The sequence below is a fragment of the Neobacillus sp. 114 genome (assembly GCF_030127045.1).
Lineage (GTDB): Bacteria > Bacillota > Bacilli > Bacillales > Cytobacillaceae > Neobacillus > Neobacillus rhizophilus.
Map to the genome: position 1 here is coordinate 1,312,867 of NZ_CP126144.1, position 115,343 is coordinate 1,428,209.

The 115,343-nt window shown below is 42.1% G+C and carries 110 protein-coding genes, 1 pseudogene and 1 riboswitch (2 of these 112 only partly in view); of the genes and pseudogenes, 69 read left to right on the top strand and 42 right to left on the bottom strand.

The window, feature by feature from the left end; all coding sequences use genetic code 11:
- Together QNN06_RS06520 and QNN06_RS06525 are read left to right on the top strand one after the other, a co-directional pair.
- Positions 1-377, top strand: partial view of an ROK family protein gene (locus QNN06_RS06520; RefSeq protein WP_213118236.1) — the final stretch only. It extends 511 nt beyond the left edge of the window; the window shows 377 of its 888 coding nt (coding positions 512-888); the start codon falls outside the window, past its left edge; its stop codon occupies positions 375-377.
- 12 nt (positions 378-389) lie between these two features.
- Positions 390-1,244 carry a MurR/RpiR family transcriptional regulator gene (locus tag QNN06_RS06525; RefSeq protein WP_213118235.1) on the top strand — a complete coding sequence of 285 codons (855 nt, stop codon included), beginning with the start codon at positions 390-392 and terminating at the stop codon, positions 1,242-1,244.
- 61 nt (positions 1,245-1,305) lie between these two features.
- On the opposite strand, the gene QNN06_RS06530 is transcribed toward QNN06_RS06525, so the two are convergent.
- Positions 1,306-2,871 carry a glycosyl hydrolase family 28-related protein gene (locus tag QNN06_RS06530; protein WP_217035376.1) on the bottom strand — a complete coding sequence of 522 codons (1,566 nt, stop codon included), beginning with the start codon at positions 2,869-2,871 and terminating at the stop codon, positions 1,306-1,308.
- A gap of 265 nt (positions 2,872-3,136) precedes the next feature.
- Between QNN06_RS06530 and QNN06_RS06535 the strand changes: the two genes are divergently transcribed.
- Both QNN06_RS06535 and QNN06_RS06540 read left to right on the top strand, forming a co-directional pair.
- Positions 3,137-3,451 (top strand): DUF3892 domain-containing protein, encoded by a 315-nt coding sequence (locus tag QNN06_RS06535; RefSeq protein WP_213118233.1) that lies wholly within the window; start codon positions 3,137-3,139, stop codon positions 3,449-3,451.
- A 117-nt stretch (positions 3,452-3,568) separates the two neighbouring features.
- Positions 3,569-4,144, top strand: a complete 576-nt coding sequence (locus tag QNN06_RS06540; RefSeq protein WP_213118232.1) for a GNAT family N-acetyltransferase — start codon at positions 3,569-3,571, stop codon at positions 4,142-4,144.
- A 108-nt stretch (positions 4,145-4,252) separates the two neighbouring features.
- On the opposite strand, the gene leuD is transcribed toward QNN06_RS06540, so the two are convergent.
- The 14 genes from leuD to QNN06_RS06610 all read right to left on the bottom strand — a co-directional run bounded on the left by leuD (position 4,253) and on the right by QNN06_RS06610 (position 19,514).
- On the bottom strand, positions 4,253-4,837 hold the full coding sequence (gene leuD, locus QNN06_RS06545; RefSeq protein ID WP_284037284.1) for a 3-isopropylmalate dehydratase small subunit: 585 nt from the start codon (positions 4,835-4,837) through the stop codon (positions 4,253-4,255).
- A gap of 2 nt (positions 4,838-4,839) precedes the next feature.
- Positions 4,840-6,258, bottom strand: a complete 1,419-nt coding sequence (leuC, locus tag QNN06_RS06550) for a 3-isopropylmalate dehydratase large subunit (protein WP_213118230.1) — start codon at positions 6,256-6,258, stop codon at positions 4,840-4,842.
- Positions 6,259-6,592: 334 nt separating this feature from the next.
- Positions 6,593-7,699: a 3-isopropylmalate dehydrogenase gene (leuB, locus tag QNN06_RS06555; protein ID WP_284037285.1), complete on the bottom strand. Its 1,107-nt coding sequence runs from the start codon at positions 7,697-7,699 to the stop codon at positions 6,593-6,595.
- 100 nt (positions 7,700-7,799) lie between these two features.
- Entirely contained in the window at positions 7,800-9,344 is a 1,545-nt protein-coding gene (locus QNN06_RS06560) for a 2-isopropylmalate synthase (RefSeq protein WP_284037286.1), read from the bottom strand.
- Positions 9,331-10,362: a ketol-acid reductoisomerase gene (ilvC, locus tag QNN06_RS06565; protein WP_213118227.1), complete on the bottom strand. Its 1,032-nt coding sequence runs from the start codon at positions 10,360-10,362 to the stop codon at positions 9,331-9,333. Before ilvC ends, QNN06_RS06560 begins: the two co-directional genes overlap by 14 nt.
- A 26-nt stretch (positions 10,363-10,388) precedes the next feature.
- Positions 10,389-10,910, bottom strand: a complete 522-nt coding sequence (ilvN, locus tag QNN06_RS06570) for an acetolactate synthase small subunit (RefSeq protein ID WP_213118226.1) — start codon at positions 10,908-10,910, stop codon at positions 10,389-10,391.
- Positions 10,907-12,634: an acetolactate synthase large subunit gene (ilvB, locus tag QNN06_RS06575; RefSeq protein ID WP_217035386.1), complete on the bottom strand. Its 1,728-nt coding sequence runs from the start codon at positions 12,632-12,634 to the stop codon at positions 10,907-10,909. Before ilvB ends, ilvN begins: the two co-directional genes overlap by 4 nt.
- A 491-nt stretch (positions 12,635-13,125) precedes the next feature.
- The gene (ilvD, locus tag QNN06_RS06580; RefSeq protein WP_284037287.1) at positions 13,126-14,796 is read right to left on the bottom strand and encodes a dihydroxy-acid dehydratase; all 1,671 of its coding nucleotides are present in this window, start codon (positions 14,794-14,796) and stop codon (positions 13,126-13,128) included.
- A 410-nt stretch (positions 14,797-15,206) separates the two neighbouring features.
- Positions 15,207-15,941 (bottom strand): exonuclease domain-containing protein, encoded by a 735-nt coding sequence (locus QNN06_RS06585; protein WP_284037288.1) that lies wholly within the window; start codon positions 15,939-15,941, stop codon positions 15,207-15,209.
- Positions 15,928-16,914 (bottom strand): DUF294 nucleotidyltransferase-like domain-containing protein, encoded by a 987-nt coding sequence (locus QNN06_RS06590; RefSeq protein ID WP_217035390.1) that lies wholly within the window; start codon positions 16,912-16,914, stop codon positions 15,928-15,930. The genes QNN06_RS06585 and QNN06_RS06590 overlap by 14 nt, the downstream gene beginning before the upstream one ends.
- A 61-nt stretch (positions 16,915-16,975) precedes the next feature.
- Positions 16,976-18,235: an ammonium transporter gene (locus tag QNN06_RS06595; protein WP_213118221.1), complete on the bottom strand. Its 1,260-nt coding sequence runs from the start codon at positions 18,233-18,235 to the stop codon at positions 16,976-16,978.
- Positions 18,236-18,420: 185 nt separating this feature from the next.
- Positions 18,421-18,759 carry a MerR family transcriptional regulator gene (locus QNN06_RS06600; RefSeq protein ID WP_213118220.1) on the bottom strand — a complete coding sequence of 113 codons (339 nt, stop codon included), beginning with the start codon at positions 18,757-18,759 and terminating at the stop codon, positions 18,421-18,423.
- A gap of 150 nt (positions 18,760-18,909) precedes the next feature.
- Entirely contained in the window at positions 18,910-19,047 is a 138-nt protein-coding gene (locus tag QNN06_RS06605) for a hypothetical protein (protein WP_284037289.1), read from the bottom strand.
- 170 nt (positions 19,048-19,217) lie between these two features.
- The gene (locus QNN06_RS06610) at positions 19,218-19,514 is read right to left on the bottom strand and encodes a hypothetical protein (protein WP_284037290.1); all 297 of its coding nucleotides are present in this window, start codon (positions 19,512-19,514) and stop codon (positions 19,218-19,220) included.
- A 356-nt stretch (positions 19,515-19,870) separates the two neighbouring features.
- On the opposite strand from QNN06_RS06610, the gene QNN06_RS06615 reads away from it, so the two are divergent.
- The 3 genes from QNN06_RS06615 (at position 19,871) to QNN06_RS06625 (ending at position 22,161) form a co-directional block, all read left to right on the top strand.
- The gene (locus QNN06_RS06615) at positions 19,871-20,683 is read left to right on the top strand and encodes a basic amino acid ABC transporter substrate-binding protein (RefSeq protein WP_213118218.1); all 813 of its coding nucleotides are present in this window, start codon (positions 19,871-19,873) and stop codon (positions 20,681-20,683) included.
- Between the two features lie 102 nt (positions 20,684-20,785).
- Positions 20,786-21,442, top strand: coding sequence for an amino acid ABC transporter permease (locus tag QNN06_RS06620; protein ID WP_213118217.1), 657 nt, complete (start codon positions 20,786-20,788; stop codon positions 21,440-21,442).
- Complete coding sequence (locus QNN06_RS06625) at positions 21,439-22,161, top strand: amino acid ABC transporter ATP-binding protein (RefSeq protein ID WP_213118216.1); 723 nt, start codon at positions 21,439-21,441, stop codon at positions 22,159-22,161. Before QNN06_RS06620 ends, QNN06_RS06625 begins: the two co-directional genes overlap by 4 nt.
- A gap of 70 nt (positions 22,162-22,231) precedes the next feature.
- On the opposite strand, the gene QNN06_RS06630 is transcribed toward QNN06_RS06625, so the two are convergent.
- Entirely contained in the window at positions 22,232-22,735 is a 504-nt protein-coding gene (locus QNN06_RS06630; protein ID WP_217035400.1) for a hypothetical protein, read from the bottom strand.
- Between the two features lie 267 nt (positions 22,736-23,002).
- Here QNN06_RS06630 and QNN06_RS06635 point away from each other — a divergent pair, with 267 nt between their 5' ends.
- Both QNN06_RS06635 and QNN06_RS06640 read left to right on the top strand, forming a co-directional pair.
- Positions 23,003-25,756 (top strand): dynamin family protein, encoded by a 2,754-nt coding sequence (locus tag QNN06_RS06635; protein ID WP_217035410.1) that lies wholly within the window; start codon positions 23,003-23,005, stop codon positions 25,754-25,756.
- Positions 25,757-26,171: 415 nt separating this feature from the next.
- Entirely contained in the window at positions 26,172-27,401 is a 1,230-nt protein-coding gene (locus QNN06_RS06640; RefSeq protein WP_284037291.1) for an RtcB family protein, read from the top strand.
- Positions 27,402-27,488: 87 nt separating this feature from the next.
- Here the strand turns inward: QNN06_RS06640 and QNN06_RS06645 are convergent, their stop codons facing one another.
- Both QNN06_RS06645 and QNN06_RS06650 read right to left on the bottom strand, forming a co-directional pair.
- Positions 27,489-28,448 carry a D-2-hydroxyacid dehydrogenase gene (locus QNN06_RS06645; RefSeq protein ID WP_217035420.1) on the bottom strand — a complete coding sequence of 320 codons (960 nt, stop codon included), beginning with the start codon at positions 28,446-28,448 and terminating at the stop codon, positions 27,489-27,491.
- Positions 28,449-28,578: 130 nt separating this feature from the next.
- On the bottom strand, positions 28,579-29,874 hold the full coding sequence (locus QNN06_RS06650; protein ID WP_284037292.1) for a GDSL-type esterase/lipase family protein: 1,296 nt from the start codon (positions 29,872-29,874) through the stop codon (positions 28,579-28,581).
- A 236-nt stretch (positions 29,875-30,110) separates the two neighbouring features.
- Here QNN06_RS06650 and QNN06_RS06655 point away from each other — a divergent pair, with 236 nt between their 5' ends.
- Together QNN06_RS06655 and QNN06_RS06660 are read left to right on the top strand one after the other, a co-directional pair.
- A complete protein-coding gene (locus QNN06_RS06655; RefSeq protein ID WP_284037293.1) occupies positions 30,111-31,256 on the top strand; it encodes an acyl-CoA dehydrogenase family protein in 1,146 nt (381 codons plus the stop codon).
- Between the two features lie 78 nt (positions 31,257-31,334).
- Positions 31,335-32,912, top strand: a complete 1,578-nt coding sequence (locus tag QNN06_RS06660) for a fatty acid--CoA ligase (protein ID WP_284037294.1) — start codon at positions 31,335-31,337, stop codon at positions 32,910-32,912.
- A 119-nt stretch (positions 32,913-33,031) separates the two neighbouring features.
- Here the strand turns inward: QNN06_RS06660 and QNN06_RS06665 are convergent, their stop codons facing one another.
- Positions 33,032-33,202: a hypothetical protein gene (locus QNN06_RS06665; RefSeq protein ID WP_213118208.1), complete on the bottom strand. Its 171-nt coding sequence runs from the start codon at positions 33,200-33,202 to the stop codon at positions 33,032-33,034.
- 188 nt (positions 33,203-33,390) lie between these two features.
- On the opposite strand from QNN06_RS06665, the gene QNN06_RS06670 reads away from it, so the two are divergent.
- The 4 genes from QNN06_RS06670 (at position 33,391) to QNN06_RS06685 (ending at position 39,125) form a co-directional block, all read left to right on the top strand.
- Positions 33,391-34,416 (top strand): asparaginase, encoded by a 1,026-nt coding sequence (locus tag QNN06_RS06670; RefSeq protein WP_213118207.1) that lies wholly within the window; start codon positions 33,391-33,393, stop codon positions 34,414-34,416.
- Positions 34,417-34,595: 179 nt separating this feature from the next.
- Complete coding sequence (gene recQ / locus QNN06_RS06675; protein ID WP_213118206.1) at positions 34,596-36,725, top strand: DNA helicase RecQ; 2,130 nt, start codon at positions 34,596-34,598, stop codon at positions 36,723-36,725.
- A 264-nt stretch (positions 36,726-36,989) separates the two neighbouring features.
- Complete coding sequence (gene yfkAB / locus QNN06_RS06680) at positions 36,990-38,102, top strand: radical SAM/CxCxxxxC motif protein YfkAB (RefSeq protein WP_213118205.1); 1,113 nt, start codon at positions 36,990-36,992, stop codon at positions 38,100-38,102.
- Positions 38,103-38,198: 96 nt separating this feature from the next.
- Positions 38,199-39,125, top strand: coding sequence for a ketopantoate reductase family protein (locus tag QNN06_RS06685; protein WP_213118204.1), 927 nt, complete (start codon positions 38,199-38,201; stop codon positions 39,123-39,125).
- Between the two features lie 36 nt (positions 39,126-39,161).
- Here the strand turns inward: QNN06_RS06685 and QNN06_RS06690 are convergent, their stop codons facing one another.
- On the bottom strand, positions 39,162-40,388 hold the full coding sequence (locus QNN06_RS06690) for an MFS transporter (RefSeq protein WP_372447604.1): 1,227 nt from the start codon (positions 40,386-40,388) through the stop codon (positions 39,162-39,164).
- Positions 40,389-40,601: 213 nt separating this feature from the next.
- Between QNN06_RS06690 and QNN06_RS06695 the strand changes: the two genes are divergently transcribed.
- Positions 40,602-41,933 carry a GntT/GntP/DsdX family permease gene (locus QNN06_RS06695; protein WP_284037296.1) on the top strand — a complete coding sequence of 444 codons (1,332 nt, stop codon included), beginning with the start codon at positions 40,602-40,604 and terminating at the stop codon, positions 41,931-41,933.
- Between the two features lie 44 nt (positions 41,934-41,977).
- Here QNN06_RS06695 and QNN06_RS06700 read toward each other — a convergent pair whose 3' ends face one another.
- Together QNN06_RS06700 and gntK are read right to left on the bottom strand one after the other, a co-directional pair.
- Complete coding sequence (locus tag QNN06_RS06700) at positions 41,978-42,823, bottom strand: MurR/RpiR family transcriptional regulator (RefSeq protein ID WP_284037297.1); 846 nt, start codon at positions 42,821-42,823, stop codon at positions 41,978-41,980.
- A gap of 6 nt (positions 42,824-42,829) precedes the next feature.
- Positions 42,830-44,374, bottom strand: a complete 1,545-nt coding sequence (gntK, locus tag QNN06_RS06705; protein WP_213118201.1) for a gluconokinase — start codon at positions 44,372-44,374, stop codon at positions 42,830-42,832.
- Positions 44,375-44,592: 218 nt separating this feature from the next.
- On the opposite strand from gntK, the gene QNN06_RS06710 reads away from it, so the two are divergent.
- The 5 genes from QNN06_RS06710 (at position 44,593) to QNN06_RS06730 (ending at position 49,315) form a co-directional block, all read left to right on the top strand.
- Positions 44,593-45,336, top strand: a complete 744-nt coding sequence (locus QNN06_RS06710; protein ID WP_284037905.1) for an alpha/beta hydrolase — start codon at positions 44,593-44,595, stop codon at positions 45,334-45,336.
- Positions 45,337-45,408: 72 nt separating this feature from the next.
- The gene (locus QNN06_RS06715) at positions 45,409-45,639 is read left to right on the top strand and encodes a hypothetical protein (protein ID WP_213118199.1); all 231 of its coding nucleotides are present in this window, start codon (positions 45,409-45,411) and stop codon (positions 45,637-45,639) included.
- 273 nt (positions 45,640-45,912) lie between these two features.
- Positions 45,913-46,881 carry a ring-cleaving dioxygenase gene (locus QNN06_RS06720; RefSeq protein ID WP_284037298.1) on the top strand — a complete coding sequence of 323 codons (969 nt, stop codon included), beginning with the start codon at positions 45,913-45,915 and terminating at the stop codon, positions 46,879-46,881.
- 174 nt (positions 46,882-47,055) lie between these two features.
- Entirely contained in the window at positions 47,056-47,583 is a 528-nt protein-coding gene (locus QNN06_RS06725; protein ID WP_213118197.1) for a PadR family transcriptional regulator, read from the top strand.
- A 1-nt stretch (position 47,584) separates the two neighbouring features.
- On the top strand, positions 47,585-49,315 hold the full coding sequence (locus QNN06_RS06730; RefSeq protein ID WP_213118196.1) for an MFS transporter: 1,731 nt from the start codon (positions 47,585-47,587) through the stop codon (positions 49,313-49,315).
- 50 nt (positions 49,316-49,365) lie between these two features.
- On the opposite strand, the gene QNN06_RS06735 is transcribed toward QNN06_RS06730, so the two are convergent.
- Positions 49,366-49,569 carry a YbdD/YjiX family protein gene (locus QNN06_RS06735; protein WP_213118195.1) on the bottom strand — a complete coding sequence of 68 codons (204 nt, stop codon included), beginning with the start codon at positions 49,567-49,569 and terminating at the stop codon, positions 49,366-49,368.
- Positions 49,562-51,637: a carbon starvation CstA family protein gene (locus QNN06_RS06740; protein ID WP_213118194.1), complete on the bottom strand. Its 2,076-nt coding sequence runs from the start codon at positions 51,635-51,637 to the stop codon at positions 49,562-49,564. The genes QNN06_RS06735 and QNN06_RS06740 overlap by 8 nt, the downstream gene beginning before the upstream one ends.
- Positions 51,638-51,822: 185 nt before the next feature.
- Here QNN06_RS06740 and QNN06_RS06745 point away from each other — a divergent pair, with 185 nt between their 5' ends.
- The 4 genes from QNN06_RS06745 to QNN06_RS06760 all read left to right on the top strand — a co-directional run bounded on the left by QNN06_RS06745 (position 51,823) and on the right by QNN06_RS06760 (position 55,937).
- The gene (locus QNN06_RS06745) at positions 51,823-52,584 is read left to right on the top strand and encodes a threonine/serine exporter family protein (protein WP_213118193.1); all 762 of its coding nucleotides are present in this window, start codon (positions 51,823-51,825) and stop codon (positions 52,582-52,584) included.
- 16 nt (positions 52,585-52,600) lie between these two features.
- A complete protein-coding gene (locus QNN06_RS06750) occupies positions 52,601-53,047 on the top strand; it encodes a threonine/serine exporter family protein (protein WP_213118192.1) in 447 nt (148 codons plus the stop codon).
- Positions 53,048-53,213: 166 nt separating this feature from the next.
- Positions 53,214-53,957, top strand: a complete 744-nt coding sequence (locus QNN06_RS06755) for a C39 family peptidase (protein ID WP_213118191.1) — start codon at positions 53,214-53,216, stop codon at positions 53,955-53,957.
- Positions 53,958-54,440: 483 nt separating this feature from the next.
- Positions 54,441-55,937 (top strand): amidase family protein, encoded by a 1,497-nt coding sequence (locus QNN06_RS06760; RefSeq protein WP_213118190.1) that lies wholly within the window; start codon positions 54,441-54,443, stop codon positions 55,935-55,937.
- A gap of 92 nt (positions 55,938-56,029) precedes the next feature.
- Here QNN06_RS06760 and QNN06_RS06765 read toward each other — a convergent pair.
- Positions 56,030-56,101: pseudogene (locus QNN06_RS06765) on the bottom strand (DUF350 domain-containing protein); the annotation flags it as partial.
- Positions 56,102-56,388: 287 nt separating this feature from the next.
- On the opposite strand from QNN06_RS06765, the gene QNN06_RS06770 reads away from it, so the two are divergent.
- From QNN06_RS06770 to QNN06_RS06840, 15 genes are all read left to right on the top strand, one after another.
- Entirely contained in the window at positions 56,389-57,696 is a 1,308-nt protein-coding gene (locus tag QNN06_RS06770; protein WP_213118189.1) for an ATP-binding protein, read from the top strand.
- A gap of 303 nt (positions 57,697-57,999) precedes the next feature.
- A complete protein-coding gene (locus QNN06_RS06775; RefSeq protein WP_213118188.1) occupies positions 58,000-59,241 on the top strand; it encodes an ATP-binding protein in 1,242 nt (413 codons plus the stop codon).
- A gap of 196 nt (positions 59,242-59,437) precedes the next feature.
- A complete protein-coding gene (locus QNN06_RS06780; RefSeq protein WP_213118187.1) occupies positions 59,438-60,643 on the top strand; it encodes an HD-GYP domain-containing protein in 1,206 nt (401 codons plus the stop codon).
- 46 nt (positions 60,644-60,689) lie between these two features.
- The gene (locus QNN06_RS06785; RefSeq protein WP_284037299.1) at positions 60,690-61,970 is read left to right on the top strand and encodes a zinc metalloprotease; all 1,281 of its coding nucleotides are present in this window, start codon (positions 60,690-60,692) and stop codon (positions 61,968-61,970) included.
- 179 nt (positions 61,971-62,149) lie between these two features.
- A complete protein-coding gene (locus tag QNN06_RS06790) occupies positions 62,150-63,232 on the top strand; it encodes a hypothetical protein (protein ID WP_213118186.1) in 1,083 nt (360 codons plus the stop codon).
- Positions 63,219-65,408, top strand: a complete 2,190-nt coding sequence (locus QNN06_RS06795; RefSeq protein ID WP_284037300.1) for a molybdopterin oxidoreductase family protein — start codon at positions 63,219-63,221, stop codon at positions 65,406-65,408. The genes QNN06_RS06790 and QNN06_RS06795 overlap by 14 nt, the downstream gene beginning before the upstream one ends.
- Before the next feature lies 1 nt (position 65,409).
- A complete protein-coding gene (locus QNN06_RS06800) occupies positions 65,410-65,973 on the top strand; it encodes a 4Fe-4S dicluster domain-containing protein (RefSeq protein WP_213118184.1) in 564 nt (187 codons plus the stop codon).
- A gap of 11 nt (positions 65,974-65,984) precedes the next feature.
- Positions 65,985-66,509, top strand: a complete 525-nt coding sequence (locus QNN06_RS06805) for a Rieske (2Fe-2S) protein (RefSeq protein WP_284037301.1) — start codon at positions 65,985-65,987, stop codon at positions 66,507-66,509.
- Positions 66,499-66,690, top strand: a complete 192-nt coding sequence (locus tag QNN06_RS06810; RefSeq protein ID WP_213118182.1) for a hypothetical protein — start codon at positions 66,499-66,501, stop codon at positions 66,688-66,690. The genes QNN06_RS06805 and QNN06_RS06810 overlap by 11 nt, the downstream gene beginning before the upstream one ends.
- Positions 66,683-66,994 carry a hypothetical protein gene (locus QNN06_RS06815; protein ID WP_213118181.1) on the top strand — a complete coding sequence of 104 codons (312 nt, stop codon included), beginning with the start codon at positions 66,683-66,685 and terminating at the stop codon, positions 66,992-66,994. Before QNN06_RS06810 ends, QNN06_RS06815 begins: the two co-directional genes overlap by 8 nt.
- Positions 66,981-67,265, top strand: coding sequence for a hypothetical protein (locus tag QNN06_RS06820; RefSeq protein ID WP_249366686.1), 285 nt, complete (start codon positions 66,981-66,983; stop codon positions 67,263-67,265). The genes QNN06_RS06815 and QNN06_RS06820 overlap by 14 nt, the downstream gene beginning before the upstream one ends.
- A gap of 146 nt (positions 67,266-67,411) precedes the next feature.
- Entirely contained in the window at positions 67,412-68,071 is a 660-nt protein-coding gene (locus QNN06_RS06825; RefSeq protein ID WP_213118180.1) for a sensor histidine kinase, read from the top strand.
- A gap of 13 nt (positions 68,072-68,084) precedes the next feature.
- Positions 68,085-68,738, top strand: coding sequence for a response regulator (locus QNN06_RS06830; RefSeq protein ID WP_261363802.1), 654 nt, complete (start codon positions 68,085-68,087; stop codon positions 68,736-68,738).
- Between the two features lie 15 nt (positions 68,739-68,753).
- Positions 68,754-69,203, top strand: a complete 450-nt coding sequence (locus QNN06_RS06835) for a GAF domain-containing protein (RefSeq protein WP_213118179.1) — start codon at positions 68,754-68,756, stop codon at positions 69,201-69,203.
- Between the two features lie 14 nt (positions 69,204-69,217).
- On the top strand, positions 69,218-70,234 hold the full coding sequence (locus tag QNN06_RS06840) for a PAS domain-containing sensor histidine kinase (protein WP_249366685.1): 1,017 nt from the start codon (positions 69,218-69,220) through the stop codon (positions 70,232-70,234).
- 36 nt (positions 70,235-70,270) lie between these two features.
- On the opposite strand, the gene QNN06_RS06845 is transcribed toward QNN06_RS06840, so the two are convergent.
- Positions 70,271-71,923 (bottom strand): glutamine--tRNA ligase/YqeY domain fusion protein, encoded by a 1,653-nt coding sequence (locus QNN06_RS06845; protein WP_284037302.1) that lies wholly within the window; start codon positions 71,921-71,923, stop codon positions 70,271-70,273.
- Between the two features lie 295 nt (positions 71,924-72,218).
- Here QNN06_RS06845 and QNN06_RS06850 point away from each other — a divergent pair, with 295 nt between their 5' ends.
- From QNN06_RS06850 to QNN06_RS06865, 4 genes are all read left to right on the top strand, one after another.
- On the top strand, positions 72,219-73,235 hold the full coding sequence (locus QNN06_RS06850) for a 4Fe-4S binding protein (RefSeq protein WP_284037303.1): 1,017 nt from the start codon (positions 72,219-72,221) through the stop codon (positions 73,233-73,235).
- A gap of 111 nt (positions 73,236-73,346) precedes the next feature.
- Positions 73,347-73,949, top strand: a complete 603-nt coding sequence (locus QNN06_RS06855; protein WP_213118176.1) for a TetR/AcrR family transcriptional regulator — start codon at positions 73,347-73,349, stop codon at positions 73,947-73,949.
- A 308-nt stretch (positions 73,950-74,257) separates the two neighbouring features.
- Positions 74,258-74,623, top strand: a complete 366-nt coding sequence (locus QNN06_RS06860) for an SCP2 sterol-binding domain-containing protein (protein WP_213118175.1) — start codon at positions 74,258-74,260, stop codon at positions 74,621-74,623.
- Between the two features lie 64 nt (positions 74,624-74,687).
- The gene (locus tag QNN06_RS06865; RefSeq protein WP_284037304.1) at positions 74,688-76,571 is read left to right on the top strand and encodes an AMP-dependent synthetase/ligase; all 1,884 of its coding nucleotides are present in this window, start codon (positions 74,688-74,690) and stop codon (positions 76,569-76,571) included.
- A gap of 49 nt (positions 76,572-76,620) precedes the next feature.
- Here QNN06_RS06865 and QNN06_RS06870 read toward each other — a convergent pair whose 3' ends face one another.
- A complete protein-coding gene (locus tag QNN06_RS06870) occupies positions 76,621-77,709 on the bottom strand; it encodes a copper resistance D family protein (RefSeq protein ID WP_213118173.1) in 1,089 nt (362 codons plus the stop codon).
- Positions 77,709-78,308 carry a copper resistance CopC family protein gene (locus QNN06_RS06875; protein WP_217035541.1) on the bottom strand — a complete coding sequence of 200 codons (600 nt, stop codon included), beginning with the start codon at positions 78,306-78,308 and terminating at the stop codon, positions 77,709-77,711. The genes QNN06_RS06870 and QNN06_RS06875 overlap by 1 nt, the downstream gene beginning before the upstream one ends.
- A 471-nt stretch (positions 78,309-78,779) precedes the next feature.
- Here QNN06_RS06875 and QNN06_RS31365 point away from each other — a divergent pair, with 471 nt between their 5' ends.
- From QNN06_RS31365 to QNN06_RS06890, 4 genes are all read left to right on the top strand, one after another.
- Positions 78,780-79,079 carry a DUF5658 family protein gene (locus QNN06_RS31365; protein WP_481819243.1) on the top strand — a complete coding sequence of 100 codons (300 nt, stop codon included), beginning with the start codon at positions 78,780-78,782 and terminating at the stop codon, positions 79,077-79,079.
- A gap of 81 nt (positions 79,080-79,160) precedes the next feature.
- The gene (locus tag QNN06_RS06880; protein ID WP_217035543.1) at positions 79,161-80,300 is read left to right on the top strand and encodes a DEAD/DEAH box helicase; all 1,140 of its coding nucleotides are present in this window, start codon (positions 79,161-79,163) and stop codon (positions 80,298-80,300) included.
- Between the two features lie 96 nt (positions 80,301-80,396).
- Complete coding sequence (locus QNN06_RS06885; RefSeq protein ID WP_284037305.1) at positions 80,397-81,866, top strand: amidase family protein; 1,470 nt, start codon at positions 80,397-80,399, stop codon at positions 81,864-81,866.
- 56 nt (positions 81,867-81,922) lie between these two features.
- Positions 81,923-82,063 (top strand): hypothetical protein, encoded by a 141-nt coding sequence (locus QNN06_RS06890; protein ID WP_213118169.1) that lies wholly within the window; start codon positions 81,923-81,925, stop codon positions 82,061-82,063.
- A 193-nt stretch (positions 82,064-82,256) separates the two neighbouring features.
- Here QNN06_RS06890 and QNN06_RS06895 read toward each other — a convergent pair whose 3' ends face one another.
- The 3 genes from QNN06_RS06895 to QNN06_RS06905 form a co-directional block, all read right to left on the bottom strand.
- Complete coding sequence (locus QNN06_RS06895; RefSeq protein WP_284037306.1) at positions 82,257-83,786, bottom strand: FAD-dependent oxidoreductase; 1,530 nt, start codon at positions 83,784-83,786, stop codon at positions 82,257-82,259.
- 124 nt (positions 83,787-83,910) lie between these two features.
- A complete protein-coding gene (locus QNN06_RS06900) occupies positions 83,911-84,072 on the bottom strand; it encodes a hypothetical protein (RefSeq protein ID WP_213118928.1) in 162 nt (53 codons plus the stop codon).
- 55 nt (positions 84,073-84,127) lie between these two features.
- The gene (locus QNN06_RS06905) at positions 84,128-84,508 is read right to left on the bottom strand and encodes a DUF1360 domain-containing protein (protein ID WP_284037307.1); all 381 of its coding nucleotides are present in this window, start codon (positions 84,506-84,508) and stop codon (positions 84,128-84,130) included.
- A 109-nt stretch (positions 84,509-84,617) separates the two neighbouring features.
- Here QNN06_RS06905 and safA point away from each other — a divergent pair, with 109 nt between their 5' ends.
- From safA to QNN06_RS06940, 7 genes are all read left to right on the top strand, one after another.
- Entirely contained in the window at positions 84,618-85,229 is a 612-nt protein-coding gene (gene safA / locus QNN06_RS06910) for a SafA/ExsA family spore coat assembly protein (protein ID WP_213118166.1), read from the top strand.
- 277 nt (positions 85,230-85,506) lie between these two features.
- On the top strand, positions 85,507-85,854 hold the full coding sequence (locus QNN06_RS06915; RefSeq protein WP_213118165.1) for a lmo0954 family membrane protein: 348 nt from the start codon (positions 85,507-85,509) through the stop codon (positions 85,852-85,854).
- Between the two features lie 21 nt (positions 85,855-85,875).
- On the top strand, positions 85,876-86,526 hold the full coding sequence (locus QNN06_RS06920) for a PspA/IM30 family protein (RefSeq protein WP_213118164.1): 651 nt from the start codon (positions 85,876-85,878) through the stop codon (positions 86,524-86,526).
- Between the two features lie 82 nt (positions 86,527-86,608).
- Positions 86,609-87,343, top strand: coding sequence for a cell wall-active antibiotics response protein LiaF (gene liaF, locus QNN06_RS06925; RefSeq protein ID WP_213118163.1), 735 nt, complete (start codon positions 86,609-86,611; stop codon positions 87,341-87,343).
- On the top strand, positions 87,340-88,383 hold the full coding sequence (locus QNN06_RS06930; RefSeq protein ID WP_213118162.1) for a sensor histidine kinase: 1,044 nt from the start codon (positions 87,340-87,342) through the stop codon (positions 88,381-88,383). The genes liaF and QNN06_RS06930 overlap by 4 nt, the downstream gene beginning before the upstream one ends.
- Positions 88,376-89,008 (top strand): response regulator, encoded by a 633-nt coding sequence (locus QNN06_RS06935; RefSeq protein ID WP_213118161.1) that lies wholly within the window; start codon positions 88,376-88,378, stop codon positions 89,006-89,008. Before QNN06_RS06930 ends, QNN06_RS06935 begins: the two co-directional genes overlap by 8 nt.
- Positions 89,009-89,129: 121 nt before the next feature.
- Positions 89,130-90,464 (top strand): polysaccharide biosynthesis protein, encoded by a 1,335-nt coding sequence (locus QNN06_RS06940; protein ID WP_213118160.1) that lies wholly within the window; start codon positions 89,130-89,132, stop codon positions 90,462-90,464.
- Positions 90,465-90,517: 53 nt separating this feature from the next.
- On the opposite strand, the gene QNN06_RS06945 is transcribed toward QNN06_RS06940, so the two are convergent.
- From QNN06_RS06945 to QNN06_RS06955, 3 genes are all read right to left on the bottom strand, one after another.
- Positions 90,518-91,129: a Bax inhibitor-1/YccA family protein gene (locus QNN06_RS06945; protein WP_213118873.1), complete on the bottom strand. Its 612-nt coding sequence runs from the start codon at positions 91,127-91,129 to the stop codon at positions 90,518-90,520.
- 81 nt (positions 91,130-91,210) lie between these two features.
- Positions 91,211-91,603: a large-conductance mechanosensitive channel protein MscL gene (mscL, locus tag QNN06_RS06950; RefSeq protein WP_284037308.1), complete on the bottom strand. Its 393-nt coding sequence runs from the start codon at positions 91,601-91,603 to the stop codon at positions 91,211-91,213.
- A 78-nt stretch (positions 91,604-91,681) separates the two neighbouring features.
- On the bottom strand, positions 91,682-93,184 hold the full coding sequence (locus QNN06_RS06955) for a response regulator transcription factor (protein WP_284037309.1): 1,503 nt from the start codon (positions 93,182-93,184) through the stop codon (positions 91,682-91,684).
- Between the two features lie 205 nt (positions 93,185-93,389).
- Between QNN06_RS06955 and QNN06_RS06960 the strand changes: the two genes are divergently transcribed.
- The 3 genes from QNN06_RS06960 to QNN06_RS06970 are packed head-to-tail and all read left to right on the top strand — an operon-like array spanning position 93,390 to position 95,605.
- On the top strand, positions 93,390-93,959 hold the full coding sequence (locus QNN06_RS06960) for a DUF6230 family protein (RefSeq protein ID WP_284037310.1): 570 nt from the start codon (positions 93,390-93,392) through the stop codon (positions 93,957-93,959).
- Between the two features lie 13 nt (positions 93,960-93,972).
- Positions 93,973-94,362: a DUF6114 domain-containing protein gene (locus tag QNN06_RS06965; RefSeq protein WP_213118156.1), complete on the top strand. Its 390-nt coding sequence runs from the start codon at positions 93,973-93,975 to the stop codon at positions 94,360-94,362.
- 13 nt (positions 94,363-94,375) lie between these two features.
- Complete coding sequence (locus QNN06_RS06970; RefSeq protein WP_284037311.1) at positions 94,376-95,605, top strand: hypothetical protein; 1,230 nt, start codon at positions 94,376-94,378, stop codon at positions 95,603-95,605.
- A gap of 40 nt (positions 95,606-95,645) precedes the next feature.
- On the opposite strand, the gene QNN06_RS06975 is transcribed toward QNN06_RS06970, so the two are convergent.
- Both QNN06_RS06975 and QNN06_RS06980 read right to left on the bottom strand, forming a co-directional pair.
- The gene (locus QNN06_RS06975; RefSeq protein WP_213118154.1) at positions 95,646-96,878 is read right to left on the bottom strand and encodes an aminopeptidase; all 1,233 of its coding nucleotides are present in this window, start codon (positions 96,876-96,878) and stop codon (positions 95,646-95,648) included.
- Positions 96,879-97,232: 354 nt separating this feature from the next.
- The gene (locus QNN06_RS06980) at positions 97,233-98,504 is read right to left on the bottom strand and encodes an MDR family MFS transporter (RefSeq protein ID WP_213118153.1); all 1,272 of its coding nucleotides are present in this window, start codon (positions 98,502-98,504) and stop codon (positions 97,233-97,235) included.
- Between the two features lie 190 nt (positions 98,505-98,694).
- Here QNN06_RS06980 and QNN06_RS06985 point away from each other — a divergent pair, with 190 nt between their 5' ends.
- Both QNN06_RS06985 and hutH read left to right on the top strand, forming a co-directional pair.
- On the top strand, positions 98,695-100,884 hold the full coding sequence (locus tag QNN06_RS06985; protein ID WP_284037312.1) for a DNA topoisomerase III: 2,190 nt from the start codon (positions 98,695-98,697) through the stop codon (positions 100,882-100,884).
- A 307-nt stretch (positions 100,885-101,191) separates the two neighbouring features.
- On the top strand, positions 101,192-102,709 hold the full coding sequence (gene hutH, locus QNN06_RS06990) for a histidine ammonia-lyase (protein WP_284037313.1): 1,518 nt from the start codon (positions 101,192-101,194) through the stop codon (positions 102,707-102,709).
- 35 nt (positions 102,710-102,744) lie between these two features.
- On the opposite strand, the gene QNN06_RS06995 is transcribed toward hutH, so the two are convergent.
- Positions 102,745-102,945: a hypothetical protein gene (locus tag QNN06_RS06995; RefSeq protein ID WP_213118150.1), complete on the bottom strand. Its 201-nt coding sequence runs from the start codon at positions 102,943-102,945 to the stop codon at positions 102,745-102,747.
- A 133-nt stretch (positions 102,946-103,078) separates the two neighbouring features.
- Here QNN06_RS06995 and QNN06_RS07000 point away from each other — a divergent pair, with 133 nt between their 5' ends.
- Positions 103,079-103,453 (top strand): DnaJ family domain-containing protein, encoded by a 375-nt coding sequence (locus QNN06_RS07000; protein ID WP_213118149.1) that lies wholly within the window; start codon positions 103,079-103,081, stop codon positions 103,451-103,453.
- Between the two features lie 38 nt (positions 103,454-103,491).
- Here QNN06_RS07000 and QNN06_RS07005 read toward each other — a convergent pair whose 3' ends face one another.
- A complete protein-coding gene (locus QNN06_RS07005; protein WP_261363801.1) occupies positions 103,492-103,617 on the bottom strand; it encodes a hypothetical protein in 126 nt (41 codons plus the stop codon).
- A 400-nt stretch (positions 103,618-104,017) separates the two neighbouring features.
- Positions 104,018-104,109: riboswitch (cyclic di-GMP riboswitch) on the top strand.
- 32 nt (positions 104,110-104,141) lie between these two features.
- On the opposite strand from QNN06_RS07005, the gene QNN06_RS07010 reads away from it, so the two are divergent.
- A complete protein-coding gene (locus QNN06_RS07010; protein WP_372447602.1) occupies positions 104,142-104,315 on the top strand; it encodes an anti-repressor SinI family protein in 174 nt (57 codons plus the stop codon).
- Positions 104,316-104,348: 33 nt separating this feature from the next.
- Here QNN06_RS07010 and QNN06_RS07015 read toward each other — a convergent pair whose 3' ends face one another.
- Complete coding sequence (locus tag QNN06_RS07015; protein WP_213118148.1) at positions 104,349-104,675, bottom strand: helix-turn-helix domain-containing protein; 327 nt, start codon at positions 104,673-104,675, stop codon at positions 104,349-104,351.
- 270 nt (positions 104,676-104,945) lie between these two features.
- Between QNN06_RS07015 and map the strand changes: the two genes are divergently transcribed.
- The gene (map, locus tag QNN06_RS07020; RefSeq protein ID WP_284037314.1) at positions 104,946-105,695 is read left to right on the top strand and encodes a type I methionyl aminopeptidase; all 750 of its coding nucleotides are present in this window, start codon (positions 104,946-104,948) and stop codon (positions 105,693-105,695) included.
- A gap of 33 nt (positions 105,696-105,728) precedes the next feature.
- On the opposite strand, the gene QNN06_RS07025 is transcribed toward map, so the two are convergent.
- On the bottom strand, positions 105,729-105,953 hold the full coding sequence (locus tag QNN06_RS07025; RefSeq protein WP_213146570.1) for a DUF1128 domain-containing protein: 225 nt from the start codon (positions 105,951-105,953) through the stop codon (positions 105,729-105,731).
- 289 nt (positions 105,954-106,242) lie between these two features.
- Here QNN06_RS07025 and QNN06_RS07030 point away from each other — a divergent pair, with 289 nt between their 5' ends.
- Both QNN06_RS07030 and QNN06_RS07035 read left to right on the top strand, forming a co-directional pair.
- Positions 106,243-106,587, top strand: a complete 345-nt coding sequence (locus QNN06_RS07030; protein WP_284037315.1) for a YtxH domain-containing protein — start codon at positions 106,243-106,245, stop codon at positions 106,585-106,587.
- A gap of 17 nt (positions 106,588-106,604) precedes the next feature.
- On the top strand, positions 106,605-107,441 hold the full coding sequence (locus tag QNN06_RS07035; protein ID WP_213118144.1) for a YihY/virulence factor BrkB family protein: 837 nt from the start codon (positions 106,605-106,607) through the stop codon (positions 107,439-107,441).
- Between the two features lie 388 nt (positions 107,442-107,829).
- Here the strand turns inward: QNN06_RS07035 and QNN06_RS07040 are convergent, their stop codons facing one another.
- Positions 107,830-109,743, bottom strand: a complete 1,914-nt coding sequence (locus QNN06_RS07040; RefSeq protein WP_284037316.1) for a heavy metal translocating P-type ATPase — start codon at positions 109,741-109,743, stop codon at positions 107,830-107,832.
- Positions 109,744-109,912: 169 nt separating this feature from the next.
- Positions 109,913-111,277, bottom strand: a complete 1,365-nt coding sequence (locus QNN06_RS07045) for an MFS transporter (protein WP_349654934.1) — start codon at positions 111,275-111,277, stop codon at positions 109,913-109,915.
- Between QNN06_RS07045 and cax the strand changes: the two genes are divergently transcribed.
- From cax to QNN06_RS07065, 4 genes are all read left to right on the top strand, one after another.
- On the top strand, positions 111,271-112,326 hold the full coding sequence (cax, locus tag QNN06_RS07050) for a calcium/proton exchanger (RefSeq protein WP_284037317.1): 1,056 nt from the start codon (positions 111,271-111,273) through the stop codon (positions 112,324-112,326). The genes QNN06_RS07045 and cax overlap by 7 nt on opposite strands.
- A 541-nt stretch (positions 112,327-112,867) precedes the next feature.
- Positions 112,868-113,677, top strand: a complete 810-nt coding sequence (locus QNN06_RS07055) for a YfkD famly protein (RefSeq protein WP_249366684.1) — start codon at positions 112,868-112,870, stop codon at positions 113,675-113,677.
- Between the two features lie 234 nt (positions 113,678-113,911).
- On the top strand, positions 113,912-114,112 hold the full coding sequence (locus QNN06_RS07060) for an SE1561 family protein (RefSeq protein ID WP_213118869.1): 201 nt from the start codon (positions 113,912-113,914) through the stop codon (positions 114,110-114,112).
- A 151-nt stretch (positions 114,113-114,263) separates the two neighbouring features.
- Positions 114,264-115,343, top strand: partial view of a fumarate hydratase gene (locus QNN06_RS07065; protein ID WP_284037318.1) — the 5' portion only. Its footprint extends 465 nt past the window's final position; 1,080 of the gene's 1,545 nt are visible here — the first part of the coding sequence; it begins with the start codon at positions 114,264-114,266; its stop codon lies beyond the right edge, outside the window.

Sequence of the window (115,343 nt, forward strand, 5' to 3'; positions counted from 1 at the left end):
GAAGAGGATGTTATGAAACATATGCTTCTACTACTGCGTTAGTAAGAATGGCATCTGGGATTGACCAAGAATGTGTAAATGGTAAGATTATTTTTGATAAAATAAACCATGGTGAACAACGGTTGTTGAAGATAGTCGAATCTTGGGCTCATGAAGCTGGACTTGGCTTGGCTTCATTAATCCATATATTCAACCCTCCTGCCATTATTATCGGCGGCGGCGTCATGGAGCAGGAATTTTTAGTTGAAATGGTTTCTGGTAAAGTAAAAGAGTTGATTATGGAAAGCTTTTCTGATGTGAAAATCATCAAGGCTTCTTTGGGAAATAAAGCGGGCATGCTGGGTGCCGTTTCACTTCATTTAACAAGCGGGAAATAGAAGGGGTGCTTTATGACAACGGTAGATATCTTTTCACTTATACGGTCAAGATATAATTCATTTACAAATACTGAAAAAAAGGTGGCGGATTACGTCCTTGAAAATATTAAGGATGTCATCTATATGTCGATTACCGACTTGGCTGACGCCTGCGATGTAGGCGAATCAAGCGTTTTTCGGTTTTGCAAAACTATGAATCTTAAAGGGTATCAAGAATTTAAGATTGCATTAGCCCATAGCATTTCACAAGGAGAAGAAACGCCTCAGATATCAGGTCAAATTACGATGCAGGATACGATTGGGGAACTTGCCTCCAAGATTTTGACAACGAATGTAAGTGCTCTTACAGACACGTTTAACCTAATTAATGAGGGCGATATTTCAACAGCGATAGACTACATCATAGCTGCAGATAGAGTTCACTTTTTTGGAGTTGGTGCCTCATTAATGACTGCTATGGAAGCTAAGAACAAGTTTATGAGGGTTACCAATAAAACAGAATGTTCCATTGATACTCACCTGCAAATAATGTCGGCTGCTTTGATGACGGATAAAGATGTCGCTGTTCTGATCTCTTACTCCGGTTCAACAAAGGACACGATTGAAGTGGCAAGGGTGGTAAAAGAAAGAGGAGCAAAGATTATTGCGATAACTCGTTTTGCAAAGTCCCCTTTAACGAGTTATGCGGATATTACCCTGCTTTGCGGAGCAAATGAAGGACCCCTTCAAGGCGGCAGCCTTTCGGCCAAGCTTTCTCAGCTTTACTTGCTGGATTTGCTCTATGCTGAATATTTCAAAAGAACCCACAAAGAATCGACTGTTAATAAAGACAGTACAGCTAAAGCTGTCATTGAGAAAATGCTTTAATAGGGAGGCCTTCAAAAACCATAAAGTGATGAAGCACTTATGTTTTTTGGGAGGCCTTTTATTATGTTTGCGGCTTGAGTTCTTTAATATTATGCAGATTTACGTCTTGAATGCTGGCTCCTATTTGAACTGCTTTTACAGTGGAATCCTGAATGACGACATCCCGAATCTGGACTCCATCGGCCCGGTTATCTCCCCCAAACACTTTTATTCCGGCACCTGCAGTTTTAAAATTTTTAAATGAAACATTGTTTAGGGCAACATTTCTTGCCCGATATTGAATGGCAACGATTGGATTTCCTTTATAGTCATAGCCGGGATCGCCAATAAAAGTTACATAATTCAGCACCACATTCTTATAGGCGGAAACCACTAAGCCACGCGGCGTGGATTCTTTATACAAATCTGTAAAAATAGGTGCGATGCTAGCCAGGTTTATCGCGAGAATATTATAGGCAGACTGCGACTCCATGTCCGTGCTTTTGTGATGGCCGATATGCCGGAAGTTAAAGGACCGGTTATCGTTCAGGGAAATGTGCCCGACGATTTGCACGTTGGATGCCGCCGAAGAATTTTGATGCGCCTTGATTTCCACTCCTCCAAAGCACCTGGCCGTGGAATTATTGACGAGGAGGACATTCCTCGACCCATCATCCACCTCAATCCCATTCGAGTTTGAAAATCCTATCTGGTGGGCGCGACCGCTCGGATCGCACATATGTGAATTTGAAATCCAAATATAATCACTATGGTGGGTGGTGATTCCGTCATCACCAAAGCCATGCCCGTTTAAATTATCTAGCCAGACATACTTGCTGCCTCCGCGGGCCCGAAAGCCATCTCCAGCATAATTGTACAGGGTGGAAGTAATATCAAAGCAATGGAGTCCAGGATTAATGGCTTCTACGTCCTTTACCCACCCATAGGTTACATTTGCATAGGTTAGGCAGCTAGAATGGTTCCCCCATGTACTTGTTTTGGCAGTATCCCCAAGTCTTTCGACATTCCAGTCCAGGCTAAGGCCTTGTACGAAGATATGGTGATTTCCTCGCCAATGGTTTGTATTGGTTACAAGCCTCATCCCTTTTGGTGCAGAGTCGTGCAACCGGATGGTCGTAACCCCTTTACCTGCCCCAATAAGGCATGTCCATGATGGGATGCGAATTCCTTTTGTTATGTTGTATACGCCTGGCGGGACGATGACTTTTACTCGGCCATTTCCAATTGCCTTTTTAAAAGCTGAAGTATTATCAGTGAATCCGTCTCCAACTGCCCCGAAATCTTCAACATTGACTTCCAACTTTATGCACCCCATCAGCTTAGTAAATTCCTGATCCAAACTATCCTTCCAGTTAGGAATGACATTCCCTTCTGAATCAACAGAAAGTCTTGTTGGTTCCAAGCGTGCTGATGGTTTTGCTAGAAGCCGAAAAAGCCTTTCTATGATTTTTTGCTTAAAAGGAATTGAGGGATTTCTAGGCTTGAAGGCGCTATTTTTTTTATAAAACGGCTGAAAAAGCTGTTCTGTTTCATTAAGGATCTTTTTAATGTCTAAGCGTCTTCCTGAAATTTGGGCAAGTAGCTCATTATTGCTGCGTGGATCATGAGTTTTCTTTAAATATAACATCGTTGTTCACTCCGAGAATTGATGGCATGATATAAGTATTATAGCCCTTTTCCAAAAAAACCACATTTTGGACTATTATTTTTAAAAAAAGTGAAACCAAACAGGGCCCTGCTGGAATGTCCTAAATAACCAATCCTGCTATTAATAATCCAATAGGGATTATGCTGACAACAAGCATTCTGGCAGTGCTTTTTTGACAATTATTAAATCAAGGGATAATTTCTTTGAAAGGAAAAATACTAACAAGTGTTCGGAGGTGGTTTCGATGGAACAAAAGGATTTTGAAAAAGTTTATGAACAATACAAGCAGCAAGGGGAGCAACAAGCCCAGGCTGAGGCAGGGAAAACTGATCCCGATGGAAGGGAAGAGTTTGTTGCTGTTAAGAAAAACGATGATGGAGACATCATTGCTTTTAAGACAAACACTGGCCGGGAACTGGATTATCTGCAGGCCTTGGATGAAGCAAAGTCAGGAAGAATCGCCCATATTGATGTTTTTCATAAATACGGGAGAGACATTATCCGCAGCGAACCAGATGGTATTAAAGAAAATAATCTGGATAATTTACCGGAGTTTTAATTTTAGAAAAACTGGGCAGTGAAGTTCCTGCGCAGTTTTTTACGTTCTTAAAGTTCGGAATAAACCAGTCACGATATGCGGAAAATCAATATATACTTTAAAAAAGGAGCCATGTTAATGCATTGGTATGAAAAGTTGAATCAATACTTTCCGGTTGAGGAAATGAAGTCGAGGGAACATATGGAAACCCTGCTTCGGGAGCGGCCCAATATATATCATAAGGATGAAGGACCCAATCATGTGTTGATGTATGCTGAATTTGATAATTTTGTCTTTATTGATTATCTGTTTGTTTCAAGCAATGCTCGGGGCCAGGGACTTGGACATAAGCTAATGGAAAAAATGAAGCAAAAAGGGAAGCCAATTATCCTCGAAGTGGAGCCGGTTAATTACAAGGACAGCGATACGGAAAAGAGACTGCGCTATTATAAGCGTGAAGGCTTTGAGCATGCGGAGTCAATTGGGTACGAGCGAAGATCCTTGGCAACAAATGAAGTAAATAAGATGGAAATACTCTATTGGGCGCCGCATCAAGAGTCGGAGGAAATGATTTTTGAAGCTATGAAAAAAACATATAATTTGATTCATACCTATAAGGATGAACATTTTTATGGGGAATCCTATCAGCCGGCTGATGAGGTGTTGACCTTTAATGAAGAACCAGATAGTCAAAATATATTGGATCATCTTTAAGAGTAAGCTTTACTCCTAATGTCTTTCAGAACCGCAATAAAAACAACGAAGTTGCAGAAGCAGCCACATAAAGAAATGAGCCTGATTTTCAGGCTCATTTCTTTATGTTTATTTATGGGCAAGTTCATATTCATTAATCTTATCTTCATAGGTTAAAGTAACGCCAATTTCGTCCCAACCATTTAGGAGCATTTCCTTTGGGTAAGGAGCGATTTCGAAAGTCAATTCAAAACCATCGTTGTCATAAACCTTTTGTTCTTCAAGGTTTACTGTAAGCGAATAGCCCTCAGCTTCTGCTTTTTTCATAATAGTTTGGACTTGCTCTTCAGTTGCAGCGATGGCAAGGATCCCGTTCTTTACACAGTTATTTTTAAAAATATCTGCATAGCTAGGAGCGATGATAACCTTAAAGCCAAAGTCCTGAACTGACCAAGGGGCATGCTCGCGGGAGGAGCCGCAGCCGAAGTTTTCACCGGCAACCAGGATAGAAGCACCCTTATATTGCGGTTGATTTAATTCGAAATTCGGATTTGGATTACCGTCATCGTCAAAACGCCAGTTATAAAATAGGAATTGGCCAAAGCCGCTGCGTTCAATCCGCTTTAAAAATTGCTTCGGAATAATTTGGTCTGTATCAATGTTTGAGCGGTTAATTGGACAGACAAGACCTTGATGTATGCGTAATGGTTCCATTTCTACATAACCTCCTGAGCAGTGAACTTGCGGACATCGACGAAATGGCCAGCAATAGCTGCTGCAGCCGCCATTTCAGGGCTGACAAGATGAGTGCGGGCACCTTTACCTTGACGTCCTTCAAAGTTCCGGTTGGATGTGGAAGCACAGCGCTCACCAGATGGAATGATATCGTCGTTCATTCCGAGACACATACTGCAGCCCGCTTCGCGCCATTCAAAGCCTGCTTCTTTAAAGACTTGATCCAAGCCTTCTTTTTCAGCTGCAAGCTTGACGCTGAAGGAACCTGGAACGACAATCGCAGTAACCGAAGGGTTTACCTTCTTGCCGCGGACGATGTTAGCTGCTTTACGCAGGTCGCTTAGACGTGAATTGGTACAAGAACCAATGAAGACATGGTCGATTGTTACGCTGGAAATCGGCTGGCCAGCTTCAAGACCCATATACTCAAGTGCACGCTGAATTTCGTCTTTATCACTTGGTTTATCTGTGTCATCCGGGCTTGGCACATTTGCTGTTACCGGAATACACATCCCAGGGTTCGTTCCCCAAGTTACCTGAGGTTCTACTTCTGAAGCTTCGATTTCAACAACTGTATCGTAAGTGGCGCCTTCGTCTGTTGCAAGGGACTTCCAGTCAGCAGCGGCTTCATCGAAAGCTTCACCTTGCGGAACGTGTCTTCTGCCGCGTAAATATTCAACCGTTGTATCATCTGGGGAGATAAGTCCTGCTCTTGCACCACCCTCAATTGACATGTTGCAGACGGTCATGCGCTCTTCCATGGAAAATCCACGGATGGTTTCCCCGGTATATTCGATGACATAGCCAGTTCCAAATTTGACGCCGAACTTTCCGATAATCGCAAGGATTAAGTCCTTTGCGGTGACGCCTGTCCCAAGCTTGCCATTGACTTTGACGTTCATCGTTTTCGGCGGTGCCTGCCAAAGGGTTTGTGTGGCTAGAACATGCTCGACTTCACTTGTACCGATACCAAAAGCAAGGGCACCGAATGCACCGTGTGTGGAGGTATGGCTGTCGCCGCAGACGATGGTTTTTCCAGGCTGGGTCAAACCTAGTTCAGGACCGATAACATGGACGATTCCATTATCCGGGTGGTGAAGGTCTGCAAGCGTAATACCGAATTCCTCACAGTTTTGCTGTAATGTATCGACTTGTTTTTTGGAAATAGGGTCATTGATTACAAGACGCTGGCGGGTTGGGATGTTATGGTCCATTGTTGCATAAGTAAGGTCAGTGCGGCGAACCTTGCGTCCGGTCATGCGTAAGCCCTCAAATGCCTGAGGAGAGGTAACTTCATGAACGAGATGCAAATCAATATAAAGTAAATCCGGCTTTCCTTCTTCTTGATGGACAACATGCCGTTCCCAAATTTTTTGAATGATATTTTTTGGTGTTTGCATAGCTTCCTTCCTCACTTGAATAGATTTTTTCCTCAAATGGCTGGTAAACAAGGAAAATAGGTAAGAAAAATTCGTATGGTTTTAATAAAACAAATTTTATCAGCGGATTTTTGGAATATATCAGCGAATTTACTCATGATATCGGCGAATTTTAAGATATATCAGCGAATTCTAGGAATATATCGGCGAATTTTAAAATATATCAGCGAATCCACTTTATAGGACAAATACGATACTAAAGCCAACAAATTCGACGTGCCGATTGATAAAGGAACCTTCTTTTTAGAAGAAAACGCCAGGCCCAATCCTGCCACGGCCTGGCGCGCCCAAAGATTTAATAGTAACAGCTTGCGATACACTTAGATGCGTTTAATGTACGGATATAGTCGACGATTAATTTTGTCATTTCTTCGGTGCCCACTTGGCGGCCGTTTGGAATCTGCAAATCAGCAGTATGATAGCCTGCATCGAGTACAGACTGGACAGCATCTTCGATAATTTTGGCTTCGTCCTCAAGTTCGAAGGAATACCTAAGCATCAAGGCAGCGGATAAAATCATCGCAACCGGGTTGGCTAGGCCTTTTCCAGCAATGTCAGGAGCTGAGCCGTGAACCGGTTCATAAAGTCCGACGCCAGATTCATTTAAGCTGGCAGAAGGAAGCATACCCAGGGAGCCTGTTAAAACAGATGCTTCATCGCTTAAGATGTCGCCAAACATGTTCTCAGTGACAACAACATCGAAAGAAGCAGGGTTGGTGATTAGCTTCATTGCTGCAGCATCGACCAATACATGCTCAACAGACACTTCAGGGTACTGTGCTTTTTTCTCCTCGACGATTTCACGCCACATCTTGCTGGATTCAAGTACATTCGCCTTGTCAACCGAAGTAAGCTTGCCGCGGCGCCCTTGAGCTGCTTGGAATGCCTTATCTACGATTCTTTCAATCTCGCGGCGAGTATAAGCTAGAGTATCGACAACCGATTCGCCGTTATCACGCCGTTCACTTGGAGTACCAAAGTAAATACCGCCAGTTAATTCACGGACAATAAGGAGGTCGCTTCCAGAAACAATTTCTTCTTTAAGCGGCGAAGCGTGAAGAAGATTCTTGAAGCCTTTGATTGGCCGTAAGTTGGCATATAAATCAAGGGCCTTTCTGATTCCCAAGAGGCCTCGTTCAGGACGCAGGTGGGAAGGATTGTTATCCCATTTCGGACCGCCGACAGCACCTAAAAGAACGGCATCAGCCTGCTTACAGGCATCAACTGTTGTTTCCGGCAGGGGAGTGCCATATTGGTCAATGGCTGCTCCTCCGATTTCATGGGTTTCAAAGCTAAAAGTATGATTATATTCTTCTGCAATCGCCGTTAATACTTCCTTCGCGGAATGCATAACTTCCTTGCCGATACCATCACCGGGAAGTAAGACAATTCGTTTTTTCACTAGAAGCAACCTCCTTATTATTTTTAAAAATTTAGTTCCTAGTTTATTTCTGTATAATGCAGGGTTCAGTACCTATACCAAAACCTGCATTACAACTGTTTTATAGTGCTGCCGGTTCTTTAACACCGACTTTTTGGTTGAAGAAGACTCGGTTGACCGCGTTGATAAATGCTTTCCCAGATGCTTCAAGAACGTCTTGGGCAGAGCCGCGGCCGCTAACATTGACGCCATTTACGGTCAATTTGACATTTGCTTCAGCCAGGGCATCACGTCCTCGGCCGACTGAGCTTAAACTATAATCTGTAAGATGAATCTCTTCTTTAATAAGAGCATCTAACGTGTTAAAAAGTGCTTCTACACTTCCGGAGCCAGTGCGTGCTGTTTCCACTTTTTCACCGTCAGGAGTGGTTAATGCGACAGTAGCTGTAGGCAGGTTAGCTGAAGCATATTGAACCTGGAATGCGACTAACTCATATTTTTTCACATCGAAGCCCGAGGTTTGAATGTCTGTTAGGATCGTGAATAAATCTTCATCCGTTACTTCTTTTTTCTTATCTGTTAAGGACTTAAATGACTGGAATGCTTCATTTAGTTTATCCTGCTCTAATTCAAAGCCCATTTGCTCAATTTTGTCTTTAAAAGCATGACGTCCTGAGTGTTTTCCAAGAACAAGGTCATTGGATCCGACACCAACAAGCTCTGGTGTAATAATTTCATAGGTTAACGTATTTTTTAACACGCCATCCTGATGAATTCCGGATTCATGTGCGAAGGCATTTTTACCGACAACGGCTTTGTTGCCAGGGACCTTCATTCCTGTAAAGCGGCTGACTAAGTCACTGGTGCGCTTGATTTCTTTTAACACAAGATCCGTTGTGTACGGATAGAAGTCCTGACGAATATTTAATGCCACAGCAAATTCTTCTAACGCTGCGTTTCCGGCTCGTTCACCGATTCCATTAATGGTGCCCTCGACCTGAGTAACGCCGTTTTCGATAGCAGCCAATGAGTTGGCAACAGCCATCCCCAAGTCATCATGACAGTGGCAAGATAATGCTACTTTATGGATGTTAGGCACATTTTCGCGGATATAGCGGAACATGCGTCCATATTCGGCTGGTGTGGTATAACCAACGGTGTCAGGAAGATTGATGACGGTAGCGCCGGCATCGATTACCTTCGTAATGATTTGGACAAGAAAATCTAAATCTGAACGTGAAGCGTCTTCTGCTGACCATTCCACCTGCGGGAAGTTTTTCCGTGCGTATTTCACCATATCAACAGCGGTCTTCACGACTTCCTCAGGTTTTTTCATCAGTTTGTACTGCATATGGATAGGGGAGGTTGCAATGAATACATGCAATCTTGGTTCTGCAGCATCTTTTAAAGCATCCCACGCAATGTCAATGTCCGATTTAGTGGCACGGGCCAGACCTGTGACGGAAGAGTTTTTAATCGTTCTGGCGATGGCTCTTACCGCTTCGAAATCTCCTTGAGAGGAAGCCGGGAAGCCGGCCTCCATAATGTTAACGCCAAACCGTTCGAGCTGTCTGGCAATTTCCAATTTTTCAAGTTGGTTTAAATTTACACCAGGGGACTGTTCACCATCGCGTAAGGTTGTATCAAAGATGTTAACGTGAACCATTTACCACCACTTCTTTCTTTTGATTTACTGGCTTTTTAATAAACGGCATTAACGCACGAAGTTCGCGGCCAACCACTTCAATTTGATGGTTATTTTCAGCACGGTTGATTGCATTGAATTGTGGACGGTTAGCTTGGTTTTCCAAGATCCAGCCCTTAGCAAATGCGCCTGTTTGGATATCTTTTAGTACTTCTTTCATACGTGCTTTTGTATCTTCGTTTACAACGCGCGGACCTGATACGAAATCTCCCCATTGAGCAGTGTCAGAGATGGAGTAACGCATGTTTTCAAGTCCTCCTTCATATAGAAGGTCAACGATTAATTTCAATTCATGTAAACATTCGAAGTAAGCAACCTCAGGCTGATAACCTGCTTCAACAAGTGTTTCAAAGCCTGCTTTGATAAGAGCAGTTGTACCGCCGCAAAGAACAGCCTGCTCACCGAAAAGGTCAGTTTCTGTTTCTTCTTGGAATGTTGTTTCTAATACACCTGCACGGGCAGCGCCGATACCTTTTGCGTAAGCAAGCGCGATCTCGCGAGCCTGGCCAGTGTAGTCTTGGTAAACTGCATACAGTGCAGGAACTCCAGCACCTTCTGTATAGGTACGGCGAACTAAATGTCCAGGACCTTTTGGTGCCACTAAGAATACGTCAACATCAGCAGGAGGAACGATTTGGCTGAAATGAATATTGAAACCATGTGCAAATACTAAAGAGTTACCGGCCTGAAGATTAGGCTTGATGCTTTCTTCATATACTTTTGGCTGCATTTCGTCTGGAAGAAGAATCATAACAACATCTGCTTCAGCAGTTGCATCAGCAACAGATTTTACTTCTACACCATCTTCAACAGCTTTATCCCAAGATTTTCCGCCGCGTAAACCAACTACTACATCAAAGCCGCTTTCCTTTAAGTTAAGGGCATGGGCATGGCCTTGAGAGCCGTAGCCGATTACTGCGATTTTCTTTCCTTGTAAAACTTCCTCTTGAATATCTCCGTTATATAATACTTTAACCATTACAATCATCCTTTCAAAATTAAGTGTTATTTTGTTAGTGAGTATGCTGCTAAATCATTTACTTGTGGCTGGTGTCCGCGTAAGAAGGCGGTCAAGCCTGTTCTGGCAATTTCTTTAATGCCAAAAGGTTTAAGCAGTTCAATTAAGGCATCAATTTTTTCAGGTTTGCCTGTAACTTGAACGGTGATGCTTTCTTTACATACATCCACAATAATGGCGCGGAATGGGTCGATGAGCCCGTTAATTTCGCTGCGCAGCTGTGAACCAGATGATACTTTGATCAGGGCAAGTTCCCGGGCGACAATAGCCTTATCGGTAATATCAGAAACTTTTAAAACATCAATTTGCTTATTTAATTGTTTTGTCACCTGTTCAAGACGCTGTTCGTCTTCCACTTCAACCACAAGAGTCATTTTTGAAATGCCTTCGGATTCAGTAGGACCAACAGAAATGCTGGAAATGTTAAATTGACGTCTTTGCAGCAGTCCTGTCACGCGATTTAGAACACCGCTGCGGTCTTGAACAGTTAATGTGATGATGCGTTTCATTCTGGTTTCACCCCAATCATTTCATGAAGCCCTTTGCCAGGAGCAACCATTGGAAAAACTTTTTCCTTCTGAAGGACTCGGGCATCAATTAGAACCGGACCATCATAGGCCATAAGCTCTGGCAGGGAGGCAACTAGGTCTTCTTGATTATCAATTTTTGCACCGCGGATTCCGTAGCTTTCAGCTAGTTTGACAAAATCAGGCTGGGTATGAAGCAGGGATTCGGAAATGCGATTATCATATTGAAGCTCCTGCCACTGCCGGACCATCCCAAGTGCGCCGTTATTAACAATAATGATTTTAACTGGCAGGTTGCGTTCGTAAATGACCGATAATTCCTGCAGTGTCATTTGGAACCCGGCATCGCCGACAATTGCCACTACTGTACTGTCTGGTTCAGCCATCTGCGCCCCAATCGCAGCAGGGAAGCCGAAGCCCATTGTTCCAAGTCCGCCCGAAGTAATCCAGCGGTGCGGATGATTGAAGTTATAAAACTGTGCAGCCCACATTTGATGCTGACCAACATCTGTGGCTACAATCGCATTACCATTTGTAACCTTATGAACTGCTTCGATTAACCATTGCGGGCTCATGCCGTTTGGATCATGCTGATACCAAAGCGGAAAGTCCTTTTTATTTTGATTAAGAGTTTCCAGCCAATCCTCATGTGAAGGGGAATTCGCTGCTTCTTCAATCAATTGTGTTAAAGCTACTTTGGCATCGGCCACAATTGGAATTTGGGTTGGAACGTTCTTGCCAATTTCCGCAGGGTCGATGTCGATGTGCGCGACTTTCGCAAATGGAGCAAAATGCTTCAAGTTTCCTGTTAATCTATCATCAAAACGAGCACCGAAATTGATGAGCAAATCGCATTCGTATAAAGCCATGTTAGCTGCATAAGTTCCGTGCATACCGCCCATTCCCAAGGAGAGCGGACTATCTGCTGGAAAGGTTCCAAGTCCAAGCAGGGTGGTTACGACTGGAATCTTATGTTTTTCAGCAAAAGCCGTTAATTCTGCGGAGGCTTTTGCATGGAGAACGCCAGCGCCGGAAAGAATTACAGGCTTTTTAGCTTTTGGAAGGGCCTCAGCAAGCTTACGAATTTGCAATGGATTCGGTTTGATGGTTGGCTGATAGCCTGGCAGGTCCATGGCAGCATTTCCTGGGATTACCGTTAAAATTTCAGAAGAGATATCCTTCGGTACATCAACTAAAACCGGGCCTGGTCTTCCTGTAGAAGCAATATGAAAAGCTTCCTTAACAATTCTTGGCAGGTCGGTTACAGATTGCACTTGATAATTGTGTTTTGTAATCGGCGTGGTAATCGCCATTACATCTGCTTCTTGGAAGGCATCTGTTCCGATGACTGTCCGTGCTACCTGCCCTGTGAAAATCACAAGTGGTAAGGAATCCATCATGGCATCTGTAATTCCAGTAACCAAGTTCGTTGCCCCGGGACCTGAAGTAGCGATGACAACCCCAGGCTTTCCGGTAATTCGGGCATACCCTTCAGCGGCATGAATCATTCCTTGCTCGTGGCGGAAGAGGACGTGCTTAATGGATTTTTGTGCCCGATAAATCGCATCATAAATCGGCAGGACGGCACCTCCAGGATACCCGAATAATGTATCAACACCTTCTTTAATTAAAAGATCGATGAGAAGGTCTGCACCTGTTTTTGGTGCCGTACTGGTTTGGAATTCCAGCTTTGCTTCTGCTTTCACGTCGTAGTTCCCTCCTTATGGGTAATTGAATATTTAAAAAACTAAAACTTCAACTGTGTTTAAACACAGTAAAAAAGGCCTGTTCTCTCCGAATAAACTGCAGTCAAGTACATCAAAAGCAGAATGTTCGGGGAGAAAAGGCCTTTCATTTTCTCGGTACCACCCGGTTTTCACAGTATCCTTACGAATACTGCCTCATGAAGCGACAACTAATCTAAAAGAAACGCTTCTTTTTGTAACAGGTGCTCTAAGTTGACACCCGGTTAGACCTACTGAGTTAAAAACCGTTCAGAATAACACTCAGGGATGATGTCGGTGTAGGTTGTATTACTGGGCTTCCAGCAACCCCAGCTCTCTGAAAATACAATTTCCTACACCTTTATTCCCGTCATCGATTTGACTATTTTTTTGTCAAAGGTTTTGTTTTAGTACCTTAACTTCTTGAGTGAAGGGGAGGGGCACTAATTGGTTCCCAGTGAAATTGTTAACATTTATATTTTCATTACCCCGCCGGTATTGGCTGAAGTAACGAGTTTTGCATATTTTGCTAGATAGCCAGATTTGATTTTAGGCTCCGGCTTTACCCAATTGCGGCGTCTTTCAGCAAGCTCTTCATCATCGATAAGAAGTTCAATAGAGCGGGCTTCAAGATCAATTAAGATTTTATCGCCATTTTGTACTAAAGCGATTGGACCGCCTTCGGCTGCTTCCGGTGAGATATGGCCGATAGAAATGCCTCGGCTTGCTCCGGAGAAACGTCCATCAGTGATAAGGGCAACTTCTTTACCTAGGCCCCGGCCCATAATTGCGGAGGTAGGAGCTAGCATTTCTGGCATTCCTGGACCGCCTTTAGGACCTTCATAGCGGATAACCACTACATGGCCGGCTTTAACTGTCCCGTTATGAATGCTTTCTAATGCCTCATCTTGGGATTCAAACACAATTGCTTCACCTAAGAATGTTTTAATCGAAGGATCTACAGCGCCAACCTTGATTACTGCGCCATCTGGAGCAATATTTCCATATAGGATGGATAGTCCACCAACTGGGCTATATGGATTATCTTTTGTCCGGATGACTGCTTCATTGGTGATTGTTGCTTCCTTCACATTTTCCTGAAGAGTTTTTCCTGTAATCGTTAGGCAGTTATCATGCAATGCGCCTTCTACTTTATAAAGCTCATTGATGATGGCACTTACGCCGCCGGCACGATGAACATCGTCCATTGAATAATCAGATGCTGGCATAATTTTGGCTAGGTATGGAACTCTTTCAGCGATTTTATTAATGTCGCGAAGATCATATTCAATACCAGCTTCATGGGCGATAGCTAATGTGTGTAACACAGTATTAGTTGATCCGCCCATAGCCATATCAAGTGCAAATGCATTATCAATGGCTTCTCTTGTTATAATGTCACGAGGTTTAATATCTTTTTTTACTAATTCAATTAAATGTCTTGCAGCTTGCCTAATTAGTTCATGACGTTCGTCAGAAGTAGCCACCATCGTACCGTTACCAGGTACGGTCATTCCTAAAACTTCCATTAAACAATTCATGGAGTTCGCTGTGAACATTCCAGAACATGAGCCGCAAGTAGGGCAAGCATTGGTTTCAATTTCAAGTAGCTGCTGCTGGCTGATGGTACCATTGTGGTAAGCACCAACACCTTCAAAAACTGAAGTAAGGGAAAGACTTTTTCCAGTTGTTGGTGAAACACCAGCCTCCATCGGACCGCCTGATACAAAAACTGATGGTACATTGGTTCGGGCTGCTGCCATCAACATTCCTGGCGTGATCTTGTCACAGTTCGGAATGTAAAAGACTCCATCGAACCAATGGGCATTGATGACTGTTTCGGCACTGTCCGCGATAATTTCACGGCTTGGAAGCGAATAACGCATTCCGATATGTCCCATAGCAATTCCGTCATCGACACCGATTGTATTAAATTCGAAAGGAATACCGCCAGCTTCGCGGATGGCTTCCTTGACTATTTCACCGAAATGATTAAGGTGTTTATGACCAGGAATAATATCAATGTACGAGTTACAAACACCGATAAACGGTTTTTCCAGGTCACTCGTTTTGACCCCTGTTGCGTATAGTAAGCTGCGGTGGGGAGCACGATCAATCCCCTTTTTAATCATATCGCTTCTCATTTTACGATCTCCTAACTGACAGGTCATGGTTTGTTTCTTCATATTGACAAGCCATTCCGTTATTAAAAAGAAGAGCCTTTGTCGTTCTCATTTATAAAGAATTGAATAAAGGCGCCAAGAAAAATTTCTTAGTACTTATTGACGATTATCATACAACCAATTAAAGACATGGTCAACATAAAAATCTGACAATTCAAACTAGTTAAACAAACTGGGAGCGTTTACAATCCTTTTATCATGGGGATATAACGAAAATAAAAAAATTTGTGAATTTTTTTATTTGCAGATTTATTGTGGGAATTTAAATTGGGGGGGGAGGAAATAAACGGAAAGAAAGTTAATTTTTCCTTCCATTAATTATAGTAGAAAAAATGTAGCGGCTTGTATATTTATTCAACAGACTGTTATCGTTACTTAAGCTTTGAAAGATATTCATATATTTCCTGCAGATTTTTAAAGCCTTTTGTTTCTGCCGCATTTAGATAATGACTCCAAATCTTGGCTGTCATAAGCGCATCTCCAAGAGCATGATGCCGGTTCTTTATTTCAATGCCGCAGTTCTTGCAGATTTCCTCGAGCGGCCTTGGATTAACGGATGGGTCTTCAAGCCGAAGCAGGAAGGATGTATCGACAATACGGTGGTCAAAACTACAGCGCAGATAATCCCTTGTCATCTTTCTCATAAAATTCAGCTCATGATTGGAGTGATGGGCGACAAGAATATTACTTTTGATAAATTTGAAAAAATCCACAAGCACATCTGCGGGATTAGGGGCATGACGTAATTCCATCTCTTGAATACTGGTTAGTTCAGAAATCTCCTTTGATAGAGGAAGGTCTGACTTTACGAGAGTATAAAAAGTTTCCTCCGCTTTCATTTCTGCTCCTATCATTTTGACCGCTCCAATCGAAATCATCTGATCCCCCTTCTCTGGATAAAAACCTGTTGTCTCTATATCAAATACAACTACCGGCAGCTCATGGAGAGGGATTTGCAGTGTGTTAGTCTGCTTGAGTTCTTTCTGCAGCCCCCTGAGGAATGCGTGGTGCTGCGGTGAAGAGCTCCACGGCAGGCCAGCGTAAAGATTGGAATTGATTTTTCCGGAAAGTTGTCTGAAGAATTGAATCATTTCATTCATTGGCATGGGAATCTTCCTTTTCAATTAACTTTCGGACAGAGTGAAAAAGGGCTGAGCCGTTTTTGATCATATCTTTTAATTCTTTCGATTGCTCTCTCGATAAGTGGGCGACCGGCAAATAATGACCAGAATCGTAATTTGTTTGATTACAATAGATTAGCCGAAAGTTTAATAATCTAATAAACTGATCTTTGAAAAAATCTATATCGATATCGGAAAAATGTAGTTCTGAAAGTGTATCTAGTCGTTCAAGTGTTGGTGTTGTGAGCAGATTCTCTTTGATTGCAATGAGACGGACGGCATTTACGTAAGGTAAGATGCCGATTTCTTTGATGTTTAGCAATCCAGCGTATGGCCCGTGTGTTTCAGTCACTAACTTTCCGAATACGTTAATGCCATTTTTGAGATACTTCGTGTTGTTAAGCATTTTTTTAACAAGCTGATCTTTATTTGCGGTCTGATAGATTTGATTTTTTAAAGTATCTACAAATTCCTCATCTCCCAATAATGTTCTCGCGTCTATAAAGATTAATAGATAGCGAACAGACTCCCATGAGAACTCAAAAATCCACTTCATCAATTGATGATGCCATTCATATAAGGATTTGCACCACAACGGATTGCTGGCCATCACCCCGCCATCACAATAAGAATATCCGGCTTGGAATAACCCCTTTGAAATTTCTTTTCCTAGTTCAAGGAAATAAACCTTTGTTTCAACACGATCATCCTGATAAATAATTCCATGATCTTGGTCGCTCCAGATAGACTGTTCAAGCCGGCCGGCTGAACCCATGACAAAAAATGAGAATGGACAGGGCAAAGGTCCGAGCTTTTCAGCAGTTTGACTTAAGGCTAAATGGATGACCTTTTTCATTATTTCATCGTGGAGTTGATTTAATTTAATGTGGTCGTGAGATGCTTGCTTTATTTTGTCATCGCGAAATTTACGGATTTCCATATAGCAGGAGTACGCCATTAACTTCCACCCCTTTTAGAAAGAGGAGGCTGTCCTCGACAGCCTCTTTGTAATAAATAATTTAAGCATTAAGCCGTTGTTCGGATTTCAGTAATTCAGGGTAGCCGTAGCTGCCGTGTTCGCTCATATCAAGACCGATAATTTCTTCCTCTTCAGTTACTCTCAGTCCGTTCATTGCTGTTTTCATTATCTTAAGAAGGATAAAAGAGACAATAAAGGCAAAGGCGCCGCACACCAAAACCCCCATTGCTTGAACACCTAGTTGGTGCAGGCCGCCACCATAAAATAATCCCGGCTGCCCAACCGTTGCTAAATCTTTTGTGGCGAAGAATCCAGTTGACAGGGTACCCCAAACTCCTGCTGTACCATGAACGGATAATGCTGCAATCGGATCATCAATTTTTCTTTTTTCAAAAAAACGAATGCTGTAGAAGACGAGGATTCCTGCAATAAATCCGATCACCACTGCAGCCCAAGTTTCAACAAATGCGCAAGAAGCGGTAATTGCTACAAGGCCTGCTAGTGCCCCGTTAAGCATCATCGGCACATCGGCTTTTCCTAAAACCATCCAAGAGATAATCATCGCCGCGACGGTACCGGCTGCGGCGGCCAAGTTGGTATTGATGGCAACAAAACCGAAAAAGGCTTTGTCAACCGATAACGTGCTGCCGGCGTTGAAGCCGAACCAGCCTACCCATAAAAGCAACACGCTAAGGGCGGTAAATACTTGGTTATGACCGGCAAGATTATTAGCGGAGCCATCCTTATTATATTTGCCGATCCTCGGTTTTAAGATAATCGTAGCTGCCAATGCCGCCATCGCTCCTGTTAAATGAACAACAGTGGAGCCAGCAAAATCTTGTTTACCATGCTCCGCGAGCCAGCCTCCACCCCAGATCCAATGGGCAATCGGCGGATAGACGATAACGGAAAATAGGAGGGCGAAGACGAGATAGGCGCCTAATTTAGCGCGTTCGGCAAATCCCCCAAGGGCGATTGTTAATGAAATGCCTGCAAATGCTAATTGGAATAGGAAGAATACTGAACCTGATAGCGCTAAACCATCAATTTCATATCCTGAGTAAAAGAAGTCGGAGAAACCAATAAGCGAATTTCCTTTACCAAAAATGAGGCCATAGCCAACGGCCCAAAATACAATGGAGCCAATACCAAAGGTAAGAATGGTTTTCCCGGCCACATGACCGGCATTTTTCATTCGAGTTGATCCTGTTTCCAAGAGGATGAAGCCACCGATCATCAAGATGACTAGGACTGCTCCCAGCATCACCCACAGACTGTTCATTAAAAATAAAGTATCCATGATTGTTCCTCCTTTAAAGTATGTTAGTATTTGTAACGTTTGGTGTAGTTGTATTTTTACATTAATTTGTTAGTAGTTCTACAATCTTGTTAGGAATTCTTACATGGTTTTTGCTACTTAGAAGGTCTTCGATGTTGAAATTTGAATCAGAGTCAGCCCAGAGACAACAAAAAAGCCCGGCTTCTTTAATGAGAAGCTGGGCCTTTTCGTATCCCAAATTGGGCATTTAGCTGGCCTTGTATCATCTTTCTGCGAATTTCTTCCTGGTTTTGTTTCTTTTGTGCTTTCAACATTTCCTTTCTGATTTCGTGTGTCTGGACACCGTCCTCAATTTTGTTTGCGATTTCCACTAATAGTTCCACGTCTGCGAACGAGTATTTCCGGCTGCCGCCGGCGGTTCTTTCCGGAAAAATGAGTTTCCGCTCTTCATAGTAACGAATCTGTCTTTCGGATAAACCGGTAAGTTCTCTGACAATGCCGATGGTAATGACCTTTTTATCTTTGTAAGATGATTCATTTCCCATGTTTTATTCTCACCACACTCCATTCTAAGGTCCAATACATCTTAATATATTTTTATGTTATATTTTCTCACATGTAATTGGATTTGACATTTATTTTGTTTTGATTTGGGAATAAATTTAACAGGGTATATAGTGAAACATCCTCCACGCTTAAAGGTTTTGAAGTCTTCTTAATAATTCGTGTCCCCTTGAACCCAGGTTTTTCATGAGTTCTTCATATAACTCATCCCGTAATTGATCTAAAAGAAGAATCGTTTTAGCTAATCGAACAGAATTTTTTTGATTCATATGAATCATCCTCTCAAGTTTTATATGGAAAAATTTATCTGAATTTTTGAGTTTTGTCAGGGATTCTGTGAGATTATGTAACATATTTTTTATAACGAGGTTTGAGAACTTGAAAGGAAACCTTACGGGGGAATAAAAATGAACCAGGTGCTGGACCTGGTTCATTTTTATTAAAATTCCCCATCGAATGGAGTAAACGGAAAGTTAAATCTTCTTTCAACAGCACGAAGGCGTTGATTTACACGCTGCAGGCGGCGCGAAAGCTGGTTAACTTCACGAGAAAGCCGCTCAATTTCCTGCTGCTGGCGATTATTTTCCCTTTCGAGTTGGTTTACCCTGGGCTCAAGCTGCTGCGGTTGTCTATTCGGGTCAAACTGAACTTGGGTTCCTTGAGGGAGGGTTTGTGGGACATAGGCATTATAGTCCACTTGCGATTGCGGGATATGATAATAACCGTATGGATTCATTGGGCTGATCTCCTTTATTTATGTGCATGTGATATACAATATGTAGGTATTAGTGGAGGAGCAACGGCTAATACCCAGGGGATACCGCTTTGAATATTCTAAAAAAGTGAACTAAGTGAATTAGGGACATGTAAGACTTTAAAAAACTATATACATAATATTATTTTAGCTTATTAATAAAGTAATAAATTAAAATCTATGAATAGATAAACGTTATTAGGTATAAAAAATTATTATCTCAATATTATAAATATTTTTGAAAAACTACTTTTAAAAATCTACGCAATAGTGTATATTCAAAATATTATTAGAATTAAAAAAATGGTATAAATTAAAAAAATATTGGGAGGTCCAAAATGAAGAAATTAAAATTATTCACAACTATTTTAGCTGCTGCATTTGTGTTCATTCTCTCGGCATGCGGAACAAGCAAAACAAGCGGGGGCGATGGGGACAAGGATAAGACGTTAAGAGTCGTGACAGATGCCGCATATGCTCCGTTCGAGTATCAAGATAAAGGGGAAGTGGTCGGATTTGATATCGACTTCATTAACGCAGTCGCAAAGCAGGCAGGCTACAAGGTAAAGGTTGAACATGTTGGCTGGGATCCTTTATTCGTAGAAATTAAGGGGAAAACAGCAGACATTGGAATTTCCGCCATTACGATTAACGACAAACGCAAACAAACTTATGATTTCTCAGTGCCCTACTTCTTATCTACTAATAAAATCATGATTCCAAAAGACAGTCCGATTAAAAGCGCAGAGGATTTAAAGGACAAGGTCGTGGCAGTGCAAAATGGCACAACTGGTCAGGAAGCAGTTGAAAAGCTCCTTGGAGCAGAAAGTAAAAATCTTAAAAAGTTTAAGGATAACAATCTGGCAATTATGGAGTTAAAAGGCGGCGGTGCGGACGCAGTTGTTGCTGATAACACTGTCATTGAAGAGTATGTAAAAAATAATCCGAAAGAAAATTTTGTAATCATAGAAGATGAAGCTGCCTTTGATAAAGAGTTTTATGGATTGTTGTTCCCTAAGGGAAGTAAGTTAAAAGCTGATTTTGATAAGGCAGTTAAAGAAGTCATGGAAAACGGAGAATATGCGAAAATCTACAAGAAGTGGTTTAAGGTAGATCCGGACCTTACCGAAGTCAAAGCAAAACAAAAATAATCTTTAAACTAGAATTGCGTAACTCTTACAAACTAGCAGTTACGCAATTTTTGTCTTAACGCATCACAGTTAAGCACAAGGTTTAAATAGGGGGATTCATGAATGGATATTCGTTGGGACATACTTGCTGAATATGCTCCATTTTTTGCAAAAGGAACATTGCTTACCATTGGCCTCTCCATTGTAAGTATTTTAATAGGCTCTGTCCTCGGACTAGCTATCGGTCTTGGGAAAATGGTGCAGAATAAGTGGCTTGCTTTCCCGTTTAAGGCTTATATTACGTTTTTCCGGGGAACGCCATTATTAGTGCAGATTTTACTAGTTCACTTTGGACTAATTCCGCTTTTTATGGGTGAAACAAATGGTATTGCTGCTGCAATTACAGCGCTTTCATTGAACTCAGCTGCTTATGTGGCAGAAATATTCCGCGCTGGTATTCAATCGATCGATAAAGGGCAGATGGAAGCCGCCCGCTCGCTTGGGATGAACCATGTTCAGGCAATGCGTTTCGTCATCCTGCCACAGGCTATTAAAAGGATGATTCCACCACTTGGAAATGAATTTATTGTCTTAATCAAGGATTCGTCGCTGGCAGCCATTATCGCTGTAAAGGAACTGATGTATTGGGGACAAGCGATGCAGGGACAGTATTATCGTGCGTGGGAACCGTATATTACCGCAGCACTCATTTATTTGGTCTTAACTTTTTCACTCAGCTTACTGTTAAATCGACTTGAAAGAAGGTTGGCCACAGAATGATAGAAGTAAAGAATCTGAAAAAAACATTTGGACAGAACGAGGTATTGAAAGGAATTAACGTATCCGTAAAGCCTCAGGAGGTAGTAGTGGTCATCGGCCCGTCAGGATCTGGCAAATCCACCTTTTTGCGCTGTCTTAATTTGCTAGAAACTATAACAGACGGCCATGTTTGGATTGAAGGGACTGACATTACCGATAAGAAAACGGATATCAACGCGATCCGTACTGAAGTGGGCATGGTGTTTCAACAATTTAACCTGTTCCCGCATAAAACGGTTATCGAAAATATCATGCTGGCGCCACTGAAGGTAAGAAAAGTCCCAACGGAAAAAGCACGGGAAAAAGGATTGGAGCTTTTACGCAAAGTCGGATTGGCAGAAAAAGCAGATGCTTATCCGGATTCGCTTTCAGGCGGGCAGAAGCAGCGGGTGGCTATTGCCAGAGCACTAGCGATGGAGCCGAAAATCATGCTGTTTGATGAGCCAACCTCGGCGTTGGACCCGGAAATGGTCGGCGAGGTACTTGAAGTTATGAAACAGCTGGCCAAAGAAGGGATGACCATGGTTGTCGTGACCCACGAAATGGGCTTTGCCCGCGAGGTAGGCGACCGGGTGATTTTTATGGATGGTGGCTTTGTGGTCGAAGAAGGGGTACCGAGGGATATTTTTGAAAATCCTCAAGAAGAACGGACAAAGGCGTTTTTAAGTAAAGTTCTATAGAAAAACGAAGGAGGCGGATTATGCCTCCCTTTTCTTTAGGTATCGCTTGGCGCAAGAAGAAAAATATCGGTTAAAGCTCGAATACGTTTACAATTTGATCAGCTTTTATTCGATTTTGACATAGCTTAAATAATTGTGCTAAAAAGTCATCAACATCCGTTTCGGAAGCCGGGAAGGGAATTTGAACTGAAGTGGAACCGAACATCTGTTTAAAATAAGCTTTTCGTTGATCGTTTTTTCCGTCCCGCTTAAAAGGTTTATAGCTCCAAATAATATGAGGAGTTCCGTCAATATCCTGAACCTGCCGTAATTCTGCCAAGGTAGTAGACTTGTCATAAGCATATATAACTAAGTAATAGATGCCCTTCCGGTGCCAATCAATAAATAAAAGGTAACAGCCTGTTTCAGTACTTGGCCTATTTACTTCAAAGGCAGCTAAAGTAGTCTTCCCGTTCGTCCATTGGTGGAACTTTGGTAATGTACCATTAACGGTTTCTAATTTTTTTATCTCGTATTCAGCGGACCTCAAGTTTTCGATTTTTTTTGATAAAAATAAAGCCTGCTCCCTTTCCATAATAGAGTTCTCCTTTGGATTATTTGTCTTATTATACTTTTTGAGAAGGTAAATAAGGAAGTATGGTCCAATTTTTATTTTTTAAAACAGAATGAAGGTATGCAGTTTGTCTCGAAAATGAAATACAACTGAAATAATTTACATAAAAACATTTGGTAAAATCGGTAAAAAGGGACTTATAATCCACATCAGCTTCGAATAGTATGAGGAATAATTATGCCTCTTTACCATATATACAATAGAGTGTTGGCAATTGGGGGGATAGAAATGACATTAGAAGATCAGTTAAAGGATAAAACCTATTATAAAATGTTCATTAATGAACATGAAGATGAACACCCCATTAAGGTGCTGGGGGAAGCGTTTCAGGAGGAAGCCCGAAAGGATCTCCCGGATTTAACCCGGATAAGGTTTGCCCAAGGGGAAGTATATTTTCACCATAAAGATTTCGAAGCTGCAATTTTCAAATGGGAAAATATTATTAACGAGCTTGAACCGTGGGCCAGAAAAAATACCGCCGATGCCTATTATGAACTGGGCCTGTTGTCGGCGGCGGAAGATATATACACGGTGATTGAAACCGACCATCCTACATTGAATGCTGAGGTCGCGTTAAAGTTATTTGCTCTTTATATTGAGCGCGGCAAAATTGATGCCGCTGTTGCAGTCATCAAAAGAACGGTTGCTGCTTATCCGGATTACCCAAATGTCACGAATGTAGCCCGCGCTTTTTTTGAAGAGCGGGAGGATTGGGATAATGCCATTGAACTAGCGGTAAACGAAGCAAAGCGGACAGAATCGCTTGAGTGGTTTGAAATTCTGAAGGCCTATGTGGAAAAAGGCGTGACGCAGGCACTGTCTCCAAGTTATTTTTCACATGCCCTATTTGTTTTGTACGACTTAAATAAGGAAAAATTTGAGCAGCTTGTTTTATCGTTATGGAACAGTTATAAGAATGAAAATTCCTATCTGCTTTGGATTAAGGAAATCAATCAATTATTGTTGAATCTGGAGTTGGATCGCCAAGATCAATTGCGCGACCTTACACAACTGCATAAAGAAACGTATTTTCACTATATTGGCGGTAGGTACTACATTAAACAAATTGACGATTTTCTTCCGGACTTGCTGACAAATTGGGTTCGGTTAGCTGATGGCGGGAATGTTGTTGCGGCGGCAGCTGCTGTTTTGTCCTGGAACGAACTATTTCCAGCAAGCCTCAGCGTCTCCATTGTGGAGGAGGCTGAACATTTAATCAGCAAGATAGAGTGTGACATGGATGAACTGGAAGAGTGCTTGTCATTGTTTGAATCGATTATTAAATGGGCCGAAGTTAATGATATGGGGAAAAACAACCGTGTGAATTGGATTGTTGACCAGCTTGTTGATTTCGATACGCAGCATCTGTTCGTTACCGGACTCGTAGGCAGCGGAAAGTCTACATTTATAAATACCATCTTTGGTGAGGACGTCCAGGATAGCCCGACTTCATCCATTGTGATGTTTAAAAACGGCGGGGAAGTGGATATTACCGAAATAACTGACGGAGAGGTTAAGCTGCTTTCTGGATTTACGGACTTCCAAGAGCGCATGGATCGTCTTCGGAACGCGCTTGAGTCCATCATTGAATTTAAGCAGCCAACTCCTTTTTTACTGGAAAATAGTTTGTCTATAATTGATACACCAGGGTTAAAAGGGAACCAAAACGACCGTTTTGAGGTATTGAAGTATCTAAACCTCGCTGACTCTGTTTTGTTTGTGTTGGATGCGAATGCTCCGTTTACGGAAAAAGAGCGTGCGGTTGTGGCGCAAATCCAGGGACTTGCCCCTGACCTGCCGATTCATTTTCTGTTGAGTAAGCTGGACACAATTGTAAATGAACAGGATGCCATTCAGGTTTATGAGGAAACGAAGCATGCGATTCATTCTTATTTGCCAGATGCCAAGTTATTAGGCTTTTCTTCGCAATATGACCGTGTACAGCAGTTAAGCGATCTCCAAGTGTTTATCGACTCAATTCGGAATACAAGAAACATAGAAGATAAACGTCTTGCTAAACTGCTTTATTTTATTCGCGCGACGATTGCCGGTCTTTTGCAAAAGCGACTTGACGTTGAAAACCGCTTAATTGAAACGGTTCATTGGAACGAGGAAATGAATACGAAGTTAAGTGGTGCTGTCCATCAATTGAATGATGAAGTTTCGCAGAAAACAAAGACAATCACCAAGCTGTACCGCTCTGTAAAGGAATCGATTGAAGCGGATATTTTTGAAGCTATTCCCAAAATGCTGTCAGAGTGCTCGAACTTGATCGAGGAGGATAGCAATTTCAGTACCATTCATTTGGACCTTAATCATGAGATGAACAACCGCATTCAGGATTATCTGGAGCAGCAGATAATGCCGAATTACTATACAAGGCTTCAGGAATGGATTAAGGGCTGCCGGGAGGAATTTGACCAAGGGCAGGATTTATTAATTGAGCTCGGCGCAGGTTTCAACCAAATGTATGGCGAAGAGAGGCTTACCCTTGACTGTGATTTTAAGGTGCTTGATGATTGGCGCCGCGATATCGACCGAATGACGAGCCGATTCGTGCTTGAGCCTGTCAATATTTTGCTGAAGCGGACACCTTCGCAGTTCTTATTGAAAAGTGCCGGGAAGCTGTTTGGGGCCTTGTCGCAGAACAAAACGATGGTATATAACAAATACAAGTCCTTTGTGGAAAACGAGGATTATACAGAGGTTGCTGCACAGGTCTGCCGCCAGTTTTTTCAGCCGTTCGAGCTATTCGAAAAATCGTTGGAGAGGGATGTCGCTTGGTTTTTCAAGAGTCCGCTGGGTGTCTTAAAATCAGCAGTGGAAGAAACGCGCGGAGAAGCGGCATCAAACCGCGAGATGCTGAACAAGTTGAACGCCAATCCGGAAATGTTCCGCGACCCGTTGACGCTGTTCGAAGTAAGGCTGCGCCAGTTCGAGTGGATGACAGTGGCTGGGAAAGGAATGCAGACGATATATTAATAGTTTTGTTGGGAGATGTCCAGTGGTGGGCATCTCTTTTTTTATTTGCGGGGGGATGAAGGACAAAATCAGGTGCCGGCAGTTGTGGCATGTCCTTGATAAGCGGGATGAAGGACAAAATGGGGTGCCGTCCGTAGCAAAATGTCCTTGATAAGTGGGATGAAGGACAAAATCAGGTGCCGGCAGAAGCGAAATGTCCTAGATAAGCTGGATGGAGGACAAAATCGGTGCTGTCCGTAGCAAAATGTCCTTGATAAGCCGGACGAAGGGCAAAAATGAATGACCACCGTAGCGAAATGTTCTTCAAATATCTTATTGCTTGATATATGAAAATTGTCGCACAAATATCCGTTGCCTAATTACGTCATCGATGGTAGCCTAATGTTAATATCTGTAAAAGGAGGCGAAAAAACTCGTGATTAAAATAACGGGAACACAGACGGAGGCAAAGGTATTCTCCAATTACCCGCAGGAATCAGCGCTTGAGCAAATCAAGGAGCTGTGTAATCAAGCTTTTTTAAAAGATACCAAAATTAGTATCATGCCAGACTATCATGCTGGGAAAGGCTGCGTGATCGGCACGACCATTCAGTTGAAGGATAAAGTGGTCCCGAACCTGGTAGGCGTTGATGTCGGCTGCGGCGTTCTAACCGTCAAACTTCAAGAAAAAAAGGTCGATTTTAATAAACTGGATAAAGTGATCCGGACGTACGTCCCTAGTGGACAGGAGATTCATACGGATGAGACCGTCGGTTTCGTTAACACGAGTTTTCCGTCCACGGAAGAATTTAAAGCAGCCCACATTCTGAGTCAGAATAAAAGCTTATATAGTCTTGGAACGCTTGGTGGCGGCAATCATTTCATTGAGGTTTCGACTGACTCTGACGGATTTCACTATTTAACTATCCATACCGGCAGCCGCTATGTGGGGGCAAAGATTGCACAATATTATCAAAAGCTGGCCATTTCTAAGCTCCGCAAGCATGATTTAAGCGAAATCATTGAAAAACTAAAGGCTGAGGGGCGCCAAAGGGAAATTCAAGCTATGATTCAAAACTACAAAGAAAAAAATCCCATCATTCCGGATGATTTAGCCTATTTGGAGTACGAGGATTTTAATGACTATATTCACGACATGAAACTGGCCCAGGCATTCGCAAAAGCCAACCGTGAAGAAATCGCCAGAGCGATTACTGAAAATATGGGGTTCGAAGAAGCGGACCGTTTCGATACAATACACAACTATATCGATACCGATAACCTCATTTTGCGAAAGGGCGCAGTAACTGCGCAAAAAGGAGAGCGGCTGATTATTCCTATCAATATGAGGGACGGGTCAATTTTAGCTGTCGGTAAGGGTAACGACGAGTGGAATTACTCGGCACCGCACGGAGCGGGCCGTGTCTTGAGCCGAACCCAGGCCATGAAGACCTTAAGGATGGATGATTTCCACAACACCATGAAGGGCATATGGACGACATCGGTGTCTGAAGAAACCCTCGATGAAGCGCCAATGGCCTACAAGTCAATCAATGAAATTCTTGAAAAAGTGGAAGAAACCGTAGAGATTGCAAGCTTTATTAAACCGGTATATAACTTTAAGGCGAGTGAAAAATACACTCCAGGAAGATATAAAAAATCATAGTAGAGTGGCCAAATGTGGTCTCTTTTTTTTAACAGAAACGAAAGAGACTATCTCGTAATGGTTGAGATAGTCTCCGTTCTTTTCAAGTTAATACCCTTTTGCAAAATCAACAAGATTAATAGAAGGAGCTTCTCCAGAAAGGTAGCTTTTTAAATTCGGTATCAAGATATTTTCGACGACACGATCATTATAATGCTCAGTGGAGCCGGAGGTGTGCGGAGTGATAATGACATTTTCCATTTCCCAAAGCGGACTGTCCTGGCTTAATGGCTCTTTTTCGAAAACATCAAGACCTGCTCCGGCAATCTCACCTTCCTGCAGGGCTTTGACGATTTCCTCTTCAACCACGATTTCACCGCGGCCGATATTGATAAAGAAGGCAGTTGATTTCATGAGTTTAAACTGTTCGGCACCAAACATGCGGCGTGTTTCTTTCGTCAGCGGCAAGGTGACTACAACATAATCGCACTGCGGTAAAAGTGCGTCCAATTGATCGGTAGTGTACATCTCATCGACAAACTCCGTCGGCTGGCCCGAATGCCGTACACCGAGAACCTTCATTCCAAAGGCTTTGGCTATTTTGGCGGTTTCTTTTCCGATTGTTCCGACCCCGATAATGCCAATCGTATTTCCATGGATCTCGAGCTTCATATTGGCATGATGCCAGGTTTTGGCTTGCTGGTTTCGTACATATGTATGGATTTTTCGGGTTAGACCAAGCATTAGGGCAAAAATTGTTTCAGAAATGGGATAGGCATGCACGCCGCTTGCACCTGTTAACAGAATATTATGGGCTTCCAGCTTTTCAAGCGGCAAGGTATTGACACCGGCACTCCAGCTTTGGAGCCACTTCAGTTTTGAATCAGGAGCAAGGCAATATTCTTCAAGGCCTTTTTTCCACCCGGCAATGATTTCAGCATCCTTGGCATGTGCTTGCCAGATTTCTTTCTCCTTGCTGGCTATCAATTCCCAATCAGGGACCACCTCTTTTATTTGGCTAAGCTGATGTTCTTCAAGATTATGAGTAATTACTATTTTTCCCGTCATGGGTTGTACCTCCGTTCATAGAATATGTATCTAATATAATGATATATGAATATTGAAAAAATAGTGATTGATTTTAACAAAAACAAAAGCCAGAAACGTAAATTTAATTTGCGAATCTGGCCTTTGCTAGTTAATTATTTTCTCTTTTTCTGTTTTGAAGCTTCATTGCAAATAGCCCTGCAAAAATGAAGGCTAAACCGATGGCAAGATAGTTGTACATTGGCGATGCAGTATTTGGTAATGTATGTCCTGTAGCAGTCCTGGTTAGAGTAGCTGCTGCAGGCTGGGTGGTAGTAGTAGGTGTTGTTGTAGTCGTTGTCGTCTGAGTTGGTGCAGGATTATTACTGCTGTTACCAGGGTTATTGGCAGGAGGAGTATCCTTTTGAATATTGCTGACAGTAATACTCTTAACAGCCTTAGCACCTTTTGAATCTCTGATGTACACCGTATATGTTCCATTTTCCGTAACTTGGAATTGATTCTGGCTTATATCAGTTCCAGTTCCTACTGCTGCAAAATCTTCTATGGTTTTTTCGCCTTTAAGCCATTGGATTGCATAAACTTTTTCCACATTGGTAGACACAGTGATAGTCACCGGGTCTTTTGTTGAGTCGGTTGAAGTTGAAGCCAAGTTAATTGTTAATTCTCCTTTTGGTAGGGCGGATAAAATTGCAGTAGCTATCCCGGCTAAAACTTGCTGGCCTACTACAGTTGGGTGTATATCTCCAGGAATAATAGGATCTGTTTGTAAAGTCTTAAAGGCCGAATAGGCGTCTGCTAAAAAAGAGTTGGTGCCACCAGCGACTTGCTGATACACAAGTGTGTTAACTCCCGAAACCCCAGTTAATAATTGTTCTCCAATTCCGTATAAAGCAGGATTTGTCTTTGGAAATGGATTGTAAATATTGTAAAGAATAACAGGGGAGCTGGTATTTACAGTTCGAATGCTGGTAATGATTGTAATTAAATTTTGAGCTAATTTAGTAGAAATATCATTAACCGCACCAGTAAGTATTGCTTGGTTGGCTGGATCCCCAAGCTGTGCAGGGTTATTAAGAATAGCTTGAATCCTAGCATCTTGTAAAAAATCATTGCTCCCAATATCTAACGTAATAACATCAGCATTTTTAATTGCCAGAATATTTTCGGGTTTGCTAATTTCAGTTAATAGCCTAGCAGAGGTCCAGCCGCCGCCGCTGATGTTCTTTCCAACAACATAATTACCGTTCCCAATTAAGTATGGAAAAGCTTTTGAGGATGGTGTTGTATTCCCGTTCGTATCATCAAGGTTCCATCCATATGTAATAGAATCCCCCAAAGCTACTAAATTAGGTTTTACGTTACTTTCGGCAAATGCAAAAGATGAAATGAACGTACTAAATGCCAGAATAATAGCAAAAAGCACTGAAAAACGTTTAAAATACAAAAAAATCCCCTCCCAATATATTATTTGACAAATACAATTATGTTTTTAATTAACAGACTATTCAATAAATATATTTCTACAAATTACGCCAAAGGACCTAAGTCTTTTATAGTAGAAAAACGAGAATACTTAACCGTTTTATTAAAAATAAACCGTTTTAAAATTCAAAAATGTTACAATTTTTGTTAAAATAGAAAATGTAGAAAGCGTTTTCTTGGAAAGAGAGGTTTATAGAAATGAAACATCCCTATTTAAACGAAGATCATGAAATTTTTCGCCAGTCTTTAAGAAAGTTTTTAGAAAAGGAAGCATATCCCTTTTATGAACAATGGGAGGAAAATCGACTCATTCCCCGCTCCTTTTGGACGAAGATGGGTGAGCAAGGCTTCCTTTGTCCAGACATCGATGAACAATATGGCGGCAGCGGGGTAGATTGGGGCTTTTCGGTTGTTATTAATGAAGAGCTTGAACGAGTCGGAACCGGAACGATTGGAATTGGACTTCATAGTGACATAGTCGTTCCTTACATAACCGCCTATGGAACAGAGGAACAAAAGCAGCGCTGGCTGCCGAAGTGCGTTTCCGGTGAAATCATTACCGCGATTGCGATGACGGAGCCAGGGACAGGTTCTGACCTTGCCAATATTAAAACCACAGCCAAGCTTGATGGGGACCATTATATTGTTAATGGACAAAAAACTTTTATCACCAATGGTATTCAATCGGACCTCATTGTGGTGGCGGTGAAGACCGATCCGCAGGCAGTTCCAAAGCATAAAGGCGTCAGCCTGCTGGTCATTGAGCGGGACGCTCCTGGATTTTCGAGGGGCCGCAAGCTGAACAAGGTTGGTCTCCATTCCCAGGACACGGCAGAATTAATTTTTGAAGACTGCCGGGTGCCAAAGGAAAACCTTCTAGGAGAAGAGGGAAAAGGCTTCCTATATTTGATGGAAAAACTCCAGCAGGAACGCCTGCTAGTGGCAATTGGAGCGCAAACAGCTGCCGAAGTAATGCTTCAAAAAACGATTGAATATGTAAAAAGCCGTGAAGCGTTCGGAAAACCAGTCAGCCAATTCCAAAATACGCAATTCAAAATTGTCGAAATGGCCACCGATATTGAAATGGGCAGAGCCTTTTTGGATCAATTGATTGCCGAGCATATGGAAGGGAAAAACGTTGTGACCAAGGTGTCAATGGCAAAATGGAAGCTGACCGATATTGCCAAAAAGGTCGCGTCTGAATGTATGCAGTTACATGGCGGCTACGGCTACATGGAAGAATACGAGATTGCTAGACGGTTCCGTGATATTCAAGTAGGAGCCATTTATGCAGGTACCAACGAAATTATGAAAACCATAATTGCAAAAAATTTAGGATTATAAAAAACCTCATGATAATGATGGCAATTGGCCACCGGCCGATTGCCTCCTTATAAATCCAAATAAAATGGAGGCGAGTAAATGAGCAATACGACTATCGGTAAAATTTTTGAATTAACAGTCCAAAAGTACCCCAACAAGGAAGCCCTCTATGATGTCCGCAAAAATGTCCGCTATACTTATAAAGAGTGGAATGAGCAGGTTAATCGCTTGGCAAATGCCCTCCTTAAACAAGGAGTGAAAAAAGGAGACCGCGTCTCTACATTCATGTTTAATACAGAAGAACTAGGAACCGCCTTTTTTGCCTGTGCGAAAATTGGCGCCATCTTTAACCCAATAAACTTCCGCCTGATGTCAGAGGAAGTAGCGTTTATTTTATCCGATGCCGCACCTAAGGTCGTTATTTTTGAAAAGGCATTGGAGCCAGTAATCACGGCTATTGCCAGCCGCTTTGACAAAATCTCGTTCTGGTTTATTGATGATGAGACTCCAGCTTATGCCGCCAGCTACCAAGAAAAACTCACCTCCGCCACTGCAGAAACAATCCAAGCCGAAGTAAACGAAAATGATGTTTATGCCTTTATTTATACGAGCGGTACAACTGGAAGACCTAAAGGGGTCATGCATAGCCACCGTAATATGGTCGACCAAAGCCTGCTCTGTATTGCCTCTCAAAAGCTTGAAAAAGAGGATGTCGGCCTTGTGACAGCCCCGATGTTCCATTGTGCCGAACTGCACTGTGCTTTCCTGCCAAGGGTGCAAATAGGGGCGAAAAACGTCGTCCTGCATCAATTTAATCCGAAAGTAATACTGTCATTAATCGAAAGCGAAAAAATTACAAAGTTCTTTGCAGCACCTACAATGTGGAATATGCTTCTGCAGGAAGACTTAAGCAAGTACAATACCGAAAGCCTAAAGCTGGGCCTATATGGTGCGGCTCCGATGGCGCCATCACTCGTTCATGCTCTCCATGACCGCTTGGGCATCTCCTTAATTCAAGCCTACGGGATGACAGAAATGGGCCCTGCCATAACCTTCCTGTCGGAAAAAGACCAACTGAGAAAAGCGGGGTCTGCAGGACAGGCGGGATTAAACCATGAAATTCGAGTTGTCAGGACCCGGGAGGATGGACCTTCCGATCCAGATGATGTTTGTCTAGCTGGAGAAGCAGGCGAAATTATTGTAAGAGGACCAAGTATGATGCTCGGCTATTACAATCGTGAAGAGGCTACAGAAAAGTCGATGTATAAAGGCTGGTATCATTCAGGCGACATCGGCTACATGGATGAAGAAGGTTACCTTTTTGTAAATGACCGGGTTGATGACATGATCATCAGCGGCGGTGAAAATATTTACCCACGCGAAGTGGAAGACGTGCTCCATGCACATGATGGTGTGCTTGATGTGGCTGTCATCGGACAGCCTGATGACCGCTGGGGGGAAACCGTCACGGCCTTCGTGGTGAAAAAAGACCCGAATGTCACGGAGCAGGACCTAGACGAATATTGTAAAAACAGCAACAGCCTAGCAAACTATAAACGTCCGCGCAAATACATTTTCTGTGAAGCGCTGCCGCGGAACGCCAGCGGAAAAATCCAGAAATTCATTCTGCGTAAACAATTAGAGGAGCTTTTCAGCCCAGGTTCAACAAATAAGTGATAGCTTGAGCGATGCGGTACCAAAGGAATTTGGGATTTAGCCTAATTAAAATAGTAAAGACTGCCGTGTTAGTACCGGCAGTCTGTTTTTATAATAGTAAGGCTTATTAAAAACACAAACTAACTTGCTTGTTTCTGAATCTCTGAATAATTTGCAAAGTTACTCTGAATTTGAGCATCTAAAATAGATAATTCATATTGTTCTCTTTCTCTAAGTCCTTCAATAATAACGGATGTTGTATAATAAAAAAGAATAAACGAACCAATTGTAACTAACCAAGCGACTGCCATTCTTAATTCCTCCTTTTAATAACTTAATTAAATTGTAAACAATGTTTTCTTCGCTTTGTGTGACGTATGTCACATAAAATAGGGGTGAAATTTGAACATTTTTAAAACTTTTTTATCGGTTGTGAAAGTCCTATTTTTATCACATAATTGTTATAAGATTTAGAAATTTTTTTAAGGGATGAGTGTACTTGGAGTCTACCAACTTAGTAAACGTAACAAGGGGTAATTTAATTGAAAGCGTTCACCATGGACATATTGCAGTGGTGGATGCCAAGGGGAATTTACTTTATTATGCAGGCAATCCTGAAGGAGTGGTCTTCGCCCGTTCTTCCATGAAACCGATTCAGGCAATTCCTGTAGTAGAAACAGGAGCTGCTGATCATTATAGCTTCAGCGATGCCGATCTTTCGTTATGCTGTGCTTCGCACAATGGGGAGAAAATGCATACAGACAGGGTTCTAGCAATTCTTGCAAGGGCAGGCCTTGAGGACACTTGCTTAAAATGCGGAACCCATCCACCGCGGTGGGAAGAAAGGTATAGAGAGTTAATCCGTGAAGGAAAAGAGATTACTCCTTTATATAACAATTGTTCCGGAAAGCATGCCGGGATGCTCGTTACTGCAAAGCATTTAGAAGAAACACTCGAAAACTATTACGAGCTGAATCACCCCGTTCAACAACGGATTCTTGCGGCTGTCAGTGAGATGACAGATTATCCGATAGAAGAAATAGAAATAGGTATCGACGGATGCGGTGTACCGGTTCATGGCCTGCCTCTTGAAAAAATTGCTTATGGCTATGCCCGCTTGGCACAGCCCGATGACCTGCCTGAAAAACGCCGCAATGCCGTCAGACGGGTGGCTAAGGCAATGATTACAGCTCCGGAAATGGTTGGGGGAACAGACCGTTTTTGTTCTGATTTCATGAGGGTAGGAAATGGCAGATTCATAGGCAAGGTCGGAGCTGAGGCTGTTTATTGTATTGGTGATCTTGAAACAGGGCTCGGGATTGCAATCAAAATTGAGGATGGCAATAGTCGTGCCGTCTATCCTGCGGCAGTTGAAGTGATGAAACAACTGAATCTATTAACTGCTGAGCAAATCGAAGAACTTGCTGGTTACTGCCGCCCGAAATTGCGCAATGCCCGTAATGAAGTAATTGGTGAATTGGTGGCGGATTTTAATTTGCAGCAGACTTCATCTAGTCAGGTTTAATCTATTTATTATAGGGCGAGGTGTTATGAAAGATTCATAACACCCGACCGATGGGTAAAATTGGAGCCCAGTCGTTATGAAGATTCACCAACCATAAATATTCAATTTTTCATATCCATTTAGAAAGTAGTATAATAGAGGAGATTAAACCTATCTTCAAAGTAAAAGGAGGACTTCCCTTGTTTGAACAAGCACTTCCCCTGCTGCAATCCCACTTTGGCTACAGCTCCTTCCGCACCGGCCAAGAGCAGGCCATTCAATCCGTTTTAACAGGAAATAACAGTATATGCGTCATGCCGACTGGCGGCGGAAAATCGATTTGCTACCAGATTCCTGCTCTCATTCTCCCGGGAACCACCATTGTTGTCTCTCCGCTGATCTCATTAATGAAGGATCAAGTTGATGCCCTAATCCAGGTAGGAATTCCAGCCACCTTTATCAACAGCTCGCTAAGTTTCCAGGAGGCCTATGACCGAATCCAAGCGGCCAAGCAAGGAGAATATAAATTATTATACATAGCACCTGAGCGGTTGGAATCGCCCGAATTTATAGAGGATCTAAAATACATGGAAATCCCATTAATTGCAGTGGACGAAGCTCACTGTATTTCACAATGGGGCCATGATTTCCGACCGAGCTATCGGCATATCCAAAAAATGATTCAAATGATGCCGCAAAGGCCAAGAGTCATCGCCTTAACCGCAACGGCAACACCAAGGGTGCGGGAAGATATTTGCAACCTGCTGGAAATAGATGAACGAAACACCATTATCACAGGCTTCGAACGAGAAAATCTTTCATTCTCTGTGATTAAAGGGCAGGATCGCCTTAAATATCTGTTAGATTATCTGAAAAAGAATGACAAAGAGGCGGGCATTATTTATGCTGCGACACGGAAAAATGTCGACATCCTTTACGAACGGCTCCGAAAGGAAAACATCAATGTCGCCCGCTATCATGCCGGAATGGGGGATGCGGAACGCGCCCGCGAACAAGAACGGTTCCTAACAGACCAAGCTTCGGTCATGGTAGCGACATCTGCATTTGGAATGGGAATCGACAAATCCAATATCCGCTATTGTATTCACCTGCAACTTCCAAAAAATATGGAAAGCTATTATCAGGAAGCGGGCCGTGCCGGCCGTGACGGACTCGCCAGCGAATGTATCGTGCTCTACTCTCCGCAGGATGTGCAAATTCAGCGTTTTCTGATTGACCAATCCAGCGACAGGACCAGAATGACTCAAGAACTTGAAAAGCTCCAGCAGATGGTCGATTATTGCCATACAGAAAGCTGCCTGCAGGAATTTATTTTGCATTATTTTGGTGAAGCAGAAACCGAGCCCTGCGGCAGATGCGGGAATTGTACTGACGAAAGAACAAGCATCGATGTAACAAAAGAAGCACAAATGGTATTGTCCTGTGTCATTCGAATGGGACAGCGCTTCGGTAAAAATATCACCGCACAAGTATTGACAGGCTCTAAAAATAAAAAAGTTACCGAAATGGGTTTCGAAAGGTTATCAACGTACGGAATCATGAAGGACAAAAGTACAAAGGATGTCAGCGATTTTATCGAATTCTTGATTTCACAGGACTTGCTTGCGATTGAGCAGGGGACCTTTCCAACCATTTATGTGTCACCGAAAGGCAAAGAGGTCTTACTGGGAAATCAGCAGGTTCATCGCAGGGAAACTGTCCAGGTGAAACAAGTATCTAAGAGTGACCCATTATTTGAAGAATTAAGAGAAGCCCGCAAACGGATTGCTGAGGTCGAAAAAGTTCCTCCTTTTGTGATTTTCTCGGATGCTTCGCTAAAGGATATGTGTGCTAAGCTGCCGAAAACAAGTGAAGAAATGTTAAATGTGAGCGGGGTAGGGGAACACAAGCTTCAAAAATATGGACTGGAGTTTATCCAAGTGATTCGAGCGTTTTTAGAGGAAAACCCAAACTACCAAAGCGAATTGGAACCTGAACCGGTCGCGGCAAAAAAGCCTGCGAAAAAAGCGGTGACAGATTCGCACTTAGAGACATTGAACCTGCATCAAAGCCAATTATCCATTCAGGAAATAGCCGAACAGCGCGAGCTGGCAGTTAGCACCGTCGAAAATCACTTGCTGCAATGTGCCCAGCAGGGACTTGCTGTTGATTTTACAAGGCTGATTCCAGGCGAGTATATTCCGCTATTAGAAAAAGCAGTGGAACAAGCTGGCCGAGACCGCCTAAAACCTATTAAAGATTTGCTTCCAGATGAAGTGAGTTATTTTATGATTAAAGTATATGTGTATTTTTTAAGCAAAAAGAAATAAAACATGGCTGTACAAGGCGCTAGTGTCAGGTACAGCCTTTTTGCAAGTCGAGAATGTAAATCTCCGAAAATTCATAATATTTGTCGATGTTCCTATATATTTGTTCTATTTCCCCGGCAATTTGTCGATAAACGGATGATGCTGATTGGAAAGCATCCAGCTGAATATAAACGTTATGGTGTTCATAAGCTTTTGTATACCATCAAATCCACAAAATCGGCTATAATAATTAAGTTTATTAGAACCGATTTAAAGGAGCAAATCATGAAAACAATGAAAAAAATTTCCCCTCAGTATGATCCCTGGGAAGCCTATCTGGATATTGAGCAGTACGGTAAGCCCCAGTTGACCAATATTGAATTCACCACGACAACACTATGTAATATGCGCTGCGAGCATTGTGCGGTCGGCTATACATTGCAGACTAAAGACCCGGACGCGCTTCCGCTTGAACTGCTTCTACAAAGGCTGGAGGAAATCCCGACACTAAGAGCACTAAGCATTACCGGCGGCGAACCGATGCTTTCCCTTTCCTCGGTCAAAAATTATGTCGTTCCCATTTTAAAATACGCACATGAACGCGGCGTAAGGACACAAATCAACTCCAATTTAACGCTGGACCTCGACCGCTATGAACTAATCATTCCTTATTTGGACGTCTTACATATTTCGCATAACTGGGGCACTGTTAATGATTTTGTCGAGGGTGGTTTTGCCCGGATGGAAAAAAAGCCTGATTACTCGCAGCGGGCAAAGTATTTTGAAAGAATGATAGAAAATAGCCGCGAGCTTGTCAAAGCAGGAGTAATGGTATCCGCCGAAACAATGCTAAACAAGCGGACGCTGCCCCATCTTGAAAAAATCCACCGGCAAATTGTCGATGAGATGCTTTGCCAAAGGCACGAGGTGCACCCAATGTACCCAAGTGACTTCGCCAGCAATTTGGAAGTGCTGACGCTAAAAGAAATAAGAGAGGCAATCCATCATTTGCTCGACATCAGGGATGAACATACGTGGATGCTGTTTGGCACGTTGCCATTTTATCCGTGCAGCGATAAAGCGGAGGAACTTAATCTATTAAAACGGCTTTATTCCAGCAAAAATGTTACCGTCCGAAACGATCCCGACGGCCGCTCACGTCTTAATGTTAACATCTTCAACGGGGATATCATCGTAACTGATTTTGGTGACACTCCTCCGCTCGGTAATATTCAAACGACAAAGCTTCTAGATGCTTATCAAACATGGCAGTCCTCTAATCTAGCAAAAGAACTGAGCTGTCACTGTCCATCTGTTAAGTGTCTTGGCCCAAATGTTCTTGTCAAAAACAGTTACTATCAAGACATTGATTTTTCAAAAAGGCAGACCAATATTTAAGAGCAGGAAGGCAGATTATCCTGCTTTTTTCTCTTACTCTTTAGTAAAAATTCCCTTATACTAGATTTATAGTTCTATACATAGGGGGTTTGTAGCATGAGGATTTTAGTCGTTGGTGCAGGGGCCGTAGGCGGATATTTTGGCGGACGCTTGCAGGAAAAAGGCGTTGATGTCACATTTTTAGTGAGAGAAGGAAGAAAGAAGCAGCTGGACCAAACCGGACTTGTCATTGATAGTGTCCATGGCAAAGTCACGCTAACCCCAAAAACAATTTTGTCAGGAGAGGAAGCGGATGCGTTTGATTTAATCCTGCTCTCGACGAAAGCCTATCACCTGCAAGGTGCATTTGATAGCTTCCGGCAATATGTAAATGAAAAGACAGCCATTCTTCCCTTATTAAACGGAATCTCCCATATTGAACAATTAGCAGCAGAGTTCGGCCAAGAGCGGATCATCGGCGGCCTGTGCTTTATTGAAACTACCCTAGACCAAGAGGGAAGAATCATCCAAACAAGCCCAAGACATGATATTGTCTTTGGAGAGTTATCCGGCGAAAAGACCGATAGAATCTTAAAAATTGAAGATGCTTTCAGTGGAACGAAGTCCGTCTATCGTTTAAGTGACAATATTAATCAGGATTTATGGAATAAGTATTTGTTTATTTCGACGATGTCTGGAATTACAACCCTTATGAGGGCGCCGATTGGTCCAATCAGGGAAATGCCAAGCGGCCGGGCAACTATTGAAAAACTGTCACAAGAAATCATTTCCGTGATGAACAAAATGGGTGCGCCGCTGCCTGAAGATATAGCAGCACTTCAACTGAATCAAATTGATAGCTTGGGCTACTCGATGAAATCCTCGATGCAGCGGGATATGGAGAAGCAGCTTTCTGTCGAAGCAGATCATCTGCATGGGTACGTATTAACTATCGCCCGTAAAGAACAAATTCCAGTTCCGGTTTTAGAAGCTGTCTATGCCAATTTAAAGGTGTATGAACTGCAGCTGCAGAAAGACCAATAACATGATAAAAAGGGTGAGCGCAAAGTTGCTCACCCTTTATGCTGTATGCTTTGCCAGATTTGGATGCTTATGCATAGATACTAGCAAAATCACACCGCTAATGATTAATAATGCGCTGGTACTGATAAATACAGCCGAAAAACCAAGGTATCCGGAAATAACGCCGCCGAGCATTGGGCCAATGATGTTACCAAGAAACCTAAGGCTGTTGTTATAGCCAAGAACCTCGCCCTGCATGGCAAGAGGTGCCTCCTGACGGATATAAGCAATTCGTACTGGAATAATTCCCCCGATGGCAACCCCAAGAACAAACCGAATGATGACTAGCTGCCAAAGATTTGTTACCGCTGCACCAGGTAAGTAAATAATCCCCGCAAGGAAAAGGAGAACCACCAAAACCTTAATATAACCGTGCCTGTCGGCAATTTTCCCCCATCTTCTGGACATCAATAAGTTCCCCAAGCCAGCCGCAGAAAAAGCAATTCCTGAATAAAACGCGATATTTTTAGGACCATGCAGCTCGCCGACAAATAATGATAGGATTGGCTGAATACTAAAATGGGCTATTTGGACAAGGGCTGAGATAAGCAAAACAGTCAGCATGATCGGATTATGGATAATATGCTGGACAACTTCTTTACTGGAATAGTAGGACCTCACTCCCTTTTTTACTTCCATTCGTACTTCTTTCACAGCGAGCACAAGCAGGGCGGAGAGAAAAATCGTGACTGAGGTCCACTTAAAGGTGTCTGCATAACCAAATGTATCCGCGAGAATCCCTCCAAGCATTGGGCCTAATAAGGTACCGGTAATACTTCCTGTTTGCAGGGTGCCGAGGACACGGCCGGCAATTTCCTTCGGCGTTTGTGTGGAGATAAGTGCCTGTGACATAGGAATAAATCCTGAGAAGAAGCCCATAAAAAAGCGGAGCATGAAAAGTTGCCAGACCGATTGGGCAAACCCAATTAACAGGATCGAAAAAGCCATTCCCATTCCGGAAATGATCAGGATTTTTCTTCTGCCATAACGGTCGCCGATCCTGCCCCAAATCGGCGAAAAGAGGAAGGCGGATACAAATGTAATACCGAATGTTAAACCTGACCAATGCTGGACGTATTTCTCTGAAAAATTTCCCAGTGACTCGATGTACAGGGAGATAAATGGCAGAACCATTGTCATGCTTCCAGCTACAAAAAAGTTGGCAAACCACATGATGGCCAAATTTCGTTTTGCCTGGTCCTGTTGTTTCAAATTAGATAACACTTCTTTCTGTATTTATTTCGAATCTCTAAATATTATTTTACCGAAATTTCAGAAAAATTTAAATAGGAAATTCAATTCACATTTATAGTTTGAAGGATTGGCTATTTGTATAAGCTCGTACTCGTTGAAGAACAATAAGGAGAAATTTAGCAAATAGGCATTTAAATGGTTTCAAATCATTTAAAAGCTACATCACAGAAAGGGGCAGTTTTAATGGATGCATATTTGTTACTCATCACACTGCTGGCAATCATCATTGTCATTTTAGGAGTTTCTTGGTTTAAATGGCATGCATTTATTAGTTTAATGGTCGCAGCACTATTCTTGGCTATTTTTTCCGGAATGGGCTGGGACAAGATTGTCGGTTCCTATGAAACAGGAGTCGGCGCAGTTTTAGGACACTTAGTAGGCATTTTGGCACTTGGTACGATTTTAGGTAAAATGCTCGCTGAATCAGGGGCAGGCTTGCAAATTGCCAATTTCTTTATCAGGGCATTTGGCGAAAAGAAGCTGCCGTGGGCGATGTTCTTCTCAGGCTTTATTATCGGTATTCCAGTGTTCTTTGAAGTTGGAATTTTAATTCTGTTACCGCTTGTTATTTCCATTCAAAAAGCGTCTAAACAAAATATTTTATTGGTTGGTCTTCCGGCTATTGCCGGTTTGTCCATCACACACGGTCTTGTTCCGCCGCATCCGGGGGCGATTGCGGCAATCGGAATTTATGGGGCCAATCTTGGAAAAGTATTGCTATACTCTTTAATTATTGCGATTCCTTCGGGGATTATTGGCGGACCGTTATTTGCATGGATGATTAACAAACGGGTTGTCCCGACTGGCGAACCAACGTTGGTGAAAATTGACGATCAAGCCAATAAAAAGTCAATCCCAAGTGTTGGTATTTCATTCCTATCAATCTTAATGCCAGTCATTTTAATGATTTTAGGAACAGCCGCACCATATCTGCATCTTTCAGCCGGTGCGCAAAAAGTGTTGGCCTTTATCGGCAGCCCAGTAATCGCTCTGTTAATTTCTTGTTTCTTAGCTTTTTATTTCCTTGGCTTCCGTCATGGAATGGATAGGAACTTAATTAAAAAACTCGTGGAAGAATGTATTATACCAGTCGGTTCAATTATTTTAATCATTGGAGCAGGAGGCGGTTTTAAGCAAATTCTGATTGATAGCGGCGTGGCAAAAGTAATTGCCAGCATGTCTCAGGATTTGAATATATCACCACTTGTGCTGGCGTTCTTGATTGCAGGGTTAATCCGGATTGCCACAGGCTCAGCAACAGTAGCATTAACGACTGCTGCCGGAATCGTCGCTCCAATTGTTGCCGGAATATCCGGAGTCAATTTAGAATTGCTGGTTATTGCAACAGGCGCAGGCTCGTTAATGTTCTCACACGTCAATGACGCCGGGTTCTGGATGGTTAAAGAATACTTGGGACTGTCTCTTGAAGAAACCTTCAAAACGTGGACGGTACTTGAAACCATTCTTTCCTTTGTCGCCTTTATTGGGGCACTTATAGTGAATATGTTTGTCTAAGTAAAAAAGCAGAGGATGCCCTAAAAAGGCATCCTCTTTTAGATTTACATTCGAGTATTAGAAATGGCTTCTCTAACTTTATCAAGTGAGTTTTTGGCCTTTTCCTTATTGCGGATAATCATGTTGACATAAAGGGCATCTATCAAGCTTAATTGACCGATTCTAGAAGACAGTGCTTCGGAGCGGAATTCGGTCTCTTCAGAGCTTGTAAAAAGAGCAACATCCACGTTTTGTCCAATTGGTGATTTTGGATAGCTTGTAATACCGATTGTTTTAGCGCCATTTTTTTGCGCTGTTCTTAAAATATTGATGGTGTCTTTGTTTGTTCCCGAATGAGAAATCACCACAGCCACATCTTTTTCGCCAAGCTGGGAAGCAGACATAAGCTGGAAATGGGAATCGATAAAGGCAAATGCTTTGATCCCTGTCCGGACAAACTTGTGGAAAGCATCCATGGCGATTACATTTGAGCCACCCGTTCCATAGAACTCAACACGGTCCGCCTGCAATAATAAATCAACTGCCTTTTGAATAGAAGGCCCATCGAGAATCTGCAAGGTGTTTTCCAATGCTCTAATATTTGATTGAAAAATTTTCACCGCTACCGTCTTCTCAGTATCATCTTCCTTAATTTCTTCATGAATCTGTTGAATAGGTTCAAATATTTCAGAAGCGAGGGCAATTTTCATTGCCTGGTACCCCTTGAAGCCAATCCTTTTGCAAAACCGAAAAACAGTGGCATCGGCGACATTCAAATCCTCTGCCACTTCGTTAATGGTGTTATGAATGATTTTTTCGGGACTGTCCAAGATGTAGTCAGCAATCTTTTTTTCTTTTTCACTAAGTCTTGCGTAATAGGAACGAATTTTTCCTAGACAGTTTTGCGGCATTGGTGATTACCTCACCCATTTTTGCTGGAAGCTGCTGATAGCACCATATTCTTCGCTTAACAAACGGGAAAGGCGGATATAAATCGGGATTAGATCCTGATAAATCTCCACGTTTTCTTCAATCGGTTGATGGGCATGGGTAGAACCGACCAACTCCGACATAATTGAGAAATCTTCAATTTCCCCAAGTGCATACATACCAAGGACAACAGCACCTAGGCAGGAACTTTCAAAGCTTTCCGGCACAACAACTTCCTGGTTGAAAATATCCGCCATCATTTGTCTCCACAATGCTGACCGGGCAAACCCGCCTGTTGCCTGGATTTTTTGCGGAACGCCAATCATTTCCTGAAGGGCGAGCATAACGGTATATAAATTTAGAATGACACCTTCAAGGACTGAACGAATCATATGCTCTTTTTTGTGATGAAGGCCAAGCCCAAAAAACGAACCGCGGGCATTGGCATTCCATAAAGGTGCACGTTCACCCGCTAAATACGGATGGAAAATGAGACCCTCTGCACCAGGTGTGACTCTGTCGGCAATTTTCGTTAAGACATCGTAAGGGTCGATTCCAAGGCGTTTAGCCGTTTCCACTTCAGACCAGGCAAGCTGATCGCGAACCCAGCGGAAGGTCATCCCGCCGTTGTTGACTGGACCGCCGACAACCCAATGATTTTCAGTTAACGCATAACAGAAAATTCTTCCTTTTGGATCGGTGATTGGCTTGTCCGTTACAGTCCGAATCGCGCCGCTGGTGCCGATCGTGACAGCCATTACTCCTGGGTCAATGGCGTTGACGCCGAGATTGGAAAGAACGCCGTCACTTGCTCCAACTACAAATGGAGTGTTCCCTGGTATTCCAAGCTCCTCGACATATTCATTTTTTAAGCCGGTTAAATAAAACTTTGTTGAAACTGGCTCAGGCAATTGTTCAGTGGTAATACCAGCAACACTTAGCGCTTCTGCATCCCAATTTAGCTGTTCGAGGTTAAACAGCCCTGTTGCAGAGGCGATTGAATAATCCATCACATAACGATTAAACAGCTTAAAGAATATGTACTCTTTAATACCGATAAATTTGCTGGTTTTGCTGAAGATTTCAGGATGGTCCTCTTTTAGCCAAGTAATTTTGGCAAGCGGTGACATCGGATGAATCGGTGTTCCGGTTCTACGATAGATGGCAAGACCATTCAATTCGTTTTTAATTTTTTCAGCTGTTTCCGTAGCGCGGCTATCTGCCCACGTAATGCAGCGGGTAATTGGTTTACCGTTATCATCCATGGCAATAAGGCTGTGCATGGCCGAACTAAAGGAAACAAGCTTAAGCTGTTCCGTATTGATTTTGCCCTTTTTGATAGCTACTTTCATCGTTTCCAGGACAGCTTGGAAAATTTCCTCCGGATCCTGTTCTGCAATGGACGGGGCAGGGCTGTATAAAGGGTATTCAACATGATGCATGCTGATAACTTTACCTTTTTCTGCAAAAAGAACTGACTTTGTACTGGTTGTACCAATATCAACACCGAGATAGTAAGAGGTTCTAGTCATTGGGTTAATCTCCTTTATGAAGCGTTATTGTATAGTTCAAAAAATTTTTACTCCAGTATCATTATATAAGAAAAAATATTCCTGCACACTACAATTTGTCCTATAACTATTGTTAAACATACATAAACAGATTATAGATAGTTTTAAAAAAGAAAGGGAAAAAGGTGTTTGCAGCGAATATTTTAAGGGTATGTGCAATTTTTACGGGAGGGAAGTTCATATCTGAAAAATATCCAGTTCTAGAGGGAGCTGAACCGTTTTATTTTGAAGGGAATCGCGTCGGTATCTTGGTTTCGCACGGTTTTACGGGGTCCACCCAAAGCATGCGCCCGCTTGGGGAGGCTTATGCCAAAGCAGGCTACACGGTGTGCGGACCGCGCTTAAAAGGGCACGGAACTCATTATGAGGATATGGAGCAAACAACCTATCACGATTGGATTGCTTCAGTTGAAGAGGCTTATCAATGGTTAAAGGAACGCTGCGATACAATTTTCGTAACGGGGCTTTCGATGGGCGGAACATTAACCTTGTATATGGCGGAAAAACATCCAGAAATTCGCGCGATTATCCCGATTAATGCTGCCGTAGATATTCCGGCCATGTTACCGGTCCGCCAGTTAGAAGATATGCGGTATTTAGATGCGATCGGTTCAGATATTAAAAAGCCGGGTGTCGTGGAACTTGCCTATGAAAAAACACCGGTTCAATCCGTGAAGGAAATCTTGACCTTTATGGATGAGGTAAAAGCAGATCTTCATATAATTACCTGCCCAGTATTGATTTTTGTTTCGGATGAAGACCATGTCGTCCCTCCGGATAATTCACAAATCATTTATGATGAAATCGGCTCAGAGATTAAAGAACTTCATCAGTTGAAAGACAGCTATCATGTGGCCACACTAGATAACGACCAGCAGGTAATTATCGAAAAAACATTAAAATTTATCGATAAGAATCGTTAATGGAGACAAATTTTTTTTGTCTCTTTTTTTGTTGCATTTTTGGAACAATATTTAGTGAAGGAGTGATTATTAGTGAACCATTGTGAAACATTTTTACGAAGTAAGAATTGGATTGATAATGATTTGGATGCAAGGTACATAAATGTCAATCATCCATATGCGATTCTGATTTCAGAGGATGAAGGGATGATTACCTTAAGGGGAAACAACGGTTTTGATAATGGCCAGAATGGAGAGGAAATCTTCTCCTTTACCTCATTACAAGAGCTGCAGGAATGGTTTGAGAACAATATTGGGGAGTAGTTTTAGCAACAAAGCCACAGGAATGGATGGCCCGCAGTTATGCCGATAAGAACGAAAAACTCTCGCTTCCGTAAACCAAGTGGGAGTTTTCATTTAGCCCCTAATATAAAAGCTATTGACATATAAATTTAAAAGGGTTATTATTATCTCAACTTCAAGATATCCTGTTTTAGGGTAATTGAAGGTTATTTTTAAAATAATATCTCGAATTCGAGATAATCACATTTATTCTAACCGATTCTGAAAAAATAAAGGATGTAAGGAGTGGAAGAAATGAACCTATTAGGATTACATCATGTATCGATTTTGACCGAAAAAGCGGAAAGAAATTATAAGTTTTATACAAAAATTTTAGGAATGCGATTGGTTAAGAAAACAGTCAATCAAGATGATACATCTTCTTATCATCTTTTCTATGCGGATGCAGAAGGAAATCCTGGCACGGAGGTGACCTTTTTTGACATACCTAATCTTGGTAGTTCATATAGAGGAACTTCAGATATTTCCACTGTATCTTTAAGGGTGCCGAATACAGATTCTTTGTTGTTTTGGAAGGAACGATTTAAACAGGCTGGTGTTCAACATGATGAGATTGAAAAAAGAGCAAATCGTGATACATTAGCCTTCAAAGATTTCGATGGGACTCGTTTAATACTTGTCGCCGACAATGGTGAAGAAGGAGTTAGGCCGGGGGTTCCTTGGGTACGGGAAGATATTCCAACGGAACACGCCATTATAGGTTTAGGGCCTGTTACCCTTACTGTTGGAATTGCCGAACCGACCATCGGAGTTCTTACTGAAGTTATGGGATTTCGATATGTCGGAGCATACCCATCACTGGAAGGAGATTTTCCTGAAATATTAGTTTATGCAACAGGTGAAGGAGGCAGTGGTGCAGAAGTTCATATTGAAAGAAGGCCGGACCTGCCAAAAGCCCGTTTAGGCCGTGGAGGAGTGCATCATGTTGCTTTCCGTGTACCAAATGAAGAAGAATACAACCAATGGGCACAGCGTTTGAAGGATTATCGCTTGCCGAATTCAGGGAAAGTCGAACGTTATTATTTTAAAGCATTATATTTCAGAGAGCCAAATGGCATTTTGTTTGAATTATCTACAGACAAACCAGGCTTTGCAACAGACGAACCGATGGAAACAATGGGGCAAAAACTGGCATTACCGCCATTTTTGGAGCCGCAACGAAAAGAGATTGAAGAAAAGCTGCGGCCGCTAAACCTAAATTAAACTTTGTGCAACTACAGCAGCCCAAGTAGGGAGCCAATCGATTTGGATCGATTGGCTTTTTAAATTTATGAAGCAGTTTTTTTAAAAATATGAAAAAATATCCAGTTTCTATATTGACATCATACATATTAACATCGATAATATAAACATAAATAATATTGAGGTGAACAATATATGAACATGCAAGATGTGATTCTAGGTTTTCTATATGAGGAGCCAATGAGCGGCTACGATATAAAGCAAATGATGGAGAATTCCGTGTCATACTTCTTTGATGCATCGTTTGGTGCTATTTACCCGGCATTAAGAAAAATGGAAAAAGAGGGACTGGTGGAAAAACAGGTCATTCAGCAGGAAGGGAAGCCAAACAAGAACCTATTTGCGATAACAGAAGCCGGCCGGGAACAATTCCAGCAATACCTTAACAGCCCAATAAACCCAACTGTGACGAGATCAGACATCCTAATCCGTATTTTTTTCGGGCGGTTTACCACAAAGGAAAAGATCATCGAGTGGCTTGAGGAAGAACGTGAAAAGAACCAGGCGATGTATAACAATCTTAACAGAATCGATGAAATGTGCGGTGCAGACATGGAGCACTATAAGCGATTTACACTGCAGTTTGGCATCCGTCAGGCAGAAATGGTCGTGAACATGATTGATGAAGAGTTAAAAAAATTAAATGAGCAAGGGGAGCAATAACATGAGGGGGACGGGCGGAATGAAGGTCGTTCTATTAATGTGCGTCGGGGTATTTGTTTGTATGCTTGATTCCACAATTATGAATATTACGCTGCCGGCAATTCAGGACAGTCTGCACACATCGCTAGAAACAAGTTCGTGGATGCTGAATGTATACACGATGACGATTGCGGTTTTGGCGATTCCGCTGGCAAGGTTTGCTGAAATGTTTGGACGTAATAAATTTTTTATTGTCGGGTTGTTTATTTTCGGATTGGGCTCGGCTTTATGCGGCCTGGCAAACAGCGGAGAATTCTTAATTGCCTCAAGGTTCATCCAAAGTTTTGGGGCCGCTATCCTAATTCCTTGCAGCATGGTGATCGGGATTGCTGCGATGCCGATTGAAAAGAGGGTGCTGCCATTGACGCTTCTTGGGGCAACACAAGGATTATCAACTGCTCTCGGTCCCACAGTCGGAGGGATTATCACAGAAAAGCTTAGCTGGCACTGGGTCTTTTATGTCAATGTACCAATTTGCATACTCGCCATCGCCGCCTCCTTTGTAATCTTAACTGTAAAAAACGAAAGCAGAATAAAATCATCCATCGATTGGTTCGGCCTAATCTTCTCGGTTTCTGCCATATTCCCGCTAAATCTGGTCCTAATCAAAGGGAACAACTGGGGCTGGGATAGCAGCCAGGCGATTATTTGTTATCTATTAACAGCCGCCTCCATCGTACTATTTATTATCGCAGAGAAAAAATCAAAAGCGCCAATGGTTAATTTAAATCTTTTTAAAGATCGTTTATTTACAGGTTCAGTTGTGATCGTGACTACAGGGTTCATCTTCCTTATCGGTGTCATGGTCTTGCTTCCACAGTTTTTAACCAACTTCCAGCACAAGACAGAGCTCCAAGCCGCACTCCTCGTCACACCTGTATCCGCCGCCATCTTTGTATTTTCCAACTTTGCCGGTTTGCTAACGAAAAAAATTGGCTACACGATTCCTGTCATGATTGGCTTTGCCATCATGGGAATAGCTTATTATTTGTTGCATAACTTAAATCTTCACAGCACACCAAAGGAGATAATTCTGCTTTGCAGTTTGCTTGGCCTGGGATTTAGCTTCGTGATTTCTTCCGCAACAATTGCCAGCACGTCATCGTTTGAAGGGGAAATGCTTACGGCATCGCAGAGTGTTTTTTCGATGCTGCGTCAGGTGGGGGTTGTTTTAGCTGTAGCAATTTTTGTAGCCGGGTTGACGAACAATATTCATGATAAAAAACAGGATGTTATGCATTATGCACAGCAAAAACTTGAAAAACTGAATGTGCCGGAAACCGTCAAAGCGCAGATTTTATCGGAAACAAAAAAATTAATCACCAGTGAAAAAGAAGCGCTGCAAACCTCTACCACATTTATCACCAAAGCGGAACGCCAGCGAATCATCGATGCCAACGCTGCAAAAGTATTAGCCACCATTCCTGAAAATCAAAGGAGCGCAGCCAAAGATGAAATCTATAAACAAGTTGAAAATCAGGTGGATGAGGAAATCTTCAAAACGGGAACAATAATAAAAGGGTATACCAATCAAATAAGGAATTTTGCTGAAGAAAGGATTTCTACAAGTTTTGCAGACCTATATAAAACAAGTATTCCGTTTGTGTTCCTTTGTGTATTAACTGGTTTGATATTTAGAGAAAGAAGAAATAAGCAGATTGTCCAAATGGCGAAATCACCTGCAGCCAATTAGTAAAAAAACAGCCTAAAACCCATCCTTGGGTCTTAGGCTGTTTTTGTGCGTTAACAGCAGCGTGAAACTTTTCCGCCTTTGGCATTGTAACGCGCATCCTGGGCTTCGCAGAAGAATTCCTTTCTTGTTTTGACAGGCTCGCCGGGATGATGCGATTCCATATGGGCTACATATGTTTCATAGCTCGGGACCCCAACCAGCAAGCTGATAAACTGCTTGCGGTAGGAGTTAATTATTTTCAACTGATTAAGCATATTTCTTCAAATCCCCTTCGTTACGCGGAATGATTGGTTCTTCGTGTAACGGTAATTTTTTGCCGTTAAGGACTTGCAGCCAAATTCGAATGGCAGCTATTAATACCAGAATCACGACTACCATGAAAATACCAGTAAGTGTGGCATCCACGTAGTCATTAAGGAGGACTTGGTTCATTTGCGCAGGAGAAGTCGCTGGCGCAAGCACCTTGCCGGCATCATTTGCTTCTTTGAAAATCTTGGCATGGGCTAGGAAGCCGATTTTTGGATTTTCATGGAATAGCTTTTGCCAGCCTGCTGTTAAAGTAACAATTAACAACCAACCGGTTGGCACCAAAGTAACCCAGGCATATGCTTTTTTGCCCATTTTAAAGAGAATCGTAGTTCCAAAGAGCAGGGCGATTCCGGCAAGCATTTGGTTGGCAATACCGAACAGCGGCCATAACGTATTAATACCGCCAAGCGGGTCGATAACGCCCTGATACAGGAAGTACCCCCAGAAAAGAACGCATAAGGCGGTTGCAATAAGGTTTGGAACCAGTGCTTCAGTTTTCGCAAATGGCTTATAAACTGTTCCTAAAATATCTTGAATCATAAAGCGGCCGACACGAGTACCGGCGTCAATCGTTGTTAAGATGAACAACGCTTCGAAAAGAATCGCGAAATGGTACCAGAATGCCATTAACGCCTTTCCGCCAATAACTTTTGAAAAAATAACCGCCATACCAATCGCTAGGGTTGGGGCACCGCCGGTTCTGGAGAGAATCGAAGCTTCCCCTACATCCTTGGCATAATTCGCTAAATCTTGAGGAGTGACCGTAAAGCCCCAACTGGATACAACAGAAGCAGCTTGGGTAACGTCAGTTCCGATTAAGGCAGCTGGGCTGTTAATCGCAAAATACACACCAGGATGCAGCACACAGGCAGCAATCATTGCCATGACGGCAACAAAGGATTCAGTCAGCATCGCACCATATCCGATTGGACGGGCGTGGGATTCAGTTTCAATCATCTTAGGTGTTGTACCGGAGGAAACTAGGGCATGGAAACCGGAAACAGAACCACAAGCTATTGTAATAAATAAGAATGGGAAGAGATTTCCTGCAAATACTGGTCCTGTACCATCAATAAACTTCGTTACCCCGGGCATTTCTAAATGTGGAGCAACTACGACAATACCAATGGCAAGTCCCAAAATGGTACCCACTTTTAAGAACGTACTTAAATAGTCGCGCGGTGCTAGCAGCAGCCATACTGGCAATACTGATGCAACAAAACCATAAATAATCATCATAATCGCAATAGCTTCGCCCTTAAACGTGAACATGGCTGCTAACGTTGGATTTTCGGCAACTGTCTGTCCGAAAACTAACGCAAGTAAAAGTAAAACAATACCGATGATGGATGCTTCGCCAACGCGGCCTGGGCGGATGAAACGCATGTAAATTCCCATTAATATCGCAATCGGAATCGTCGCTGCGATCGTGAACATTCCCCAAGGGCTTCCTACAAGTGCTTTTACGACGACAAGGGCTAAAACTGCTAATAAAATAACCATGATTCCTAAAATCCCAATCATCGCAATGACACCTGTAACTTTGCCCATTTCTTCTTTTATCATTTCACCGAGTGATTTACCATTTCGGCGCATAGATGCGAAAAGAATCACAAAGTCTTGAACAGCACCGGCCAAAACAACACCAACGACAATCCAAAGTGTTCCAGGCAAATATCCCATTTGGGCTGCGAGAATAGGACCAACTAATGGACCTGCACCGGCAATAGCGGCGAAGTGATGACCAAACAGAACCCATTTGTTCGTTGGCACAAAATCTTTTCCGTCGTTATGAATTTCGGCAGGAGTTTTCCTTTTATCATTTAACTGAAAAACTTTTTCTGCGATAAACTTGCTGTAAAAGCGATAAGCAATGGCATACACGCAGACAGCAGCTGTTAACAGCCAAATCGCATTGATGCTTTCACCTCTGTTTAAGGCCATGACTGCAAAACCTGCTGCTCCAAGGGCGGCAATGACTCCCCAGATAATAATGGATTTAAACGCTTTCAAAAAAGTTCACACCTTCCTATCTAGAATAATATTATTATATTTTATTGTTTTTTCTGAATTCAAGGTAATTTTTTGTGAATTTTGACAAATTTCCCGAAATTTTGATAGAATGACTGGAAATTGCCTTATAACTTGGTTTTGAATTAAACTAATTATCAAATGTAAAATAATGTGGTGAGCTATAGATGAACAACGAAGCAGAACGAACGTATGAAATCATGGAGGTTTGTCTTCTGGCGGGGAAAATTATGCTGCAGAGCGGAGGGGAAACGTATCGGGTGGAAGATACGATGATGCGGATGGCAGCCTCGTTCGGGATTGAAAAGTCACATAGCTATGTGACGCCAACGGGCATTATTTTTTCCGCCGAAGGGTCGGAACCGACAAAAACCAAGTTGATTAGAATTTCAGAGCGTTCGACAGATTTGGAGAAGGTCGCTATCGTAAATAGTATTTCACGAAAAATATCAAGTGGTGATCTGAATAGCAGAGAGGCTATGAAACAGCTTAAGGAAATTGAAGCCAAGGACCTTTCCTTCCCATTCAGGATGCAGGTGGCGGCAGCCTCCTTGGCAAGCGGCTGTTTTATGATTATGTTTAAAGGAGAATGGAATGATTTTTTGCCTTCAATGATTGCCGGAGGTGCAGGATATTTAAGCTTTGTTTATTTCCATCGCTTTGTACCGATCAAGTTTTTCTCCGAGTTTTTGGCGGCATTTGTGATTGGGCTCCTTTCATTGCTTTTTGTAATCATCGGCGTTGGCCATCAGCTGGATAAAATCATTATTGGATCGGTGATGCCGTTAGTCCCCGGTTTATTAGTAACCAACGCCATCAGAGACTTAATGGCGGGCCACCTTGTTTCTGGACTGTCAAAAGGTGCGGAAGCGTTTCTGACAGCCTTTGCCATTGGGGCTGGAATTGCGGTCATACTGAAATTCTTGTGAGTGAGGTCTTGGAAAAGTGGATATTTTAGCTCAGGTAATAACCAGCTTTATTGCAACAGGGGCATTTGGCATCCTTTTTAATGCACCAAAGAATACCTTAGTGAAATGCGGGTTGATTGGTGCAGGCGGCTGGCTGGTTTATTATCTTGTAGAAGGATATTATGATGATCCTGTTTTAGGGACATTACTGGCGACGGTCTTTATAGCTGTGCTAAGCCAAGAATTGGCAAAATTATATAAAACCCCTGTGATTATTTTTAGCGTTGCGGGAATTATTCCATTAGTTCCGGGGGGACTCGCTTATAATGCCATGAGAAATTTTGTGGAAGAGAATTATAACACGGCACTTGGGTCTGCTGCTCAGGTTTTGATGCTTGCGGGAACCATCGCCTTTGGGTTAGTTTTCTCAGAAGTGATTAATCAAGTGATCCGGAAAATCAATGAAAGAAAGTTAAAAATATAAATTTTTCTAAGAGGTTGTCATTTCACCTTTATTCCTGAGACAGCCTCTTGATTTGATTTGGATACTGTTCCTCTTTTCGGTTCTTTTAACGTTTGGTATAGTAATATATTAGTATATTAGTACTACTAGCAAAATGAAAAGTTCACAGGGAAGGGATTTATCATTTATGAAGAAAACGATTATTGCGCTTATTGTTTTCACTGCGATTCTCTTTGGTTCAAAAAACATAATTGGGGTAGAAGCAATAAGATCTGCAATAAAAACGTTTTTGGAGGACCCGCCTTTAAAAACACGCCAGATAGCACTTCAAAAAGATTATCCTATTTTGCCTGAGAGCAAACTGCTCGATGTCCCGTTGATTAATCAAATGGATAAGCCGATGCTATACAATGGCTGCGAAGTGACGAGCCTTGCGATGGTTATGCAATTTCATGGAATTAGTGTGACGAAAAATGAGCTTGCTGAAAATATTAAAACAGTTCCGTTTACTTACAGTAATGGTCTTAAAGGAAATCCAAATACTGGATTTGTTGGAGATATGGCACATGGGCCGGGACTTGGGGTGTACAATGGCCCCGTTTACGATCTTGCCCAAAAATATGCAGGGGAACGTGCCATGAATTTAACGGGCAGTCCATTTACAGACCTGTTGAAAAAAGTAAACCAAGGACACCCAGTATGGATTATCACGACTATAAACTTTTCTCCGGTAAACGTATTTCAAACCTGGAATACCCCTGAGGGAAAAATCGACATCACCTTCAGTGAACACAGCGCGGTCATTACCGGCTACGACCAGTCCCACATCTATATCAATGATCCATACGGTACAAAGAACAAAAAATTAAACCGCGAAAACTTCATCAAAGCCTGGGAGCAAATGGGCAAACAAGCAATCGTTATCCAATAGTGTCCTGTAAATTGGACGAAGGCAGAGGAATGGTTCCTCTGCCTTCTTTTGCTTTCCTTATTTTAGGATTTATTGTAACTTGAATTTCTGCAAGTTCATTATGCTGTCGTAATGTAAAAATTTAAATATTTCTTAATTAAATATGCCGCGGTACAATTTCCACCAGTAGGTTTTATAAACCTAAACGATGCCAGCCCTACCTCTCTAACATCCTTACGGCTCCGAGGCCGTTCCAGTGTGAATAAGTCTTTCCAAAAAAAACACGAGTGAAAAGCCAGTAAAATTCTTACATTGTGTATTCTCTATTTATTTCAAGTTACACAAATGAAAAGCACAATTAATAATATTACATGATTAACCTGTATTTGTCAATTGGTTAATTGAAATATTTTCAATGTTGATCCACTCTTTTAAAACATTTCTATAAAAAGGATTATTTGAATAGTAAATAGAAGTATTTATTTAAAAAAGGAGGGGGAGCGGATGGAGGATTTTCGTTATAAAGAGTATGACGGACTTGGATTGGCTGAATTGATAAAAAGAAAAGAAGTTAAACCGACCGAGGTGCTTTCGGAAGCCATCAAAGCTATTGAGGAACATAACCCCAAGCTAAACGCTGTTATTAATAAATTTTACGATAAAGCTGAAAAACAGGCGGAAAATGTTGATTTAGAGGGGACCTTTGCAGGTGTGCCGATGCTGTTAAAGGATATTGCTCAAGAAGTGGAAGGGGAGAAGATTACGGCTGGGTCCAAGGCTTATCAAGGCTACCGGGCAAAAATTGACTCCACGTATGTAAAGCAAGTGCGTAAGACGGGCGCCCTATTTGTCGGGCAGACGAATGTACCGGAATTTGCCTTGATGGGCATTACTGAGCCAAAGTATTATGGCCCTACCCGAAATCCATGGAATCTAGGGCATACACCAGGCGGTTCGAGCGGCGGTTCGGCAGCGGCGGTTGCAACCGGAATGGTACCGATTGCAGGAGCAAATGATGGCGGCGGGTCGATTCGGATTCCGGGTTCTTATTGTGGTCTTTTTGGAATGAAGCCAACCAGAGGCAGGACACCCGTCGGTCCCGTTTATGGTCGGCTATGGCAGGGTGCTTCTGTTGACCATATCCTCTCGAGAACTGTAAGAGATAGTGCGGCGATGCTTGATGAAATCAAGATTTACGAAAAAGCGGCTGCATTTCATACCCAGCCATTTGCAGGCTCTTACCTTCAGCAGGTACAGGGCGGACCAGCAGAGAAATTAACGATTGCTTTTTCGGTCCAGTCTCCCTTAGGGGCTGAAGTCCACAAGGAATGTCAGGAGGCAGTCTATAAAACAGCCAGGTTGCTGGAATCAATGGGTCATAATATGGTCGAAATGGATGCGCCTGTGGATGGCAGGAAAATTGCAAAAAGCTATTTAACGATGTATTTCGGGGAAGTTGCTGCGACATTGGCATCTCTAGAAGATGTCCTTGGCCGGAAAGCGAAAATGAGCGATGTGGAGCTGCCCACTTGGATTTTAGGGTTGGTTGGGAAGGCGACTTCGGCAGAGGAGATTGTTTTAAGTATTCGCGAATGGGACAACGCGGCCATTGCGATGGAGGCATTTCATGAAACATACGACTTCTTTATGACGCCAACGACTGCTTTCCCGCCAGCAAAAATCGGAGAACTAGAGCCAACTGCTTCGGAAAAACTGGCGATGACAGCTGCAGGAAAGCTATCCTTGAGCGGTATTTTGAAAAAGGCCGGCACGGTCGAACAGGTAGCAAAAAATAATCTTAAGAGAACTCCTTTTACGCAGCTTGCCAATTTAACCGGTCAGCCGGCAATGACAGTTCCGGTGCATCTCACCCCGGATGGACTGCCGGTCGGAGTACAATTCATGGCTGCCCGGGGACGGGAAGATTTATTGTATACTCTAGCCGCACAGCTTGAACAAACAGATATATGGATCCCGGTGCAATCGAATCCGATATTTTAAATTCGATTTAGTGGAGGAGGGCATAACTCCCGTAAAGTATAAGAGACCGAGGCTTGGGTCGTTATGAACGATGAGGAGATGCGGTTTTTAACTTAATAAGTCAAACATCCGGCGATGACCACACCGATAGAAACCGACAAAAACATCAAAAAAAATCCAACAGCCAATCCTCCATGTGATCCAGATGGGCTGTAAAAACGACATTAGAAGAGGTTTTCCCCTCCGCTGCCCTTCACTCAGATTTCATCTATATATAAAGGGGAGAAAAGTTTTTAGAATTTGCGATGGATTCACGGGAGATTGATGAAGATCGCAAATGCTATGTATACTACGGAACCTTTACCGGCAACAGCCGCTGACATTTTCCAACATTTTTTTTAAGTATAGGAGGAAAGTACTGTTTTTTGTCGTATTGTAATAATAATATAATTGATTCCTCGGAGGAATATCGATGCTGGCGGAAAAACTTCTTTTGCAACTGTTAATCGTATTAGCACCAGTCCTGCTTTGCAGCTCCTTATTTGACCATAAGAAAAAGTGGAATATACCAATCATCAGTGGTATCATGCATAGTCTGGCCGCGATAGCCTGCATTATCTTTAATTATTCAAATTATGGAATTATTTGGGATCTTCGCTACGCTCCTCTTATTCTTGCCATTTTATATGCAGGACCTGCTGCCGGCGGAATGGTTATTACCTCCATCATTGGGGCCCGCCTTATAATGGGTGGAGGTACTGTCTATTTTGCCATTGTGGGCTGCCTTCTTACTGCTATTGTCCCTTTTCTTCTACGAAAATGCTATTGGAATACTTCTTCAAATAGACGAGTACGGTTCACCTTATTATCGGGCGGTTGGTCAATAGTTTTATGTTATTTATCACTTTTGACTTATCATTATTTAAACGGAAATACCTTCAAAATATTTATCAACATCCCGGATTTACTGCTATTCGCGCTCATTTATACTGGTTCCCTGACACTTGCTGCTAAGTTATACGAGGGACAGATTGAGAAAGCCAAAATGAAGGAAGAGATACTGAAAGCAGAAAAGCTTAATACATTAAGTGAACTGGCTGCTTCTATCGCCCATGAAGTCCGCAACCCTTTAACAGTGGTTAAGGGATTTCTACAATTGATGCAGCAGGATGAGAAAGGGAAGAATTATGAATATTTCGGGCTGGTTTTAAGTGAATTAGGACGGGCTGAGGCGATCATTAGCGATTACTTGAATTTTGCCAAGCCGAAATTCGAAAAACTAGAGGAATTCGCCTTAAAAGACATATTGAAGGAAATAGTCATGCTGCTCGAACCTTATGCTGTAAAGCAGGGTGTACGACTAGAAAGTGAACTGGACACATCCGATTTTTGCCTTTATACAGATCGAAATCAGTTGAAACAGGCTCTTGTAAACCTTGTGAAAAATGCGATTGAAGCGACCTCAGAGGAGGGCGTTGTCACGATACATACAAAGTCCGACCGAACACATGGCTCCGTTTTGATTACTGATAACGGAAAAGGAATGACACCCGAACAACTATCGAGGATTGGAACATTGTTTTATACGACCAAAGATAAGGGGACGGGGCTGGGGACTTCGGTATCCTTAAGAATTATTGAAACGATAAAAGGAAGAGTTTTCTATCAAAGTGAAACAGGTTTGGGAACAACGGTAACAATTGTTCTTCCAGGAGGTAAAAAGGAAGAGTTAGTTAGCAGTATTAATAATGAAGAACCGACAGTTGTTAAAATAATGTAAAAACAGATGACATCCTTTTGTTTGATGTCATCTGTTTTTTTATTCAGTTAAACTACTTCGGCTATGGACGAAAGCATTCAACATTAAATAATTCATCTGGACAATTGAAAAAGGTCAGCTAATTTAAAGGGGAGTTCCAATCAAATGGGACTCCCCCTTTAAATTTTCCCAATAAAAAAATGTCGAAAATCATCGTATTTTTCTTTTTTTTTATAATGTTATTCTAAAAAAATGGTAGAATAGTATGGGGAAAGAATGGAATTTTGAATTTTTAGAATAGTATCTTTGTTAAGGAGAACACTCATGGAAATAAGCAGCAAAAGTCCAAAGCTAATATATGAAGAAAAAAAGGCTATTAAGTTATTTTTGTGGCTATTTTATTTCTTATTCTTTTTATATGACTTAGCCTGGAATGTTATATTGCCTAGATACACAGATTATGGAGAATTAGAGCCTCTAAATTCTGGTTTGGGAATATGGCTTTACCCCTTAGTGTTAATACTGTTGCTAGTGTCAATGTATCTTATTAAAAAGAATGACTCGTATAAAGTTAAATATTTTTTCTTGTTTGGCTATATTTTAATTGATTTAGTCGATAATTTATTAAGGTATTATGGAACATCTCGAACTTTTGCATCGGGAAGTGTTGTTGAACTTCTATTTCTCATATTTTCACCCGTATTTGTAAATAAAATATACTTTTGGACCACTTCATTAGGAATAGTTGTAAAATATATTTTACTCGGACTGATATTATCAACCGCCAATGTCCTGCCGCCAATTATTATTAGCACGGCCATCTCAGCAATTGCCTATATCATCTTAATTAGATTTTATTCATATATAAATTCCTTAACCAACGTTCATGAGGAACTCCGTCAAAAAGAAAAACTCGCAGTTATTGGTCAAATGGCAACGGTGATTGGGCACGAGATTCGAAACCCGCTTGCAGCATTAAAGGGGTTTACGCAATTGCAGTTTGAGAACAATTTACAAACTAAGGATTATTATCCTATTATGATCCAAGAGATTGATAGAATTAATGTCATTGTCGATGACTTGATGTACCTTGGAAAGCCGAGAAGGATACAGTTTGAAAAAACTAGTATGGAAGAAATTATTGATTATACTTTGTCAATTATGAGACAACAGGCTAAGGTTAACGGGATTAAAATTGAAAAGACAGTCACAGAACCTCTGCCATTGATTGAATGTGGAGAGAAGCAATTAAAACAGGTATTTATCAACTTACTGAAAAATGCAATTGAAGCTATGCCGAATGGCGGGTTGATCAGAATCCAAATCAAAATGGCAGATAAAGAAAAACTGCTAGTAGCTGTCGAGGATGAAGGTTGCGGAATTACAGACGAAACTGTTCAAAATCTAGGTACGCCATTTTATTCAACTAAGGAGAATGGTACTGGTTTAGGCTTCTATATAACAAAGCAAATTATTGAGGAGCATAAAGGGGAAATAAAAATAGCAACAAAGCTTGGTAAAGGAACAACGGTAGAAGTTGAGTTGCCTCTAATCCAAAAGTACTAAATGAGTTAATAATGATAACAGGACAAAATTTTCTTTAATTATACATAAACATATGTATTCGGATTAAAATAAATGATTTATAATGAAGAAAAGTGTCGTAAATACAAAAATATAGGAAAAATGTCTGATGCAGAAAACCGTAACTTAGATTTTTTCTTATGATAGAAGAATGGAATTTCTAATGTGAGGTTGGAAAATGAAAACAAAAAAAATAGATCCAAATATACTAAATGAAGAGAGTCAAACAATCAAATGGTTTATTGTTTTATTTTATATCATCTCCATATCATATGATTTAATTTATAGTATTATTTCAAAATATAATCCAATATTGCAGTATAAAACACCTGATTTACTAGGCTTATGGATTTATGTATTTATGTTTGCTTTAATTCCTGTTGCACGTTATTTGTACAAAAATCAAAGGCAGCATCAAATAAAATATGTTTATTTTATATCATATACAACTTTAACGTTAATAAATGATGTCATTTCATTTATTGGCAAACCCGAGATCTATAAGAGTGGGAATGCAGTTGAAATTTTATGGTTGTTGTTATCACCAATATTTGTAAGCAATACCTTTTTTAAGGTAGTTTCCCTTGGGTTATTATTAAAATACAGTATAGCAGGTTTAATTATCCAAACTCCGAATGTGTTATCTGCTTTATTACTGCTAGCTGTATTATCAATTTTTTCTTTCATCATTTTAAATAGGTTTCAATCTTATGTTAGGGCGATTAAAACTTCATACGACCAGCAATTAGTTGGTCTGGTTAAAGGCGTAATCGCTACCCTTGAACTAAAAGATCCGTACACAAGAGGACATAGTGAAAGGGTTGCCAGCTATGCACTAGAGTTGGCAAAAATCAACGGTAAATTCTCTGTAGACGATTTAAAAGATTTTAATTACGCATGTTTACTTCACGATATCGGTAAAATTCATATCCCTGACCGAATACTGATGAAGCCTGGGAGACTTACAAATGAAGAGTACGAAATAATCAAAGCGCACACAGTCGTAGGGGCTGAAGCCGTATCGAAAATTGTTGGTTTTAAGCATAGTATTGAAGTCATTCGGTCTCATCATGAACGCTGGGATGGAAAGGGGTACCCGGATCAATTAAAGGGGGAAGAAATTCCGTACCTTGCAAGAGTTTCAGCTATTGCAGATGCTTTCGATGCCATGACCTCCACGAGGTCTTATAGGTCGGCCCTATCAGTTGAAGAGGCATATAAGAGGATATTAGAAGGAAAAGGTTCACAGTTTGACCCTGAACTGGTAGATAATTTTCAAAAGGTATTTCCGAAATGGAAAAAAATCCATGATTCCTTTAATGAAGAAATAGACAAAATCATGCTCCATAATAACTTTTGGGTTGAAAAGGAGGTGGAAGGATGAAAATACGCAAACTTAAGAAAGTTAAAGTAACATGCTGGTGGTGCTTATGGATGATGTAAGAAATATATGGTCTAGGATGCTTGCTTTTTGCTCAGCATCCTTTTTTCATAAATTATATAAAATAAAGGATGTTTATATGAACCTGACAAGCAATTCTATTCTTCATCTAGTACCAATCGAGATACGCAAAGATAAAAAACACTATATTGTTGAAGCTGAGGTTTCCGGTGAATTTTATGAAATGCCTGAGGTTTGTATTGATGCTATAAACTTGATGAACAAAGGAGAGTCACTTGGGCGGACAGAAAAGCTGCTGAAAGAAAAGTACCCGACTGAGGAGATTGACATACTTGATTTTGCTCAACAGCTTCTCGAGCTTCATCTAATAGCCGAAATGGATGGTGTTAAATTAGATCCTCCAACAGCCCAAAAGAGCCACTCAGGCTTTTTATGGGTTCCCCAAAAACTTGGGCAATTCTTCTTTAACCGCTACACCAATTCCGTTTATTCGGTTCTGTTTCTAGGTTGTATTGTCTTGTTTGTGTTAAACCCATCTTTATTTCCACATTATAAGGATTTGTTTATTTTTGATCTGATGGTATTGAATATCCCAGCCTGGCTCGTCCTATCTTTCCTTTTAGTGTTAATTCATGAATTTGGGCATGTTTTGGCCATAAGAGCCTACCAACTCCCAACTAAATTGGAAATAGGGCACCGCTTATTCCTAGTTGTATTAGAAACGGATATGTCATCTAGTTGGAAGCTGCCAGCAAAGGATCGCAATGTTTTGTATTTAGCAGGACTTCGTTTTGATACGGTAATTCTGTTTTTTGCTCTTATTGGCCAGTCAATTTTTCCGGTGGGATCAGGGATTTTCCTGAGTGTGCTGAAGTTAGTTGTATTAGATACCTTTATTCGGATGGTCTACCAGTGCTGTATCTATATGAAAACAGATTTATATTATGTTTTTGAAAACACGACGGGTGCCTACAATCTCATTGAAAATGCCCAGCAGGTGTTTAGGAACTTGTTTACATTTATTAAACCGGCCCGTCAAAAAGAGGTAATGTTTGAAGAGGAAAAGGGGACAGTTTTCACTTATACCATTTTTTATGTGCTCGGTGTGGGACTGACGCTATCTTTATTCTTCGGTTACTACCTTCCCCAAGTCTTATTTGCCATGACAAAGATTCACCACTGTTTTCACTACGGGCCATCCACTTATCATTTCTGGGATGCCGCCTTGTCCTCACTGCAGCTGTTAATTGGGTTCTTGCTGCTTCTGTATTCTTTACGAAAAAAGTACATCAAAAAGCAAAATATCTAGCTCCAGCCACAAGATGCTGGGGCTTTTCTATTTGTGACGAACTTTTGTCAAAATCCGTCATAGTTAGGGGTTTTTCCCCCCCTAGATGGGGGAGTTCCCTGATAAAGATAACGCTGTCGTTTTTCTTACAATAATAGTAACAAAACGATAGTGTTATTTTTTTAGGGAGGATCAAGAAAATGGAGTCAACTATTCAATCGGCGAAAAAACGGGATAATACCGTCAATAATGCATTTGCTTCCCATTTTGCCAAATCGATGTTTTTAACTGTGGTCGGACTGGCGATTCTAGTGTTTATCGGTACAAGAATGTTTACACATATCGACTTAAACCTTTATGGATATATGGTGGGAACCATTACTTTCTTAGGAGGCTTCTTCTATCGCTTCATCTCCTGGGGTGAAAGACCGCCAACCAAAATTATTATTAAAAAAGGCTTAAAGCTTCTTTTTAGAAAAAGTACAGCGAAGACAGCTGTCAGCCATTTAGCCATTTACGATTTCATTAAAAAACGTGGCTTCTACCGCTGGATGCAGCATATCTTAATCGGATGGGGCTGCGTGTTGGCCTGCTTGGTTACATTCCCTCTCGTATTCAGCTGGATGTACTTTAATATGGATGGCAACGGCTACTACACAGTTGTATTGATGGGAGTCGATCTAGTACGGATTAAAGCAGATGGAATCATCGCCTGGTTTTCTTACAATGCTTTAAATATTTCAGCCATCATGGTGATTACAGGAGTTTGCATGGCGCTTTACCGCCGCATGAAAAATATGCAGGCAAGAGCAGAGCAAAAATTCATGTACGATTTCTTGCCGCTCTATATGTTGTTATTTATTTCAGTAACTGGTCTATTATTAACAGTCCAAAACGTATTTTTACATGGATGGATGCAGCCGCAAATGTCGCTGATTCACCAGTTTTCAGTGATCGTAACGTTAATCTACTTACCATTCGGTAAACTTGCTCACATTCCGTTCCGTCCGATGAGCGTGCTGGCAAGAAACTACCGTGAACATTATGGAGAACAGCATATGAAAGAATGTAAAGTGTGCGGAGATAAATTTGTATCAGTCGAACAATCGAACGATGTTATTCAAGTATTGGGAACCAACAACATGGAGTTTAACATGGAAGACGGCTTTAATCTTGCGGAATTGTGCTTGCCATGCCGCAGAAAGTACCGTATCGCCAGATTCTCAGGATTCGCAACCCATCAAGTGAAGGTCAAGGAGGCAAATCAGAATGCAAGAGGTTAATACAAAGGCCCCTAAAGATAAATTTTTTAGAGAAATCGAAAATGTACGCCACCCAAATGAAACATTAATTAAAACACACTGTGCCTATTGTGGCATGCAGTGTGGGATGAATTTACGTGTAAATACTAAAACAAATCAAATCATCGGGGTTGAACCCCGATATGACTGGCCGGTAACGGTTGGAAAAATGTGTCCAAAAGGGGTAACTGCCTACCAGCAGACGAACCATCCGGACCGCATCTTAAAACCATTAATCCGTGACGATGCTTCCTTAAAAGGAACAGACAAAGGTTTCCGTGAAGCTTCATGGGAGGAAGCGTATGATTTAATCGCTCGGAAATTTAAAGAGTTGCAAGGGAAATACGGCAAAGATACATTGTCTGTATTCAGCGGTGTATCGATGACCAATGAAAAATGCTATTTAACTGGTAAGTTTGCACGCGTTGCTTTGCAAACCCGCTATATCGATTATAACGGCCGCTTCTGTATGTCCAGTGCGGCGGGCGGCTTCCTTCGTTCATTCGGTGTTGACCGTGGTTCAACATTGCCATGGACTGACATCCATGAAACAGATTGCTTGTTCATCGCCGGAAGCAACACAGCCGAATGTCACCCAACTTCGATGTTTCGTGTTTGGAACGTACAGGAAAGAGGCGGCTACCTGATTGTTGCCGATCCGCGTGAAACTCCAATTGCGAGACGCGCCGATGTTCACTTGGATCTAAGACCAGGAACAGACTTGGCACTGGCCAATGGAATCGTGAACCTATTGATTCAAAATGGCTATGTTGATGAAGAATTCGTCAACCAACACACAAATGGCTTTGAAGAAACAAAAGAATTGGTGAACCAATTCACACTAGAATATACAAGTCAAATTACCGGTGTTGCAGTGGAGAAAATCATCCGTGCTGCTGAAATTTACGGTAAAGCACCAAACGCGGTTGTCATGTTTGCCCGCGGTATTGAACAGCAGCATAAAGGGGTCGACAACGTATCTGGCTATACCAACATGGCGTTAGTTACCGGAAAAATCGGCCGTCCGAAATCAGGTGTTGCGACATTTACCGGCCAAGGTAACGGTCAAGGCGGCCGTGAGCATGGCCAGAAATCCGACCTGCTCCCAGGCTACCGTAAAATTACCAATCCAAAGCATGTCGAAGAAGTTTGTCAGGTTTGGGGAATCACCCCTGAAGAAATGCCGCAGCCAGGTGTTTCTGCTTACGAAATGTTTGAATTGATGGATCAAAAAACCATTCGCGGACTATACCTGCTATGCTCCAATCCCGCGGTTTCTGCACCAAACCAAAACTTTGTCCGCAAAGCATTAAAAGGATTAGACTTTATGGTCTGTGTCGATTTCTATCTATCAGAATCAGCAGAGTTTGCGGATGTCATTCTTCCAACCGTAACTTGGTCAGAGGACGAAGGTACGGTTACAAACTTGGAAGGCCGCATCATTAAAATAAATAAAGCACAAGAGCCGCTTGGTGAATCAAAGCCAGACTGGCAAATCCAAGTCGAGCTTTCTGAAAGACTTGGCAGAGGAAAATACTTCTCTCATTTAAAAACAGCCAGAGATGTAGCCGATGAATTCCGTTTAGCCTCAAAAGGCGGTTACGCAGATTACTACGGAGCAACTTGGGATAAAATCGACAAACAGGATGGTGTCTTCTGGCCTTGCCGTGATGAAGAGGATCCTGGTACACCGCATATGTTTTTAGATAAGAAGTTCTATCATCCAGATGGAAAAGCGAAAATTTGTGCACTTCCGTATCGTCCGCCTGCTGAAGAGCCGGATGCGGAATATCCATTACGTTTGACTACTGGACGTGTAGTATTCCATTACCTATCAGGTAACCAGACGCGCCGAATCCAATTCCTTCGTGATATGTGTCCGGAACCGTATGTAGAAGTTCATCCAGAAACAGCAGCAAAATATAATATCGAACATGAAGAATACGTCCGCCTCTACACTCGCAGAGGGGAAGCAGAATATAAAGTGAAAATCACAGAAGCCATCCGTAAAGATACGGTGTTTGTTCCGTACCACTTCGGACATGAAAAATCTATCAATCTACTAACAATTGCAGCCCTTGATCCGATCTCAAGGATGCCGGAATTCAAGGCATGTGCCGCACAGATTGAAAAACTAGAAATGAAGAAGGTGCAATAAAGTGGTAAAAAAGAGGTTATATCTTGAACTGGAAAATTGTATCGGCTGCCGTTCCTGCTTGGCTGCCTGCACACAGTGCGGAGGGCACGAGCAGCGCAACCGCAACTATGTTTATGATGTAAATCCGCTTAAAAACCGGCAGACGATGCCTTTAATGTGCCTTCACTGTGTGAATCCGGCATGTGCGCGGAGTTGTCCGGCCCAAGCAATCCAAATCCATGAAACAGGAGCAGTTCTTTCGGCTCTTGTGGAAAAATGTATCGGCTGCCAAAACTGTACAATTGCCTGCCCATATGGAATACCAAAGTTCGATACAGAGCAGAATTTAATGTATAAGTGCGACCTATGTATTGATCGCACCAAGGACGGTATCCCGCCAATGTGCGCGAGCGTATGTCCATCCAATACGCTGCAATGGTTAACAGACGAAGAAATCGAAGCAAAACAAAAGCAATTTAACCTTGATAATGGCAAATGGGTAACCAGCATGCCATATTTAGAAGGCGAAACTAACGTACGTGTGAATCTCCCTGGAATCCTGCAGGGCGTCACAAAACTGTTCTAGGAGGGATTACCATGAGCGATAAAAATAATAAAATCCCGTTCAATGAAGATAATTACACTCATAATATAAACCGTAACAATGAAAGAAAGCTGGACCGCCGCAGTTTCATGAAGACCTTGGTAGGTGCCGCTGGAGTGTTCGCCGTTTCATCACTTCCTTGGGGAGTCATGGCGGCGAAGGAGCTTAACCGTTTAGGAGATAAAAAATATCCGAAGCATAAAATTGCCGATTTAGACAAGGTTCCTGTCGGTGATGCTGTTGATTTTCAGTTTCCAGGCGAGCACGACAGCGCCATTTTGATTCGCTTATCGGAAAAGAAATTTGTCGCGTACCAAAATGCATGCACGCACCTAAGATGTCCTGTTTTTTGGCAAAAGGATGAAGGCGAAATGCTATGTCCTTGCCATCACGGAAAATTTGATGTTGAAACAGGCGCACCGATTGCCGGCCCGCCAAGACGGCCATTGCCTGAAATCCATGTGAAAGTGGAGAACGGCGCTGTATATGCCGTGGGGGTGAAGCGTTATGAAGCGTAGTTACATTCCAGTCGGACTGTTGCTTGTGGTGCTGATGTTAAATATTATTTTTACACAATACATGGTGCATCAATATTTTTATGAAAATTACACAAACACCATCATCGCTGCTGTTGTGAATGTTTTGTTATTCCCGGTCGCATTCATCATTTATAAAAAAGGTGTGAATGTCAATGACTAGTGAAACGTATATTGATTTCTGCTTTGTTCGCCCGCAGGCCGGAGAATTTTCTGCGGAGATTGACGAACTGCTAAAATCACTGTTTGCTAAGAAACGTTTAAATTGGTATCTCGAAGAAAAGGTCGTTGAAGATGCCGAAATGGTGGTCGCTGAAATTAAAGGGATGAGCAATTGGGTGTCCGAGGACGAAACGATTAAGTTTATCGAGAAAAACGCGGGAGAGAAGTTTTGGGAGTACCTGCAAGGCTACAAGATGTTCATCTACCCTGTTGAGAGAGGATGTAATAGCTGTGGCGTCCATTGATATTGAGAAAATACAGGAGCGCTTCGCCGGTGCTGAAGTTGAAATTGTGATTCAGGACCGGGAGGGCGGGGACCAGGCCCCTGTCGTGAGCAAATCGATAAAAAAGGTTCAGCTTTGCCCAGATGGAACCCATCTCCGCTTCTATTTTGATGATTTTTACTTTTTGGCAGTGCCTTTGGCAAGCCGCGTAACGGAGTCTGCTGGTTTGTGGTCGGCTGCCAATGTGGAAAGTGGTTTAACCTATACGTTTAAAAAGGTTCAGGTCTTCTAGGAGAACCTGAATTTTTTTATAAGTTTTTTTAATCGCCAATAGGACCGTTATATTCGCCAATAGAAGTCCAAAATTCGCCAATAGGTTTAAAATTCAACTCGAAATATATTTAAATTGAGAATTAGAAGACAGGAGGGCAGGTAAAAATGGATTCATTAAAAACAAACCCTAATGTTTGCACATATATCATTGACTCTCAAGAAGAGGAAATCAAAAGAATTGCGCATGAACTGCATGAAGGGGTCGGCCAGAACTTATATAGTATTTTAACAGGCTTACAATTTCTCGCAACAGGAGAACAAGACTCGTCCAAGAAAAGCTACATGAGTGAAATGAACCTGCTGATTGAAAAAACAATCCAGGAAATTAGATTGCTCTCCGTCGAACTCCATCCGCCTGCCCTGACAACACTTGGATTGTTACCGGCCATGAAAAGCTATATTCGATGTTATACCTCTACATTTGGCATAATCGTGGAGTTAGAGTCCAGCGGTGAGGGGAAATTAATCACGGAAAAACAACGGATTGCCGTATTTCGTGTATGTCAGGAAGCATTAACCAATATTGCAAAGTACGCAGATACAGCCATTGTAAAAATGAATTTTTTCTGGAAAGAAACTGAACTAAAGATTACCATCCGTGATTTCGGGAAAGGATTCCAGCCTGAAGAGTTCCAAGGAAATGAACCTTCTTCAGGACTAGCTGCGATGAAGGAAAGAATGCTTCTGATTGGTGGTAAGTGTGTGATATCCTCTAATATAGGAGAAGGAACATCGATAGAAATATCTCTTCCATTATCGAATTAAAGGGGAGTTTACATTGATAAGAATTCTGTTGGTAGATGACCATGCCGTGGTAAGAAGCGGCCTGAAAATGCTGCTGCAAACGAATCCTGAAATGGAAGTAGTCGGAGAAGCATCTGAAGGCAATGAAGGCATCAAAAAAGCGTTGAAGCTAAAACCGAATGTGGTCGTCATGGACCTAAGCATGCCGCATGGAAAAGACGGCCTAACGGCAACAACGGAATTAAAAAAGCAAATGCCGGAAGTGAATATTTTAATTTTAACGATGCATGCTGATGAAGAATACCTATTTCGTGCCATTCAAGGCGGCGCAAGCGGCTGTATTTTAAAAAGCGCACCGCATGATGAATTAATGTCCGCGATTGAATCGGTGGCTCGAGGAGATGCCTACCTGCATCCGTCCGCACAAAAGCGCTTGATGGAGGAATATTTAGCAGGCGTAAAGCAGGACGGTAATGATACGTACAATCTGTTGTCCGAACGGGAAAAAGAAGTGCTCACACTCATTGCTAAGGGGTACTCTAATAAAGAGATTGCCGAACAGCTGATTATCAGTGTCAAAACCGTCGAAACCCATAAAAGCAATCTGATGGAGAAATTACAGCTAAAAACTCGGCCAGAGCTGGTCGAGTATGCCGTTAGGAAGGGGCTATTGGGATATGGCATTTAAGGAGAACGTGCGTAGATGTCAGAGTTAAGGGAACTCCCAGAATTGGTTATAGTTTGTGAGCGGTTAAGAGCTGAAATCGGCTGCGATTTTGTCGGGCTTGCCCTGCAAAATGAATCAGGTCCTGATGTCAGGTGGCATTACGCTTCAGGAAATTTAAACGATAAATACAAACGAATAACGGTCCGTTTCGGAAAAGGAATCGCAGGAAAAATTATATCAAGCGGCAGCCCTATGATGATCACAAATTTTCCAAACTCCATCATAGGAAAAGTTACGGATTATCCCATTAATCTTGCTGAAAAACTTGTGGCTACTTATGCGGTCCCTTTATTTTTTAGTGGCATACCAAAGGGAGTGCTCCTTATTGGAAAAAGAGAGGAGTACTTTTTTGCAGAAGAGGAGCAGGAAAAGATGGCTGAATCTGCCCAAGCTCTCGAACAGCTAATAAAGGAGCATTTATTTTGATGCGGGGGATGGAAATGGACAAGGATTTACAGCAAACAAGAAATGAATTGACGGATTACAAATTTGCCCTTGATGCCTCCTCAATTGTTGCCATCACCGATGCGAGGGGGATGATTACATATGTTAACGACCAGTTTTGCCTAATATCTAAATTTTCTAGAGAAGAACTGATTGGGCAGGATCACCGTATCATCAATTCGGGACATCATTCAAAAGAATTTTTTAAAGAGATGTGGAGAACGATTGGCAGCGGCCAGGTGTGGAAGGGCGAGATTTGTAATAAAGCCAAGGACGGGACCTATTATTGGGTTGATACGACGATTGTACCGTTTTTAAACGATAATAGCAGGCCGTATCAGTATTTGGCGATTCGTTATGAAATTACCGAACGCAAGCGGGTGGAGCAGGAACTGCAAAAAATGATGACGCGGATAATCGATGTTCAAGAAGAGGAGAGGAAGCGCTTATCGCGAAATCTCCACGATGGGATTGGTCAGAATCTCTACAGCCACCTGATTACTATTAACCGCTTGTTGTCAGAGATGGACCATCCTCTCTTGGAGCAGATGCAGGAGGAAGCGACCCAATTAATTGAAGAAATCCGGGAAATCTCTTGGGAACTGAGGCCGTCCGTCTTGGATGACCTAGGTTTAATTCCGGCGATTCGCTCTTATCTTTCTCGGTATTCCAATCATTATAATATTGACGTCTATTTTGATTGTGCGTTAAACCGGCGCCTTGACATCAGTATTGAATTGACGATTTATCGAATAATCCAGGAAGCCCTGACAAACATTCGGAAATATGCTGAGGTTTTAAATGCTTCCGTAACAGTAAGGGAAATGGACAATGTTGTACGGGTAATGGTTGAAGATAAGGGGAAAGGGTTTGATTTGGGGACGCAATCCCCGGGAGTCGGCCTTTTCAGTATGGATGAACGGGCTCGTTCTGTTGGCGGGACCCTTACGATTAATACCTCCCTTGGAAATGGGACGAAAATAATCTTAGAAGTACCAATAACAAAAGACTAAATGAAAGGCTGACACAATTTTGTGCCAGCCTCTTTATTATAGTTTAAATGAGCTCTTAAGTGAAACAATCTGGTTAAACACAAGCTTTTCACCATACGAGGTATCCTTAGGATCAACATTGAAATAACCATGCCGGAAAAATTGGAATTTGTCATGCGGCTGGGATTCCTTCATGTTTGGCTCAACATAGCCTTGGTGAACTTCAAGCGAATTTGGATTCACTTTATCAAGGAAAGTCGTGCCTTCCTCTTCCTCAGTCTCGTCCAAAATCAACGGTTCGTAAAGACGGAATTCAGCAGGAACGGCATGGGTTGCTTCCACCCAGTGGATGGTGCCTTTTACTTTTCTGCCAGTAAAGCCCGTACCGCTCTTTGTTTCAGGATCATAGGTGCATCGTAGCTCAACCACTTTACCATCTGCATCCTTAACAATTTCCTCGCATTTAATGAAATACGCATGCTTCAGACGGACCTCATTGCCAGGGAAGAGACGGAAGTACTTTGCCGGCGGATTTTCCATAAAATCATCCTGCTCGATATAAATCTCGCGGGAGAAAGGTATTTTCCGCATGCCCATATCCGGATTTTCTGGGTTGATTTCCGCGTCTAACAATTCGATTTGGCCCTCAGGGTAATTGGTAATGACAACCTTTAAAGGGTTGATAATGCCCATTGTCCGCGGCGCCTTTAATTTTAAATCCTCGCGGACGAAGTGCTCGAGCATTTCCACATCAACTGTAGCATTATTTTTGGTAACAGCCGTTTCGCGAACAAACGCCCGGATGGACTCAGGGGTGAAGCCTCTTCTGCGCATTCCCGAAATGGTCGGCATGCGTGGGTCATCCCAGCCATCAACAAACCCTTCATCAACTAGCTGCTTCAGCTTCCGCTTGCTCATTACGGTATTGGTTAAATTCAAGCGGCCAAATTCGATTTGCTGCGGTGTGTTCTCCATCTCACATTGTTCAACAACCCAATTATAAAGTGGACGCTGATCCTCGAACTCAATCGTACAGATAGAGTGGGTAACTCCTTCAATTGCATCCTCGAGCGGATGAGCGAATGCATACATCGGATAGATACACCATTTATCGCCTGTATTATGATGTGTGGCGTGAGAAATGCGGTAAATAACCGGGTCGCGCAGGTTAATATTCGGCGAAGCCATATCGATTTTCGCACGTAACACCTTTTCACCGTTACTAAACTCACCAGCACGCATCCGTTCAAATAAGTCGAGATTCTCTTCAATTGAACGGTCCCGATACGGGCTTTCCTTACCAGGCTCAGTCAGGGTTCCTCGATATTCACGAATTTCATCGGCACTTAAGTCATCAACGTAAGCAAGCCCTTTTTTGATTAGCAGGACAGCGCGGTTGTACATTTCCTCAAAATAGTTGGAGGCAAATAATAAGTCGTCCCATTCAAAGCCGAGCCATTTGACGTCCTCTTTGATAGAGTTTACATATTCAATATCTTCTTTTAATGGATTCGTGTCATCAAAGCGCAAGTTAGTCAGTCCGTTAAAATCATCCGCCAAGCCAAAATTTAAGATGATGGATTTGGCATGGCCAATATGTAAATAGCCGTTTGGTTCAGGCGGGAAACGGGTCACGATTTTGTCGTGCTTGCCTGATTCCAAATCTTTTATCATTATATCCTTAATAAAGTTAGATGTTTGATTATCCATCCTTTTCAACCTCTTTCATCGTATCTACTTATTATTCATAACATAAATACTGATATTTTTCCATTGTTCCCATCATTTCATCCGAAAAACAGGTAGAAAGGTGGTAATCGGAAAAAGATAGCGGCGGACCGCAAAACCCGTCGGTTCTCTGGAGTCTAAGAATAATAAAAAATATTTGACAGAATGTAGTCGCTAATTTGACAGCTTTATGAAATACATAAATGCGATGATTAAAATCACATATCCATATTTTCCTGTTCCTTATAGTTAAGATATGAGGAACGGAGGGAACTTTATGAAGTCAAAAGCCTGGTACAAGAAACAGTTGAAACGGAAGCCTGTTCAAATAACACGATATGCTGTTCTAGCAATTTTCCTTTTATTTTTGTTATATGTTGGACTAAGATTCTATCAGTTTTATATGCACTTTGAAACGCTTGGGGAAAAGCCTTTTATTGAACGTCCATCGGCAGTCGAGGGGTTCCTTCCAATTAGCGCCTTGGTAGCGTTGAAGGTTTGGCTGACAAGCGGCGAATTTGATAGGATTCACCCCGCCGGACTTGTCTTATTTGCCTTTTTTATCGGTTCGGGGCTTATCTTTCGCAAATCGTTTTGCAGCTGGTTCTGTCCAGTTGGAACTATTAGTGAAATAACTGCCTGGTTTGGGCGAAAGCTTTTTAAAAAGAATTTTGAGATACCAACTTGGCTGACTTGGATATTAACTCCGTTAAAATATTTGCTCCTGTATTTTTTCATCAGCATGATTCTTGCGATGCCGACGTTTGAGGCAAAGGCATTTTTAGATGAACCGTATAATAAAATTTCTGATGTAAAAATGCTGCTGTTCTTTTTAAACATCGGCGGTTTTGCTTTGAAGGTCATCTTAGTGATTTTTGTCCTGTCCTCATTTTTCAGAAACTTCTGGTGTCGCTTCCTTTGCCCATATGGCGCAATGATCGGTCTTGGCTCCCTATTCAGAATTACAAAGGTGCGCCGTAATGAAGATACCTGTACGAACTGTGAAATGTGTACAAAGGTATGTCCGCAAAGAATCAAAGTTCATACAAAAAAGGTTGTCGCTTCGCCAAATTGCAACGCCTGCATGTCCTGTGTGGAGGCTTGCCCTATTAAGGATACATTGAACATGACGGTAGTGAACAAAAAGGTAAATAAATGGTTTATACCTGTTGGCTTTCTTGCACTGTTCTTCATTGTAGTTGTTGTTGCAAAAATAACCGGCCACTGGGACACGATTATCACCTATAAAGAATGGCAGCAATTGATTCCGGATGCAAACTATGTTGGCCACTAAGAAGCAGCATTATTTTTTTTGAAAAACTGTTTCTTGTTAAATAGAAAAATATCTTTTAAAATTAAGACAACTCATATGAACAGGTAGTAAATAGATTGGACTGATTTATTGATGCTTTTTGTTACGGAAATGCCAAAGGAAGCGAAGGAAAAAATCCTTTATTCCTCACTAGTTCTATTTACAAATGAGGGGTATAAAAACACCTCAGTTCTTGATATTGTCGAGATGGCAAGAGTCTCAAAAACAACCTTTTACCAGCATTTTAACAGCAAGGAAGAATTATTGGCCAACCTCTTTGACGTGGTGGCAACCGAAATACTTCAAGAGGTAAACCTGGCCATTGACAAGGAAACCCGGACAGCTTATAAGGCGTACGTAGGAATTCGCCGCTATATCGAGATATGTTTTACTGACGTGAAAGTGGCTAATTTAATGCTGGTGGAGTCTGTGGGTGTTTCCCAAGACGTCGAGATGGCCAGAAGTGAGGCCCATCGCCGCTTTGCGCAGCTGATGTTTCAAACGGTCCGAGGCTACCTTCCTGAAACTGCTTCCGAGACGGAACTACATATCGTATCCCAGGCCATGATTGGAGCTATAAATGAAGTAGTCGTACAAAACTATAAAGGAAAGGATGACAGTCCTTACCATTATGATGATTTAGCCCGGCTTCTCAACCGAATAGTCATCTCAGCATTCGTTAATTTAACTAATTAACGGGTGCTTTTTTTTGGCATTCTTTCCCGAATGCGAAGGAAAACAACATATGCAAAGGGGGAATGTCGAAAAGCATCGAAATTTTTCGGTTGTATAATACTGATACGTATTGGTATCATAAAAATATCTGAAAATTCAGCTTCATCTGTTCAAAGGAGGCAAAGCGGATCGGTTTCTTTTAAATATAACGATGGTGTATTTAAGGACTGCTTTGACACAGAACAGAACCTTCTGGGCGGAGAAGAATATGATACCAATAAAGCTTCCGGACCACTAATACTTTATATCTATTTTAGGAGGGAATAATCATGTCAAAAACAATTGAAGAATATTCTTTAGCAGATTTAATGAAAAAAATTGAGGAAACATTGAATGGGAATTCCGGTCCGATTGAGGGCTTCCAAGCAACCTATCAATTTGACATAACAGGCGATGACGGCGGCACATACCAGCTTCAATTCCAAGATGGCAAGTCAGCGGTCAAGGAAGGCTCTGAAACACCAGCGGACTGTACTTTGATTATGTCTTTGGGAAGTTTCCACCAATTCATGCTCGGCAAATTAAACGGCACGATGGCATTCATGACCGGCAAGCTGAAAATTAAAGGGGATATGGGTAAGGCCTTAAAGATTGAAAGCATTCTTCGTCAATATAACGTAAAAGACAGTTTGTAAGATTAAGCGGCCCGGTAATTTTACCGGGTTTTCTTTAAAATCTAAATTTGATAGGAGGTCACCAATGAAGGCGAATAATTTAGTGGAAGCCGTTGCCAGCACCGCCCGCCGCTATGCAGATAAGGATGCATTTTTATGGAAGCAAAATGGGATTTGGCATGGAATCAGCTATTTTACCTTTTGGGAAAAAGTGAAACAGGTTGCAGCAGGCCTTGCCCATCTTGGTGTAAAACGAAATGATAAGATTGCGATATTATCAGAAAATAACCCCTACTGGCCGGTAGCCGATTTGGCCATTATAAGTCTGGGGGCTGTCAGCGTGCCCATCCACTCAACGCTTCCAAATGATCAGGTCGAGTATATTTTAAATAATGCCGATTGCACCTTTATTTTTGTCCAAGATGAAAACTATTTAAAAAAGGTGCTTCAAAATGGGAGCGTTCCCATGAAAACGGCGCTTATCTTCACACCTAAGAACTTCACCGAAACAGACACCCTTCTATCACTGCAGCATTTGGCCCAGCTTGGTTCTGTCAATCCATTAGATAATTGGGAAGCAAATTGGGATGAACTGACCAGAGACGACCTCGCCACGATTATCCACACGTCAGGAACAACAGGCAATCCGAAAGGAGTAATGCTCTCACACGGCAATATACTGGCTAACATCGAAGGGGTCCAATTCTGGGTGCTTGAAGCAAGACCATCCGATGTGATGCTTTCCCATTTGCCGCTGTCCCACGTGTTCGAGCGGATGGCTGGGCAATTCATGCCATTATCAGTCGGCTCAACCATCGCTTATGCTGAAGGAATTGAAAAGGTTCAAGAAAACCTTTTGGAGGTCAGGCCAACTGTGTTAGTAAGTGTGCCGCTCCTGTTTGAACGAGTATATGCAACTGCCCAGAAAATGGTCGAATCCGGTACGCCATTGCGGAAGAAAATATTTAAATGGGCAATTGGAGTGGGTTTGAAAAAATACGAGCATTATTTAAGCAAAAGTTTTGATGATTTCATGAAAGAAGGCTTCCTCCCTAAAGAAATCAAGCGCAGTTGGAAGATTGCCAATGCCCTTGTCTACAAAAAGATTAAAGATAAGCTTGGCGGCAGAGTAAGAGGGCTTATTTCTGGAGGAGGTGCTTTGAATCCAGAAATCGGCAAGTTCTTCTGGGCTGTTGATATTCCTGCTCTTGAAGGCTATGGCCTGACGGAAACAGCGCCTGTCGTCTGTACAAATCCGATGGTCCGTTCAAAGGTAGGGACGGTTGGCAAACCGCTTCCGAATCTGGAAATCAAAATTGCTCCGGATGGTGAGGTATTAGTAAAAGGCCCAAGTGTTATGAAGGGCTATTACAAGAATGAAGAAGCAACTGCAGAGGTATTCGAAGATGGCTGGTTTAAGACTGGTGACATCGGCAGTATCGATGAAGAAGGCTATTTAAAAATTGTCGACAGGAAAAAACGGATTATTGTCCTGACGACAGGAAAGAATGTCGCCCCGCAGCCAGTAGAAAATGCCATGACCCAAAGTATTTATATATCAAATGCGGTACTCGTTGGCCAGGACAAAAAGTATGTCATTGCCTTAATCACCCCAAGCCTGGAGAATCTTTTACCATGGGCAGAAAAGAAAGGACTTTCCGGAAATATCGAACAGCTGCTAAGAGAGCCGGAAGTGCAACACTTGTTATTAAAGGAAGTGGCCAAATTCACGAATAAGTTTGCCAAGTATGAACAGCCAAAAAAGGTGGTCATTATTGGCAAGGAGTGGACGGTTGATGATGGTGAACTAACCCCTTCCTTAAAGGTCCGCCTGCCGGAAATTCAGAAAAAATACAAGGACGTTATCGAACATGCTTACTCGGAGGAAAGCTTTATGGATATGCGGATTGCCGCTAACGAAGCAGCAGTTGGATTATCGGTCAGTCATGAGCGAGGCAGCGGCCATTAAAACCAAAAGCGTGAACCATCATCGGTTCACGCTAATTTTATATTGGACATTAAACAGCCAGCATTAAAGCTAAATATCCAGCAAGGATAAACAAGATACTCGTGATAATGGACATCATTTTTGGCGCCTTTTTGGTAAAGGTTAAGATGATCATTCCCAAAAAAATGAATGCTAATATGAAAAGCCCAATTGACATGAGACCAGGTGAAAAATGAAGCGGAAATGCAACCTTGCCATCATGAATAAAGGTAAAAAGCGGTGAATAACCAGACTCAGAAAGGGTTGTTTGGATATTATGCGGAGGCGATTCCTGGCCAAGTGCCCCTGTCATTGAAAAGATCAGTAACACGACAACACTTTCAAGCCGAGTCCAAGGCAGCGGATTAAATGCCGAGTCACTTGATAGTTTTTTCCGAATCAGGATGCTGTTAATAAAAGCATACGCCAACAGCGGAGCAATGGCTAAATGTTTAAGCAATAGTGCCTGTCCCCAAGATAAAGACCACGAATTGACATAATCACCTTCATTCATCGTATAGCTCATTAAGTCAAATCCTGTCAGGGCAATCAGGACTAAACAAGCCCCTGCTACAGGGGTAAACCACTTTAAGAACCGCTGCCAATTGGCGTGATTTTTTGAAAACCAGCTGACCGTGACAAGAATTCCTATCCATGTGCAAACGGCAAGAAAATGGGTCGAATGGGTGAAATAACCCTGCCATCCAGCAATGGAGCTGGCATGACTCGCTGAACCACGCACATTAATTAAAATGATGGTAAAGATAAGCCCTATAAAGGAAAAGATTCGCTTTTTATCAAGGCGGATAGGTATTAAAAAAATCAACAGAATAAAGCTGATTACAGCAGTACGGACCCAAGACTTTCCAACTTCAAAGTTGAGGAGTACGGATTTAACGGTCATGCCTAGTCCTAGGTCCTTATACAAATAAAGAATAATTTTTAAAACCGGTACAAACGAAAGAAAAGCAACTCCGAGAGTTGCTGTCAGCAATAGACCTTTTGAGATTTTTATTTGAGGGCGTGCCGTTTCCGGAACAAGCTGTAAAATAAAACTACCTAACAATATGGAAAAGCACAAATAAAGTAAGGCTTCGCTAAGGACATTCGCTATGAACATTAAGCACGCTTCCTTCTATAGAGTAACCAATAGCTTCCCGCACCGACGACAATTAAAAGGCCGACAGAGGCAGGGATCACATAGTTTTTAAAGGTTGGTTCGTCTGTTTGAACATTCTTGGCCATGACAGAGGCACTATTAGCTTTCTGTTCTTTTACTGGAGTATCCGCAGTTTTGTCTGCCTTTTCCGTTGATGCTTGCTCGGTAGAAGTGCCTTCCGTTGAAGCAGCAGCTTTTTGAACCTCAGGCAGCTGTACCGTAAATGGAATATCGCCCTCTAATAGATGGCCGTCAATTCCGATAATCTTCCAATGAACAGTATATCCGCCGTTTTCTAATTTATCCGTTGGTGTTCCGACTAATTTATTGCCATCAACAGTAACCAGTGACAGAGGGACTTCCGTACCGTTTTGATTTTTCATTGTGAAGGTGCTGGTCTGTTCTAATTTTGTTTCAAAGGTAAGGGTAATATCTTTAAGCTCCTGTGTTACCACCTCGCCGTTTTTCGGAGAGGAATCCTCCAAATGGGAGTGCGCGAATACATTCGTTCCTAATAGAAAAAACAACATGGATACCATGAAGGAGATTTTCTTTATCATTGTTTTCAACTCCATTATATTGTTAACTTCCTTGTTGTTCATTCTATCATTTTTCTCCGAATGAATATTAGTTTGACGGCATTGTTCACAAACATGTCAAATTATCTGTAGGATTGCTTAGAAATGAATTCCCCTTTACTGAAGGATTGGCTCCTTGTTACCTTTTGCAAAATTTGCCGAACTACTTCATTCAACCCTTTAAAAACAGGTACAGACATGAAGCTTCATGTGAGCAGGCGTGTTCACAGCACATTCTAAGTCCACTCCTTAATCGACCATTTCTAATTCCATTTTATCTGGTTTCTAATCTGCTTGTAGTGATATCTATCAATACAATTTTTTGATATTACGTTCTATTTTAAGAACGTAATGTTCGTTTATCTGCTATAATAAATTTATCTTTGTCTTTATATATATCACGTATCGGCACATTAATTTGTTGAAAGACTGTATAGTGAGAGGGGGGCTAATGTGAGGCTTTGTTTTTTCTTGTTGGGTGCAGGAACGTTGGATGCGCTTTTGACACATTTCGGAATATCTTTAGGAGTCGTAGAAGAGGGAAATCCTCTGATAAAGGCGGTCATTGAAAAAGGCTGGGAGTATTTTTACCTAATTAAAGTTTTCCTTCCCATTTTGTTAATTGGTTTATATTATCTTAATCCCTTAAAGGGAAGGGTTCGCACCCTTTTAATTTCCGCTTGTGTTCTTTATTCTTCTGTGCTAATTTTCCATATGGTATGGATTCTCCTCTATCTCAATACCTCGGCCTAACCTTTGCCAACTAGACACTTGCAACTAATTACGTTAGTATCAAATACAACATGAAAAATGATTTAGAAAAGGGAGTACAACATGTTAAATAATTTAAAGCCATTTTTACAAGAGACATGGGAAAAGTCTGGATTTCAATCTGCCACCGCCGTTCAAGAACAGGCTGTTCCATTAATTCTAGAGGGAAAAGATGTGATTGCCGAATCGCCCACGGGAACCGGGAAAACTCTAGCCTATTTACTGCCATTGCTGAATCAAATAGATGCTGATGCGCAGTCCCTTCAAGCGGTTGTCCTGGCTTCCTCCCAGGAGCTGGTGATGCAGATTTTTCAAGAATTCCAGAAGTGGTCGGAAGGCAGCGGCATCAGGGGCACATCGATTATCGGCGGGGCCAACCTGAAACGCCAGCTTGAAAAATTAAAAAAGCGCCCGCATGTCATCTTTGCCACGCCAGGAAGGCTGCTCGAATTGATTAAGCAGAAAAAAGTGAAAATGCACGAGGTTAAAATGATTGTCCTGGACGAAGGCGACCAGTTGCTAATTCATGAGCATTTGGGCTCAGTGCAAACTATTGTGAAATCCACGATGGCTGACCGGCAAGTCGTGTTGTTTTCTGCGACACTGAAGCCTGCAGTCGAAAAGACTGCTAGGGAATTAGCAAAAGAGCCAGAATTTATACGAGTTTCTCGGAATGATGCGGCTTCAGCCGGTGGAGAGGTTGAGCATGTTTATTTTGTCAGCGAACGCCGTGACAAAATAAAATTGCTTGAAAAAATAGCCCGCCTAGAAGGTAGCAAGTCGCTTGCCTTTATCAATGATATCGGCGAACTCCAGGTGATGAAGGAAAAGTTCGATTTTAAAGACCTTTCTGTTGGAATATTACATAGTGAAATGAAAAAGCTAGACCGTCAGGCGATCCTGAAAGCGTTCCGTGATGGAAAGCTGAACATGCTGATTGCTACCGATGTGGCCGCAAGAGGGCTGGATATTCAGGGGGTCACTCATGTTGTCCAAATTGATTTGCCAAAGGATATCACCCAGTATATCCACCGCGCCGGCAGAACTGGAAGGATGGGTGCGGATGGTATGGTCATCTCATTGGTAACAGACCGGGAAGAGCGGGAATTAAAACAGTACGGCCGGGAATTAAAAGTGTCGGTTGAAAAAAGAATTTTCTTTAGAGGACAAATCGTGGCGGAGCAGCAGACGCTACGGCGTTAGAGGGTTGTGGATTTTCCACAGCCTTTTTTTCATAATGGAAAAGGATTTTAGGTAACTTTCTTGAATAATAAGAGGTGAAATTGGAGGGGAAACGTGATGCAAAGTCCAAAATTAAAAACGTTTTTTGAAGAATGGCTTGAGGAAGTCACCATTAGTGAAATTCAAGAAAAATTAGAAATCGGCGAGCTTACATCCAAGGAATTGGTCCTGTTATATTTAAAACGGATTTCAGTTTATGATAAGGAGATTCATTCGGTTCTGGAAATAAATCCAGATGCCTTACAGATAGCGGAAGCACTTGATGTAGAACGAAAAGTGAAGGGGCCGCGCAGTCCGCTGCATGGCGTTCCGATTTTAATAAAGGACAATATTGACACTCATGACAAAATGCATACCAGTGCTGGGTCGCTAGCTTTAAAGGATTCTATTGCCTTGAAGGACTCCTATGTTGCCGAGCAATTGCGCAAGGCCGGTGCGATTATTCTCGGAAAAACAAATATGACGGAATGGGCCAATTTCATGGCGTATGGAATGAAAAGTGGCTATAGCTCGCGCGGTGGACAGGTATTAAATCCGTATGGCCCAGGCAAATTTGATGTCGGCGGGTCGAGTTCGGGTTCGGGTGCAGCAGTGGCTGCCAATTTCGCCGCCGCCGCGGTTGGGACGGAAACTTCTGGATCAATTTTAAATCCATCCTGTCAAAATTCCCTAGTCGGCATTAAACCGACAGTCGGGCTGATTAGCCGCCGCGGGATTATTCCAATTGCTCATACCCAGGATACAGCAGGGCCAATGGCAAGAACGGTGGAGGATGCTGCGATTCTCCTTGGCGCTTTAAGCGGCCGGGATGAGGCAGACCCAATTACATTGTTGAATCCACTGGCCGGGGTCGATTTTTCAAAAAGCCTTCTTAAGGACGGTCTGGCAGGTAAAAGGATTGGCATCGCGGTTGATGGGTTCCTTGAGCTTTTAACGAAGGAAAAGCAAGAAGTTTTTAAGGCTGCGGTGGAGGCTTTGAAATCATCTGGTGCGGAAGTGGTGGAGAAAATTGAAATTCCTTGCGCCAAAGCGGAATGGAAATATGATGTGTTAACATATGAATTTAAGCCAGACCTGAATGCCTATTTGAACGGTTTACACCCATCTGTCACAATTCGCAGTTTGCGCGACTTGATTGCGTTTAACAATGCGGATGAAGAGCGAATGCTGAAATATAGCCAGGCAGTGCTGCTGGAGTCCGAACAGACAAGCGGATCTTTAACAGAGTCTGCTTATGTGGATGCGTTGGAATTTGACTTATATCACTCGACAGAGCAAGGAATTGATTATGCTTTGGAAAAATATCGGTTGGATGCAATTGTTTTTCCAGGCGATGAAGGGTCACACATCAGCGCCAAAGCGGGGTATCCATCCATCGCTGTGCCGGCTGGGTTTACTGTTAGTGGTGAGCCGGTGGGGATCACGTTTGCCGGAACCGCCTACAGTGAACCTGTTTTGATTGAGGTGGCCTATGCCTTCGAACAGCTGACAAAATTAAGAAAAGCACCTGTTTTAAGTTTAGAATAAGTCATTTTGTTTTCACTCATACTATCAATGACTTTTTAAAAAAGGAGCTGATTAGTGTGGGTAGAACGAAACTCGGCAACGCAAATGCCCAGCGTAATAACAACCGCAAGAAAGCCATGAAAACAAGCTCTGAATTGGTTGAATTTGAAACTGGCGAAGCTTTAAAACAGAACCGTCCGCACGGGAACCCTAGATAACTGAGATAAAAACGCCTCCCTTGAGCGACTGGGAGGCGTTTTTTTGGAGAAAGGTCGAATTGTAGATATCCACTGAAAAATTGTAGATATCCGCTAAAAATTTGTAGATATCCAATTGGGTGTCCTTTGACTATTGGTCAACGAAGGTCGTTACCCACATCTTAGGTCATAATCCGCACCTATTCTACCAAATTCACCCTTCCGACAGCAATTCCAGTCCTTCCTTGGCCGGACCTTCGATCACTTCGCCTTTAAAGGAATACCGGGAACCGTGGCATGGGCAGTCCCAGGTCTTTTCGGCATGGTTCCACTCACATTCGCAGCCGAGATGGGTGCAGGTGGTGTCTACCACAAAAAGTTTGCCGTTATCATCCTTGTAGCCGCCGGCTCTTTTTCCGTTAAACATGACGGAACAGCCCTCACCGGCAACCAACTCATCTGCATCCTTCGGAACAAATTCAATTTTCCCTTTAATAAGATGCTTGGCAACGTCCAAGTTCGTCGTAATGACATTTTTTAATTCAGGGTCAGCATTGAACCGGTGCGGAGAATACAGGTCTTTATAAGGATTGTCCCGGCCCAATACATAATCACGAAGCAGATGCCCGGCAAAAATGCCTGTCGTCATGCCCCACTTCTTAAATCCGGTCGCCAGCAAAACATTCAACCGGTCTTCCGTAATCGGGCCGATATACGGAACCTTGTCCAAAGTGATCAAATCCTGCGCGGACCAGCGGTAGGCATATTCCTTAATCCCAAATACCTCTTCAGCAAATGCCTCCAAGGCTTCAAAATGCTTCATCGTGTCTTCGCCCTGGCCAGTTTTATGCTTCTCGCCGCCCACAATAATCAACTTTTCCCCATCTATAGGCGTATAACGGATGGAGCGGGGCGGGTCGTCGGCGCTGATATACATGCCGCCGGGAAACTCTTTATCCGTCTTGATTCCAATTGCGTAGGATCTGCTAGCATACATTCTTGCAAAATATAGCCCCGGTTTATCGTAAAAAGGAAAATGCGAAGCCATGATGATATGCTTGCAGGCTACACGATTGCCTCCTTTGGTTACTACCACAGGCTGCGGACCTTCCGCATCCTCAATATCCCAAGCCGTCGTATGTTCATAAACCTGACTGCCGGCCTTCACAGCTTCATCCAAAAGTGCCCGCAAAAACTTCAACGGATGATACTGAGCCTGGTTGTGCATGGCCAAGGCTCCTGTGACTTGAATATTAAAAGGAATCGTATCCTTTAACGTGCCAGGAATCCCCAAGCGCTGGTAGGCTTCCGATTCGGTTCCAAGCTTCTTCTTCGACTGCTCCGTAGTGGCATAAACATAGGCATCTTCCTTGCTAAAATCACAGTCAATTCCTTTTTCATTTACAAGCCGTTCCACGAACTCAATAGCCGAAGAGGTTGATTCGTAATACTGCCGGGCTTTTTCCTCGCCAAAATGGCTAATTAATTCATCATAAATAATGTCATGCTGGGCCGTTAATTTAGCGGTCGTATGACCTGTAGTGCCGTTTAACACAGTGCCGGCCTCCAAAATTGCGACCTTCAGGCCTTCCTGTGTCAATAAATAGGCAGCGGTGATACCGGTTATTCCAGCGCCGACTATAGCCACATCAACAGACAAATCCTCATTTAAGGCTTCAAAAGAAGGCAATTCAATTTCCCGCCAATAAGGCTTCGGAAACCTTGGAATTTTATTAGAACTCATAAATACCCTCCATTACCAAAATAATCTCATGTTTAATTTTTCCTAAATTGAAAAATCAATGTAAGTTTATAAAATAAAAAAAAACCCTGCGTTAAACAGGGTTCCGTTCAATTATTTTCACCATTTAAGACTTGTCTGTAAATTGGGTTTCGGTATTGCTGTCGATTTTATCTATACGGGTCGAGTCTTCAATATCCAAGGCACTTCTTAGAAAGTGAACCAATACACCACCTGCAAGACCAAGACAAATCACCATGCCAATTGTCGTAACCCACCAGACACCCACGATATTCCCCCTTAAAATCTTTTTAAAAATATATGCGCAAGGGGAAATAATCTTGCTAATTATCCTTTTTCTTTAACTCAGAATAATAATCAACTTTTTTAATATTGACGCCGACAAACGTCTCAATAATGGATTGGCCTCCGGCAATGGAAAAAATAAAAATAAAAACTAAAGTTATTTTGGGAAAAATCAAATAGGCGCCTCCCAGAATAATCGCGCTCCAGACACCGGCACACCAATAACACTTTAATAAGTAACCAAACAGGGATTTTGGGACCTCCTTGGTATGTACCTCCCCGTTCTCCGTTTTCACCTCCACTTTTTTCATAAATGGCCTGCGAATGGATTCGGTGATTTTATCAAAAACGATTAAATGGGTAAAACGATAGCTCGCCAAAATTAACATAATATAAGTCATCCAAGAAATGTCTTTCACTTGTTTTTAGGCCTCCACAAGCCTCGTAGCAACGGCTTTAAATTATATTTATCCTTCCCTGTATATTTTGAGCCTGAAATCAAAATTCTATATTCGGAGGAGGTGTAAAATGAAAAAATCTCTATGGTTTAGTTTCTTGTTTTTGCTAGCTCTATTTTGTATCCCAAGCGTGTCATTTGCCCAGCAAATCTATACGGTTCAGCCGGGAGACTCGCTTTGGAAAATTGCAGTCAGGTATCAGGTAGGTCTCTCGGAAATTATCTCCGCAAATCCCCAGTTTAAAAATCCGGCTCTCATCTATCCAGGCCAAAAGGTAACGATTCCGGATTTAGGCGGTGTAAAATCAATTGAGAATCAAGTCATTCAATTGACCAATCAAGAACGGGCGAAAAATGGCTTAAAGCCGATGACCGCGGATTGGGAACTTTCACGGGTTGCCCGTTATAAAGCGATGGATATGCGGGACAAGGGTTATTTTAGCCATACAAGCCCTACGTACGGAAGTCCATTTACAATGATGAAGAGTTTTGGAATTTCCTATCGCAGCGCAGCCGAGAACATTGCTGCTGGGCAGACAACACCGGCCTCTGTGGTTCAGTCATGGATGAACAGCTCTGGGCACCGCGCCAACATTTTAAGCTCTAACACTTATATCGGCGTTGGTTACGCAAAGGGCGGTTCATACGGACATTATTGGGTGCAAATGTTTATATCTAAATAACATGGAAGAAGGGTCGGTTTCGTAGGAAACTGGCCTTTTTTGGCTAATAAGAAAGTATAAATTTTATCAAATTTATACTTTCTTAACGCATAAGTGCAACTACGCCTCTGTCTTCGCCCTTTGGGGCTCGCCAATCGGCGAGTTTTCTTTATGTTTCTTCGGGCCGATCCCTTCTAAGACTCTAGACCTATCCAAAAATCCAGCTCTAGCGCAATTATGGAAACCATGGAAAAAAGGTAAGATGAAATCAAGATAAAGAAAGGGAGTGAACAACGAAATGAAAAAGTTTGGTTTATTGGTTGCGGGGGGTATCGCTGCAGTGGTGTTACTTTCCACTATCGGTCCAATGGTAGGATTAGTGGTCAGCCTGGTGCTTCTTTACTTCATAGCAAAGCAATTTTTAAAAGCAGATTCCATCTGGGCAAAAATAGGTCTTGGGATTATCGGATTCATCGTCCTGATGGCAGCTTTCCATAATGTACCTGCCATCATCGGTGCCGTCGCAGCATATGTGCTATATATCATCTACAAAAAATGGAATCAAAACAAAACTATCAAGTTTAAGGAAGAATCCGATCCATTCGTTAATTTTGAAAAACAATGGACCGATCTAAACAAAAACTAATATTTAAAGGAGAGTATGATCATGACCAACTTATTTACAAGAATTAAAAACACTGTTTTAGCCGATTTACATGAGGCACTTGACCAAAAGGAAAACAAAAACCCGATTGCCCTGCTGAATCAATATCTTCGTGAAAGCGAGCAGGAAACTGAAAAGGTAAGAAAACTGGTAGAACGTCAGTACCGTCTGCGGGATGAATTTACAAAAGAACTCCATCAGGCTTCGGAAATGGCCGCGAAAAGAAAGTATCAAGCCGAAGTGGCTGCGAAAGCCGGCGAGGAAGAGTTATATCAATTTGCTCAAAGCGAACTCCAACAATATGCTGCCCGTGTTGAGCGCCTAAGTGCCTCACTTGAACAAACAAAAGGTCAGCTTGGGGAATTGGAAAGAAAATATGAAGAAATGAAGCATAAGCTGAAAGACATGCAGCTTCGCCGGATGGAACTGATGGGCCGTGAGAACGTCACGCGTGCCAACCAGCGCATGAATCAGGTATTAGACTCCAATAATACCTATTCGGATAAAGCCTTCTCCCGCTTCAAGGATATTGAGAACTATCTTGACGGCCTTGAACACAAGGTGAACAGCTCATATTACCGCAGCACGATTGACGCAAGGGTTGCCGAATTAGAAAAAAACATAAAATTGGAAGAAAGCAAGTCCATTTCTTAACCAAAACATGGTATTCTTAAGAATGAAGGCGTAGGGTCCTACGCCTTTTGCCCATACATATAACGAGAGGAGAGGTGAACCGATGTTTAAAAATGTAAAAAATGACTATTTAGGCTGGCTGATGCTTGTCGGCGTGGTCATATTGCTATTAGAAATATTATTTTTCAACAGCGGGCTCATTTTCTCTTTATTTATAGCAGGCGGCATGGTCTATCTGGGCCGAAAAAGGTCCGGAAAAAAGCTTGGCAAACTTCTATTCATCGGCGGAATCTTTTTCTTTGTCATCAGCGTTTTAAACATGATGACCTTTAAATTTTTTCTATTAGCGATATTACTGCACTTTTTTATACAGTTTATTACCTCGAAAAAGAATCCCAATAAAATTGATCTGCAAATCATCGAAACGGAGAATACAGAAAAAGAAGAAACTCTCATTCAAACAAAGCCTTTGTTTGAGAATATCTTTTTGGGCCAGCAAAAAACGCCGGTCGGTGTTTATGAATGGAATGATATCAATATCCAGGCCGGCATCGGCGACACAATCATTGACCTTAGCTATACGATGCTGCCTAAAGGGGAAACGGTCATATTTATCCGCAACCTGATTGGGAATGTGCAGATTCTCGTCCCGTATGAGGTGGACGTCAGTGTCCAGCATTCCTGCCTGGTAGGTTCCTCTGTTGTTTTAGAACATCATGAACGGAAAATGTTTAACCAGGTTTTTCAATTAAAAACACCGGGATATGAAGAGGCCGAGCACAAGGTGAAAATCTTTACATCGCTCATCGTCGGGAATTTAGAGGTGACCCGCATATGAGTACAACAGGCCGTCAGATAGTGTGGAGTATCGGTTTTGCCTTAGGTTTGGCGATTATGATTACTGCCGTTTTTACGGTAGTTTTGGAAAATTGGTCGGAACTGTGGACGAGAAATTTCATGGATATTCCGATTATCATTTTTGTTCCTGCTTTCAGTATTGCTGGCGGGATTCTGCTTGGTGCTGTGACGGGGCTTTTTTGGCGAAGGCAGTTTCACAGTATTGAACACTCCCTCCATCAATTGGAGGAGGGAAGGTATACGGATGTTACCGGCAAGCAGCCGGTGGCAGAAATGCAGGCGATTGCCGGACGAATTGAAAAAATCGGCAAACAGCTCGCCGAGCAGGCAAAGCTTTCGCAACGGCTTGCTACCGAAAAGGTCGAGGATCAGGAAGCACGCATCCAGGAAATTATTGAACAGGAGCGGAATCGGTTAGCAAGAGAACTACACGACTCCGTCAGCCAGCAGCTATTTGCAGCCTCGATGATGATGTCAGCCATCAATGAGACGAGGGAAGTATCTGCGGAATCCTTTGAGTCAAAACAGTTAAAAATGGTGGAGGAAATGATTCATCAATCCCAGCTTGAGATGCGGGCACTTCTTCTTCATCTGCGTCCGATTGCCTTAAAGAACAAATCGCTGCAGGAAGGAATTGAAGAGCTGCTGCTCGAATTAAGGCAAAAGGTAACAATGGATATTCAGTGGAAGGTTGAGGAATTTCAGCTTGATAAGGGTGTCGAGGATCATCTTTTCCGGATTCTTCAGGAATCGGTTTCCAACACATTACGGCATGCGAAGGCAAAAAAACTGGAAGTGCTGTTAATCAAGAGGGACCATCTGATTATCATGCGGGTTGTCGATGATGGGCTTGGTTTTGAGGTTGAGTCTGCGAAAGCCGGCTCTTATGGCATGCAGAATATGCATGAGCGGGCGCTGGAAATTGGCGGTACGCTAAAGGTTGTCAGTATGAAAAATAAGGGGACGAGGCTTGAAGTGAAGGTCCCGGTGATGAGTAATGGAGAGGATGCGGATGATTAGAGTAGTCTTTGTCGATGATCATGAAATGGTGAGAATTGGTGTGTCCGCTTATCTTTCAGCACAGCCTGATATTAAGGTTGTAGGTGAGGCGGATAATGGAAAAACTGGAGTCGAGCTGGCGTTGCAGCTGCGCCCAGATATCATTTTAATGGATTTGGTCATGAAGGAAATGGATGGGATTGAGGCGACAAGGCAAATTATCGAACAGTGGCCGGAAGCCAAGATCATTATCGTGACCAGCTTTTTGGATGATGAAAAAGTGTACCCGGCGTTGGAGGCTGGGGCAACAAGCTATATGTTGAAAACCTCAAAAGCGAGTGAAATCGCCAATGCTGTTCGAGCCACATACCAGGGCCAAACCGTTCTTGAGCCGGAAGTAACCGGAAAAATGATGGTGAAAATGCGCCAAAAAAGCCAGCACCTGCCCCATGAGGACTTAACCAGCCGCGAACTGGAAATTTTGCTTTTGATGGCTCAGGGCAAGACCAATCAGGAAATTGCCGACGAACTTTTTATTGCATTGAAAACGGTCAAAACTCATGTTAGCAATATTTTAAGCAAGCTTAACGTCCAGGACCGCACCCAGGCGGTTATTTATGCGTTTAAGCATTCGTTGATTCAATAGATCTTTTAAAGGCTTCCCGAGATTGGGAAGTCTTTTTTGTATGCACCGAAAAAATCCCCTACTAATCCGAGAACTTGTCTCATAAGTTTATAAAAGTGAGATTGATAAAGGGGAATCCAAAATGGCTATTTACTACAAGGGTATTTTCTTTTTGGCGGCAACCGCTTTTTTAGGTGAAGGAATTGAAGTTTTGGTTAATATGATCCTGGCGCGGGAATTGGGCTCCCATGGTCTCGGGCTGTATATGTCCATTCTTCCGACCGTTTTTCTCATTGTCTTGCTATCGAGCTTTGAATTGCCTGTCTCAATTTCCAAATTTGTCGCGGAAAGGGAGGAACGCTATCATCGGAATATCTTATATCATGCGATAACACTTACGATTGTCTTCACGAGTATCTTATTGCTGGCAGGAACAGCGCTGATACCGTTTATCCCAGTATTTGATACCTACCACCCGTACATCAGGTGGCTCGTGCTCCTCTTAATTCCGGTGATTTCCTTTACCTCCGTTGCCAGAGGCTATTTTATGGGGCGACAGCAAATGGGGAAGATTGCGATTTCTAATTTCCTTAGGAAAGCCGTCCAGCTAGGGCTTTTGTTTGCGCTGTTCCGCTTTTTTGAATTTAACGCTGAGACCTCCTTGCTAGTGGCCCTTGGGACGCTGATTGGCAGTGAAATTGTCGTCTTTCTTTACTTAATTTACATGTTCATGATTCAATATCACCACGTGAAACGCCAGCCGTTCTCTAATCTCAATCGCAAGCTTGTCAGGAAAAATTTAATGGCGGTCTCTATTCCAACCACTAGCATGCGCTTGTTTTCGGCTTTTACGGGTGCCATCCAGCCCTTTATTATCAAAGCGGCCCTCGTTCATGCCGGCCTAACTCACACAGCGGCGACTGAACAGTTTGGGATGCTGATGGGAGTCGCGATGTCGATCGGCTTTTTCCCGGCGTTTATAGCCCATTCCTTGCTGATCGTACTTATCCCGGCCGTCTCGAAAACCCATTCTGAAAGGGATTACCCATCGCTTAGAAAGATGCTGCAGCAGGTAATGGTCCTTACCTTCGTCTACGGCATTGCGGCCGTTACGCTTTTTTATTTTTTTGCACCCGAGTTAACCTCTTTATTTTTTAAATCAGAAACATCGGCTATTTACCTGCAGCTGCTCTGGCCGTTTTTCTTATTCCATTACTTCATCATGCCGCTTCAGGCGTTTATGATTGGACTGGATATGATTAAAGAGGCGTTTTTCCATATTATTTGGTCGACGGTCATTGGCTTCGCTCTGATTCTTTGGCTTGGCTCGATGTATGAGTGGAGAATGAATGGAGTCATCATTGGCATGAATACAGGTTCGGTTTTATTGTTCTTGATGCATTATGCTACTGTTTGCAAAAAAATTGGACTTACCTTTTTTATGAAGGGTACTGTTCCAAAAACAATGGAGCATTAATAAATGAAAAAGGAGCTTGGTTCACTTTGAACCAAGCTCCTTTTCTAGTTTAATTAGTCCCGGCTATTCAAAATCCCGAAAATACGAAGGATGCTGACGAATAGGTTGATGAAGTCTAAATATAAGCTTAACGCCATCATTGGTACATCTTCCGGACGGACACCGTAATGCTTCATCCGGCTGATATCAAAGAGAACATATCCGCTGAATACCAGTACACCGATGAAGGAGTAGGCAAGCATTCCGGTTGAGCTTAACGGGAAGAAAATGTTAAAAATCGAAATTGCTACTAACGCAAGCAAGGCAGCGAGCAGGAATCCGCCTAGGAAAGAGAAGTTCCGTTTGGATTTAGCCGCATAAATGGAAATCCCGCCAAACACGACGGTTGTTGTAGCAAACGCCATTACAACAACATTGGCGCCGGCAGTTGCTGCATAATAAGCGACAATTGGATACAGGGTGATTCCTGAAATAAACGTAAAGACATAAAGGAAAGAGTAAGAGATGGCTTTCCTTCTTCTAAAGAAAACAGCAGCGAGAATCATAATAAATTCTAAAATAGCTAATGGCATAAATAATGCAGGCGGAACATAGACACCTGCCATTGTACCAAGAAAGGCAACGGCAAGTGATAACGCGAACGTCCGTAATACCGAAGGCATCATTCCAGTTGAAGTTTGTGTATTATACAATTTATCTTCACCTCATAAATAATTTGCTTACATTAAATATATACGAAAAAGTGGTCAAGGAGTTTCATTTTTTCGTAAAAAATCTTTGTCTTCTTTTAGTAAATCACGAATCTCAGCAAGCAATTCTTCTGAGCGACCTACTTTTACCGGTGCTTGTTCTTTTACCTCTTCCTTTTTCTTGAAACGGTTTAAAAACTTGATAAAAAGAAATATCGTGAAGGCAATGATAAAAAAGTCGATAATGTTTTGGATAAATACTCCGTATTTAATACTTTTAAAGGCCAGATCTTTCACGTCTACTTGACCAGTTAATAAAACAATGATTGGCATAATCACATTATCAACTAACGAGGAGACGATTTTCCCAAACGCCCCGCCGATAATCACACCGACTGCCAAGTCGATGACATTACCTTTCATCGCGAATTGCTTAAACTCATTCCACATACATTTCAACCTCCATAAAATGGTCCAATATATAATTGTAACCATAAATGGAGTTAATCTGCAACCGTGATAAAAGTCTTATGAAATTAACTTCATTTTGATTGCTTTAACAGCCGCATCCGTTCGGTTCTTTGCCTCCAGCTTTTGGATAATAACTGACACGTAATCACGCACTGTGTAGCTACTTAAATGTAGCTCCTTAGCTGCTTCACTAATGGAAGCCCCTTCGGCAATCAGCTTTAGCACGTCTTTCTCCCGAGGTGTTAACAGTGTATCAAAGCTTCCAAACTGCTGGAGTGCCTCATCCCAAATGGAAAACAGCAATTCCCCAGCGTAATGGCCAAATTTAATCAGTGTGGTTAAGGTTTGATTCGACACAAGAAAATCAGAATATTCCCCTTGGTCCAAGATGGCGATTCCAATCAGTTTGTTTTTTGTCGGAACAAAAATAGGCAGCACCACTAACGACCGCAGTTTAAATTCGTGAATATATTTTTCCGGCAGTACTTCTGCAGCATTGGAAAAATAGAGCGGCTGTGAATGCGTTAACGAATTTAAATACTTTTTAATAAGGGGGAGTTTAAAAATCTCCTCCCTAATTTGCTGAACAGATGATGTACTGACGTTATGTCCGGAAACACCAATCCCTTTTTCTTCATATTGATTGTATAAAAATAAGGCACAGCGTTCGAACGGCATATATTCCACTAAGCCTGTCGTAATCGCATTAACGGCATCGCCTGCACTGCGGGAAAGAAGTAGGTGTTGTAAAAATAAAAGCGAAGTATTTTTCCAATCAATTTTGCTTTCCAAATGGTAAAGCTTTAGCTGATGAAGATACATTTCCCTAATAAAATCGATTTGCTGTTCTTTTACTTGAAAATTCTTATTGTTAAGGCAAATAAGCAGGGTGTCATTTAAGCAAGGAATTTGGATAAGGGGAGAATCACCCGAGTTTTGGCCTATTAATCTTTCAATTGCCATGGATAGGTGGCTGGTTTTCCGAGCCTTTAAGGTTTTACACATTTCAAGCAAATGATCGTCTACTGGATTCTCATTGGAACAGACAACGCTATCGATGACATACTCTTCTTTGTCTTTTTTCAAAATGGCAACCCATTTCATTGGGAGAACATTAGTTTCAATAATGATTTTTGCGCTGTAGTCGTTTCGGTATTCCGTGTCCTGACTGAGCAGTGCCTGGTCAAGTATTCTTATGAAAAAGGCTTGAATGGCCTGATGGTCAAGAAATGTGGACTCCGGATCTCTGTCCAGAAGCTTGTGAAACATATTTTCAATGGTTGTGATAAGGGAAAGGGCTTCATATTCATCATACTTGCTGGAAAAACGCTTTTGCCATTCTGCAAGCAAGGATAGGATAAAAGAATCAGCATTAAGGTTTTTATTTTGAAATACATCTTTAATAGCGAACTGAATGATGACATCAATTTCATCTACTAAACTTTGATTGCGATATTTTAATGAAGGCATAAGTTCCTTCCACTCTTTTAAAAAGGGAGAACTTAGCTCGTAAAGAATGGAAAGTCCTTTTAATAAAAGCCGCTCCACTTTTTCTTCCATAAAGCTTCCACCTCCGGACAATCTATATTTATATAATAATATGGAATGGAAAAATTTCCAATACGCCCTTAGTAGTATTCCCCCGACATTTGACGGGGGTGCCTATAAATTTCCGATATTTTCAGTGATTGTAGTTGTCTTGAAAGAAGTGTAAGGTAAAGTAAGTGATTATTATTTAAATATTCCGAATTGTAGGAGGGTTTTTATGGAGAATCCGGTTCAACTTGAAGGAACAACTAGTAAGAAAGCTTTTTGGTCTGCATTGACAGCGGGGTTTTTAGCTCTTGGACTGCTTTTAGTGTCATTCGGCATTTCTGGTGTCGCTTATGCAGTACCAATTGCGGGTGTAGGTGATTTCTATGTTGAGTTTGATAAATTAGAAGGCACAGGATATACCTTCTATCCAAAAATGGGGGAAACAAGCTCAGAGGATTCTGCACCACAAGGAACAAACCTTATTGAAAATTTAACGATTACCAATTTGCAATTATACAAGGATTTTAAGGTAGGCAGTGAGTGGATACGAGTCAAGATTCAGGCTTCCAAGCCAGTTCAAATCAGCGGACTGCAGCATGATGCCGGCCTTATTGAAGCAGATGCCAAGTTCCAGAACCTGGTCCTCGAGGAGAATCACAGTGATGACTGGCAAAAGCAATTCCAGCAAAAATCGTCCACGATCACATTAGAGCATGCCAAATTAAAAACTCATTATCTATTTCAGAAAACGATTAATATGAACGGAATGAAGCTGACTGTAGAAAGAATTAAAAAATAAGGAGGGAACTAGTATGAAAAAATGGCGAAAAAAGCGGCCGTTTTGGGGTGCCATGCTAACAATTATAAGCGGGCTGATGATTTTATGGGTACCGTTAAACTTATATTTAAGCACCTTCCTTCCTGGGTCGATTGCCGTTATTGGTTTATTATTTGGCGGGATGATAACGTTAATCGGAATCATTGCCTTATTTTTCCCTAATGCGTCACGAATTCTAGGGATTTTTACAATATTCCTATCGATATTATCTGTAATTGGGGCGTTAGGCGGGTTTCTCTTTGGAACAATCTTTGGAATTATCGGAGGTTCACTCTTGACAGCATGGCACTTGGGACCGGCTAAAGTGAAGTCTACAAGGTCAAGCGGTGTCGAAGAAACCGTTCAACACACCTTCACCTTCTAAAGGAGACCAAATTATGTGGTGGAAAAACAAATCTTTCTTGATAAGCTGCAGTGTTGCGATCATGTTTTTCTCGCTCTTCTCTTTTAGTTACGGTGCTAGGGCAGAAACAACAACCGATATGGAAGGCTTTATCATTGAGGCAGACCGAGTGGTTGGGACTGGGATGTCAGCTTCCATTGTAGAGCGAGAAACATCCGCAACTGACAAAAAGCCGATGCTGCAAATTAAATATAAATCGGCCACGATATATGGTATGAAATTAACAAAGCGGGTTAATTCCGGCAACGGACCAATAAGCATTGTCTTAAATGCAAAAGGACCAGTTACCGTATATGGAATGACAGTTGATATCTCGGCCATTTCCTTTAAAGGAGCCTGTATCCATGCGGCAGAAACAGTCCCACAGCTAGGGATGGAAAATGTTACGATGGTGGCTCACTTTATGGAGTCAGATGACAGCGTCATCAATCAATTGACACTAAAAACGGTTTCAGGAAACGCTGGCCCTGAAAAGCCGGACCAGCTGCAAATCCTTCAAGATTTAAGCAAGCTTCCTTTGGAGCAATTGAAAAAGGAAATTGAAAAAATCATGTCGGGACACCTGCCGCTTACCTGTGCTGATAGCAACACTGCTGGGGCCTCGGAGGATTTGGTTGGAAAAATTACTGACCCGATTCAGGACGTAATTGGTGGAATCACGGACCCGCTAAGTCCAGTGACAAAGCCTTTAGAGCCGGTTTTGAAACCGCTAGACCCGGTTGTTAGTGTACTTGATCCAGTTTTGAAACCTGTTGAGACCGTCTTGGATCCGGTATTGCAGCCGCTGGAACCAGCTTTAAATCCGCTTAAGCCTGCACTAAAACCGCTTGATCCGGTCGTTCAGCAGTTGGAACCTGTCATCAAACCGTTAGAACCGGTGATAAACGGTACGGTTAATACGGCAAATCAAACGGTGCAGACGGTTTGTTCAAAGCTTCAGTCTGCAAACGGTGTAATTACGAAGGAGCTTGGTTTGCAATTAATCGATGAAGCATTGGCGAAAAAGGTCGATCTAAATCAGGTATGTCCGACAGATACGACTCTGACTAACCAATTGGTAAAAATAGAAGAAAGCTTATTGAATACACTGGGAATTTCAAAGTTGCTGGGATTACTGATTCCGAATGATCCTGTTTCGAAGCTTACCAAATTGCGTGATGAGATTGTGAAAAAACCGGATGGATCGGTCATTTATAGTCAATAGAAAAAGAGCAGGTGTGCCTGCTCTTTCATTTTTTTTTGGATTAAAATGCCCAATTTCCTGCTTTAAAAATAGGTTCTGTCTGTCCATCTTTGGTGATGCCATTGATGTCCATTTCGGCTGACCCAATCATGAAATCAACGTGGGTGATGCTTTCATTCAGTCCATTTTCTTTCAGTTCATCAGATGACATTTTCTTGCCGCCATCAATACAGAAAGAATAAGCGCTGCCAATGGCAAGATGGTTTGAGGCGTTTTCATCAAACAAAGTGTTGAAGAAAAGAATGTTAGATTGGGAGATTGGCGAGTTATACGGAACTAGTGCCACTTCACCCAGATAGTGGGAGCCTTCATCGGTTTCCACAAGATGCTTCAAAACTTCTTCGCCTTCCTCTGCTTTTACTCCGACAATTTTGCCATTTTCAAAAGTGATCGAAAAACGATCGATGATATTTCCGCCGTAGCTGAGCGGTTTCGTGCTGGCGACGGTGCCGTTTACGCCAGTTTTTAACGGAACTGTAAATACCTCTTCCGTCGGCATATTCGCCATAAACTCCACACCATTTTCGTTGATACTGCCTGCGCCAACCCAAAGATGGTTTTTCGGCAGCTCGATCGTTAAATCTGTGCCAGGTGCTTTGTAATGCAGCTTTGCATACCGTTTTTCGTTGAGGTATTTGACTTTTTCATGAAGGGTTTCATCATGCTTTTTCCAGGCTTCGACTGGATTTTCTGCATCCACACGGACTGCTTTAAAAATGGCTTCCCAAAGCTTTTCAACCTGCTTTTCAGTGGGCTCATTCGGAAATACCTTGGCAGCCCAGGCAGGGGAGGCAGAGGCGACGACCGTCCAGCTGACCTTGTCTGATTGTATCGCTTGACGATGCTTAGTCATTGCTTTTCCGGCAGCTTTTTGGAAATTGGCAATCCTCTGCGGGTCTACACCTTTTAGCAAGTCCGGGCTTGAAGACACCACCGACATAAAGGCTGCACCCTGCCCGACTAATTCTTCCATTTCTTTTGCCCGCCACTGCGGGTATTCGTTGAAGACTTCATCCGGTGCCAATTCATATTTTGTTTTCGTGACTACATCATCGGTCCAGTTGACAATGACATTGCGGGCACCCGCTCCATAAGCCTTTTTGACGACCAAGCGAACAAACTCGGCAGAATCCAAGGAAGCGTTGACCACTAAGCTTTGACCTTTTTGAATATTGACGCCGACTTTAACGGCAAGCTCTGCGTATTTTTCAAGGTTTGTCTGGAATTGACTCATATGTATAATCTCCTTTATCAGAATCTTCTTTTATTGTAGCGTTTTTATTTTAAAAAAGAAAATGATAGAGGTAATGTGTATTTTTAAGCAAAAAAAACAGCAGGAACAGTGTTCCTACTGAAGTTTGCTTCCATAAACCTTTATATTAAAATATACCCCCGCGGAAAATAAAACGATAAATGTAATAATACCTGACAATGAAGTGGGAGCCATAAATGTTGACAATTCCACTTTGTCCACCGCCTTTGAAATATGTAATGTTTACACTCTAAGTATAATACTAGAAGGGGTAATTGTGAATAATTTAGTACAATTTTTTGTCTGAAATTTGAACAATAATTAAAGCCTGCTATGCTAGGATCCCAGTTTAATAGATTCTTTTTCAAATGAATAAAACATCAGCCAATAAAAGAAGGCGCTGAGGAGAGTAAGCAAAAATAGTACAAAAAATGTCCAGTTGTATCCAATCCAAACCGTCATTGGAATGGACAACGGGGCAATGGTACGGCTGAGCGTAAAGCGCAGGCTCGCGGCAGCAAAGTACTGTCCCCGCATATGCTCGGGAGCGAGTTTGGACACAAAGCTTTGCTGTAGACCTGCACCCATCAATTCTGCAAAAGTAAATACCGCCATTGCCAAAATCAATCCCCAAATCCACTGCGTTTGGCTAAACAGAATCAATGAAACTCCATATACAACCGATGAAAATACGAAAATATTTCTTTCATTAAAATTAGCTGTCCATTTGGTCACGATGACAGTTAATAACGCAACTAGAAGACCGTTTTCTGCGAGTACTAACCCAAAGGCTTGCTCGCCGCCAACCTTAAATGACCAATCCCCAAAGGAAAGTAGATTTTGATTGTGAACAACATCCTTCATATACACAGGAAACAATAGGTCCAACTGCATGAATGTTTGGCCGGCTAAAACCCCCGCCACGATAAACAAGAGAAACGTTTTATCCCGTACAATTATTACATAATCCCGAAATTGATTGATTAAAAAATAGTACCATTTTCCGTCGACGGATAAAGCTGAAGTTTTTTGAACGGGCACTGTTTCTTTTGTTAATTTTGCTAATATAATGCCAAGCATCATACAAACAATCGCAGCAGCAAGCAATAACTGGAAGCGGTAATGGGCATAAAAAATCCCGCCTAAAATAGGGCCGATGACTACTGCAATATTGATAGATGTATAAAATATGGCGAATACCTGGCCGCGGTGTTTTTCCTCCACTAAGTCGGCAACCATGGCCTGGCTTGCTGGCCAATAAAAGGAGCCGAAAACACCGGCCGCCGCAAACGCTGCGAATCCAAGTATGGGGGACTGAAACCAGGGAGAACTTGCTGCTGAAAAAGCTAAAAAGGAAAATCCTTGCCCGATGGAAGAGAGAACCATCATTCGTTTCCGCCCAAATCGGTCGGCACAGTAGCCGCCCAACAGGTTAGCTGCCACCGCAAATATTTGTGAAAAAACCAATAACAAACCAGCTTTGCTCTTGCCGAATTCCTCTGCAAAATATATCGACAGAAACGGAAAGAACATCCAATAAGTAATATTCATGGCCGCCTCACCGAACAGGCGAACCTTTAAATTCGTATCCCAATCTCTAATCCGCATGAAAAATATCCTCATTTCCAAAAATGGTGCCAATTTATCATACTATTCAAGTGGAAGGGAATACAAGAAAAAAAGAGACTGCTATCCCATCACTTCTTAGCAATAATGTAGTTGAAGTTTCGGAATTACTGAATCCATTAGAGACGTATGCTATATTTAACTTACTGTAATTTGAAAGGATGTTTTAAATATGGCAAAAAGTGTTGTAATTGCTGAAAAACCTTCTGTCGCACGTGATATTGCACGTGTGCTTAATTGTAATAAAAAAGGAAATGGGTATCTAGAAGGCGATAAATATGTCGTTACCTGGGCACTAGGACACCTCGTCACGCTTGCTGACCCAGAAGATTATGATGTGAAATATAAAACATGGAAATTAGAAGATCTGCCAATGCTGCCTGAACGTTTGAAGTTAACAGTAATTAGGCAGACCGGGAAACAGTTTAATGCCGTTAAGAGTCAACTGACTAGAAATGATGTCAACGAAATAGTCGTGGCGACTGATGCAGGGAGAGAGGGAGAATTAGTTGCACGTTGGATTATTGATAAAGTAAAAGTCAATAAACCCATTAAACGTCTATGGATCTCATCTGTTACTGATAAAGCGATTAAAGATGGTTTTGCAAACTTGAAGCCTGGTAAGTCTTATGACAATTTATATGCTTCAGCTGTCGCACGTTCAGAAGCTGACTGGTATATTGGGCTGAATGCAACACGTGCTTTAACGACCAGGTTCAATGCCCAACTAAACTGCGGACGTGTACAAACACCTACTGTTGCGATGATTGCAGCACGTGAGGACGAAATCAAAAACTTCAGAGCACAAACCTATTATGGTATTGAAGCTCAAACATCCAACCAACTAAAGCTGACTTGGCAGGATGCAAAAGGAAACAGCCGAAGCTTCGATAAAGAAAAAATTGAGTCGATTGTCAAAAAGCTTGGCAGACAAAATGCGATTGTAACGGAAATTGAGAAAAAGCCTAAGAAGTCTTTTTCCCCGGGTCTTTATGATTTAACAGAATTGCAGCGAGATGCGAATAAAATCTTTGGCTACTCTGCTAAGGAAACGTTAAACATTATGCAAAAGCTGTACGAGCAGCATAAAGTTTTAACGTATCCTCGTACCGATTCGCGATACCTTTCTTCTGACATTGTCGGAACACTCCCTGAACGGTTGAAAGCATGTGCAATAGGTGAATATCGTCCAATAGCTAATAAGGTCTTAAGTAAGCCTATTAAAGCTACTAAAGCTTTTGTTGATGACAGCAAAGTATCCGATCATCATGCGATAATACCAACAGAAAGCTATGTAAACTTCTCAGCCTTCACAGATAAAGAGCGTAAAATATATGATTTAGTCGTAAAACGTTTCTTAGCGGTATTATTCCCGGCATTCGAGTACGAGCAGTTAACGCTCCGGGCCAAAATTGGTGATGAGAACTTCGTGGCTCGCGGAAAAACTATTTTATCAATGGGCTGGAAAGAAGTTTACAATAATCGCTTTGAAGATGATGATGTGGCAGATGATCTGAAAGAACAGATTTTACCTCGCATCGAAAAAGGCGACACATTAAATGTGAAACTAATCGCGCAAACGGCTGGACAAACAAATCCCCCAGCACGCTTTAACGAGGCGACATTGCTTTCGGCAATGGAAAACCCAGTAAAGTACATGGAAACAACCAATAAACAGCTCGCAGAAACATTAAAATCTACAGGTGGACTGGGAACGGTTGCAACACGTGCTGACATTATTGACAAGCTATTCAACTCGTTCTTAATCGAAAAGCGGGGCAAAGACATTCATATTACTTCCAAAGGCCGGCAATTGCTGGATTTAGTGCCGGAAGAGCTAAAATCCCCTGCTTTAACAGCGGAGTGGGAACAAAAGCTTGATCAAATTGCGCATGGCAAGTTGAAAAAAGAAGTGTTTATCGGTCAAATGAAAAACTACACTAAAGAAATCGTGGCTGAAATTAAAGCAAGCAGTAAAAAATATAAGCACGATAATATTTCTACAAAAAATTGTCCTGACTGTGGAAAACCAATGCTTGAAGTGAATGGAAAAAAGGGAAAAATGCTCGTTTGCCAGGATCGGGAATGTGGGCATCGTAAAAATGTCTCACGTGTTACAAACGCACGCTGTCCACAATGCCATAAAAAACTTGAGCTTCGTGGCGAGGGTGAGGGCCAAATCTTCGCATGTAAATGTGGATATCGTGAAAAACTTTCTGTTTTCCAAGAACGCCGGAAAAAAGAATCCGGTGGGAAAGTGGATAAACGGACAGTACAAAAATATTTAAAGAACCAGCACAAAGATGAAGAACCCTTGAATAGTGCGTTGGCTGACGCGTTAAAAGGGTTGAAGTTTGATTAACACCATACTTAAGGGGCTATTCAAGAAGATTGAATTTCTTTATGAATAGCCTCTTTCATTCATTATCCTGCTAAAGTGATAATGCGCTAAAATTCAGAAAATTTAGTTGACAGGCAAGGTATCTGTCACATAAAATATTATCAAACTAATAATAATTTTTAGAATGGGTGAAAAAATCATGAGGCAGCGCCGAAGAACCGTTCAAAATTTTATAACGTTTATTAAAGAGGCTGGATTCCAAATCTAATCAGAAATGGAATCCAGCCTCTTTCTTTATCTTACTAAAGTAATAGAGGAGTGGAGAGAAATGATCACATTAACAGGTAACAGTCTAACATTGGAGCAAATGAAGGAAGTATTGTACCGCGGCCAAAAGGTTGGCGCTTCGGAACAAAGCATGGAGGCAGCAGCCAAGAGCCGGGAAGCAGTGGAACGAATTGTTTCTGAGCGTAGAGTGGTTTATGGAATCAATACCGGGTTTGGAAAGTTCAGCGATGTACTTATCGATAAAGAACATGTACAGGATCTGCAGTTGAATTTAATCCGCTCGCATGCCTGTGGAGTAGGGGAGCCATTCCCAGAAGTGGTGTCAAAAGCAATGGTCGTTCTTCGTGCCAATGCCCTGTTAAAAGGTTACTCAGGCATTCGTCCGGTAGTCATTGAAAGACTGATTGAGCTAGCTAACAAAGACATTATTCCGGTTATTCCACAGCAGGGTTCACTAGGTGCTAGCGGGGATTTGGCGCCATTATCCCATTTGGCATTAGTGGTTGTAGGTGAAGGCGAAGTATTCTATAAAGGCGAGCGTGTGGAAGCAGGCAAAGCACTTCAGCAGGAAGGTCTTTTCCCACTAACACTTGAGGCTAAAGAAGGTCTTGCTCTCATTAACGGAACGCAGGCCATGACAGCTATGGGGGTCGTCGGATACCTAGAAGCAGAGCAGCTTGCTTTCGAAAGTGAATTGATTGCCTCCATGACGATTGAAGGGTTAAACGGAATTCTCGATGCTTTTGCAGAAGAGGTTCAAGTGGCAAGAGGCTACCAGCAACAGATTGATACAGCAGCAAGAATCCGCCGCTATTTGAGTGACAGCTTATTAACAACGATGCAGGGAGAACTGAGGGTTCAGGATGCTTACTCTCTTCGCTGCATCCCACAGGTTCAAGGTGCTTCCTGGCAAGCCCTTGATTATGTAAAAGAAAAGCTGGAAATCGAAATGAATGCAGCGACCGATAACCCATTGATTTTTGATGACGGGGAAAAGGTCATCTCCGGTGGAAACTTCCACGGGCAGCCAATTGCATTTGCAATGGACTTTATGAAAATCGCAGTAGCAGAGCTTGCTAATATTTCGGAACGTCGTGTGGAACGGTTAGTTAATCCGCAATTAAGCGATCTGCCGCCGTTTTTAAGCCCGCAGCCAGGCCTTCAATCAGGGGCAATGATTATGCAGTATGCAGCCGCTGCCCTTGTTTCAGAAAATAAAACTTTGGCACATCCAGCAAGTGTGGATTCCATTCCATCATCGGCAAACCAAGAGGATCATGTAAGCATGGGGACGATTGCATCAAGGCATGCATATCAAATAATCCAAAATACCCGCAGAGTCCTTGCGATTGAGATGATTTGCGCCATGCAGGCCGTCGAATATCGCGGTGTAGAGAAAATGGCGACCCATACGAAGAACTTCTATGAAAAAGGTCGTGAGCAGGTGGCATCCATTAACCAGGACCGCATCTTCTCAAAGGATATCGAAAGACTGGCAGAATGGATGAAAACCGTGGAATTTTCTCAGTTTATGAAGAAATTAAGCTTCGAAAAATAAACAGTGTAAAAAGGCGTGAAAACTCTTCACGCCTTTTACTCTGTCTGCTCAGGAAGCAGGCGGGCGGTATCCTGCCTGGTGTCCTCTTCCTCAATTCTATTTTTGAAGGCCTCCTGGGTGACAATAAATTCTTCATCCCCGATTGCCTGCTCAGCATGACTCTCGGTCATGGTGTTCTTGGGGAATTCACCCGGATGGTTTTTGTTTTTATGATTAAAATGTTCTCCACGTGCCAAGTCTAACACTCCTTTCGTTATCGCTTGTAGCATGCCCCAATAAAGCTGAAAACATTACCGATTTATTTTTCAACCGAAATGGAGCTTTGTTATAATAAATATAGTGAGTATGCTAAAAAAGGAGGGCAAGAACATGGATATGTTTCATATTGTCTCAGAAGATCGGATTAAAAAAGCATACAAAGATGGTGAATTTGATAACCTTCCTGGATATGGAAAACCCCTTAAGCTTGATGATTTATCAGGTATTCCTGAAGAGCTTCGGATGGCTTACAAAATCATGAAAAATGCTGGCTTTACAGAAGAGGAAAACCATTTACGCAAAGAGATGATGAGCATCGAGGATCTCATCAAAAAATGTGACGACAGCGGCGAGAAAGAAGATTTGCAAAAAAAGTTAAATGAAAAGCTCCTTCGCTTTAATCAATTGATGTCAAAACGGGGGGCGAAAACAAATTCGTCCATTTTTAAAAATTACGAACAAAAGGTAGAAAAACGGTTTAAATAAATTCTGATTAGTAAAAAAAGCTGGCGAGGAGAGAATTTTTACAATTCCTCTTCACCAGCTTTTTCTTCTAATTTGGCAGGCTTGCAGATGCGGTCTAAGAAATAACCTGCAAATACCATAAAAGCAATGGGGATTGAAAAGTTTAACACATGAACAATGGTCAATGCCTATCACCTCTATTTTTATTCGGAATATTAATAATATTCTGTGTTTTGTTATGTTGTTAATATTATATGCTAATCGTCACAAATTAGACAAATGTTTTCGTCATAAAATCAGAGCCCAAAATAAATAAAGAAAATTTTTCTTCCCACAAATTAGGAGAATATTCGACTTTAAATTCTCTATTATTTATATATTCCAATTTTAGGTAATGGTAATTAGAGGAAAAAGTGTGGGGGTTTGTCAAAAAATGTCTAAAAAAGAGGTTCGGAATATTAAAAATGCTGACAAAAACTAACACTTTGTTATAAAAGGACTAGTTATAATGAACTTACTAAAGAGTTAGTGTGAATTTAGTCCTAGAAAAGATGAACTAATGAAATAATAAATAGACAGTTATTTTTCAGAAAAAGGCAAACTTGGTGAAAATCAAGGACGCAAAGCCGAGGGTCTAAGGTGGAAATAGGAGAAGCTATGATGGCCGGGCTGCCTGAAATACGGGTAAGTATTTTAGGGGGTTGTTAAAATGAATTTGGGGATTGAGCAGATGGAGAAGCTTGACAAGGAGTGGCTGGTACTAATTATGGAAGCTAAGAAGATTGGATTATCAGTAGAAGATATTCGAAATTTCCTAAGCGGTAATCACCAATCGGAACAATTCGTTACATACCAAAATGAAAAAGCATCCTACAAAAATTAAGAATTTTTGTAGGATGCCTTTTTTTTATACATTTTAACTGTTGTTTTGATTGTTCCGCCATTTATTAAATTCCAAGAACTCGCGGAATTGATCTTTTGAAACACCGGAGGTCATGGCTTCTTTTACTAAATTCATCCAATCATTGTCCAATTCCGTCTTGTCAATCTGCTCATGTATAAAATGTTCAACTGGAATGTTTAATACACCGGCAATCTTTTCAAGAAACTGTATGGACGGATTTTTTTGAAGGTTTCTCTCAAGCGAGCTTAAATAGGATTTTGCAACTCCTGCCTGCTCTGCTAGTTCGGAAAGTGACATCTTCTTCTCTTGGCGGAATTTCTTTACGCGGTCACCTATCATGAATTCTCACACACCTAAAAATAATTTATAACATCATTCTATCAAAAAGAATTTGAGAGTACCATATTAAGAACAAAGGAATATGGCAAATTATCGAAATTTGAATAATTAATTTTTATATTGAGAAAGTAGTTTTGAAAAATAAGTCCGTTAGCGTTAATATTAAAGTGTTGCCAAAAATGTCATAAAGTAATCGTTTTTATATACCAGGATTCGCACAAAACGGTCTCCAAACAAAAGAATTTATTCAAAAAGGCAGGGGAACATTACATGATTGTCTTAAAGTCACAACGAGAAATCGAAGCAATGAAAAAGGCAGGAGAAATCCTCGCTGCCTGTCACAAAGAAATTGCCAAAATGATTAAGCCAGGGATTACCACTTGGGAAATTGATCAGTTTGTGGAGGGATTTTTAAAAAAGCATAATGCTACTCCGGAACAAAAAGGTTATAAGGGCTACGAATACGCAACATGCGCAAGTATTAACGATGAAGTCTGCCATGGCTTCCCGCGCAAAGACCCATTGCTGGAAGGGGACATCGTCACGATTGATATGGTTGTTAATTACAACGGAGCCTTGGCTGATTCAGCCTGGTCTTACGCAGTTGGCGAAGTTTCCGAAGAGACTAAGCATTTGTTAAAAGTTACAAAGGAAGCCTTGTACAGGGGAATTGAACAAGCGGTTCCAGGCAACCGGATTGGCGATATCGGTCATGCCATCCAGACTTATGTGGAAAGTGAAGGACTATCGGTTGTTCGCGACTTTATTGGACATGGGATTGGAGCAGTGATTCACGAAAAGCCGGATGTACCGCATTACGGTTTGCCAGGTAAAGGCCCAAGAATTAAAGAGGGAATGGTATTTACGATTGAGCCAATGGTGAATATCGGATTATTATTCACCAAAATGGATTCCAACGGATGGACAGCAAGGACTGTCGATAGCACCTATTCCGCCCAATATGAGCACACAATCGCCATCACCAGAGATGGCCCGATCATTTTAACTGATCAAGATTAAAAAATAAAAACAGATCTCGTTCGAGGTCTGTTTTTATTTTTTACGCAAGTTTCCCAATTCTTCAACTAGAGCCTGCATTTCATTAGGGCTGAAGGAATTCTTTTTCATTACCATTTCATAAATCTCTTTCAACTCTTCATACATTTCCTCATCAAAATGGGAAGGCTTAATCGCACCAAGATTCAAAACCTTTAACTTCTCTTTAATTTGCTCAATCATATATTCAACATTTTCTACCGACTTCAGCGATAAATCCATTTCGGTCACCCTTTCAGAAATTCATATGTTAGCTAATAAGAAAGAATAAAATTTTCCCAAATTTTATTCTTTATTAACGCATAAATTCAACTACGCCTCTGTCTTCGTCCTAACGGACTCGCCAATCGGTTAGTTTCCATTTAATCTTTTCATGTTCAATGGATGATGTCAATACATAAAAATTAGGGCCAGACTTGCATACCCTCTCTAGATAAAGCAAAATAAATGATAGGTAAATTCATTGGAATAATTTTCATTCATTTTTATGATTAAGCAAGGAGAGGTTAAGATGACAAAGAATAAATTTTGGCAGGGAATGCTGATTGGAGCCATTGCTGGCGGAGCGGTCAGCCTTTTCGATAAACAAACCCGGCAAATTATGAAAGAACACGTGGGAAGAGTTTCCGGAAAGGTGTCCTATGTTGTCCGGCATCCGGGTGAAATGGTCGGGAAGGTAAAGGAAACAGCAGAGAAAATTATGGATACCGTCGAACATGCGGGAGAAGATATCTCCTATATCATGGATAAGGTGGATGAGCTTCGCGACCTGACACCTAAAATCAAAGAGTCTTTTAAAAATGAGGACCAAGCTGATATGGTGGAGGAAATCTTTGCAGAGAAAGAATATAACTGAATAAAGGAGAGGTGATAATGAAGGACAAAGGAAATGTTCGCTCTTCGTTAATCCGCCTGCTTTGGCACCGGATTGACGAGGATGATCTTCCGGGAATGAGTGCGCAGTTAGCCTATTATTTTCTTCTTTCACTGTTTCCACTTTTAATTGTAATTTTTTCCCTAATGCCATATCTCCCTTTTCACGAACAAGATGTTTTAGGGATAATTAGTGGCTTTGCGCCGGAAGATGCTATGGAATTGATTAAAAAAAATATAAGTGAAATCATGAGTCACCGGAATAGCGGGTTGCTTTCTTTCGGGGTAATCGGGACGATTTGGTCGTCCTCTAATGGAATTCATGCGATTATGAGGGCTTTTAACAAGGCTTATAATGTGGAGGAGAGCCGCCCGTTTATTGTTTCCCGCGGCATGGCCATTTTGCTGACATTCGGGATGATTTTGGTTTTTATTGTTGCCATTGTTCTGCCGGTGTTTGGCAGGGAAATTGGTTTGTTTTTATTTTCCCAATTTGGCTATTCAAGTGAATTTTTAAAACTTTGGAATACATTAAGCCTGGCTGTCAGCGCGATTATTTTATTTCTAATTTTTACAGGATTATACTGGGTGGCCCCAAATGTTAAACTGCGCTGCCGTAGTGCCTTTCCAGGTGCCGCCTTTGCGACTGTTGGCTGGATCATTTCCTCGCTAGGCTTATCCTACTATGTGGGGAATTTCGGCAATTATTCGGTTACATACGGTAGTATTGGAGCAATTATTGTGTTGATGCTTTGGCTGTACATTTCTGCCTTTATCATCATTTTAGGCGGCGAAATCAATGCATTCTACAGTGAAGAAAAACGTTCTAACTGCTAATACTTACCTTTATGAAAATCGTTTATCTGTCCAAACTAGGATTGGGGACTACTTCATTACTAGGGAGGTTTGGACTTTGACAAAGCATACAAAAAAAGACGGCGGCACGAAACAAAAAGGCAAAGGCAGCAAAGGGAATAAGACATCAGGATCCGCTAATGGGTCAAACGGATACCATTAATGGTTATAGTTATAGAAAAGGACTGGGTACTTTTGTACCCGGTCCTTTATGTTTGCCTAATTTGCGGATAGGCGCTTGTCACTTGCGGATAGCGGTTCTCAACTTGCGCATGGCTGGCTCCACCTTGCGGATAGCAGCTCCCAACTTGTGTATAATGCGCCCCAAGTTGCAGATTGTCGCTCCCAACTTGCGAAGTGGCCCCCATCCTTATTTTAAAAGCCGTAAACTATTTAAAATGACCAGAATTGTGCTGCCCTCATGGCCGATGACGCCAAATGGCAGGTCGATTATCTGAAAGAAGTTCGACGAAATCAACACCATGATGACCGCAATGGAGAAAACAACATTTTGCTTAATGATCCGGTTCATTCGTTGTGACAACCGAATGGCTTCTGAAATTCGTGGCAGGTCGTTTTTCATAAGAACAATATCTGCTGTTTCCAGGGCCACATCCGATCCTTCTCCCATGGCAATCCCGACATTGGCAATGGCAAGTGCCGGGGCATCGTTGATACCGTCACCGACCATTGCGACATTTTTATATTTGTCTTTTAACTTTTTCAGATGCTCCACTTTTGTTTCCGGCAGGCATTCAGCAAAGAATTCAGCGACGTGGCTTTCTGCGGCAATCGCCTTCGCCGTTTTTTCACTGTCACCGGTTAGCATAATCGTATGAATGCCTTGTTTTTTCAAGTGGTCAATAGCAAGCTTTGTTTCTTCGCGGACAACATCCTTTAAGCCAAATGCGGCACTTAATTCTCCGTCAATTTCCACATAAACAAGGGTATTACCCTGGCTCGCAAGATCTTTTGCAAGACCGTCCGCGAATTTCTCCGTTAGTTCTGTACCGACAAACGCAGCTTTACCAATCTTCCACTGTTCCCCATTTACTACCGCTTTAATTCCCCAGCCTGGGACGTCCTCAAGGCTGTCAGGGTGAAATAACTCCTTAGAAACGTTTTCCTTCGCATATTTCACAATCGCCTGTGCAAGCGGATGATTGGAGTGACTTTCAATCGAAGCTGCCTTCCAAATCAGGCTGTCTTTATCAAGTCCATTCTTAACAATAACTTGTGTGACGACCGGTTTGCCTTTTGTAAGAGTACCGGTTTTATCGAAAGCAATGGCTCCTAGATGGCTGAGGTTTTCCAAATGGACGCCGCCCTTTACCAATATTCCGTGCCTTGCTCCATTGGAAATAGCCGATAAAGTGGCAGGCATAATCGAAGCCACCAGCGCACATGGGGAGGCTACCACCAATAAAATCATCGCCCGGTAAAAGGATTCGTTCCAGTCCCAGCCAAGCAAAAAGTGTGGTACGAAGAACATCGCCAATACTACAAGCAGGACGACCTTAACATACGTTCCTTCAAAGCGCTCAATGAAAAGCTGTGACGGCGACTTTTCACTTTGGGCCGATTGCACGAGCTGAATAATTTTTTGAAAAAGAGTATCGCTGCTTTCCTTTGAAACATTGACGGTAATGGCGCCGGACAGATTCACAGTTCCGGCAAACACCTCTTCCTGTTCGCCTTTGGACACAGGCATTGACTCACCGGTAATCGCGGCTTCGTCGATATTTGTATGCCCTTTGACAATCGTTCCATCGGCCGGAACCCGTTCACCCGGCTTAATGAGAATCAGGTCGCCGACCCGAAGTTCAGATACAGATACAAGCTTTTCTAAAATGCCGGAGATCAGAACGGCCTCTTCAGGCTGCAGCTCCATGAGTGAGGAAATTTCCTTATGGCTTTTATTCATCGTGTAGGTTTCCATTGCTCCGCTGACAGCAAAAATAAAGATGAGGATAGCCCCCTCTGTCCAGTAGCCGATAATGGCAGAACCAATCGCAGCAAAGATCATCAGCATTTCAACATTTAATTCTTTGTTTTCATAGGTTGCCTCAATGCCTTCCTTTGCTTTGGCAAAGCCGCCGATGACGAATGCGAGCAGATAGGCAACAATTGATTCTGCTTCTTGGCCGTTTTTATCGAGAAGCCAGCCTGCAAGGATGAAGACACCACTTAACCCGGCAGCAATCAATTCTGCTTGCGGTTTTATTTTTTCTAAAAAACTGGTCTTTGGAATTCCCTTCGTGAGAACTTTTGTTTCGGAAACCATGCTTGTCACTCTCCTTTAATAAAATCTAATTGAGAAAAATAATCAAAATCACAACCCTTAAAAAACACGAAAGCTGTCATCAAGGGATGACAGCAGAACTTGCAGATTAGAATTATTCTTATTTGTTTTCATTCTACCATACATTTTATGAGAATGATATGGTTTTGCGCTAAGAATTTTCTTGGTGCGGAATAAAGACGTTTCTTTTTCCAAACATAAAGATAGTGAAGGAGACAAACAACAGCAGCGTACTAATAATATAAAAGAAGCTGACGTTTTGAAAATACTTAATAAATAGACCGCCGATAACTGGGCCGGCTAAGCTTCCAAGGCTGTAAAAGATGCCGCATAATAAATTTCCGGTCGGCAGCAGGTTTCTTGGAACCAAATCGGCCATGAAGCTGATTCCTAATGAGAAAGTAGATCCAACGAGCATGCCGGAGATAAGGAAAGTCACGAATAAACCAAATGATGAATGTTCAAGAAAGCTGGCGGCTGTAAAACTGCAAAAGCCGAGAAAAAGAACTGTCATTAAAACTTTCCTCCGCCCATATTGGTCACTTAACAGTCCTAATGGCAGCTGGGTTATAATGCTGCCAATGGCAAATCCCGATAAAACTAGGGATACGCTCGATACTGCTAAATCCATTCGTAAGGCGTAGATAGGAAAGCTTCCGTTCAAGGAAGCTTCCAGAAAGCCATAAACAAATGTTGGTAAAAAAGCAACCCAGCCGTATTTTAAGGCTTTTGTAAACTGTTTGATCATCGAAAAAAAAGAATTAATTTTGACTTCCTGTTCAGGAAATTCATTTTTTAGTACAAAGACAAATCCCCATCCGATTAAGCATAGAATGGAAGATACTATAAATGGCAGGGCTTCATTTAGATTGACCAGCGGTGTCATCAGCGGACCGGCGGCAAAACCAATGCCAAAGAAAAGCCCGTACAAGGAAACGTTCCTGCCAAGTTTATCCGGAGGAGAGAAGGATGTAATCCAGGTTTGTGTCGCAAAATGTAGCGCGTGATCGCCAATTCCAATCATCAGCCTTAGGAAAAACCAAAACCAAAAGGCCTTCCATAACGGAAATAAAGCAAGCGCAGTAAATACAAGCCCGCCACCCACAATAATGATTGGTTTATAGCCATATTTTCGTAACGGCAATTCCATAAAAGGGGCAACCAACAAAATTCCAATGTAAAGAGCGGTTGCGTTAAGTCCATTTAATGAGGAAGACACCCCGCCTTTTTCAAAAATAACCGCAATCAGCGGCAGCAGCATTCCCTGCGAGAAACCCGAGATGGCCACAATGCTGACTAGGATGGTAAACCGATAATTATTTTTCATTGAATATTCCTCTACTTCAGACGTTCTTCCTAATGATGGTAAACGAGAATATGCTTTATTTGCAAGAAAAATGTTGCAAGTCCATTCCTTTAAATGGTAATCTTTAGTTTGAAAAATTTGGGTATAATGGAAAGAATGATAAAAAAGAGAAGCGTTTAAAATACATAGATGGAGGGAAATCGGTGACAAATAAAATTTTTATGCTGCTGACATTTATCGGGGTCCCCGTTTCAGTTATTGGGACACTGATGCATTGGCCAAGTATTTTCCTATTTATTATTTACTGTTTAACGATCATTGCTTTATCAAGCTATATGGGGCGGGCAACGGAAAGCTTAGCCATTGTGGCAGGGCCGCGTATCGGCGGTCTGTTGAACGCCACTTTTGGAAATGCCGTCGAACTGATTATCTCCGTGTTTGCCTTAAAGGCGGGGCTTGTCGGGGTTGTCCTTGCTTCGTTGACAGGTTCGGTGCTCGGGAATTTGCTGCTCGTTGCAGGCCTGTCCTTCTTTATCGGCGGCTTGAAATACAAGCGGCAGAAGTTTAACGTCTATGATGCCCGCCATAATTCCGGATTGCTAATGTTTGCGGTGATGATTGCATTTGTTATACCGGAAGTTTTTTCAATGGATATGAATGATACTAAGAAATTATCTCTGAGTGTCGGAATCTCGGTCATTTTAATCCTGCTTTACCTCGCAGCTTTATTTTTTAAGCTTGTTACGCATCGTGGGGTTTATCAAAGTGATAACGAGGCTCAGCATCATGATGAAGAGCCGGAGTGGGGGAAAGGAAGAGCCATCCTGGTGTTGCTTATAGCAACGCTGGCGGTTGCCTACATTTCCGAGAATCTCGTTCATACCTTCGAATTTGTGGCGGAATCCTTTGGCTGGACGGAGCTATTTATCGGGATTATCATTGTAGCCATTGTCGGAAACGCGGCAGAGCATGCTTCAGCGGTGTTAATGGCCTTTAAAAATAAAATGGACGTTGCTGTGGAAATTGCCATCGGCTCCACTTTGCAAGTTGCGATGTTCGTCGCACCGGTATTAGTGTTGATTTCCTTGTTTTTTGAAAAATCCATGCCATTACTATTCAGCTGGCAGGAACTAATCGCAATGGTTTCGTCGGTCTTATTGATGGTTGTCATTTCTAACGACGGTGAAACCAACTGGTTCGAAGGGCTCACCTTACTTGCCGCCTATGTCATTATGGGGATTGGTTTTTACCTCTTATAATCAATTATGCAGACACTAAAAAGACTCCAAGCCGATTGGCTTAGAGTCTTTTCTTAACGCATAAGTGCAACTACGCCTCTGTCTTTGCCCTTAGGGGCTCGCAAATCGGCGAGTTTTCTTTATCCTACGGGGTAAGTCTTATGTTTTGGACCGATCATCTTTCATATAGGGTAGTTTCATCAATCGCTTTTATTTGGGACCATCAACCACCAACCTTCATGTTTAGTTTAGGAAAAACACGACTGTTGAATGCATATATAAGAGTATCCCAACCTCCTTAATAAATAATTAAAAACTAAGTAAGCTATGTCGATTGATTGCAGCCCTCCTTTTTGAAAGTTAAGTTTATTATAACTGTTAATTTGAATTTTGTAAATGTTCAGATTATTACATTTTTATTACTTTTCGACTACCCAATTAGATACAGGATTAGGACACTGAGAAAATTTGCAAAAGCGGTGCTTGCCAATGGATAATATGGCCCAACTCCGAGGAAACTACTAGCAGATTATTTATGCTATTTGCGAAAGGAGTTTTTCTTTTGAAAAAAATTGCCTCGGGTCTTTTAATTTTTGTTTTAATGATTTCTTTCATACCGTCTGTCTTCTCTGAAAAAACTGCTGTAAAAAAGGAACCGATAAAGACCCAAATTCCATCCTCGGTAAGGAATATCACAAAGGAAAATACATATCCTAATTCGACTCAGGATTTGCCTTTTCTACAGCCAAGTGATTTGACAAAAAAACTTATAAATTCTTCAAAGGTCAAAATTGAAAACCCTGACCTTATTCGCATGCTTAACGAATCAAGCATAAACGGCACTCCGTTTGCTGTCGGCTACCGTGCCATCATTTACCTTGGCCAGTGGCCTTTGAACTATGAGTCTTTGGAAACCTCGACAAATTGGGAGTATCAAAAAATCAATACGAATTACTTTGATAATCGCGGCGGCAACGCCCCATATCAAATTAAATATGTTCAGGAAGCGCAGAAAATTGTCAGAGGCGGTTTAACGGCTAAAATTCCGAATGCCGAAGACGTGAAGAAAATGATTATTTTAAAGGCGATGCAAAAAACGAATCTACCGCTCGCATTTGATACAATTATCGGTGCCGGTACAAAGAACGATCACATTTATAACATCCCTTCGAACCGGCTTGGCTACCTTTATGCCTATGCGCCTGCCGTGAATGAAAAGGGAAAAGTAACTTACGGTGAAGTCTACTTAATGTTAAAAGGAAACCGCAAATTCATCGTCATCAAAAACGTAACCTCACAGGGAATCGGTGCTTGGATTCCTGTGCAGGACTATGTTTCCTTTGGATTTCTCGCATCCGAACGTCCACGATAAATTTTTTCTGAAGAAGCTCCTGCCAATGTTTCCGGCAGGAGCTTTTTTAGCTAATAGGAAATTATAATTTTTCACAAATTTATAATTTCCTAACGCATAAATTCAATTACGCCTCTGTCTTCGTCCTAACGGACTCGCCAATCGACGCGTTTTCAGTTAAAAAAAGAAGATTGCCAAACCACTGAAATTTGGTTAGGATGAAAAAGGCAATTGAAAAAAAGGAGCGAATTTACGATGGGCAGTCCCACTCATAATAAAAATTCCCAATTAGACTTTTTAAAGCATCGTCTTAATATGTTTCTCGACATTCTCGAAGCCATCGACCCGGAAGATACTGATTTAGACGATATTGACCGTCTGATTACAATGATTGACGAGTTGGAATCAAAAATAAGAGAATTTAATAACCGTGAATTAAGTGAGTCTGTTAAATAGCAGGCTCATTTTTTTGAGAAAAAGTTTCCACGAAATCGATTACATCCAAATCCTTTAAATCTCCCGCCTATAGGAGTATAATTATAACCGTCAAAAAGTTGTAAAAAATTATGCATAATTAGGGGAAAATAGGGAAAGGGGAAACCGACACGTGAATATCGAGAAATTCCAAGAAAGCATGTACGAGCTAGTTGTTGAAACTTCCACAAAGCTGCCAAAGGATGTGCGCCGCGCTATCAAGGCAGCGAAGGAACAAGAAAATGCCGGGACTCGCGCTGCAATGAGCCTAGCTACCATTACTAACAATATTAAAATGGCGGACGACCAGGTGTCACCAATCTGCCAGGATACAGGACTTCCTACTTTTAAAATTAAAACTCCAGTTGGTGTCAACCAATTAGAAATAAAAGAAGCCATTAAAAAGGCGATTATTCAAGCAACAAAAGAGGGCAAGCTGCGCCCTAACGCTGTTGACTCTTTGACTGGTGCCAACAGCGGCGACAACCTAGGTGCTGGCGTTCCGGTTGTTAAATTTGATCAATGGGAAAAAGATTATATTGATGTGAAGCTGATTTTAAAAGGCGGCGGCTGCGAAAACAAAAACATTCAGTATAGCCTGCCTTGTGAATTAGAAGGACTTGGACGCGCAGGGCGCGACCTTGATGGGATCCGCAAGTGTATCATGCACTCTGTTTACCAAGCACAGGGACAAGGCTGTTCTGCAGGCTTCATTGGCGTCGGCATCGGCGGCGACCGTTCCTCCGGCTATGATTTGGCAAAGGAACAGTTATTCCGTTCGGTTGATGATGTGAATCCAAATGAAGACCTTCGTAAATTGGAAGAGTATGTACTTGAAAATGCAAATAAATTAGGGATCGGCACAATGGGCTTTGGTGGCGAAGCGACTTTGCTAGGTTGTAAAATCGGCGTCATGCACCGCATTCCTGCCAGCTTCTATGTGTCCGTTGCCTACAACTGCTGGGCATACCGCCGCATGGGTGTTTCCGTTGATCCTGAGACTGGCGCAATTGTGGAATGGGCTTACCAAGAGGGCGAGTTCATTGATTTCGCACAGGAGGGGGCAGAACAAGAAGTTGCTGCTGCTTCTGAACAGGAAGTCATCACGTTGCAGGCGCCAATTACTGAAGAGCAAATTCGTGCTTTAAAAGTCGGTGACGTTGTGCAAATCAATGGCATGATGTATACTGGCCGCGACGCGATTCATAAGTAT

Excerpts from the sequence above, each read along its gene's own strand:
- QNN06_RS06525 (WP_213118235.1), top strand. The coding sequence starts at position 390 with ATGACAACGGTAGATATCTTTTCACTTATACGGTCAAGATATAATTCA.
- QNN06_RS06530 (WP_217035376.1), bottom strand. The coding sequence starts at position 2,871 with ATGTTATATTTAAAGAAAACTCATGATCCACGCAGCAATAATGAGCTA.
- QNN06_RS06535 (WP_213118233.1), top strand. The coding sequence starts at position 3,137 with ATGGAACAAAAGGATTTTGAAAAAGTTTATGAACAATACAAGCAGCAA.
- QNN06_RS06540 (WP_213118232.1), top strand. The coding sequence starts at position 3,569 with ATGCATTGGTATGAAAAGTTGAATCAATACTTTCCGGTTGAGGAAATG.
- leuD (WP_284037284.1), bottom strand. The coding sequence starts at position 4,837 with ATGGAACCATTACGCATACATCAAGGTCTTGTCTGTCCAATTAACCGC.
- leuC (WP_213118230.1), bottom strand. The coding sequence starts at position 6,258 with ATGCAAACACCAAAAAATATCATTCAAAAAATTTGGGAACGGCATGTT.
- QNN06_RS06560 (WP_284037286.1), bottom strand. The coding sequence starts at position 9,344 with ATGGTTCACGTTAACATCTTTGATACAACCTTACGCGATGGTGAACAG.
- ilvC (WP_213118227.1), bottom strand. The coding sequence starts at position 10,362 with ATGGTTAAAGTATTATATAACGGAGATATTCAAGAGGAAGTTTTACAA.
- ilvN (WP_213118226.1), bottom strand. The coding sequence starts at position 10,910 with ATGAAACGCATCATCACATTAACTGTTCAAGACCGCAGCGGTGTTCTA.
- ilvD (WP_284037287.1), bottom strand. The coding sequence starts at position 14,796 with ATGAGAAGCGATATGATTAAAAAGGGGATTGATCGTGCTCCCCACCGC.
- QNN06_RS06585 (WP_284037288.1), bottom strand. The coding sequence starts at position 15,941 with ATGCCAATGAATGAAATGATTCAATTCTTCAGACAACTTTCCGGAAAA.
- QNN06_RS06590 (WP_217035390.1), bottom strand. The coding sequence starts at position 16,914 with ATGGCGTACTCCTGCTATATGGAAATCCGTAAATTTCGCGATGACAAA.
- QNN06_RS06595 (WP_213118221.1), bottom strand. The coding sequence starts at position 18,235 with ATGGATACTTTATTTTTAATGAACAGTCTGTGGGTGATGCTGGGAGCA.
- QNN06_RS06600 (WP_213118220.1), bottom strand. The coding sequence starts at position 18,759 with ATGGGAAATGAATCATCTTACAAAGATAAAAAGGTCATTACCATCGGC.
- QNN06_RS06605 (WP_284037289.1), bottom strand. The coding sequence starts at position 19,047 with ATGAATCAAAAAAATTCTGTTCGATTAGCTAAAACGATTCTTCTTTTA.
- QNN06_RS06610 (WP_284037290.1), bottom strand. The coding sequence starts at position 19,514 with ATGAATCCATACGGTTATTATCATATCCCGCAATCGCAAGTGGACTAT.
- QNN06_RS06615 (WP_213118218.1), top strand. The coding sequence starts at position 19,871 with ATGAAGAAATTAAAATTATTCACAACTATTTTAGCTGCTGCATTTGTG.
- QNN06_RS06620 (WP_213118217.1), top strand. The coding sequence starts at position 20,786 with ATGGATATTCGTTGGGACATACTTGCTGAATATGCTCCATTTTTTGCA.
- QNN06_RS06625 (WP_213118216.1), top strand. The coding sequence starts at position 21,439 with ATGATAGAAGTAAAGAATCTGAAAAAAACATTTGGACAGAACGAGGTA.
- QNN06_RS06630 (WP_217035400.1), bottom strand. The coding sequence starts at position 22,735 with ATGGAAAGGGAGCAGGCTTTATTTTTATCAAAAAAAATCGAAAACTTG.
- QNN06_RS06635 (WP_217035410.1), top strand. The coding sequence starts at position 23,003 with ATGACATTAGAAGATCAGTTAAAGGATAAAACCTATTATAAAATGTTC.
- QNN06_RS06645 (WP_217035420.1), bottom strand. The coding sequence starts at position 28,448 with ATGACGGGAAAAATAGTAATTACTCATAATCTTGAAGAACATCAGCTT.
- QNN06_RS06655 (WP_284037293.1), top strand. The coding sequence starts at position 30,111 with ATGAAACATCCCTATTTAAACGAAGATCATGAAATTTTTCGCCAGTCT.
- QNN06_RS06660 (WP_284037294.1), top strand. The coding sequence starts at position 31,335 with ATGAGCAATACGACTATCGGTAAAATTTTTGAATTAACAGTCCAAAAG.
- QNN06_RS06665 (WP_213118208.1), bottom strand. The coding sequence starts at position 33,202 with ATGGCAGTCGCTTGGTTAGTTACAATTGGTTCGTTTATTCTTTTTTAT.
- yfkAB (WP_213118205.1), top strand. The coding sequence starts at position 36,990 with ATGAAAACAATGAAAAAAATTTCCCCTCAGTATGATCCCTGGGAAGCC.
- QNN06_RS06685 (WP_213118204.1), top strand. The coding sequence starts at position 38,199 with ATGAGGATTTTAGTCGTTGGTGCAGGGGCCGTAGGCGGATATTTTGGC.
- QNN06_RS06695 (WP_284037296.1), top strand. The coding sequence starts at position 40,602 with ATGGATGCATATTTGTTACTCATCACACTGCTGGCAATCATCATTGTC.
- QNN06_RS06700 (WP_284037297.1), bottom strand. The coding sequence starts at position 42,823 with ATGCCGCAAAACTGTCTAGGAAAAATTCGTTCCTATTACGCAAGACTT.
- gntK (WP_213118201.1), bottom strand. The coding sequence starts at position 44,374 with ATGACTAGAACCTCTTACTATCTCGGTGTTGATATTGGTACAACCAGT.
- QNN06_RS06720 (WP_284037298.1), top strand. The coding sequence starts at position 45,913 with ATGAACCTATTAGGATTACATCATGTATCGATTTTGACCGAAAAAGCG.
- QNN06_RS06725 (WP_213118197.1), top strand. The coding sequence starts at position 47,056 with ATGAACATGCAAGATGTGATTCTAGGTTTTCTATATGAGGAGCCAATG.
- QNN06_RS06730 (WP_213118196.1), top strand. The coding sequence starts at position 47,585 with ATGAGGGGGACGGGCGGAATGAAGGTCGTTCTATTAATGTGCGTCGGG.
- QNN06_RS06735 (WP_213118195.1), bottom strand. The coding sequence starts at position 49,569 with ATGCTTAATCAGTTGAAAATAATTAACTCCTACCGCAAGCAGTTTATC.
- QNN06_RS06745 (WP_213118193.1), top strand. The coding sequence starts at position 51,823 with ATGAACAACGAAGCAGAACGAACGTATGAAATCATGGAGGTTTGTCTT.
- QNN06_RS06755 (WP_213118191.1), top strand. The coding sequence starts at position 53,214 with ATGAAGAAAACGATTATTGCGCTTATTGTTTTCACTGCGATTCTCTTT.
- QNN06_RS06760 (WP_213118190.1), top strand. The coding sequence starts at position 54,441 with ATGGAGGATTTTCGTTATAAAGAGTATGACGGACTTGGATTGGCTGAA.
- QNN06_RS06770 (WP_213118189.1), top strand. The coding sequence starts at position 56,389 with ATGCTGGCGGAAAAACTTCTTTTGCAACTGTTAATCGTATTAGCACCA.
- QNN06_RS06775 (WP_213118188.1), top strand. The coding sequence starts at position 58,000 with ATGGAAATAAGCAGCAAAAGTCCAAAGCTAATATATGAAGAAAAAAAG.
- QNN06_RS06780 (WP_213118187.1), top strand. The coding sequence starts at position 59,438 with ATGAAAACAAAAAAAATAGATCCAAATATACTAAATGAAGAGAGTCAA.
- QNN06_RS06785 (WP_284037299.1), top strand. The coding sequence starts at position 60,690 with ATGGATGATGTAAGAAATATATGGTCTAGGATGCTTGCTTTTTGCTCA.
- QNN06_RS06790 (WP_213118186.1), top strand. The coding sequence starts at position 62,150 with ATGGAGTCAACTATTCAATCGGCGAAAAAACGGGATAATACCGTCAAT.
- QNN06_RS06795 (WP_284037300.1), top strand. The coding sequence starts at position 63,219 with ATGCAAGAGGTTAATACAAAGGCCCCTAAAGATAAATTTTTTAGAGAA.
- QNN06_RS06805 (WP_284037301.1), top strand. The coding sequence starts at position 65,985 with ATGAGCGATAAAAATAATAAAATCCCGTTCAATGAAGATAATTACACT.
- QNN06_RS06810 (WP_213118182.1), top strand. The coding sequence starts at position 66,499 with ATGAAGCGTAGTTACATTCCAGTCGGACTGTTGCTTGTGGTGCTGATG.
- QNN06_RS06815 (WP_213118181.1), top strand. The coding sequence starts at position 66,683 with ATGACTAGTGAAACGTATATTGATTTCTGCTTTGTTCGCCCGCAGGCC.
- QNN06_RS06825 (WP_213118180.1), top strand. The coding sequence starts at position 67,412 with ATGGATTCATTAAAAACAAACCCTAATGTTTGCACATATATCATTGAC.
- QNN06_RS06835 (WP_213118179.1), top strand. The coding sequence starts at position 68,754 with ATGTCAGAGTTAAGGGAACTCCCAGAATTGGTTATAGTTTGTGAGCGG.
- QNN06_RS06840 (WP_249366685.1), top strand. The coding sequence starts at position 69,218 with ATGGACAAGGATTTACAGCAAACAAGAAATGAATTGACGGATTACAAA.
- QNN06_RS06845 (WP_284037302.1), bottom strand. The coding sequence starts at position 71,923 with ATGGATAATCAAACATCTAACTTTATTAAGGATATAATGATAAAAGAT.
- QNN06_RS06850 (WP_284037303.1), top strand. The coding sequence starts at position 72,219 with ATGAAGTCAAAAGCCTGGTACAAGAAACAGTTGAAACGGAAGCCTGTT.
- QNN06_RS06855 (WP_213118176.1), top strand. The coding sequence starts at position 73,347 with ATGCTTTTTGTTACGGAAATGCCAAAGGAAGCGAAGGAAAAAATCCTT.
- QNN06_RS06860 (WP_213118175.1), top strand. The coding sequence starts at position 74,258 with ATGTCAAAAACAATTGAAGAATATTCTTTAGCAGATTTAATGAAAAAA.
- QNN06_RS06865 (WP_284037304.1), top strand. The coding sequence starts at position 74,688 with ATGAAGGCGAATAATTTAGTGGAAGCCGTTGCCAGCACCGCCCGCCGC.
- QNN06_RS06870 (WP_213118173.1), bottom strand. The coding sequence starts at position 77,709 with ATGTTCATAGCGAATGTCCTTAGCGAAGCCTTACTTTATTTGTGCTTT.
- QNN06_RS06875 (WP_217035541.1), bottom strand. The coding sequence starts at position 78,308 with ATGATAAAGAAAATCTCCTTCATGGTATCCATGTTGTTTTTTCTATTA.
- QNN06_RS06880 (WP_217035543.1), top strand. The coding sequence starts at position 79,161 with ATGTTAAATAATTTAAAGCCATTTTTACAAGAGACATGGGAAAAGTCT.
- QNN06_RS06885 (WP_284037305.1), top strand. The coding sequence starts at position 80,397 with ATGCAAAGTCCAAAATTAAAAACGTTTTTTGAAGAATGGCTTGAGGAA.
- QNN06_RS06895 (WP_284037306.1), bottom strand. The coding sequence starts at position 83,786 with ATGAGTTCTAATAAAATTCCAAGGTTTCCGAAGCCTTATTGGCGGGAA.
- safA (WP_213118166.1), top strand. The coding sequence starts at position 84,618 with ATGAAAAAATCTCTATGGTTTAGTTTCTTGTTTTTGCTAGCTCTATTT.
- QNN06_RS06915 (WP_213118165.1), top strand. The coding sequence starts at position 85,507 with ATGAAAAAGTTTGGTTTATTGGTTGCGGGGGGTATCGCTGCAGTGGTG.
- QNN06_RS06920 (WP_213118164.1), top strand. The coding sequence starts at position 85,876 with ATGACCAACTTATTTACAAGAATTAAAAACACTGTTTTAGCCGATTTA.
- liaF (WP_213118163.1), top strand. The coding sequence starts at position 86,609 with ATGTTTAAAAATGTAAAAAATGACTATTTAGGCTGGCTGATGCTTGTC.
- QNN06_RS06930 (WP_213118162.1), top strand. The coding sequence starts at position 87,340 with ATGAGTACAACAGGCCGTCAGATAGTGTGGAGTATCGGTTTTGCCTTA.
- QNN06_RS06935 (WP_213118161.1), top strand. The coding sequence starts at position 88,376 with ATGATTAGAGTAGTCTTTGTCGATGATCATGAAATGGTGAGAATTGGT.
- QNN06_RS06940 (WP_213118160.1), top strand. The coding sequence starts at position 89,130 with ATGGCTATTTACTACAAGGGTATTTTCTTTTTGGCGGCAACCGCTTTT.
- QNN06_RS06945 (WP_213118873.1), bottom strand. The coding sequence starts at position 91,129 with ATGATGCCTTCGGTATTACGGACGTTCGCGTTATCACTTGCCGTTGCC.
- mscL (WP_284037308.1), bottom strand. The coding sequence starts at position 91,603 with ATGTGGAATGAGTTTAAGCAATTCGCGATGAAAGGTAATGTCATCGAC.
- QNN06_RS06955 (WP_284037309.1), bottom strand. The coding sequence starts at position 93,184 with ATGGAAGAAAAAGTGGAGCGGCTTTTATTAAAAGGACTTTCCATTCTT.
- QNN06_RS06960 (WP_284037310.1), top strand. The coding sequence starts at position 93,390 with ATGGAGAATCCGGTTCAACTTGAAGGAACAACTAGTAAGAAAGCTTTT.
- QNN06_RS06965 (WP_213118156.1), top strand. The coding sequence starts at position 93,973 with ATGAAAAAATGGCGAAAAAAGCGGCCGTTTTGGGGTGCCATGCTAACA.
- QNN06_RS06970 (WP_284037311.1), top strand. The coding sequence starts at position 94,376 with ATGTGGTGGAAAAACAAATCTTTCTTGATAAGCTGCAGTGTTGCGATC.
- QNN06_RS06975 (WP_213118154.1), bottom strand. The coding sequence starts at position 96,878 with ATGAGTCAATTCCAGACAAACCTTGAAAAATACGCAGAGCTTGCCGTT.
- QNN06_RS06980 (WP_213118153.1), bottom strand. The coding sequence starts at position 98,504 with ATGCGGATTAGAGATTGGGATACGAATTTAAAGGTTCGCCTGTTCGGT.
- QNN06_RS06985 (WP_284037312.1), top strand. The coding sequence starts at position 98,695 with ATGGCAAAAAGTGTTGTAATTGCTGAAAAACCTTCTGTCGCACGTGAT.
- hutH (WP_284037313.1), top strand. The coding sequence starts at position 101,192 with ATGATCACATTAACAGGTAACAGTCTAACATTGGAGCAAATGAAGGAA.
- QNN06_RS07000 (WP_213118149.1), top strand. The coding sequence starts at position 103,079 with ATGGATATGTTTCATATTGTCTCAGAAGATCGGATTAAAAAAGCATAC.
- QNN06_RS07010 (WP_372447602.1), top strand. The coding sequence starts at position 104,142 with ATGAATTTGGGGATTGAGCAGATGGAGAAGCTTGACAAGGAGTGGCTG.
- QNN06_RS07015 (WP_213118148.1), bottom strand. The coding sequence starts at position 104,675 with ATGATAGGTGACCGCGTAAAGAAATTCCGCCAAGAGAAGAAGATGTCA.
- map (WP_284037314.1), top strand. The coding sequence starts at position 104,946 with ATGATTGTCTTAAAGTCACAACGAGAAATCGAAGCAATGAAAAAGGCA.
- QNN06_RS07025 (WP_213146570.1), bottom strand. The coding sequence starts at position 105,953 with ATGGATTTATCGCTGAAGTCGGTAGAAAATGTTGAATATATGATTGAG.
- QNN06_RS07030 (WP_284037315.1), top strand. The coding sequence starts at position 106,243 with ATGACAAAGAATAAATTTTGGCAGGGAATGCTGATTGGAGCCATTGCT.
- QNN06_RS07035 (WP_213118144.1), top strand. The coding sequence starts at position 106,605 with ATGAAGGACAAAGGAAATGTTCGCTCTTCGTTAATCCGCCTGCTTTGG.
- QNN06_RS07040 (WP_284037316.1), bottom strand. The coding sequence starts at position 109,743 with ATGGTTTCCGAAACAAAAGTTCTCACGAAGGGAATTCCAAAGACCAGT.
- QNN06_RS07060 (WP_213118869.1), top strand. The coding sequence starts at position 113,912 with ATGGGCAGTCCCACTCATAATAAAAATTCCCAATTAGACTTTTTAAAG.